Source organism: Gleimia hominis (assembly GCF_002871945.2).
GTDB lineage: Bacteria > Actinomycetota > Actinomycetes > Actinomycetales > Actinomycetaceae > Gleimia > Gleimia hominis_A.
The window spans coordinates 1-115,343 of sequence record NZ_CP126963.1 but is presented as its reverse complement, the minus strand read 5'-3'; the positions used below and the strand labels follow the sequence as shown (position 1 = coordinate 115,343).

Genomic DNA, 115,343 nt, shown 5'->3' with positions numbered 1-115,343 from the left:
GGTCGGCCTCCGCTCCACGGCGACCAATCACAATCCCTGGGCGAGCGGTGTACAGATCCACTCGAACCCGGTCGGTTGTGCGTTCAATGACGATGCGGGAAACACCCGCGCGTTCCAGGTTCGCGTTGAGGAAATCGCGGATCGCGAAGTCTTCAGCTACGTAATCGCTGTAACGCTGCCCTTTAGTAGTGGAGTCAGCGAACCAGCGAGAGCGGTGCTCGGTTGTTACACCCAGCCTAAACCCGGTGGGGTTAACTTTTTGACCCATTACCGGCCTTCCTTCCCAGTCTCGTCCTTCGTGCCCACTACTAGAGTGATGTGGCTGGTGCGTTTCAGAATCTGTCCCGCCCGGCCCTGTGCGCGGGGGCGGAACCGCTTCATCGTTGGACCTTCGTCAACAAAGGCTTCCACGACGTAAAGGTCTTCCTCACGGAAAGTTTCCCCAGCGTTTTGTGCCAACACGCGTGCGTTAGCGACGGCACTGTTCAATACTTTGTTCACATCAGTTGCTACAGCATGCGGAGCGAACCGCAAGATGTCAGCTGCCTCAAGGACCCGCTTGTTGCGAACCTCGTTCACAACCCGGCGAGCCTTCATGGGCGTGACGCGAACGTAGCGCGCCTGCGCCTTAGCTACCATTGTCCTTGCCTCACTTCTCCTCGGGCGCCTTAACGGCGTCCTTTGCGGTCGTCCTTGTCATGGCCGCGGAATGTCCGAGTGGGAGCGAACTCGCCGAGCTTGTGCCCCACCATCGATTCCGTGATGTACACCGGCACGTGCTTGCGCCCGTCGTGCACAGCGAACGTGTGCCCCAGGAAGTCCGGGGTGATGACGGAACGACGTGACCAGGTTTTGATAACGTTCTTCGTGCCCTTTTCGTTCTGAGCGTCCACCTTCTTTAGCAGGTGCTCGTCGACGAAAGGACCCTTCTTCAGACTACGTGGCATTTTTTGTCAGCTCCTATCAGCGCTTTTTGCCAGTCCGGCGACGGCGCACAATGAGCCTGTCGCTGGCCTTGTTCGGACGACGAGTACGACCCTCAGGCTGCCCCCAAGGTGACACTGGGTGACGACCACCAGAGGTGCGGCCTTCACCACCACCGTGTGGGTGATCCACCGGGTTCATAGCAACACCACGAACTTTCGGGCGGCGTCCCTTCCAACGCATCCGACCGGCTTTACCCCAGCTGATGTTGGACTGTTCTGCGTTCCCAACCTCACCAACGGTGGCGCGGCACATGATTTCGACGTTCCGGATCTCTCCGGACGGCATACGCAGCTGAGCGTAACGGCCTTCGCGGGCCACTAGGCGCACGGAAGTACCGGCGGAACGCGCAATCTTTGCGCCCCCACCCGGATACATCTCGACAGCGTGAACAACGGTGCCGACGGGGATGTTGCGCAAAGGCAGGTTGTTCCCCGGCTTGATGTCCGCGTTCGCACCCGATTCCACAACGTCACCCTGGTTCAGCTTTGCTGGCGCCAGAATGTAACGTTTTGTCCCATCTACATAGTGCAGCAGGGCAATGCGCGCGGTACGGTTCGGATCGTATTCGATGTGCGCGACCTTTGCGGGTACGCCATCTTTATCGTTACGGCGAAAGTCGATGAGGCGGTAGGCGCGTTTGTGCCCGCCACCGCGGCGACGTGCCGTGATGCGACCGTGGTTGTTACGACCACCGGTCTTGGTCAGTGGGCGAACCAGAGACTTTTCCGGAGTAGACCGGGTGATCTCCACGAAGTCCGCCACAGAGCTGCCGCGACGTCCCGGCGTCGTCGGCTTGTATCTACGGATTCCCATGTTTATCCTCTACTCTTCGTGTCTCAGGCGAGGTCACCGAAGATGTCGATCGTGCCTTCACGCAGTGTGACAATGGCGCGTTTCGTGTTCTTTCGGCGGCCGATCCCGTCGCGCGTGCGATAGGCTTTGCCCTGTCGGTTTTGCGTCGCGACGTGCGAGACCTTTACGTTGAAGATCTTTTCAATCGCGAGGCGGATTTCAGTCTTGTTCGACCGCGGGTCAACGAGGAAGGTGTACTTCCCCAGATCCATTAGGCCCGAAGACTTTTCGGTAATGACCGGCGCGATGATGATGTCGCGAGGGTTTTTCGCTAGTTCCAGGCTCACTTGTTGCCCTCCTTAGCTGCAAGGAACTGCTCGAGCGCGGTCTTGTGGAAGACAACGTACTCGGAGTTCATTACGTCCAGCGTGTTTAACTGGTCTACGTACAAAATGTGTACGTTAGGAAGGTTGCGTACCGACAAAATGTTGTTGTCGTCGCCACGGAACGTTACGTACAGCGTGCGTTCCCCCGCCGTGAGGCGATCTACCGCTACGCGCGCTTCCTTCGTTGAAATTTTGTCTTCCGCAATGAAACCGGTGACCACGAGGATACGGTCTGCGTCCGCCCGGTTAGAAAGCGCACTGTACAGAGCCCCGAGCTTCATTTTCTTAGGGGTACGTTGCGCGTAGGAGCGCGGCTGCGGTCCGTGAACCACACCGCCACCAGTCCACTGGGGTGCGCGGATTGAACCTTGGCGTGCCCGGCCGGTGCCTTTCTGACGCCACGGTTTCTTACCGCCACCAGAAACTTCACCGCGGGTCTTCGCTTTGGCGGTACCCGCGCGGGAAGCGGCTAGTTGCGCTTTCACTACCTGGTGAATGAGGGGCACGTTGACATCGCGGCCGAAGTACTGTTCGGGTAGTTCCGCGGTCTCAACCTTCTTGCCCTCAACGTCTAGAACGTCAACTTTGTTAGCCATCGTTACGCTCCTTTCACGGCCGTGCGCACGAGCACCACGGCGTTCTTGGGGCCAGGAATGGCGCCCTTAATGAGCAGCAAGCCTTTGTCGGTGTCGACACCGAAAACGCGCAGGTTCTGAACTGTGCGCCGCTTGTTCCCCATGCGGCCTGCCATCCGGAGGCCTTTGAAGATACGTCCGGGAGTTGCGCAAGCCCCGATTGAGCCGGGTTTGCGGTGGTTGCGGTGTGCACCGTGCGAAGCGGAAGCACCACCGAATCCGTGGCGCTTCATAACGCCTGCGAATCCTTTACCTTTGGTGTTTCCGGAAACGTCTACCTTTTGGCCAACCTCGAAGATATCGGCAGCCAGTTCTTGGCCCACTTCGTAGTTGTCCGCGTCGGAAGTACGTACTTCCACGAGGTGACGGCGCGGCGTTACACCCGCTTTCTTGAAGTGTCCCGCGAGGGGTTTTGTAATGCGGCGAGGGTCAATCTCGCCAAAGCCTATTTGTGCGGCTGTGTAGCCATCAGTCTCTTCGGTGCGCACCTGCGTGACGACGTTGGTGCCCACCTGCACGACCGTGAGTGGAACGACTTTACCGTCTGCGTCCCACGCCTGGGTCATGCCGAGCTTGCGGCCAAGTAGCGCCTTAACGGGCGCAACCGCGTGCTTGGTGTCAGTAGTCATTTTTACAGGTTTCCTCAGAGTTTAATATCGATTTTCACGTCAGCGGGCAGGTCGAGTCGCATGAGCGAATCCACTGCCTTGGGCGTCGGGTCGATGATGTCAATGAGACGCTTGTGTGTACGCATCTCGAAGTGTTCGCGGCTGTCCTTGTACTTGTGGGGCGACCGAACTACTACGAAGACGTTTCGTTCAGTCGGCAGCGGCACCGGGCCCACTACCGTCGCACCGGCGCGTTGCACAGTGTCGACGATCTTGCGCGCGGAGCTGTCAATGACCTCGTGGTCATAGGACTTGAGCCGGATGCGGATCTTTTGTCCCGCCATGCCGTCTTTCCTCTCTTAACAGCTATTCACCGGTCCCCGCACTCGGGCGTGTCGCCATTTGCGACGCATTAGCGCGGCGCTCTTTCCTCACGGAGGAGCTGGACCGTATTGTGATCAAAGAACTTTGGGTGATTACCCATCGTTTGCGACTAAGTCGCGTAACGATATCTATCTAGCGAGGCATTGCCTCGTTTGACGCAACCATGACAGTCTTTCAGATTCACAGCGAAATTCCAACCCGAACAACAGCAATTAGACTGTGAATCACGTCAAAGTACAAAAATGTGGCCCGGACGCATCCGGGCCACATGTGGTAAATCCTAAATCAGATTAGGAAAGCACCTCGGTCACACGACCGGAACCAACGGTACGGCCACCCTCACGGATAGCGAAGCCGAGGCCGACCTCCATAGCGATCGGCTGAATCAGCTCAACCGTGATCTCCGTGGTGTCGCCAGGCATAACCATGTCGGTGCCCTCAGGCAGTTCAATAACACCCGTCACGTCCGTGGTACGGAAGTAGAACTGAGGACGGTAGTTGGTGAAGAACGGCTTGTGACGACCGCCCTCTTCCTTCTTCAGGATGTAAACCTGACCCTTGAACTTCGTGTGCGGCGTAATGGAACCGGGGATCGCGACAACCTGGCCGCGCTCCACGTCCTCACGCTTGGTGCCACGCAGCAGCAGACCACAGTTCTCGCCTGCCCACGCTTCGTCCATAGCCTTGTGGAACATCTCGATACCGGTAACAGTGGTCTTCTGCGGATCACGGATACCGAGGATCTCGACCTCCGCGTTCAGCGGGAGCTTACCACGCTCAACACGGCCCGTTACCACGGTGCCACGGCCGGTGATGGTGAAGACGTCCTCAATCGGCATGAGGAACGGCTTGTCCATGTCACGCTCGGGGGTGGGGATGTATTCGTCAACGGTCTCCATGAGCTTCTCAACCGCAGCTACCCACTCCGCGTCGCCTTCCAGCGCCTTCAGAGCAGATACGTGGATGATCGGCGCGTTCTCACCGTCGTAACCCTGGGAGTCGAGGAGCTCGCGCACCTCTTCTTCAACCAGTTCCAGCATCTCTTCGTCGTCGACCATGTCGCACTTGTTCAGCGCCACGATGATCGTTGGCACGCCCACCTGACGGGCGAGCAGTACGTGCTCGCGCGTCTGAGCCATCGGGCCGTCAGTTGCAGCTACCACGAGGATTGCGCCGTCCATCTGTGCGGCACCCGTGATCATGTTCTTCACGTAGTCAGCGTGACCGGGTGCGTCCACGTGAGCGTAGTGACGCTTGTCAGTCTGGTACTCAACGTGAGACACGTTGATGGTAATACCACGGTCGCGCTCCTCGGGAGCGTTATCCACCTGATCGAACGGCGTGAAGTCGTTCAACTCAGGGTACTTGTCGTGCAGTACCTTGGTGATTGCCGCGGTCAGCGTAGTTTTACCGTGGTCAACGTGACCAATGGTACCGATGTTTACGTGCGGTTTTGTCCGCTCAAACTTGGCCTTCGCCACTTGTGTCCTCCTGGACTCGGGTAGATGATTACAGCCTTTGGCTAGGAATTAGCCTAGCACCAAAAACGTGATCGATACTACGGGGTTTACATATTGTGCGCGGGTTAACGCCGCTTTTGCCTTAACTATTGCTATTCGCCATGAGCCTTGCCGATGATTTCATCCGCAACGCTCTTGGGAACCTCTGCGTAACTGTCGAACTGCATCGAGTAAACAGCGCGGCCCTGCGTCTTAGAACGCAAGTCCCCAACGTACCCGAACATTTCCGACAGTGGCACATGGGCCCGTACAACCTTCACACCGTGAGCATCCTCCATTGCCTGGATGGACCCACGACGGGAGTTCAGGTCGCCAATAACGTCGCCCATGTACTCCTCAGGCGTACGAACCTCAACAGCCATAATCGGCTCAAGCAGAGCCGGTGAAGCCTTGCGGGCACCCTCGCGGAATACCTGCACACCAGCAATCTTGAACGCCATTTCCGATGAGTCAACGTCGTGGTACGCGCCGTCGAGGAGCGTAGCCTTGACACCCACCACCGGGTAGCCGGCGAGCACACCAGTTTGCATAGCATCCTGAATACCCGCATCGACCGACGGAATGTACTCGCGCGGAATGCGGCCACCAGTGACCTCATTCACAAACTCGTACGTATTCTCGTCATCAACCTCGAGAGGCTCGAACTTACAAATCACGCGCGCGAACTGGCCGGAACCACCGGTCTGTTTCTTGTGCGTGTACTCGAGCTTCTCGACAGTCTTTCGGATCGTCTCGCGGTAAGCAACCATGGGTTTACCCACGTTCGCTTCCACTTTGAACTCGCGACGCATGCGGTCAACGAGCACGTCTAGGTGAAGCTCACCCATACCGCCAATAACGGTTTGGCCGGTTTCGTCATCCAAACGCACCGTGAACGTCGGATCCTCTTCCGCAAGCTTCTGGATCGCAACCCCAAGCTTCTCTTGGTCCGCCTTCGACTTCGGTTCGATGGACACGTGAATAACCGGCTCGGGGAACGTCATGGATTCGAGGATAACCGGCTTATCTTGCGCCGACAGCGTATCGCCCGTGGTCGTATCCTTCAAACCAATGAATGCGTAGATGTGACCTGCGTGAGCCACTTCAACCGGGTTTTCCTTGTTCGAGTGCATCTGGAAAAGCTTGCCAACGCGCTCACGCTTACCCTTGGTTGCGTTAAGCACCTGGCTGCCGGACTCCACCTTGCCGGAGTAAACGCGCACGTAGGTGAGCTTGCCGTAGAACGGGTGTACCGCAACCTTGAATGCCAGCGCTGCGAACGGAGCGTTCTCATCCGCCTCACGGGTAATAACTTCTTCTTCATTGCCCGCAACGTGACCTTGCACGGCCTCTACATCCAGCGGCGACGGGAGGTACTCCAACACGCCATCGAGCATCGGTTGGACACCCTTGTTCTTGAACGCAGAACCGGCGTACACGGGGTATGCGGATGAGGAGATCGTGAGGTCGCGAATTCCCTTGCGTACCTCATCGAGGCTCAGTTCCCCTTCGTCGAGGTACTTCTCCATCAACTCGTCATTTGCCTCGGCAGCTGCCTCAATCGCAGCGTCGTGGTATTCCTGTGCCTCATCTTTCAACTCAGCTGGAATCTCACGTTCCTCCACTATCGCGCCGAACGTGGGGTTACCCTTGTCGTCCTTCTCCGGGAAGTACAGGGCCTTCATTTCGAGCACGTCAATGACGCCCTCAAAATCGTGCTCCGCACCGATCGGCATGGTGATCACGATCGGGGTTGCCTTAAGGCGCTCGCGAATCGTCTGCAGTGAGTACTTGAAGTCCGCACCCAGCTTGTCCATCTTGTTGATGAAGCAAATGCGCGGCACGTTGTACTTGTCAGCCTGACGCCACACGGTTTCCGACTGAGGTTCAACGCCCTCTTTACCGTCGAATACGGCTACTGCACCGTCGAGTACGCGCAGGGAGCGCTCCACCTCAACCGTGAAGTCCACGTGACCGGGAGTGTCAATGATGTTGATCTGGTGGTTCTTCCAGTAGCAAGTAGTCGCAGCTGACGTAATGGTGATGCCGCGCTCTTTCTCCTGCTCCATCCAGTCCATGGTGCCGGCACCATCATGGGTTTCACCCATCTTGTAGTTGATACCGGTGTAGAAAAGAATGCGTTCGGTACAGGTAGTTTTACCGGCATCGATGTGCGCCATAATGCCGATGTTACGGACCTTAGTGAGATCCGTAAGTACCTCTTGTTGTCCCACGAAGTATTTCCTAACCCTTGTTTCTTACCAGCGGTAATGAGCGAACGCCTTGTTGGCCTCCGCCATCTTGTGAACGTCCTCACGACGCTTCACTGCGGCTCCAAGGCCGTTGGAGGCGTCGAGAATCTCGTTCATCAAACGATCCGTCATGGTTTTCTCACGACGCTTGCGCGAGAAATCCACCAGCCAACGCAGCGCCAGCGTGGTTGCGCGCGAAGCACGCACCTCCACGGGCACCTGGTACGTTGCGCCACCAACGCGGCGCGAACGCACCTCAAGCTGCGGCCGAATGTTATCGAGCGCACGCTTGAGCACTACAACCGGATCCTGCTCTGTTTTCGAACCAATGCCCTCGAGCGCACCGTAAACAATCCGCTGCGCCAGCGACTTCTTACCGTCGAGGAGCACGCGGTTCACCAGTTGCGACACGACCTTCGAGCCGTATACCGGGTCTTCAACGAGCGGACGCTTAGGAGCTGGACCTTTACGACTCATTACTTCTTCTCCTTCTTCGCACCGTACTTGGAACGCGCCTGCTGCCGGTCACGCACACCCTGCGTGTCCAAGGAGCCGCGCACAATGCGGTAACGAACACCCGGGAGGTCCTTCACACGACCACCGCGCACGAGCACGATGGAGTGCTCCTGCAGGTTGTGTCCCTCACCGGGAATGTAAGCCGTGACCTCGATACCCGTGGACAGGCGCACACGCGCCACCTTCCGCAGGGCGGAGTTCGGCTTCTTCGGGGTTGTGGTGTACACGCGGGTGCACACACCACGACGCTGAGGGCTTCCCTTCAACGCGGGGGTGGCTACCTTCGCGTGCTTGGTGCTACGTCCTTTGCGCACCAGCTGCTGTATTGTAGGCACTACTTCTCCGTATTCTTCTTACACGTTGTTTTCAATAGTCTTCGCGGCGCCGGAATGGCTCTGCCAGCCCCTGCACTGATTTCGGACACACCGGTGTCCGTCAGGGCCGGCCCGCCACCGCTTGAAACGCATAACCCCGGGAAAGCCTGAAGTTGATCGCTCATTTAGGTAACGTCCGGAGCTCCGACGAACCGTCTAGGAGCCCGCTATCAGCACTAAAGCTGAAAAATGATACCCGGCGACGCGGGCACCGTGTATAAATCTACGGTTTTGCGCGCTAAAGGTCAATATTTACTTCCCCGCAAGCAGCCTTCGTTATCAAACTCACTTAGACGCACCCTCGCCTCTACGCGCAAAGCACCGCCCCTCACTTGCGTCTGCGCTTCACTGTAATAACTGTACCGGCCGCGAACAAAGCCACCACAACCACCAGGGCCACCGCCTCATAAGCCAAATTATGCGCATTTACCGGGTGAGTGGGCGCAGACGGACCCGGATCACCATCCGACGCGGAGGCCTCAGGCGTATTTAATGCCGCCTGGGGAGCATACTGACCGGGCGAAGGAGACCGATGAATCGGATACATCGGAACGTAAACTTCCGTGCGGTAGCCCAACCGGGCCCCAACCCCATCGTCGTCACACGGCTCATTTGTAAACCCAAGCATCTTGCGCGTAATCGTCCCAATCCGCGAGCCCACTACCAGCTGCAGTGTCTGTCCATCACGCAACGTCACCCGCTTCGGCGCCGGCTGCCCCTTGTAGTAGAACACGCCGCCTTCAACCTCGGGAATATCTACCCAATCCGCATCCTCGCACCCATCCATAAACGAACGCGAATCAAACAAAACCGTCTGCGTCACCTCATCGGGCGTATCCGGTGACGCGGCCCGCGCCTGGACGGTCCACACACAACAAAAAATCAGCACAAACGCGAACACGCCAACAAAAAAGCGCAAACCGCGCTGCGCAACACGCACGCTACTACACACTCCCTTCAAAAACTAAACCAACCAAACTCAACTCCAACTGCCGAGCTTAGTTTCAATTGCGAAGTCAATCCCAGCCCAACTAAATCACAGCCAAACTCAGTCCCAATTGTACGGGTAGCAAAATGGCGGGAACCCGGCTGCCCGAGCTCCCGCCATCTTCAACTAGTCGAACTGACTACTCACCTTCCGTGAACGGCGCGTCAAAATCGATCGCGTTCAAAGAAGCGAGGAAATCTTCGGGTACCTCTCCCATCTGGAAATCCGCCTCCACGTAATCGGAGTTCGCCATCGCCTCGGGCGTCGGCTCCACGTGGATATCGCGGTAACGAGCAAGGCCCGTCCCAGCGGGAATCAACTTACCGAGAATCACGTTCTCTTTCAGACCAACCAGCGGATCCGACTTCGCGTTCATCGCCGCTTCCGTGAGGATCTTAGTGGTCTCCTGGAACGACGCGGCCGCCAACCACGAATCCGTGGCCAACGACGCCTTCGTGATCCCCATCAGCTCCGGACGGCCAGCAGCCGGACGGCCACCTTCCGCCACGGTAGCGCGGTTCACGCGTTTGAACTCGACCTCGTCAACCAGCTGGCCGGGCAGCAGCTTCGTGTCACCCGGGTCATCCAGCACGGTGACGCGACGCAGCATCTGGCGAACAATCACCTCAATGTGCTTGGAGTGAATGTCCACACCCTGCGAGCGGTACACCTCTTGCACCTCGTTCACCAGCTGACGCTGCGTCTGCGACTTGTTCCGAATCCGCAGCATCTTCTTCGGGTCCAAACGGCCCTCGGTGAGCTTCGTGCCAACACCGATGTGTTCGCCGTCCGCAACCAGCGGTTCTTGCCGCCGCGACGTCTCCACCACCAGGTCCGCTTCCCCATCATCGCGTTTAATGATGATCTTGCGTACCGCCGGGTCTGAATCGTCAATAGAAACCACGCCAGCAGCCTCCGCCATCTGCGCCTCACCCTTCGGGGTGCGGGCCTCAAACAGCTCCTGAACACGCGGCAGACCCTGGGTAATGTCCGCTGCGGACGCCGCCCCACCCGTGTGGAACGTACGCATCGTCAGCTGAGTACCGGGCTCACCGATAGACTGCGCGGCAATAATCCCCACGGCCTCACCGATGTCCACGCGCTTACCAGTGGCAAGTGACCGGCCGTAGCAAGCCGCACAGGTCCCCACTGCGGACTCGCAGTTGAGCACAGAACGGACCTTAATCTGGGTAATGTTCGCCGCAACGAGCTTCTCAATCGCCACGTCCCCAACGTCCGCTCCCGCTTCGAGGATCACGTTACCGTCCGCGTCCTTCGCATCCGACGCGAGAGTACGCGCGTACACCGTGGTCTCCACGTTGTCCGCCACGTGCGCCACCCCGTCTTCATCCAGGGTCGCGATCGTCATCGTCTGCCCGCGGCGCGTACCACAGTCCTCTTCTTGAACGATCACGTCTTGCGACACGTCCACCAGACGCCGAGTCAAGTAACCCGAGTCTGCGGTACGCAACGCCGTATCCGCCAGGCCCTTACGAGCACCGTGAGTAGCAATGAAGTACTCCAGCACAGACAGGCCCTCGCGGTAATTCGACTTAATCGGCCGCTCAATCAGCTTCTGCTTCGGGTCCGACACCAGACCACGCATACCCGCTACCTGGCGGATCTGATCCCAGTTACCACGCGCACCTGACGACACCATCTGGTACAGCGTGTTCCGCGCCGGGAACGCGTCTTCCATGGCATCCGCCACTTCGCGCGTCGCTTCCGTCCACGTTTCCACCAGGCCGGCGTAACGCTCGTCGTCGGTGATCTTACCGATGTCGTAGTCACCTTGGATCTTCGCGGCTTTTTCTTCGTATTTCGCGAGGATCGCTTCTTTCGACGAGGGGCTAACCAGGTCGGAGAATGCAATCGTGATCTCAGACCAGGTGGACCAGTAGAAACCGGCTTCCTTCAGTGCGTCCAAGGATTCTGCTACGAGGACCTTCGGGTAGCGTTCCGCGAGGTCGTTCACGATCTTGCCGAGCGCTTTCTTGTCCACCAGCTTGTCCACGAACGGGTAGTCCACGGGTAGCAGCTGGTTGAACAGGGCGCGGCCCAGCGAGGTGACCACCTCAATTGGGTCCCCTTCGCGGTAGCCCGCCTGCGGTTCCCAACCGGCCGGCGGAATCGTCTCGTTGTCCAAACGCAGGCGAATCCGCTGGTTCAAATGCACCTTGCCCAGGTCGAACGCCATGAGTGCTTCCGACACGGACGTGTAGCGCGGCAGCACTTCGTGTCCTTCTTCGTCGCGCGGCACTTCCAGACGTGGATCCGGGTCGTTCGTCAGGTGGTACAGACCGATCACCATGTCCTGTGAAGGCATCGTAACCGGGCGGCCATCCGACGGCTTGAGGATGTTGTTTGAGCTGAGCATCAAAATCCGCGCTTCAGCCTGCGCTTCTGCGCCGAGCGGCAGGTGCACTGCCATCTGGTCGCCGTCGAAGTCCGCGTTGAACGCACCACAAACGAGGGGGTGAAGCTGAATTGCTTTCCCTTCAATAAGCTGCGGTTCGAACGCCTGGATCCCCAGACGGTGCAGCGTGGGCGCACGGTTCAGCAAAACGGGGTGTTCAGCAATAACCTCATCGAGAACGTCCCACACCTCGGGACGCTGCCGGTCCACCTTCCGCTGCGCCGCCTTAATGTTCTGCGCGTACTTCTTTTCGATAAGCCGCTTCATAACGAACGGTTTGAACAGCTCCAACGCCATCTGCTTGGGCAGACCGCACTGGTGCAGCTTCAGGCTTGGGCCCACCACGATCACAGAACGACCGGAGTAGTCCACGCGCTTACCGAGCAGGTTCTGCCGGAACCGCCCCTGCTTACCCTTCAGCATGTCGGACAGGGACTTCAGCGGACGGTTCCCCGGGCCCGACACGGGCCGACCACGGCGCCCATTGTCGAACAGGGCATCCACGGATTCTTGCAGCATCCGCTTTTCGTTATTCACGATGATTTCGGGCGCATTCAAATCCAGTAGCCGCTTCAACCGATTATTGCGGTTGATTACGCGCCGGTACAGGTCGTTCAAGTCAGACGTTGCGAAACGCCCCCCGTCGAGCTGCACCATGGGCCGCAAGTCCGGTGGAATAACCGGGATCACGTCCAGCACCATGGACTCCGGTTTGTTATCCGTGGTGAGGAACGCGTTCACTACCTTCAAACGCTTGAGCGCACGCGTTTTCCGCTGCCCCGTTCCCGTGTTAATAACTTCGCGTAGTTTCGCAGCTTCGGCTTCTAGATCGAAGTTCTTCAACCGCTCCTGCACCGCAGCCGCACCCATGGATCCTTTGAAGTAGATCCCGTAGCGGGCCTGCAGTTCGCGGTAGATCCCTTCGTCTCCCTCCAGATCCCCGACTTTGAGGGACTGGAACCGATCCCAAACCTGCTCCAACCGCTCTAAGCGCTGTTCGAAACCACGGCGGATCTGATTCATCTCCCGCTCGCCAGCTTTACGCGCTTTGTCGCGCGCATTCTGGGTAGCGCCATCAGCTTCCATCTGCGCGAGCTCTTCCTCCAAAGCCTGCGCCCGCTGGTTAATCGCGCCGTCACGCTTATCCTCAATGTGCTTGCGCTCTACCTCAAGCTCATTACTCAAGGTGGGAAGGTCCTCGTGGCGAGCGTCTTCATCCACCTCGGTAATCATGTACGCCGCAAAGTAAATGACTTTCTCCAAGTCTTTCGGCGCGAGGTCCAGCAGGTACCCAATGCGTGAAGGCACGCCCTTGAAGTACCAGATGTGGGTCACGGGGGCGGCCAGTTCAATGTGGCCCATGCGTTCACGACGCACGTCCGCACGCGCAACTTCAACCCCGCAGCGTTCGCACACGATTCCCTTGTAGCGCACCCGCTTGTACTTACCGCACGCACATTCCCAGTCACGAGTAGGCCCGAAAATCCGTTCGCAGAACAAACCTTCCTTTTCGGGCTTCAGGGTGCGGTAGTTAATGGTCTCCGGCTTCTTAACTTCACCGTGGCTCCGGGACAGGATGTCCTCGGTGCTTGCCAGACCAATATGTAATTTTTCAAATGTATTGGCATCGATCACGATGAGAACTCCTTATTAAATGTCGTCAATCAAGGCGCCGGCCTGCGGACGGGTGTCGAGGGTAATCCCTAACTCTTCCGTCGCTGAACGCGCCGTGTCGTGGGTCGTCAGGTCAATCACGTTACCTTCCGCGTCCAGTGCCTCAACGTTCAAGCACAGTGAACGCATCTCGTACATGAGCACGCGGAAGGACTCGGGAATCCCTGCCTCAGGAATGTCCTCACCCTTCACAATCGAGTTCACAACCGACACGCGGCCCTTCATATCGTCCGACTTAATGGTCAGCAGTTCCTGCAGCGCGTAGGCCGCGCCGTATGCCTCCAGCGCCCACACTTCCATCTCGCCGAAACGCTGGCCACCGAACTGGGCTTTACCACCCAGCGGCTGCTGCGTAATCATCGAGTACGGGCCCGTGGAACGGGCGTGAATCTTGTCGTCCACCAGGTGGTGCAGTTTCAGCATGTAGGTGTAGCCCACCGCCATGCGGTACGGGAACGGTTCCCCACTGCGCCCGTCGTAAAGCTGGGCTTTACCTTCGTCGTTTATTAGGCGCTGGCCGTCGCGGTTCGGCAGCGTGTTGCGCAGCAGCCCCATGAGGGTTTCTTGCTCCACACCGTCGAACACGGGGGTAGCAACGTTGGTGCGTGCAGGCGCTTTAATGCCTTCCGCCGGAATGTGTTTTGTCCATTCCTTCGCCGCTTCAACCGCTGCGGAGGCGTCCCAGCCCATCGCCGCGATCCACCCCAGGTGGTATTCCAGTACCTGTCCAACGTTCATACGCCCGGGCACACCCAGTGGGTTCAAGATGATGTCGACCGGGGTGCCGTCCTCAAGGAACGGCATGTCTTCTACCGGAAGTACCTTGGACACGACACCCTTGTTACCGTGGCGGCCCGCGAGCTTGTCACCAACGCGGATCTTACGGCGTTGCGCCACATAGACCCGGACTTTCTGCTGCACACCTGGCTGCAGTTCGTCCTCGTCCGCGTTTGCTTCGCGCACCCCGATCACGATTCCGGATTCGCCGTGGGGGACGCGCATCGACGTGTCCCGCACCTCCCGGGCTTTCTCACCGAAGATTGCGCGCAGCAGACGCTCTTCACTGGTCAGTTCCGTCTCCCCTTTAGGCGTGACCTTACCGACCAGAATGTCGCCCGCTTCCACTTCTGCGCCAATGCGGACGATACCGCGTTCGTCGAGGTCCGCGAGCGCCTCTTCAGACACGTTCGGCAGGTCGCGGGTGATCTCTTCGTAACCCAGTTTCGTTTCGCGCGCCGCGATTTCATATTCCTCAATGTGGATTGAGGTGAGCACGTCGTCTTGGACCACGCGGTCCGACAGGATGATCGCGTCCTCGTAGTTCAAACCTTCCCAGGACATGTATGCGACCAGGAGGTTCTTGCCGAGCGCTAGTTCCCCGCCCTGTGTGGCGGGGCCGTCTGCGAGTAAGTCCCCCACCTCAACGCGGTCGCCTTCGTCTACGACTACGCGCTGGTTGGTGCAGTTACCCGGGTTGGAGCGCCCGAACTTTTCGAGTCGGTAGGAATCCGTTCCCCCCTCATCAGTCATGATGGACACGAGGTCGGCCGATACTTCTGTGACGACGCCCGCGTTCTTCGCGATAATCATTTCGCCGGCGTCCACTGCGGCGCGTCGTTCCATCCCGGTTCCCACCAGCGGAGCTTCCGTGGTGAGTAGCGGCACGGCTTGACGCTGCATGTTCGCACCCATCAGAGCGCGGTTCGCGTCGTCGTGCTCGAGGAATGGAATCATCGCGGTTGCCACGGACACCATCTGGCGGGCAGACACGTCCATGAGGTCGACGTCTTGCGTGGGAACCAGGCCCGGGTCTTCCCCAGCGATCCGGCACAGCACCTGTTCGGCAACAAATCGGCCCTGGTCATCCAGTTCAGCCGATGCCTGAGCGATGAAGTGCCCGTTCTCTTCGTCAGCCGTCATGTAGTGGATTTCGTCCGTTACTTGACCGTCCTTAACGACGCGGAACGGGGTTTCCACAAACCCGAACGGGTTGATGCGCGCGAAGGTTGCGAGCGAACCGATCAGACCAATGTTTGGGCCTTCAGGAGTTTCAATTGGGCACATGCGGCCGTAGTGGGACGGGTGCACGTCGCGCACTTCCATGCCGGCGCGGTCGCGGGATAGACCACCGGGCCCGAGGGCGGACAGGCGGCGTTTGTGCGTCAGCCCGGCCAACGGGTTGTTCTGGTCCATGAACTGCGACAGCTGTGACGTGCCGAAGAACTCTTTGATCGCCGCGGTTACGGGGCGAATGTTAATCAGTGACGTCGGCGTGATCGCTTCGATATCCTGCGTCGTCATGCGTTCGCGGATGGTGCGTTCCATGCGCGCCATGCCGGTGCGCACTTGCGCTTGGATCAGTTCGCCTACCGCCCGGATCCGGCGGTTACCGAAGTGGTCAATGTCATCCACGTCAAGGGGAAGTTCAACAGGTTCCCCATTGCGCATCCCCGCGAATTTGATTTCTTCGCGTTCCCGACCGGTGGTGTTGCCGCGTTTGTGTAGCGCCAGCAGGTATTTCACGGTCTGCACGATGTCTTCAAGACGCAGCACAGATTCGTCGAGGTCCGTTTCAAGCCCCAGTTTTTTGTCGATCTTGTAGCGACCAACTTTTGCTAGGTCGTACCGCTTGGGGTTGAAGTAGAAGTTTTCAATGAGGTTCTGCGCGGCTTCCGCTGAGACCTGTTCCCCCGGGCGGATCTTGCGGTAGATGTCCGTCAGTGCTTCTTCTTGCGTGGATACCGTGTCTTTTTCGAGGGTTTCGATGAGCACTGGGTAGTCCGCGAACATGTCCCGCAGTTCCGATTCGGGAATGCCGAGGGCTTTCAGGAAGTGGGTTACCGGCTGTTTGCGTTTGCGGTCGATCCGCACCCCCACGGCGTCGCGTTTGTCGATTTCAAACTCGAGCCACGCACCGCGGGAGGGAATAATTTTGGCCGTGTAGATTGTCCGGTCGGAAGTCTTGTCGGCTCCGGCTTCGAAGTACACGCCGGGTGAACGGACGAGCTGCGACACGACGACACGTTCGGTGCCGTTGATAATGAAGGTACCGCGGGGTGTCATGAGGGGGAATTCCCCTAGGAACACGGTTTGAGATTTGATCTCACCCGTGGTGTGGTTCATAAAGTCGGCTTGTACGTACAGCGGTGCTTCGTACGTTTTGTCTTTCTCGCGGCACTGTTCCACGGAGTACTTCGGTGGTTCAAAGTGGAACTCGCGAAATGCGAGCGACATGGTGCCAGCCACGTCTTCGATTGGTGAGATTTCGTTGAAAATATCTTCTAAGCCAGACGTTTCCGGCAGTACTTTCCGCCCGGAACTGTTCGCAGCTTCCACCCGGGCACGCCACTGATCGGTGCCGAGGAGCCACTCGAAACTTTCTGTCTGTAGGCTTAGGAGGTTTGGGGCCTGCATCGGTTCGCGAAATTTGGCGAACGAGATGCGCGGCGACAAATGGTTAGCGGCAGAATGACTCTGTGCAGCCAAAGGGCAATCCTTCCCAGCTTTCATTTAATGCGCGCGGCGCTTATGCCCCTCGCTAAACCCCACTCACGGACACTAGCGCTCTTTTCATGTACGTGAAGCAGGTAGCATCGGACAATATGCGCAACTGTCTACACTACCAGCACTAATAGTGTTTGCCAATACCACTAACTGTATCGTGTGGCAAATCACGACACTTTGGCCGCGCCGATCCCCCACTTCTCGGGGTTATCCCTGGGCTCACGCCCGACCACCATGCCGCATTTTGCAGGCGCCAGTAGCCGCAACCTGAGTAGCAAAAAGGGAGGCCCCGGCGTGGAGCCTCCCTTTTTTTGAAGCTGGTTTCGTTACTTGAGGGTAACGGTACCGCCTGCGGCCTCAATGTCGGCCTTCATCTTCTCAGCGTCTTCCTTCGAGACACCCTCGGCAACCGTGGAAGGCGCACCTTCAACGCGTTCCTTGGCGTCCTTCAGGCCCTCACCCGTGATCGCCTTAACGGCCTTAATCACAGCGACCTTCTTGTCGCCGAAGGAGTCGAGGACAACCTCGAACTCGGTCTGCTCTTCAGCGGCGTCTGCTTCGCCACCAGCAGCGGGAGCTGCGGCAACAGCGGCTACTGGAGCAGCAGCCTCAACGTCGAATTCTTCCTCGAACTTCTTGATGAAGTCGGACAGTTCTACAAGGGTGAGTTCCTTGAAAGCATCAATCAGCTCTTCAGCGGTGAGCTTAGCCATAATGGCACTTCCTTCCGTTTACCCCAGGTGGGGTGGTTTAAATTATCTCGCTATTACGCGGCTTTAAGCCGCTTCTTCCTGCTTTTCACGCAGCGCGTCGACGGTGCGAACCATCTTCGTGGGTAGCGCAGCGAATGCAAATGCGGCCTTGGACATGCCAGCCTTGAGCACACCTGCAGTCTTGGAGAGCATAACTTCGCGAGACTCCAGGTCCGCGAGTTTCTTAACTTCTTCCTCAGACAGGTGAGCGCCTTCCATGACACCGGACTTCAGGACCAGTGCCTCGTTCTCCTTGGAGAAATCACGCAGTGCCTTCGCGGCGTCCACAACCTCACCGGTCACGAACGCGATCGCGGTGGGGCCAACCAGGTCTTCAGCTAGGAAGTCGTAGCCGGCTTCCTTCGCCGCGATCTTAGCGAGCGTGTTTTTCACCACGGAGTATTCGGCGTTCCCGGCCATCGAGCGACGCAGGTCTTTCATCTGCGCCACGCTCAAGCCACGGTACTCAGTCAGCACAAGCGCATTCGCTTCGCGGAAACGCTCCGCCAAACGAGCTACTGTCGCTTCCTTATCGGACCTTGCCATGGTCCTCCTTCCGTGATCAGCCGTGGCCCCAATGTGGTTAAACGTGCGGGGAATTAAAAAGTCCCTGTGCCACACGCGGGTGCACAAGGACGAAAACTCAGCTTGTAACTCACCTGCGTAGGCTCCATCACGGATTTAACCCCAAGGGGTACCAACGGTCTTTGGCTACCCATTAGCTTAGCCCGCGCATTCGCGCTTGCCAACCCACCGCCAGGTGCATTCAGTCACAAGCCCTACCCCGAGGCACTTTGCTCGCCACCGCACAAACGCGGCGCCAACCAGACCTACTCACAAGCGAGCACTGCGAGTAACCATCCCACCTACAAACCCGCATTTTGAGAAACCGCTGCCACCCCACCAAAGTAATGGAGGCAGGTCGGGTGGGTAACAAAAAGTGGTGGGAACTAGAAGCTCCCACCACTTAGTGTTAAAACGCGTTACGCGGCGTCTTCGCTGTCGAGGTTCCGTGTCTTCGTGGCATCCAGTGGGATACCCGGCCCCATTGTGGTGGAAACCGTTGCTTTACGAATGTAACGGCCCTTCGAAGCAGCTGGCTTCAGGCGCAGGATTTCGTCGAGCACAACTGCGTAGTTCTGCGTCAGAGCTTCCGCGGTGAACGAGGTTTTCCCAACAATGAACGCGAGGTTCGAGTGCTTGTCGATGCGGAACTCAATCCGCCCACCCTTAATCTCTTTAACGGCTTTCGCCACATCCATCGTCACCGTCCCGGTTTTCGGGTTAGGCATGAGGCCACGCGGACCCAGCACCCGGCCGAGACGACCAACTTTACCCATGAGGTCTGGGGTTGCGACGGCCACGTCAAAGTCCGTGTACCCACCCGCGACCTTCTCGATCAGGTCGTCAGATCCAACTTCGTCCGCACCCGCGTCGATAGCGGCTTGCGCGCGGTCACCCTGAGCAAAAACCAGGACCCTTTGGGTCTTGCCCGTGCCGTTCGGCAACGAAACGGTGCCGCGGATCATCTGATCGGCTTTACGCGGGTCAACGCCTAAGCGGAACGTGACCTCAACGGTGGCGTCGAACTTAACAGTTGACGTTTCTTTAGCGAGGCGGAATGCCTCAAGAGGAGCGTAGACCTCCCCCTCATGTAGTTTTTCAGCTGCCTTCCGGTAGCCTTTGGAACGCTTTTTCATCTGCTCTTCTCTTTCTGCAGTTGCGGTTTGGGCAGCGTGGCCCTCCCACGAACACTTGCTTATTCTACGGTGATCCCCATGGAGCGGGCGGTGCCGGCGATGATCTTGGACGCGGCTGCGATATCGTTCGCGTTCAGATCCTGCATTTTCGTCTCAGCAATCTCGCGAACCTGCGCCTTGGTGAGCTTACCCACTTTGTCCGTGTGGGGTGTGCCCGAACCTTTCGCCACGCCAGCGGCCTTCTTAATCATCTGAGCGGCCGGCGGGGTTTTCGTTACGAACGTGAAACTGCGGTCTTCGTAAACCGTGATTTCAACGGGAACGATGTCGCCACGCTGGGATTCAGTTGCTGCGTTGTAGGCCTTGCAGAACTCCATGATGTTCACGCCGTGCTGGCTCAGCGCCGGACCAACCGGAGGCGCTGGGTTAGCTGCACCAGCCTGAATCTGGAGTTTAATTAGGCCCACTGGTTTTTTCTTCGGTGCCATATATAAGGGTCCTTAATACTTACTCGTTTCCCGAGGCGTTGTGCCCACGGGCGTGCGTGCGCTCCACCCACCCAAGCGGAATGCTTCCCGGTTTTGGGCCGCGTTTTCGCACACTACACGATCGATTATCTTAACGCGTTGAGGGCGTTGAATGCCACTAAGCGTGCGGCAAATCACCTAGTCGATCTTCTCGATCTGGTCGAAGCTCAGTTCGATCGGGGTTTCCCGCTCGAAGATCATGATGGACAAAGTGACTTTCCGCTGCGCCGCATCCACACTCGAAACCGTGGCGGGCATGTTTTCAAATGGCCCTTCCTTAACGGTGACGGATTCACCCACCTCATAGGTGATTTCTGGTGCGGTAACAACCTGATCTTGCGCCTGCTGCGCTTCTTCTTTCGATTCCCACATGGGCGTCAGCATGCTCACAACTTCGTCGAGTGTGAGGGGGAATGGGTCGTACGCGTCCCCCACGAATCCGGTTACCGCCGGGGTGTCGCGCACTACGCGCCAGGAGGCTTCATTCATGTCCATGCGCACGAGCACGTAGCCGGGAATGCGCACGCGGTCCACCTTTTTCTTCTTCCCCGCTTTGGTTAGTTCCGTAACGGTTTCCATCGGCACTTCCACCTGGAAGATGTAGTCTTCCATGTTTTGCGACGTGATCCGCTGCTCCAAGTTCGCTTTTACGCGCCGTTCGTGCCCGGAGTAGGAATGGATTACATACCAGTCGCCCGGTAGGTACATAAGTTCTTCCCGTTTCGCCTGGACGGGATCCACTTCTTCCGCTTCACCGTCTGCGCCCGCTTCAGCTTGCACGTCTGCCTGCGCGTCGGCTTCACCGTCCGCTGCGGTTTTTGCAGTGTTTTCTTCCTGAGGCTCTGCCGCTAACTCGGTAGGGGCCGTGTTCTCCGCGTCGGCCGACTGTTCAGCCGCCCCGGTTTCACCTGAGGTGGTTTCTGCAGCGGTTTCACCTGAGGGGGTTGCTGCCGCAGCTTCGTTAGAAGTGGTCTCAGCTGTGGTTGCGCCTGAGGTTGCTGTTTCAGCCTGTTCCTCAGGGGTAGGTGATGTTTCTTCTGTAGTCATATGCCTGTACCTCGCAGGGTATTAGTGCTCGTATAAAAAGGAACACACCCTAGTTACTAGGGTGTGTGAATCGACGTGTCTAGTATAAACGATCGGGTTTCAAACTGCCATTACGCGAAAATGAGTTTGTTTAGCCAGCCGAACAAGAGGTCTAGAAGCCCGGTGTACGCCATGACGCAAAGGACGAATACGAGCACTACCAGGAAGAAGGTCCACCACTGTTCCCCAGTGGGCCACACGGTTTTTTTAAGCTCGGCAATCACCTGTTTAACGAACAGGATGATGCGGCCAAAAAAACCTGTTTTCGTGTCAGTACCGGAGGTTCCAGCGGACGGCTGATTGGACACGGGCGCGACCTCCTTAAATCTAAAACACTCGTTATTATACCGCAGGGCAGGAGGGACTCGAACCCACAACCGCCGGTTTTGGAGACCGGTGCGCTACCAATTGCGCCACTGCCCTTCCCTCACGCTTTTAACGCGACGGATTGGTGCACTAAGTGTGCGGATAAAAGTTTATAGGTCCGCGGCGAACAAGTCCAACTGGTGGTTCACATCTATGCCGCACCCCACAGGTTTGTGGTTCACCGTTTCTTCACCCGCTGTCTCGATGCGGTTTACGCGAAGAATATACAATGTGGTTTCGAACCACGTTTTACAGCGTTTTTGGAGCGCCGTTTATTGCGTTTTCAGATCGCGTTTTATAGTGTTTTCCGGATCGCCGTTTCCAAGTTTTAAGGAGTTCCCAATTTGAGTACTGCAGCAAAACCTCGCGTGTCATCTCGACTCGGGGCGATCACCCCGTCCGCTACGTTGGCGGTTACTAGCCGTGCCCGTGAGCTGCGCGAGCAGGGTCGGCCCGTGATTAGTTTCAGTGCGGGCGAACCCGATTTTTCCACGCCTGATTACATTGTACAGGCAGCGGTTGAGGCCGCCCAAGATCCAGCGATGCATAAGTACTCCCCGAGTAAGGGGTTAGCGCCGCTGCGCGAAGCTATTGCTGCGAAAACGCTGCGCGATTCGGGTTACGAAGTGGACCCGGCGCAGAACATTTTGGTAACAAATGGGGGTAAGCAGGCGGTGTTCCAGGCGTTTGCCGCGGTGATTGACCCCGGGGATGAGGTTCTGCTCCCCACACCGTACTGGACCACTTACCCCGAGGTAATTGCGCTGGCCGGCGGGAAAACGGTTGAGGTCTTCGCCGATGCAACGCAGGACTACAAGGTGAGTGTTGACCAGCTTGAAGCGGCTCGCACCTCAAAAACGAAGGCACTATTGTTCTGCTCACCGTCGAACCCCACGGGCGCGGTGTACACCCCTGAGGAAGTGAAAGCGATTGGTGAGTGGGCGCTTGAACATGGGATTTGGGTGCTGTCGGACGAGATTTACGAACACCTACTGTACGACGGGGCGCAGCCAACACACATTGTGAATCTGGTGCCGCAGCTGGCGGATACGGCGATCATCATGAATGGCGTGGCGAAAACCTACGCGATGACGGGGTGGCGCGTCGGCTGGATGCTTGGGCCGGCCGATGTGATCAAGGCCGCGACGAGTTTTCAATCGCACCTGACGTCAAACGTGTGCAACATGGCGCAGGCAGCGGCACTGGCAGCGGTGTCTTCCGATTTGTCGGCGGTAGCGAAGATGCGCGAAGCATTCGACCGGCGGCGCAAGGAAATGGTTCGCCGCTTGCGCCAGGTGCAGGGTTTTGACGTGCCCACCCCACACGGAGCGTTCTACGCGTTCCCCGCGGTGAGCGATCTGTTTGGGACCAAGATTGCGGGCCGCACGATTAACTCGTCCGCAGACCTCGCGGCAGTCCTGCTGGACGAAGCTGAAGTTGCGGTAGTTCCCTCCGAGGCGTTCGGCCCCTCGGGGTTCATCCGCATGTCCTACGCGGTTTCCGACGCTAACCTGGAAGAAGGTATTGAGAGGATTAAGCGCCTCATCAATCAGTAGCGAAGAACCTCAGGGGCAAAGGTAGCGGCCAGAACCTCAGAGGTGGTAGGAAACACTGGAGGCGGCACATGCTACCGGAACTGAAATCCGCGAAGGCAAAATCTCCCCGCGCAACCGTGCTCGTAGCACACGGGTACGCGGAGCATTACGGGCGGTACCACGCGCTCACGAAGGCGCTGCAGAACGCGGGATACGACGTGTATGGGTACGACCACCCGGGGCACGGGCGTACGGGTGGGCCGCGAGCGCGGGTGGACGTGGGGCATCTGATTCGGGTGCATCAGGATGTGCGCCGGCAAGTACTGCGCGAGATGCGCACGCGCAAACTGTTTTTGTTTGGACATTCGATGGGTGGTTTAGTTACCGCCGCTTCGGCTTTGCTCCGCCCGCGGGGTGTGGCGGGCGTGTGTTTGTCCGGGCCGGCTTTTGAAACGGCACCGGTTCCCACTTGGGCATTCGCTCCCCTGGGGATTCTGGCGCGGGTTTTGCCGGGTCTGCCGTTGATTTCGCTTGAGGCTAGCGCGGTGAGTCGCGACCGTGCGGTGGTGGCGGACTACGAGCGGGACCCCCTTAACTACCACGGGCGCGTACCCGCATTGACGGCTATTACGATGGTGCGGAACGGTTACCAGGCACTGCGAAGAGCGCAGCAGTGGTCGCTGCCGCTGCTGGTGTTTCAAGGTACCGCCGACAAGTTGGTGAACCCGCGGGCAACAGAACGGTTTGCGCGCAGCGCCACCCGCGGTAGCGCGGACGTCACGTACGTGCCGGTGCGCGATGCCTACCATGAGGTGTTCAATGAGCCACAAGCCCCTGAACTGCGCGCCCAGTTGATTGCATGGTTAAATGAGCGCATATAACCTGCACGTAGGCTGAATCGGCGTTCTAGTGCTGCAATAACTTTAGAGATGGGAAGGGGCGTGGGACCGCGAGCGATGCGCGACCTAAGGACATTACCGAAAGCACACCTGCACCTGCATTTCACAGGTAGTTTGCGGCCGCAAACCATGGTGGAGCTCGCCCGGGTGGAACGGGTGCGGTTACCTGCGCATTTGCTGGTGGACGATCCGCTTAGTGTGCCGAAGGATTCGCGCGGGTGGTTCCGGTTCCAACGCTCTTACGATGCGGCTCGCGCCCTGGTGCGCAGCGAAACTGTTATGCGCCGTCTGGTTGATGAAGCGGTTGCGGACGATGCGCAAGAAGGGTCGGTGCGGTTAGAGATCCAGGTGGATCCCACTTCTTACGCCCCGCACGTGGGTGGGTTAACTCCGGCGTTGGAGATAGTTCTGGACCAGGCGAAAAAGTCCTCACACAAGTGGGGTGTGTCCGTGGGGGTGATTGTGGCGGCCTCGCGGATGCGCCACCCATTGGATGCGCGCACCCTAGCGCGGTTGGCTGCCCAGTACGCTGGGGATGGTCCGGGCGAAGTGGTGGCGTTTGGACTGTCTAACGATGAGACTGCGGGGGAAACTTCGCTGTTCGGCGCGGCTTTCCGGATTGCGCGCCGGGCGGGGCTGCCGGGGGTACCACATGGAGGGGAGCTGCTGGGGCCTCGCCACGTGCGCGAGGTAGTGCAGTATTTGAAACCGTCTCGGCTCGGCCACGGGGTGCGGGCAACGGAGGATCCGGAGTTGATGCGCCAGCTCATTGACTCTGGGGTTGCATTCGAACTGTGCCCAACGTCGAACGTGTCGCTGGGCGTGTATGAGGATTTGGAGCGCGTCCCGTTGCGAGTGCTGTCTGACGCGGGTGCGCAGATCGCGTTGGGTGCGGACGACCCCCTACTGTTTCGTTCGCGCCTGCTGGATCAGTATGAGTATGCGCGCTGGATTGGGTTCAGTGACGAAGAGTTGGCGCACTTGGCGAGCAGTTCGATTGACGCGTCGTTTGCCCCGGCGGCGTGTAAGCGGCAGTGGCAGGAAGGAATCCGGCGGTGGCTGAGTACAGAGTTGTGAACTCGTTGATTAGTGTTGATGGGGTTGCGGTGCGTACGCACAAGTTTTTGCGTCCGCATCACCGCCCCAGTGATCCCACGTTTGTGATGGTGCATGGGATTGGGGTTTCTTCGAAGTATTTTCTTGCCTTAGCCCACCAGCTGGTGGACGTGGGGAACGTGTTGACGATGGACCTGCCGGGGTTTGGGGATGCACCAAAACCGAAGCGGTACCTTTCGGTTCCAGGGTTCGCAGCGGTGGTGCACGCAGTTTGTCGGCATGAGGGCGCGGCGCACCCCGTGTTGGTGGGCCACTCTATGGGCGCCCAAGTGGTGACGGAGGTGGCGGCGCGGGACCCGCGGGTGTTCCGGAAGCTAGCGTTGATTGGCCCGCCGGTGAACGCAACGGAACGCATGTTAGTGCAGGTTGCGTGGCGGTTCTTGCAGTCTTCGGTGTACGAGCCGTGGGACGTGACGTTGTTTGCGTTGCGGGCGTACGCGAAGTGTGGGCTGAGTTGGTTTGCGCAGACGTTACCGGCCATGATGACGTATCCGATTGGCCACCGGGTGGCGGACGCGGCGGCGCGCACCACGCTCATTCGGGGCGAGCACGATCAGATTGCGCCGCCGCGGTGGATCCGCGACCTGCAGTTAGCAGCTCGGGACCGCACGGGCGCGCCAGTACCGGCGTTTACGGTCCCCGGGGGTGCGCACGCGGTGGTGGTGCACAACGATAAGCGGGTGGCGGAGATTTTGAAACAGCTTGCGAACGCGGATCCTCTGCCCTACCAGCCGCCCCGCCCCGCGCGGACGATTACGGATGAGAATCGGACGAGTATCTACGAGGCGTTGACGGAGAATCGGCCGCAGTCACCACCGGTGTGTAAACGCGTAGCAATCATCGGGTTAGACTACGCGCGGTCACTGAAACTGAGTGCGGTACGAGGGGTAGAAACCGTGCTGGGAACCGGGGTGGATGCACAGTCGCTGCGTACGCCCGGTGGCCCGGTGGCTCTGGGTATCCCTGGGGTGTACGAGAACTGGCGGTACCTGTCTACCTGGGGGCAGGCTCTGCATGCCGATGGTTGGGATGTCCACTTGCCAGCGGATTTTGGGCGCATGCTTGGGCCGGTTACGCTGTTGGCGCGCCGGTTAGAGGACTACTTGGTGCACAATGATTTACGCGACGTCACTTTATTTGCCCACTCTAAGGGCGGTTTGGTGGCCAAAGAGGCAATGGGACGGGCCCAGGGGTGGCGCATCCGCGGACTCGTGTCACTTGGCACGCCGTATTCCGGTTCTTCCCTCGCTGATCACGTCCCCCGATTCTTAGGGATGGCCGGGCTCAGCCCCAGTAACCAGGACATTGTTTCTGAGTTCTTGTCCACTGAGGTCAATGACCGCATCATTTCTTTACAGGCCAAATGGGATGAGCACGTGCCGGCGGGCACTTGGTTGCCGGGAGCAACGGTGGACACGATTCCGGTTTACGGGCACAACCGGCTTCTGGACGAGCCGCAGGCCACGCAGGCGCTGCTCACCGCGATGCGTTCACTGCAGGTAAACGGGTTCGGGAACTAGTTCAATCCCCCACTGGGCACGCACACCCTGCTGCACTGCGCTGGCGAGGGCGCGAATGTCTTGCGCTCGCGCGTTACCGCGGTTGGTGATTGCGAGCACGTGGTCGGTGGATAAGCTTGCTGGCGCTTGCGGATTGAGCCGGTATCCTTTGTCGAAACCCGAATGGGCAATCAGCCACGCTGCGGATAGTTTCACTTGCCCGTCGCCCACCGGAAACCGGGGGGCTTGCGGGTCGATTTGGCTCGCGCGCTCGGCATCGACGATGGGGTTTGTGAAGAAGGAGCCGGCGGAGTACGTGTTCTGGTTCGCGTCGTCCAACACCATCGATTTGGATTCGCGCAGGGCCAGCACGGCAGCGCGTACCTGCCGGTTGTCCACTCGCTGCCCCAGTTCACAACCGAGCGCGTTCGCTAGTTGCGCGTACCCAATCGGGGCGCTGAGGGACGCGTGCGGAGTGTGGAAATCTACGGATAGCACGACCCACCGCCCCGTGTTACGCCACTTTTTCCCCTGCGAAATACGCGCGTCGTGCAGCGAGCGTTTCAGCACGGACGTGCGGTACCCCATTTGCAGGTCCGCGACGAACAGTTGCCGCCGGCTGCGAGTGAGCCGGTCGTACACCCACAGGGATGACACTAGGGACGCCACTTCTTGCCCGTACGCCCCAATGTTTTGCACGGGTGCGGCCCCCACGGTGCCCGGGATCCCAGACAGGGCTTCGAACCCCATCCAGTCTTCCTGCACTGCCCGCGCCACCAGCGTGTCCCACGCGTGGCCGGCACTGACGCGCACCTCTACCCCACCGCATCCGGAGTTATGCAAAACCTCGAGTTCCTCACGCATATCGCGCACCACGACGCCCTCAAACGGCTGGTCGGACGGCACAATATTGGACCCACCACCAAGCATGAGCAGCGGTTTGCCCTCCCGGTCCGCTTCGGTGACCGTTTCAATGATCTCTTCTTCACTGCGGGCGCACACTACCGTTTCGGCATCCGCCCCCACCCCGAGAGTGGTCCAGTCCGCCAACCGGTGCGAATCCGGGTGGTACTGCCGGTGTGACGGACGCGCGGACACGGGGTGGTTGCTGGCCGGAACGTGGTCAGTGCATGAATCAAAGGATGCTTCCATATGTCTCACTCTAGTTCACGGAGATTGCTCAGTACGTATGTCATTCGCCCGGCGCACTTTCGTTATTGGGGCGATTGCGGCGCGCACCTTAGTGGGGTTTGTTACCGACCGTACCTTCGTTCGGGTCTTCTTCTTGAGGGTCTTTCAGCTGTGCGGACAGCATCACGGATACGGCAACTGGGATCGCGATGAACCCTAGAGCCCCGCGGTACCCCAAGTGTTCGGCTAAGAAACCGATTAGCGGAGGTCCGGCGAGGAATGCGCCGTAACCGATGGTGGACAGTACGGATAGGCGCGCGGCCGCCATGGCTGGTTCTTTTGATAGCGCTGAGGCTGCCGATGGGAACCCCAGGGCCGCTCCGATTGCCCATGCAACCACGCCCACCAGTGCGAGCGCCGGCCAGGGGGCTACCGCCTGCACGATTAGCCCTCCGATTGCGATCAGCAGCAGTGTGGGCACCAGGCGTTCCACAGGCCAGCGGTGCAGCAACGTGGAGGACGCGAACCGCGTGAAAGTAAGCACCGTCAAGAACAGTGCGAGCGTCGCCGTTCCCAACGTGTCACTAACGTGGAATCCGTCCACCATCGCCAGTGGTAACCAGTCGTTCGCTGCCCCTTCCATCAGCCCGGTGCCGAGGACGAACACGCCGATCAGTAGCGTACGTTTTTCGCGCCACGCTCGGGAAGTGCGTTTGTTTCCACGCGTTGAGGTTCCAGCCAAGTCCTCAATAATAGGTTGCGGAACATAGTTCAAACCGGCCCAAACGATCCCCAGAAGGACGCACACCACAACGGCAGCTAAGTGTTGCGCCACCCCGATGTGGAAATACGAACAAGCTGCGCCAATCAGTGCTGCCACTACGGTCCCCACGGAATAGGCTGCGTGGTACCAGGGCATGCGGACGCGGTGGGCGACGACTTCCACGTAGCCGCCCTCCACGTTCATCGTCGCATTGGCCATCGCGATCCCGATTTGCGCGAACGCCAGTGCGGGGGCAAGCAGGCCGGCTGCTCGGGCCTCATACGCAAGAATCACTCCTGTGATCCCAGTGGCCCATACTGCGTAAGCACCCCAAATCGTGACTCGTGGCCCCCAGCGGCCCACGACGGGGCCGGATGAAGGTAGGGCGATGAGGGAACCGAGTGAACCAATCAGGAGCAGCAACCCCATGCGGGAGGGTTCTAACGCGAGTTCACTGCGGATGGTGGGGATTCGGGCGAGGAAACTCGCGACCGACAACCCGGAGAGGAAGAAGGTGAGCATCGTGGCGATGGACGCGCGGGTGATCTGCTTTTCAGTCAATGCGATCCTCAAACGTTAAAACAACCCCCCACGATTGTGAGGGGTTGAAAGTTTTCCGTGACGCCTAGCGGGTCTCGCGGTGAGCCGTGTGCTTGCGGCAACGCGGGCAGTACTTCTTTAGCTCTAGGCGGTCCGGCGTATTACGACGGTTTTTCTTCGTAATGTAGTTCCGCTCCTTGCACTCCGAACAGGCCAGAGTGATCTTAGGGCGAACATCAGACGACTTGCTAGCCACTTTAACTTCCTTATATCTGTCGGAGAATGGTTATCGGTTTCCCGCCTAGGAGTCGCCTGAGTGCTCTCGGATGACGCCCGGGTAGAAAATCCGGTAGCGGGGGCGGGACTCGAACCCGCGACCTCACGATTATGAGTCGTGCGCTCTCACCAACTGAGCTACCCCGCCGCAAGGGTGGTTGCGGCCCTAAACCACAAACCGAGCCCCGAAAGGGAATCGAACCCTTGACCTTCTCCTTACCATGGAGACGCTCTGCCGACTGAGCTATCGGGGCAACGCGAACAACTTTACCGGCACACGCGCCCTGCGGGCAAACGTTTGCGGTGCGTTTGTCGTCACATCTTTCGCTACTGCGAAATGGTGGCGGAGGAGGGATTTGAACCCCCGAAGCGAATCGCGGCTGATTTACAGTCAGCTCCCTTTGGCCACTCGGGCACTCCGCCTTTAACGATTGAACACTAGCTCGCGTTCAACGACGCTTGGAAAGATTATCAGACCGCCCGCCTTAAATGCCAATTACACTAGGGTGGCGTGACGAAGCTCCCACATTGCATTATTTAGATACCCTTGAGGGGGTGCGCGCAGCGGCTACTCGGGGAGCGAACCCACGGCTGGGGGCGGCGGTGTTAGGAGCAGGCAGACGCCAACCGCAGCTACGCAACAAGCCGACCACCGGGACTCGCTGACAGCAGGAATAAACGGGTGGCTGGTGCGCGCCGATATTAGGAACGAACGGAAGTAGTCGGAGGGGAAAATGGCAGACTCATCATTTGACGTTGTGAGTGAAATTGACCGGCAGGAGGTGGATAACGCGGTGAATCAGTCGGCGAAGGAAGTTGGGAACCGCTACGACTTTCGCGGCGTGGACGCGCGGGTTGAACTTAGTGGAGATCAGATTCTGATGGAGGCGAACACGGCTGAAAGAACATTGGCTATTTTGGACGTGTTGCAATCGAAGCTGATTCGCCGCGGCGTTTCACTAAAATCTTTAGACCTCGGGGGCGGGGAGCCGAAACCGTCGGGGAAGATCTTCCGGCTCACTGGGGACCTCAAGCAAGGGATCTCACAAGACCAAGCAAAGAAGATTACGAAACTTATCCGCGACGAAGCGCCCAAAGGTGTGAAAGCGCAGATTCAGGGGGACACGGTGCGGGTTGCCCACAAGTCACGCGACACGCTGCAGGACGTGATTGCGCTGCTGAAGAAAGCGGACCTGGACGTCGCACTGCAGTTCAAGAACTACCGGTAGGCGCGTCAGTAGCCAGCGATTTTTTCGAGGCGAGCGATCCGTTCCGCGATTGGCGGGTGAGTGGAGAACAGTTGCGCCGCCCCACCGCGCAGCGGATTCGTGATCATCATCGCAGCCACGTTCTGCTGGTTCGGCGTGGCTTGCAGAGGTGTCTGCGTGTTCCCTCGCTCCAACTTACGCAGCGCACTCGCAAGCGCCAACGGGTCTTCACTGAGCACCGCGCCCGCGCGGTCTGCCTCATATTCACGGGTCCTACTGATCCCCAGCTGCAGCATCGTCGCTGCGAGGGGCGCCAAGAAAGTCATTAGCATTGAGATCAACGGGTTCGCGCCCCGCCAGCGCCAGCTGCCGAACATGAAGATCTGCGCGATCGAAGTAATTAGAGAGGCAATCCCACCGGCAATTGTTGACGTGAGGATGTCCCGGTTGTACACGTGTGACAGCTCGTGGCCGAGCACTGCGCGGAGTTCACGCGGCTCCAAAAGCTCCATAATACCTTCTGTCACACAAACGGCTGCATGCTGCGGGTTCCGACCCGTTGCGAACGCGTTCGGTGTGCGCGTGGGCGCCATGTAGATCGCTGGCATAGGTTGACCTGCTTTGCCAGACAGTTCCGCAACTGCGTCGTACAACTGCGGTTCATGCTCCGCAGACACTGCCACTGCCCGCATTGACCGCAACGCGATTTTGTCTGAGTTCCAATACGTGTATAGGGACATGAACAGGCCCGCAAACATGAAGATCCAGAAAAATGTTGGCGTTGATTGCCACGCGGATAACCAAGCGCCGATTGCGCCCAGCAGGCCCCACATAACGCCGAACAGCAGAGCGGTCTTAAGCGTATTTGAACCCATACATCCTCTTCCCCATTTTGATTAGCCGAATCTACGCTACGACAGTTGGCTGAAAGAAACCTCAACGCCAACAGGCGGAGCTTGACACATTCATTCCCTCAAACCTAACCTTGTAATGATAATTGTTCTCATTACTGATTGATTTCTAGATTGAGGTGTGATGAAACCCCAAACCCGTGCCCTCCTGGCCACCGGCTGCGCACTGTGCTTAACCACCGGCCCCGCGTTTGCCGCATCGACCCCGGCCACACTCGCAACTACTCCGCTTGCAACCACTCCGCTTGCAGGCGCTCCAGCGCATGCCCAAACCGCCGCGCACACCTCCTCAGCGGCGCACGCCTCCTCAGCCGCCGCGCTTTCCACCATCACTTTCTGGTCTCTATTCAACGCCTCCGCTGAAGCTGCTTCCGTTAACGCTTTTGCTAACGCCACTCCCACGCAGGATGCTCCCACTTCCGGTGATCTGGACATGTTCTTCGTCCACCCCCACCGAGGTACCCTCAAGCTGGAAATGCCCGCGACGCCCGGCACCAACGCGAACAAGACAGCGGCGAATCCCACGTCTGACAGCCCGGTTCTGCGTCCCGCCCCGACCGCGTTATCGAACCAGACCAAGCGGATCTTGGGGATCGGCAAACCCACGTTCTTCTACCCTGCTGACGCTCCCGCGGGTTTGCGCACGAGCTGGAACGCGCAAGCGCTTGGAGAAGAGTTCGAGGACCTGACATTCACCTTTAAAACTGTTGAGGGACCCGGCGACGCCTACCTCCTCGGTGGTAACCAGAAAGACGGGTGGGCGCCGATCCTCACGGGAGCAAAAGGAGCGAAGACAGCGTCTTACGCCGTTACTCCCGGCGCTAAGTTCGCGGGGGTACCTGCGGGTAAAAACGCGTTAAGCTGGGCATTCACCGCGCCGGGTACGTACAAAATGACCGTGGTTGCACGCGCAGCTGGCGCTCAGAAAAGCGTGGAATCCGCCCCGGTTACCTACACGTGGGAGGTAGCAGACAAAGACGGCACAACCACCACCGCTACCCCAACCGCAAAAGCTCGCGAAGATGCAGCCACCAATGACAGGTCTGCACCGCGGGCCGCGCAGCCCATGGATGGGCAAACCCCTCAGGAAAATGCGGCGAACACGCAAGACCCCCACAAAGACCGGGCCGCGGACAAAACCCAGGCAGCGGACGCAACGGCAAGCGCAACTGCACAACAGGCAGGCAACGCGGGTAAAAACGCGGGTGGCAGTGATCAATGTCAGCAAGTTCAGTTGGAAGGCAACGAACTGATTGCGCAAATTAAAGACGACCGTTCCAGCCCCGCGAAGAACGTGCCCGCCGACAGCATCGTGTTTCAGCTGGGTGAGAGTGCGAAGCAGAAACTACCGCAAGCACTCGGGCCGGTTGCCGCCGGGGACGTGTGGGCCATCGGATCCACGCAGCAGCAGGGGGTACCTTGGCTCGGGGCAAACACGATGGACCCCAAACTGTTGCAAGAATCCACCGGTGACGTCACCTGGACACTCACGTCATTCAGCGGCCCGGGCGCCATGTTCGTCTACGAATCTGGGAACTTCGGGCAAGTAGTGGGCAAAGAATGGTTCCAAGGTAGTGGCAACAAACCCTCCGGCTCCGTCACGATCGCACGCAACACGCACGTGCACCCCAACTGGGTGTTCTCAAAACCAGGTACGTACCGCGTGGGCATCACCCAAACCGCAACAATTAATGGGCAGAAGAAAACTGCGGTGGCGAACCTGTCGTTCCAAGTGGGGTCCGGTTCCATGTCCGGCCACTTTGACCTAGGGAGCACGGTTGGCAGCAAAACCGTTTGGCAAACCCCCGACGGTAAAGAATGCACCCCCACTGCCGACCAGCAGCAAACCGGCGCGCTGGCGCAAACCGGTAGTTCCCCACTTGCTCTCGCCCTGGGGGTACTTGCAGCAGGCATGGGGATCTTGGGGCTCGGTTTTATTGCGACGCGGCGCAATGGACTCGCTGCGAAACAGGGTAGCTCCAACCGATGAGACCTGCCCGTTTCCGCTTCCGCACCCGGTTCAGGGCCCGCCACTTCGGCCTCCGCGCACTCCTTATTAGCCTGTGCGCGGTACTGCCCCTAACCGCGGTGGGATGCGACAGGCACGCCCTTAAAACAGACGGACGCATCAGTGCGGTTACGTCCACCCCGATAATCACGGACCTCGCCCGGCAGGTGGCGGGCAACCGCGCGCGCGTAACCGGGTTGATGAAACCCGGCTCTGATCCTCACACCTATGAGCCGTCTTTGCGTGACATTCGCAATGTGGCGAATGCCGACGTGGTGTTCACCAACGGCCTCATGCTAGAAGAACAGGCGTTGACCCGGGCGATTGATGCGAACCTGCAACCGGGTGTGCAGGCAATCGCGCTTGCGCAAGCCGCGCAAGATCAGGGCGCGCGCCTGATTCCCCTGGTGGAGGACGCGGCACTAGACACCGTTTGGCTGGGGTTACGCACCATCGGGAAACCCGCTGGAGCCTCTGGGAGCTCTGGAGACTCTGGGGACGCTGGGACTTCAGAGAACGCGGCTGCGGCGCGCACGGTGACGATGCATTTGGACCGCGTGGAGGGGCCCGGGCAACTATTCGCCTACCTGACCGGTACGTTCGGTACCCCCCAGGTACTGCTTTCGGCGGACCACCCGGAAGTGGAACTACCCGCCGGGGCGCACACGCACGTGTCGTGGGCATTCACCCGCCCCGGCGTGTACCGCGCGCAAATCCGCGCTCACGTGACCGGCACAAAAACGACACTTCCGCCGCGTACCATCACGTTCGCGGTGGGGGTACCTGCGGATCCGAATAAACGCGTGCTCACCAGCGGCCACCAGGACATTACCGCGGACCTAACCCAAGGGGCCATCACCATCCAAGGGGACCGCCCCACCCGCAAGAACGCGGGCACGGCAAAAACCGCACACAAAAACGAGGCCGGCGCAAAGGGGAAATCGGGGGAGCAAAACCGATCCAACGGCACCCAGGTGTCAAACACGCAGTATTCACAAGCCCCAGAGGACGTGGTGATTTCAGTTCCATCCAAAACCTTGCAGCAAGTACCCGCGGACCCGCAGTTTCGATTCATTGGGGCACAAAACTCTGAGGTTTACCTACTGCCTCAAGGGGTAATTGGTAAGCACGTGCACGGCGAGTTGGATCCGCACCTGTGGCACGACGCGCAGAACGCTATTTTGTACGCGCAAACAATCGCGGACCAGCTCTCAAACCTAGATCCGGACGGGGCCGCGCAATACGCGCGCAACTTGCATGCGCTGCAAACCCGCCTTGAGCAGGTGGATCAGAAAATGCGGGCCAGTATCGCGCGGATTCCCCCGGCTAAACGCAACCTGGTGACAACCCACGACGGCTACGGGTACTTAAGCGCGGCCTATGGGATTAACATCGCGGGTTTTATCACCTCTTCCCCAACGACCCAGCCGTCACCTCGGGACCTAATCGCATTAACCCGCACACTGACGAATCTGAAGGTGAACGCAGTTTTCTTAGAACCGAACGCCAGCGGGTCAAGCAATGACCTGCAGCGCGCTGCCGAACAGCAAGGCATTCGCGTGTGCCCGATCTATGGGGATTCCTTTACTGAATCTGTTAACAGCTACGAAAAAATGATGACCGCAAACGCGCAGAATTTGCTGCGCTGCCTAGGAGGACACCACTGATGACACCGCCCATCCCACCGACACGCACGCGCCCCACCACCACGCGGCAGCGCCTAGCAGTGCGGGCGCAAAAATCCCGGTTGCGTACCGCCCTGGTTTGCGCTGCAGCAATGCTGGCCTGCGGGTGTTTCGCCGTCGCACCGGTTGCGGGGGCGCAAGCAGCGGCGCCGTCCCTCAAGCAAATCCAAACTACGCCGCAGCCAATGGACAATAACGATCTGGACCAAACGGTTTCCGGCGACGAAGAACAGGCAAAACCAGGGACGCGCAAGGTCGTTAAGGCCGGTCACATGGATATTTCACCCGCGATTGAACAGGGGAAATTGTCTTTGCGGTTGCGGGACGATTCGGAGGAAAAACCGGTGTGGCGCAGTTTGGATGACGTCGTGTTCGAACTGGGGGAACCAGCGAAACAGGTGTTGCCCGACAGTGGGGATTTCACGTTCACGGGGGCGAAAGCGGGGGACGCCGTGTGGGCTAGTCCGCAGGCACAGATCGCGAACGTGCCGTGGATTGGGTGGAATACGCAGTCCCCAACCCTGGGTGATACGCGTGGGGTCACGTTTGAATACGTGGGGCATTCCGGTGAGGGTACCTTCACGGTGTTTGAGCAAGCCGGTGGGTTCTCGCATCCGCAGGTGCTGTGGTCGTCGCAAGAAGGTCAGTCGCGCAAACTCTGGGTTGAACGCAACACGCACACGCACGCGAACTGGGTGTTCACGAGCCCCGGCGTGCACTTAGTGCGCATGCGCATCACCACGGATGGCGATGGGAAGAACCGGGGTCTAACCGCGGAAGCGACGTTGCGGTTCGCAGTGGGAGGCGCGGATTCCGCGCAAGCTTTTGACGCCACTTGGCAGGCACAGGATGGCGCTGGGGCCGCGCAGTCGGACGGCGCGGATGCATCTGAACCAGCTGCCACCCAGACCAAGAGCGAGGGATCGCAGCCGAATGCGGAGCAAGACTCGGTGCCCACGATGCTGATCGTGGTGCTCGTGGTGGGCGCACTGATTCTCGCCGGTGGCGTCGGCCTCTACCTGGGGCACAATGCGAAACTGCGTCGGCAAATGCGCGCCCATACCCAAGGTACCCCCACAGGTGAAACCCAGCGTACCCCCACGGGGCAAACTCAACGTGCCGCTCAATCCGAAGGTCCGAGCGAAAACGAAAGTACCCGCAAGAGCGAGGGGACCCACCAGGCACAGGGGCCGCGAGAGGGCGATGACACGGCTGGGGGTGCAAACGCGTGACGAGCTTAAATGATCAGCGCGCGGCCATAAACGTGGAAGCGCTCCAGGTGCGCCTAGGTGGGAGAGCCGTGTTGCAGAACGTGAACACAACCGTGCACACCGGTGAGTTCGCGGCCCTCATTGGTCCAAACGGAGCGGGGAAAACCACGCTCATCCGGGCTCTGCTGGGGCTCGTGAAAACCACTGGTAGCGCGCAAGTACACGGCCGCGTCGGATACGTCCCCCAAACCCGAGCATTCGCCTGGGACTTCCCCGTGAGCGTCGCCCAAGTAGTGCAACTTGGTCTGCTTCCCACCCAAAAGCTACTGCACCTAACCTCCGCGGGCGACATAGAACGGGTAGAGCGAGCCCTGGACCTCGTGGGCATGACCAGCATGAGTCAACGCCAAGTTGGGGAACTGTCCGGCGGGCAGCGTCAACGCGTACTCCTGGCGCGCGCACTGGTCACAGACCCGGACGTGCTCATCCTCGACGAACCGTTCACCGGACTGGACCAACCCACAATCGACACGCTCACAGACCTGCTGCAACGCCTCACAGAAAGCGGGAAAACCACGCTCATGTCCACCCATGACATCGGGCAGGCCCTAGACACCGCGGACCGCGTGATCCTCCTCAACCGCACGGTGCACGCACAGGGGCATCCGCGGGGCCTCGCCGACCCGCAGGTGTGGGTCGACGCGTTCGGGGTGCGCGCGTCCTCCCCATTAATCGCAACCGTGCACGCCGTAATCTCTCGGCGCGAACAGCTTGCACATGCCGTGGAGGTGGCGTCGTGATTTCCTTCTTCGATTTTCTACTCGACATGACGAACCCCGTTTTGTCATTCCTCCCAAAAGCCCTGATAATCGCGGTTTTGGCGGCCACGCTGTGCGGCATCGTCGGAACCCACGTGGTGCTGCGCGGCATGGCATTTATCGGGGACGCAGTTGCGCACGCCGTTTTTCCCGGAATCGCCATCGCTTTCGTACTGGGCGGGTCCCTAGTAGCCGGAGGGGCGATCGCCGGGGTGAGCGTCGCCGTCCTCGTCGCCGTCCTGTCTCAGCATCGGCGGATCAAAGAAGACGCGCTGATCGGTATCCTTTTCGCTGGTGCGTTCGCAGTGGGGGTGATTGTCATCTCCACTTCACAGGCGTACTCCGCTTCCCTATCCTCGTTCCTGTTTGGATCAATCACGGGCGTAACCAACTGGGATATCGCCGTGACCGCGGGGATAGGCATGCTCGTGCTCACCCCCCTAATGGTGTGGCACAAGCACCTGACGATGGTTGCGTTGGATCGCGAAATGGCCCGCGCAATGGGACTGCCCGTCATGCTCCTCGACATCCTCCTGTACACCTGCGTGGCCGGCGCGGTAGTCATATCCGTGCGCACCATCGGTAACGTCCTGGTCTTAGCTCTACTGGTTGCCCCTCCGGCAGCAGCGCGGATGCTGACGGACCGCATGGTGCCCATGATGGCGCTCGCCGCCACACTCGGTGGGGCCGGCTCGTTCTTCGGCCTGTACTTCTCTTGGGCCCTCGACATCCCCACCGGCGCCTCAATCGTTTGTGTCCTCACCCTCATCTTCATAGTCCTGTTCCTACTCGCCCCGCGCCGAGGTCTTCTAACTGCGCGGTTCCAACCCAACCGCGCTATCCCCTCGAGCGAAGAAACGAACCTGCCCGCACGCACAACCGCACGTGAACAAGCGAAGGTGCCCGCACGTGAAGAAACGAACGTACCCGCACGCGAAACTGCACGCTGCTAGGAAGAAAACATGCTGAACAACAACTTTGAAAACCACTTTTCACCGCGAGCACTACCCCGCTCGTTGGCGCTGAGCATCGCAACCTTGCTGTGCGCCGCACTTGCCGCCGCCGTCCCGTCGGGCGTCACCGCCTGGGCTGGCCCCGCAGACGACCGCCAAGTTGCCACGTCCGCACACGTGGACTCCCCGAAGGTTTTCTGGGAAGGAAAGAACTTCGCGTTGCACTCCGAGTTCAAAGGGGCCCTCCCCCGCCTCGAAGAAACCGTGAACTACGTCGGACACGGCTGGGACGCCTTCGGAGAAACGCCTCTGCACATGTTCCAAATCCCCTCCGACCCCCAGTTCGCGTCAATCGGCTCCCCCGGCCAAATCCTGTACGCTGCTCCGAAAGTGGCCGGCCCGCAAAACTCGCCTATCTTCTCCGGTTTCGGGGCGGACGCCAATATTCCCGTTGAGGGGATGCGTGACTCCTCATTTAACCTCGAACTCGTTGGATTTACTGGGCCGGGAGACGTGGACCTATTCACCTGGGCGCAAGGCTGGCCACTGACCCACATGCTGTCCTCACACGTAAAAGGCCTCAACCAAGCGTGGATTACGCCCGGGCAGCACACGCACAACATCACGACCTTCACTAAACCCGGCTCGTACGAACTAACCTACCGGGTCACGGCGCGCGACAAAAAAGGCCGGTTCATCGCCTCCAAACCCCAGATGCTGCGGTGGCAAGCCGGGGGTACCCAGCCATCCAAAGACGGGTTAGGCGATGTCGCCACCGCATTCAACGCGTCTCAACAAACTGGGCAGGCGCGTGCCTACCGATTCTCGCTGTCCCCACGCCCCGACCCAGAAAAATCCGGTGAGGACCAAGAGACCCTCATGAAATTTGAAACTGGAAACGACAGCGACCAAGGGACCGTGGTGTTCTACCTAGACGGGTATTTTCTTGCAGAAGTACCCGTGAAAGCCGGGACCGGGCAGTTCAGTGAAGTGCTGGGCTCAACCGAATCTGATCTGCAGGCCGTGTACATTCCAAATAGTAGCGGCAACAACGGCGACCGGTTCGTCACCGCGCCCGTCAAATACGCGGGGAAACCAGGTACGGGCGAAACCACTGATGCGGGCACGTTTCCAAAGCCGAAACGCGGCGCGCAAACCTACGACACCGCGGATATCGCCGCAACTTCGGGGAAAATGACGATCGAACTGAAACCCAGTGGAGCGGGCGACGGTTCCGGGGTGATTCACACGAACCTCGCAGATCCACGCGTGTCCGCCCGCGTGGTCGGGGGACTATACGAGTCGGCAGATGAGAAGTACGAATCCTGCCCCATCGACTTCATGTCCACCCCTGGGCACCGCGACCAAGTAGTCACGTGGGACGGTTGTGACAACGGTAAGTACTTTTTGAAACTGCAGATAATCCCCACCACGCGCACCAACCTGGGGGTTACGAACACAGAGCCGGAGCAGCCCGACTTGAAGCGCGGCATGCGCACCGAAGTTCAGATGCCGCAGGCTGCGTTCCAGGCACGTACCACGGACTCACTGGAACCCATGGACGCAGCCGCCGACTTCGCGCCCACCCCACCTTCTCCTTCTGGGGATCCCGAGGTACCGCCTTCCTCAGGCGATCCCGACACACCGCCTTCCTCAGGCGATCCCAACACGCCCCCGTCGTCGAATCCGCCCACCAAACCCGGCGGCTCCGGGGGGTCAGAAAAACCCCCGGCAACAAGCAGCAAACTCGAAAGTACCCCCGTTGAAATCGCGACCGGTCACGTCGACATCGCAGTGTACAACCCGTCCGCGCAGCACTTAGGTATCGCAGTCGGAGACGATTCGCGCACCCACGCTAATCAGGCGGTGCTGCGCAAACCAAGTGCCGTCGCCTTGCGGGTTAAAGACAATACGCGAGTCAAACGTTCCGGCCGGATATTCGCAGGCAGTGCTTTCGACTTCCTGGGCCCAACTGGCACGCAGCTGTATGCCCTGGGGCAAACCCAGGAGCGATCCAAAGTGTGGCCCGGTTTTTCTACCGAACGCGTGAATTACCAAGATTTCCCCAAGGGCGTTCAGTTAACGCTTAAATCCCGTTCTATTCCTGAGGGCGGCAAGTGGTGGGCATTCGAGATTCCCGCGGGGTTCAACAGCGGTGTGGAACACATCGCGTCAGCGGATAAGCCCGGGGTGGTCGATGGCTCATCCCCTACTCACAAGCACGTGAACTGGGTGTTCACAAAACCCGGTGAGTACATCCTCGAGCTACAGGCAAAAGGCACGACCACTCGCGGCAATACCGTTGAGGCGCCGGGCGAATCCGTGTGCTTCCTGGTGGGCACGCAAACGCGTCCGTCCGCAAATTGCCTCGCAACCGGCAGTGTCCAAGGAGGTGGGAACGGCTCCGGTGGATCCCAACCGAGCCGCCCCGGCAAAGGCACGCCCTCAGGTAATAACGCAGGTGGTAACACGGGAGGCCACGCTGGCTCCAAACCGGGTGAGGACACCGGAAGCCACGCTGGATCTGGGCCAGGTGCGGGCGCCGCAGCTAGCGGATCGCCCTCTGCTGCCGGTGGACCTTCGGGCTCCTCAGGCCCCGCGGCTGGCCAGGAGACTGGAAACGCAGCTTCCGCGCCAGAAGCACCGGGCGCGCCGAAAGCTGCGGATGCTACGGAAGGTGAACCGGCCGCAGACGACGCGCCATTAGAACTGGGTACCCCCGGGGAATCCGCGGCCGGGCAGAACCCAGCGGCCCGACCCGCTTCGGCAAATACCGCTGCCTCGCCGGGCCACACGTGGCTCATTCGCAGCCTCTACGGCCTCGGTGCAGCGATGGCACTGGCAGGCACTTTCCTCATCGGCCGGGCCTTCGGCACCAAGATCTAGTAGCTTGATCTAGCAGCGCTAGAATCTAGCGGCGTAAATCTAACGGTCTGGAATCTAGCTGCTTCAAACGCATAGCTGGCCGCGTCAAACCGACTGCCGCGGCGGAGCCAAGCGGTTCAGACAAAAACGCTCGCTGCCTCGAACGCCCCTTGCTGCGCCCGCTACATACACTAAGTGTCGGCTACGCACTATAAACCGTGTAGCCGACACTTTGCTATAACAAGACGTGTGCCTTCTAAATGGTAAGGCACGGCAGAAAATGATCAGGCACGGCAGACCGCCAGGCTTGGTGATTGAGTTAAGAGATCAAGCTCTTGGCTGGGTTAAGAGACCAAACCTCTGTGTCAGGCGGTCAACCTGGTGCCTCTACTCCCCCGGCACGCCAATCAGGTCGATACCGTCGGTGTCCTTACCGTGCGAAATCGAAGTCATCGCGTTGCGCGACACTACTTTCACGCGTTCCCGTGGGCCACGGTCACCAATCACCTCACCGTAGTCCTCACCTAGTTGCTGTTCGTACGCGTTCAACAGTTCCCAACCATGCCACGTGGTGTACGCAATTGAACGCGAATCCAACAGTTCAAGCATCGCTTCGTGCCCAACGTTGTCGCTCGTGGCTTTCAGCTTGCCCGCCTGCGCATCCTCTACCAAGTGGCCGATGGTTTCTTGCGCATCAGATTTCGTGGAACCAATCAGCCCCACCGGCCCGCGCTTCACCCATCCGGTTGCGTAAATCCCAGACACTGGCTCACCGTCATCTCCCAGCACGCGTCCCCCCATGTTGGGGATTATGCCGCGCACGTGGTCAAATGGGATTCCTTCGATCGGGCTGGAGAAATATCCGATCGCCCGGTACACCGCTTGCACCGGAGTTTCCACAAACTCACCTGTGCCTTCTACGGAACCATCCCCCGTCAGCCGGGTCCGTTCCGTGCGGATTGCCGCCACGTTCCCATCGTCGTCCGCCAGCACCGCGTTCGGTGAGTGGAACATGTGGATGTGGATCCGCCGGCTCGCCTCATGCTCTTCTTCCATCGCATAATTCGTGAGGGCCTTCACAACCTGCTTAGTTTGATTAGACCCGGCGATCGCACCCTCAGAAGCCTCATCGAAATCAAAATCTTCTTCGTAAACGATAACGTCCACGTCCGGCTGCTTCCCTAACTCCCGCAGCTCCAGTGGCGTGAACTTCACCTGCGCGGGCCCGCGCCGACCGAAAATGTGCACGTCCGTGATGGGGCTCTTAGCCAACCCCTCTGCCACGTTCTGCGGAATCTCCGTCACCAACAGGTCCTCAACGTGTTTCGCAAGCATCCGGGACACGTCCAAAGCCACGTTCCCCACGCCGATCACTGCTACCTCTTTTGCCTCCAGCGGCCACTCCCGCGGGTAGTCCGGGTGCCCGTCGTACCAAGACACGAAGTCGGCAGCCCCATACACCTGCGGCAACTCCACACCCGGAATGTCCAGCGGGTGATCCCGGTCCGCGCCGGTCGCGAAAATCACGGCATCGTAGTGCTCGTGCAGCTCCTCAACAGTCACATCCTCACCGATGTTCACGTTGCCGAGCAGGCGAATGTCCCCGCGCTGCAAAATCTTGTACAGCGCCACGATGATCTGTTTGATTCGTGGGTGATCTGGAGCCACCCCGTAGCGCACCAGGCCGTATGGAGCTGGGAGACGCTCAAACAGGTCAATGGACACGTCCAAACCTGATTTCGACAAGATGTCAGACGCGTAGATACCGGCTGGCCCCGCGCCTACAACAGCTACGTTCAGTGGTTTCTTCTCAGTCACTTTAAATCAAAACACCTTCACGCCAGAAGAATAAAACAACATCTAGTTTACGAAAAACCCGCGTCGGGCGCTATCGCGCACCCCACGCGGGCATTCCAAAAATGGTTTCACGAAATCCGGTCCACCATCTGATGAGCAAAATCAACTAGGAGGTTCTTCGCCTCACATTCCTCCACCGCACTTAACGCATCAATTGCCTTGTCTACATAAGTGCGGGCCATTGAACGCGTGCGTTCCACCGCCGCATGATTCGCAAGCTTCTCCACGACACCACTCAAAACCGCGGGGTCACGAAGGTCCTCATGCTCTAATGCCTGAAGGATCTGCTTGCCGCACTCATCCAGTTCACCGCGCTCGCGGTCCTGATGCAGCAGTAGCACCGGAAGGGTAGAGACGCCCTCAACCAGATCCGTTCCCGGGGTCTTGCCCGTCAACTCCGAATCGGAAGTTAAGTCAATCACGTCGTCCGCTAGTTGGAACGCAATCCCAACTTGCTCCCCGTACTCCCCCACAGCTTCCACAGTTTGCGGCCGGGCCCCACCGAACATGGCGCCGAACACGGCGGCCGCGTTTATTAGCGAGCCCGTTTTGTCTGCCAGCACCTGCACGTAAAAATCCACTCGGTCTTCCCCATCTGTGGGGCCGAACGTTTCGTTCAGCTGTCCTAAGCACAACCGTTCAAACGTGCGGGCGTGGTAGTCCACGGCCTCGGTTCCCAAACCGGCAGTCAGCTTGGACGCCCGAGAAAACAAGACGTCACCGGCTAAGATTGCGCGGTTGTTACCCCATTGCATTTGCGCCGCAGGGACACCCCGTCGTTGAGGGGCCGCGTCCATGACATCGTCGTGGTACAGCGAAGCCAGGTGTGTCATCTCCACGGACGTGGCCGCCGCAATCACCTGTTCGCTAGCTGCCTCCCCCGCTCCCGCTAGGTGTGCGCACAGTAGGGTCAGGAGGGGGCGGATGCGTTTACCTCCAGCGGTCGATAAGTGCGACAGTAACTCGTTAACAAACGCTCGGGATTCGCGCACGCTCGTGGACAACAGTTCTTCCACGCGCGCCAGGTCCGCGTTGATCCGCTCTTCTAATGGGCTCGCTACAGGGATATCACTCACGGTAGCAATACAACCACATTCGACAGGACTTCGAGAACTGGGCCGGGGAAGATCCCCAGCGCAATCGTGAGCGCTGCAGCGATGAGCACCGCAATGTAGGTGTATCCCTCAGACTTAACCACTACCGTGCCCTCATTGGGTTTCTCAAAGAACATGAGGACTACGAGCCGGAAGTAGTAGAACGCGGTGATCGCGGAACACACGAGCGCGATGATTACGAGCGCCAGTTGTCCACCTCCGATACCGGCGGAGAACAGGAACAGTTTCCCAACGAAGCCGGAGGTCAAAGGGATGCCCGCGAACGACAGCAAGAACAAGAGCATGGAACCGGCTACCAGCGGGGATTTGCGCCCCACGCCCGCCCAGTGTTTCAACTCTGTGGCCTCGCCAGTGATGTTCGCGTTCGCGTCCGCGTGCCGCACCAAAGCGATCACCCCAAACGCCCCCACCGTGGCAATGCCGTAAGCCAGTGCGTAGAACAGTACGGACGCGGTAGTGGCTTTGTCCGCGGCAATGACGCCGATCAAAATGAACCCGGCGTGCGCGATTGAGGAGTATGCCAGCAGGCGTTTTACGTCGGTCTGAACCAGGCCCGCGAAAGTACCCACCAGCATTGTCAGCACCGCCACGACCATGAAGATCACCAGCAGGTCCCAGCGGAACTGGTTGGTTACCGTCAGGTAAATGCGGATCATCGCTGCGAACGCCGCGATCTTGACTGCAGCCGCCATGAACCCGGTGACGGGCGTTGGGGAACCTTGGTACACGTCTGGTGTCCACGCGTGGAACGGGGCGGCACCAACTTTGAACAGTAGGCCCACCATCACCATGAACACGCCGGCAACCAAAAGCCAGTCCATACCCGGAACGAGCGGGGCGAGTCTTGACACGCGCGAGAAGTACAGGCTACCGGAATAACCGTACAGGAACGCGAGCCCCATCAGGAAGAAACCAGATGAAAAGGCACCCAAAATGAAGTACTTAAGCGCCGCCTCATGCGAAAGTTGCCGGCGACGACGCGCACTCGCAGCCAAAATGTACAGCGGTAGGGACATAACTTCAAGGGCTACGAACAGGGTAATGAAACTGTCCGCAGCGGGGAACACCATCATGCCACCCAGGGAGAACAGCATGAGGGGGAACATTTCCGTCCGCTGATAGTTCGCGGCAATGCTCTGGTTTTCGTTTGAGGATCCGGGGGCGTCCGCGGGTTGGTTTGCGAAGTACCCGTCGCCCAGTTCCGACCGGTCGGCGAACACCAAAATAGAGAGGAAACCGATGACCAGCAGGATCGCTTGTGACGCGAGGGTCAGCGGGTCTTCCACGTACTCCCCGAGTGAAGCGGGGGCTTTCAGCACGGTTGTCCAGCGGGACACGATCAGCACGAGGGCGGATAGTATCGCGATTATTGACAGGAGGATCTGCGCGGTCCGACGCATTTTGCGCGAAGCAAACGCTTCGACGAGCACGCCCAGCACACCGGCGCCGAGCACGACAATTACGGGCGATAGTGCCCACCAATCAATCGGGGGTGCCTGCAGTGTTTCGACATTCATTAACGGACTCACTTATCGCTCCCTTCATGAGCAGGTGCGCTGGTTGATGCCCCCGCGTTTAGGTGCGAGAGCGCGGTGTCCGCAACCGGGTTGAGGGACTGCACGAGCGGCGCAGCCCAAACACCGAAGATGACCATGGCGACGATCAGCGGTGCGATCACTACTTTTTCGCGTGCGGACGCGTCAGTGGGCGCGGTACCTTCGGAAGGTACAGTACCTTCAGTGGGTACCGGGCCGGTGAACATCCTCTGGTATGGAATCAGCACGTACAGTGCAGCGAGAATCACGCCGAGCACTGCGAAGAATGCGACCCAACGGTTAACTTGCCACGTGCCGACTAGCACCAGGTATTCGGGGACGAAGCCCGACAGTGTGGGCAGCGCGATCGAAGCCAGCCCGGTCACGAGCCAGGTGCCCGCGAGGACGGGCGTTACGCGTTGCCATCCGCCGAAGTCCGCGATTGTGCGGCTTCCGCGACGTTGCGTGAGGAAGCCGGAGATGAGGAACATCGCTGCGATCGAGATGCCGTGCGCCACCATGTAGTACATGGCGCCCACCAGGGCTACGTGCGTGCCGATGTAGATCCCCAGCACCATGAATCCGAAGTGGGATACAGAAGTGTAGGAAATCAGCCGCATGAGGTTCTTCTGTCCGATTGCAGCCAGCCCGCCGTACAGAATGGAGATCACTGCGAGCACCAGGATTACGGGGGCGGCTTTCGCGGACGCGTGTGGGAACAGCGGTAAACACAGCGTGATCATCCCGTAGGTGCCGAGTTTATCGAGCACGCCCACGAGCAGTACGGAAGTGCCGGGGCGGGCTTGCTCAGCCGCGTCTGGGAGCCAGGTGTGCACGGGCACCATGGGGGCTTTCACCGCGAATGCGACGAAGAAGGTGGCGAAGATAGCCATTTCTGCGGCGTGCGGCAACTGTAGGTTCGCGAGGTTTTCGAAGAGGAACGCTCCTTCGGCGTTACCGCCGTAAACCACGAGTGCGATTACGCCACCTAGCATTACAAGTCCGCTGGCTAGTGAGTACAGCAGGAACTTGAGGGCGGCTGCGCCCGCGCGGGGGCCACCGTAGCGGCCGATCATGAAGTACACGGGGATCAGCATCGCTTCGAACACCAGGTAGAACAGCACGACGTCGCGGGCAGCGAAGATCAGCATGATGAACGCTTCAAGGATCAGCACGAGCGCCGCGTAGTTACCGGCAGACGATGCGCTGTCGTGGTTGGCTCCGTCTTCTTTCCACGCGGCCACTAGTACCAGGGGCACAAGAGCTGCTGCTAACAGGATCATCGCGAGGCTCAACTGGTTTACCCCAAGTGCCCAAGAGATACCTAGCTGGGGAATCCAGTTGTGGGTTTCAGCCAGCTGGTAGGTGCCTGCGGCGCTCCAGTTGAACATGAGGCCAGCGGCGATTGCGAGCACGAGTTCGATTAGGGATACGACCAGTGCGATTTGCCGTCCGATTGCTCGCAGGGGCGCAGCCAAAAGGGTTGCGATGCCCGCGATGGCTGGTAGTGCCACTAGGGTTGCGAGCCATGGGAATGATGCATGGGTTATTTCAAGCATGTGCATGGGTATTCCTCCGCTCCTACAGTCTGGTCACTGCGACGACGATAAGAGCAATGACGACGCCACCCAGTATGAAGGCGGCGTGAGCGCGCACGAAACCGGTCTGTAGTGCGGCCACGACGCGGCCAAACCAGGCTGCGAGGCGTGCCCCACCGTAGATCGCTCCGTCCACGACGTATTTGTCACTTCCGACCGTGCCTTTAACGAGGGCTTGGCCGGGAGCCATGAAGATCGTTTCGTTCAGGGTGTCTTGGTACAGGTCGTTGCGTGCGGCGTGAACCAGAGAGTTCCCAGCTGGGATGGCCACGGACACTTCGCTCCGACCGTATTTTACCCACGCCCACACAGCACCGATGAGCACGACCACGAGGGTCGATACTTCAATCACCACTGCCGGGAGCACGGGTTGCGCTTCTTCAGCGGTGCCGACCACGGGGGCGAGCCAGTCTACGAACACACCGTTTATGGTGAGTAGGCCACCGATGGCCACCGCTCCGATTGCCAAGATGATCATCGGTACTGTCATCAGTGCGGGTGATTCATGAGGTTCTACTTTCTGTCCGCCGAGCGTGTCTCCCCACCGAGCTTCCCCGTGGAAGGTCATGAAGAACAGGCGGGACATGTAGAACGCGGTGATGCCAGCACCGATTAGGGCGATGAGCCCGTACACCCAGCCGGTCCACGCGGTGCCTTCGATCGCTCCGAAGTGGTTGGCGGTGAACGCGGTTTCAATCAGCTTATCTTTCGAGAAGAAACCGGAGAATGGTGGCACCCCGAGGATCGCGAGCCAACCCATCATGAACGTAATCCAAGTGACTTTCATAACTTTGCTTAGGGCCCCGAAGCGACGCATGTTCACAGAGTCGTTCATGCCGTGCATTACGGAACCTGCACCGAGGAACATGAGCGCTTTGAAGAACCCGTGGGTGAACAGGTGGAAGATCGCGAATACCCAGCCGATAGGCCCAAGGCCTGCGCCGAGCATCATGTAGCCGATCTGCGACATGGTTGAGGCGGCAAGCACCTTCTTCATATCGTCCTTTGCACACCCGACGATCGCGCCGAACAGTAAGGTGATTAGCCCGATGATTGCCACTGCGGTGGCGGCTGCGGGCGCGGCCAGGTAGATCGCGCCGGAACGCACGATCAGGTAAACCCCGGCGGTAACCATTGTCGCCGCGTGGATCAGTGCGGACACGGGGGTTGGGCCCGCCATGGCGTCGCCGAGCCAGGCTTGCAGTGGGAACTGCGCGGATTTACCGCAGGCGGCGAGCAGAAGGAAGAGTCCCGCGAGAGTCATCGCGGTGCGGGGCGCAGTTTCCGCCCCGGCCAGCACATCCGTGAAGTTAACGGAACCGAACTGGGCCACCATCACCATCATGGCGAGGAGTAGGCCGACGTCGCCGACACGGTTCATCACAAACGCTTTCTTCGCGGCCGTAGCGTTGTCTGGCACCTGGTTCCAAAATCCGATGAGGAGGTAGGACGCCAAACCGACGCCTTCCCAGCCAACGAATAGGACGACGTAGGACGAGCCGAGCACGAGCGTGAGCATCGCGGCGATGAACAGGTTCAAGTAGGCGAAGAACCGGCGCCGGTCCGTGTCATGTTCCATGTAAGCGATTGCGTAGACGTGAATGAGGGACCCAACGAAGGTCACGAGCATCACGAACGTCATCGACAGAGGATCCACGAGGAGCCCCGCGTTGACCGCGAAGTCACCCGCTGGGATCCATGAGAACAGTTCGGAAATCATGGTCCGGTCGCCTGCTCCGACCCCAATCATTTGGACGAGGATTACTAGTCCGATCACGAACGAAGCCCAGGACGCGACTGTGGCTAAAACGTGTCCCCACTTATCGCTGGCACGCCCCATTACAAGTAGGAGCGCAGAAACTGCCATGGGGATCGCGATCATCAGCCACGCGTATTGCGCCGCGCCAGTAGCTGGCGCTACGGACGCTAGGGAAGGCACAAGCGTTGGTACTAAAGACATCTGAACCTCCCTAGTTCTTCAGTAGGTTGACTTCGTCGACCGAAGTGGTGCGACGGGAACGGAATATGGAGACGATGATCGCTAAGCCGACCACAACCTCGGCGGCGGCGACGATCATCACGAAGAATGCCATCACTTGCCCCGTGTAGTCCCCGTGGATGCGGGCGAAAGTTATGAGGGTAAGGTTAGCTGAGTTCAGCATCAGTTCCACGCCCATGAGCGATATCACCGCACTCTTACGCACCACCACGACGGCGGTGCCGATGGAGAAAATGATTATCGCGAGCGCTAGGTAGTAACCGAGGCTCATTGGTCGTCCTCCTCAAGTTCTTTCTTGGAATCTCCCGCTTCGATCGCGGTCGGTGCGACCTGTTGTTCCAGGCCGGTGGGCGCTGCTTTACCTGCCATGCCCCACGCTTGCGAAGCACCGACCCGGTCGTTAGCTGCCTTTCCGTGCAGAGACTGCGTGGAGTCACCGCGCGCCACTTCCGCCAGCTGCCTGGCAAGCTTGGGGTCCACAGCGGATAGTTCGCGGTCTAGGCCACGGACGCGAAGTACGCGCGGCACGGAGTCTTCAACCGGCTGTTCGGTTTCGCCCGACAGGGCAGCGATGTCCGCCGCGTTCGTCCGGGCGTATACACCGGGTGCGGTGTGCTGGCCAATGTGCCGACCTTCAGCTGCGTAGGCAGCCATTTTTGCTTCGACAACGTGGCGTTGGGTCCGTTTAGGCGTGAGCCGGTCTGCGTGCGTTAGGAACACGGCGCCGAGCGCCGCGGTAATCAGCAGGGCGGCCGCGAGTTCCATTGAGAACCAGTGCCCACCGAACAGGGTTTGTGCCAGCCCTTCAATCGGTTGGTCTGACGCTGCTTCTTCTGCGAATCCGCGGGCGACCGGTAGGTTCGAGAACACTACGGCGGTCACTAGCGCTACAGCGAGTAGAATCGCGGCGATCACCGCGGTGGTTATGTATCCGCGGCGTTGACGCGCGTATTCGTCGGAGGCTTGAATCCCGATCATCATGAGCACGAACAGGAACAGCATCATGATTGCGCCCGTGTACACCACGATTTGTGCGATCCCGAGGAAGGGGGCGGACTGCATGATGTAGATGACTGCCAGGCCCACCATGACGGTCACCATGGAGATCGCTGCGTACGCTGCTTTTTTGAAGAATAGGACCCCTAGCCCACCGGCGATCATTATTACCGCGACGCCGCAAAAGAGGATGGCTTCACCGGTTGAGCCCATGGTTGCGCCCGCCGGGGTGGCCATTTCGGATGTAAGCATCATTTCTTCGCCTCCTGCGCGGAGCTTGTTGCCGGCTGGCGGTCGGTCACTGCGTTTTGTGCCGATTCGATTGTCGCGTCTTGCGGCCGGTGTTTCTTCACCCAGTCCACTTGTGATTGCTGAGGTCCGGTTACTTCACCGCGATAGTAGTTGTCGTCTGTGGTACCTTCCGCCATCGGGTGGGGGGCACTCAGCATTCCTTCTTCGAGGGGGGCGAGCAACTGCTGTTTTTCAAAAATGAGGTCGCGGCGCGTGTAGTCGGCCAGTTCGAAGTCGTTGGTCATGGTGAGGGCTCGCGTGGGGCACGCTTCTATGCACAGGCCACAGAAGATGCAGCGTGAGTAGTTCACCTGGTAGACCCTGCCGTAGCGTTCACCCGGGGAGTACTGCGCACCGGGTTTATTGTCGCCGGCCTCCACGAGGATCGCGTCCGCTGGGCACGCCCATGCGCAGAGTTCGCATCCAATGCATTTTTCGAGGCCGTCGGCGTAGCGGTTCAGCTGGTGGCGGCCGTGGAACCGGGGCATTGTGAAGGGGCCCTCAAACGGATACTGCTCGGTAACTGTGGGTCGGAAGAACGACGTGAAGGTCACGCCGTATCCCGCTACGGGTGCGAATAACGAACCGAAGAACCCTTTCGGATCTTGTTCGTAACGCATTTCGTCGTCACCGTGTTTTTGATTCTTCTCACTCATTGTCTGTCTCTTTCCCACTAGCCGTGGCCGACACGCGACCGGCGCGTGGCGACGGTGGTAAATGCTGTCCCGGAAGTGGAGGTACCGGGTAACCATCTGCGAAGGCATCCAATGGTTCGTCCGATGGTGGGGTTTCCACCTCGGGTTTATCTGTGATCCACAAGATGATCAGGGCGATTACGAATACTCCCGCAACTCCGCCGAGGAGGACCGTGTAGGAGGAGGTCACCCAGGTCTGTACGCCGCGTACCACCGCGACGATTACGAGCCAGGCCATGGACACGGGGATAAGGATCTTCCATCCCAGCTGCATGAACTGGTCGTACCGGAACCGCAGGAGGGTACCTCGGGTCCAGACCATAAAGAAGAACATGGTCCACATCTTCAGGTTGAACCATAGGAAACCCCACCAGCCGCTATTGAAGTCGATGAATGGGACGTAGCTTAAGCCGAACGGGGCGTGCCACCCGCCGAGGAAAATTGTGGTTGCCACGGCGGAGACGTTGAACATGTTGATGTATTCGGACAGGTAGTACCAGCCGAACTTCATGGATGAGTATTCCGTCATGTGCCCGGCAACCAGTTCACCTTCTGCTTCTGGCAGGTCGAACGGGAGGCGGTTAACCTCACCGACCATCGAAATGACGTAGACCACGAACGCGGGAAGCAGGGCGAAGGCCCACCACACTGGGTATTGGGACGCCACGATCTGCGACGTGGACATGGATCCCGCCACAATGAACACCGACACGAGTGACATCCCCATTGAAAGTTCGTACGAAATCACTTGCGCCGCGGAACGCACGGAACCGAGCAGCGGTAATGTCGAGCGGGTTGACCAGCCACCCAGCACGGTGCCGTACAGACCGATTGAGGCGATCGCAAGAATGTAAAGTACGGAAATCGGGGTGTCCGCTAGCTGTAGCGGGGTTGAGCGCCCAAAGATGTGCACGTTAGGCCCCATTGGGATCACGGCCATCACCATGAATGCTGAGAACGCGGAGATTGCCGGGGCGATGAAGTAGATGAACTTCTCTGCCCTGTCGGTCCAGATGTCCTCTTTGAATAGGAGCTTCCCGGCGTCTGCGAACGCTTGGAATAGTCCGAGGGGGCCGGCAACGTTTGGGCCGGGGCGGGTTTGCATGCGCCCGAGGCCGCGGCGTTCTACCCACAGTGCCATGATCACGGACACGATCAAGAACAACACTATGCAGATTGCCTTGATGAGGGTGATCCACCACGTTTCTTGACTAAAGTCCGCTGCCGCCGTGGTGGGCGGTGCGAACGGTACCAGCAGGGCCACTTATTTCACCTCCGCTTTTACCAGCGAGACCACGCTGCCCGCGCGGGCCCCCAGGTTTTCGTGTACAACGCTACCTTCTGAGCATTCGGGTACCCACACGACGTTTTGCGGCAGGTCCGCGATAGCAACCGGTAGTGTGATGGTTCCTCGTTCGGAACCGACCGTGACGGGTTCGTCTACGGTAACGCCCACGCTTTGCGCGCTTTGTGCCGACAGGTAGGCTACCGGTTTGCGTCCGGTTCCCGCGAGGGTCGGGGCGTTGTCTTGCATGCGTCCGCTGTCGAGCATGGGTTTGTGCGTGGCGAGCACCGCTTCGTTTGCTGCAGGTGCGGCCACGGGGTCGGCCTGGACGTCCGGGTCGGACATGCGGTTCCTGTCCCAGTTCATGAGTTCGTTCATTTCCGCATGCGTTGCCTTCAGCGTCGCGATGCCCAGGTCGATACCCATGTCTTCTGCGATTCGGCTGAGGACTTCGCGGTCGGTTAGTGCCCGGGAAGATAGGACTTGCCCGAAGGGACGCAGGCGCCCCTCCCAGTTAATGTAGGTCCCGTTCTTTTCCGGTGCGGGTGCAACCGGGAGGACTACGTCCGCCATCTCAGTTAGTTCAGACTGGCGCACTTCCAGGCTGACCACAAACTTCGCTTTCTGCACTGCGGTGCGCAGGGCTTGTGGGTCCGCTGCGTCGCGGGGGTCAACCCCGCCGAGCACGATTACGTCACGCGCGTCTTGCGCGGCGTCAGCCACGATTCCTTCAGCACACTTGGCGGTGTCGTCGGGCACCGAGGTACCCCACACAGCCGACAGGTCGGCGCGTGCTTCCGGGTCTTCTACGCTGCGGCCGAATGGGAGGAGTCCACCCACGAGCCCTACGTCTAGGCCGCCGCGTTCACCGGCGCGACGTGGAATCCACGCCAGCCGCGCGCCCGTGCGTTGGGCGAGTTTTGCAACCTGCGTGTAAAGCCCCGGAACAGTTGCGGCGCGTTCCCCAACCAGGATGATGCCCGAGGCCAGCTGGTCCGCCAGCTCTCCGTCGATCGCGGCAATAACTTCCGGTTCTGTTCCGGGAGCAGCACGCAGCACGTTTGCTGCGAGTTTGCGGCTTCCCGGAGTGGTCATCGGAGCAACCGTCGTCACCTGCGTCTTCCCGGCGAGGACGCCCTTGCGCAGTCGTAAGAACACGGAGCCAATCTCGTCCTCAGGTTCAAGTGCAACCAAGAGGACGCGCCCGGCCTTCTCCAGATCTTTGTAGGTCACATCCAGGCCTCGGCCGGCCACGCGGGCTCCGAGGAACTGGGTTTCTTCCAAGCTGGTGTTGCGCATGCGCTGGTCAATCTGGTTGGTTCCCACCGCGACGCGCGCGAACTTGCTCCACGCGTATGCGTCTTCAACGGTAAGGCGCCCACCTGGGAGCAGCACGTTGTTCCCGGCTTTGGCATCTTTCAGAGCGGATGCAACGCGGTGCAGTGCGTCGCCCCACGACGTGGGAACCAGTTTTCCATCTTCACGCACCAGCGGGCTTTGCAGCCGGTCGCTGCCCGTAGACCATTCGAATGCGAACCGGTCTTTGTCGGTGATCCACTCTTCGTTCACCTCCGGGTCGTTACCGGCTAGGCGACGAACAATTTCACCGCGGCGAATATCCACGCGGATCGCGGAACCCGAGGCGTCGTGTTCCGTGATCGAAGGGGTGGACACCAGGTCGAAGGGGCGTCCGCGGAACCGGTAGGATGCCGCCGTTAGCGCACCGACCGGGCAGATTTGGATGATGTTACCCGAGAAGTAGGAGCCGAACGGGCGGTCCGACTGGTCCCGCTGCGCTTGCGTGAGCGGGCCCGCACCTGAGCCTGCTTCCACACCGGCGTCCCCTTCCGGGCCGGATACGGACAGGTCGGGAGGCAAGACCCCATCGGTGATGGCTTCGTTGTGGTAGCCGAGGATTTGCGTGTCGAAACCACCAACTTGTTCACCCATGAAGTAGTGGTCGTCCGTGGGGGAACTGCCCCCGCCGCGGCCTTGCAGGTCAATGAATGCGTCCCCTGCGATTTCTTTGCCGAACCGCACGCAGCGTTGGCACAGGATGCAGCGGTCGCGGTCCAGCAGAATGTTCGAGGTGACCCGCACGGGTTTGGGGAATGTGCGTTTCGCGTCGATGAAGCGGGTGGCTTCGCGCCCTTCCGTCATCGCTTGGTTCTGCAGGGGGCATTCGCCACCCTTGTCGCACACAGGGCAGTCCAGCGGGTGGTTGATCAGCAGGAACTCCATGATTCCGTGCTGAGCTTTTTTCGCCACTTCGGACGTGCGTTGGGTTTTTACTTGCATGCCGGGCATAACCGTCATGGTGCATGAGGTTTGTGGTTTCGGCATGGTGGAGATTTTGCCGTCCCGCCCGGGGGCTGCGACCTCCACTAGGCATTGGCGACATGCGCCCGCTGGTTTTAGTAACGGGTGGTCGCAGAATCGGGGAATTCGGATCCCAGCTTGTTCTGCGGCGCGGATAATCAGGGTGCCTTTGGGCACGCTAACTTCGGCGCCGTCAATCGTGAGCGTCACCATTTCTTGTGCTTCACTCATCGCTCTCCCCCCTGTTTGAAGACGGCGGATGCTTCGTACGGGAACATTTCGCGCGCCGGCGTGTGCATGCCCGCTTCGAATTCTTCGCGGAAATGGTCAATGCCGCTGCGTACCGGGGTTGCGGCTGCGTCCCCTAGTGCGCAGAAAGACCGGCCGGCGATGTTTCCGGCGATTTCGTACAATAGGTCAATGTCACCAGGTTCGCCCTGGCCTTGTTCTAGTCGCAGCATGATCTGCTTCATCCAGTACGTACCTTCGCGGCACGGAGTGCATTTACCGCACGATTCGTGCTGGTAGAACTCCGTCCACCGGGTGATGACGCGAACCACGGAGGTGGTTTCGTCAAATACTTGCAGCGCGCGGGTGGCGAGCATGGAGCCGGCTTCAACCACTGATTCGTAGTCCAAAGGCACGTCTAGGTGTTCTTCGGTGAACAGTGGGGTCGATGACCCACCGGGGGTCCAGAACTTGAGTTTGTGCCCGTCGCGAACTCCGCCTGCCATTTCTAGTAGTTGCCGCATAGTGATCCCGAATGGGGCTTCGAACTGGCCGGGGTTGTTCACGTGTCCGGAGATGGAGAACAGGCCGTGTCCAGAAGATTTTTCTGTGCCCATTGACTTGAACCAGCCGGTTTCGTGGCGGAATATGCCCGCTACTTGCGAGATTGATTCCACGTTGTTCACCACGGTGGGGCGGGCGTAGAGGCCCGCGACAGCGGGGAATGGTGGTTTCAACCGCGGGTGTCCGCGCCGGCCTTCGAGCGAGTCGAGCAACGCGGTTTCTTCACCGCAGATGTAGGCGCCCGCACCGGCGTGCGCGGTGATGCGCAGGGTTTGGTCTTTGTTTGGCCCCAGGTTCTCCCCCAGGTAACCAGCTTCTTCTGCTTCCCGCACCGCGGCGAGCAGGCGGCGGTAGACGTGCGCCACTTCGCCACGCAGGTAGATAAATGCGTGTTCGCAGCGAATTGCGCGTGCTGTAATTGCCATTCCTTCGATGAGGACGTGGGGGTTCGCCATGAGCAGCGGCATGTCTTTGCAGGTGCCGGGCTCGGATTCGTCGGCGTTGACCACGAGGTAGCGTGGTTTCCCATCGTCGGGCGGGAGGAATGACCACTTGAGGCCCGTGGGGAACCCGGCGCCACCACGGCCGCGTAAACCGGAGTTTTTCACGAGTTCTGTGATGTCACTCGGTTCCATGCGCATAGCTTTTTCCAGACCCGAGTACCCTCCGCGGGAACGGTAAGATTCGAGCGTCCAGGAACGGTCTTCGCCCCATCCTTCCGTAACTACCGGCGTTAGGGTACCGGGTTTACTGAAACTAACGGCGCTCACTGTCCGTTACCTCCCTTATCTTCGGGTGTTACCGCTGGGCGGTCTGCTGACGAACCGTGTTCCCCCGCGTGCGGGGGTGCGTCGTCACCAATTGCGTCCGGAGCTGCTTGCACCGGGGCCGCCCATTCGTGCTGCTGGGCAATGTTCAAGCCGCGCAAGGAAGCTTCCCCAGCGGATGGTCCCTCGTCAACTAGACCGTCTTCAAAACCGGCTAGTAGATGCGAGATTTCTTTGAACGTGCGCACTTTGTGGGGCCCGCGCGTGGGTTGCACGTCTTTCCCGGCGGTGATGTCGTCCACCAGCGCGATCGCGGATTCAGGGGTTTGGTTGTCAAAAAACTCCCAGTTGACCATCACCACGGGCGCGTAGTCGCATGCCGCGTTGCATTCCAAACGTTCGAGGGTGATTTTGCCGTCGGCCGTGGTTTCGTCATGCCCCACTCCGAGGTGACCTTCTAGTGCCTCGTAAATCTGGTCGCCGCCCATCACTGCGCACAGCGCATTGGTGCACACGCCCACGTTGAAGTCACCGTTGGGGTGGCGTTTGTACTGCGTGTAGAACGTGGCGACTGCGGAGACCTCCGCTCTGGTGATGTCGAGCTGCTCGGCGCAGAACGTGATTCCGTCTGCCGAAACGTAGCCGTCTACAGATTGTACGAGGTGCAGCAGGGGCAACAGGGCAGAGCGTTCGTGGCCCGTGGGATAACGAGACAGGATCTGCGCTGCTTCTTCTTCTAACCGCGCCTGTGTTTGAGCGTCGAACATTAGCGGTCTACACCTCCTAGAACCGGGTCGATGGATGCCATTGCGACAACCACGTCCGCTAACTGGCCTCCTTCAGTCATCATGGCAAAGGCTTGCAGGTTCGAGTAGGAAGGGTCGCGGAAGTGTGCGCGCCACGGCCGGGTGCCTCCCATGGATACCAGGTGGCAGCCAATAATCCCTTTGGCGTGCTCAATCGTGGAATATACCTGCCCGGCCGGCACCTTGAAGCCTTCAGTTACGAGTTTGAAGTGGTGGATCAGCGATTCCATGGAGGTACCCATGATTTCGCGGATGTGTTCGTATGACGTGCCTTGACCGTCGGCTCCGACAGATAGTTGTGCGGGCCATTTAATTGCCGGGTCCTGAACCATCACCGGTTCACCCTCAGTTGCGTCGAGCTTCTTGAGGACCTGGTTGATGATCCGCAGCGACTGGTAGCACTCATCAAAACGCACGAGCACGCGGTTGTACGCGTCAGACTTGTTCTGTACCGGCACGTCAAACTCGAGTTGGTCGTATCCCCAGTACGGCTGCATTTTCCGCAGGTCCAGGGGCAGGCCGGCAGCGCGCACACCCGGGCCCGTGGTGCCGAGCGCCATGAGCGCCGCTAAAGACATGTAGCCCACGTTTTGGTGACGCAGTTTGAAGATCGGGTTCTGTAGCGTCAGGTCTTGCAGCTCCCCAATATCGTTGCGCACGCTCGGCAGCAGTTCGCGGATGTAATCCGTGGTGCCCTCCGGCAAATCCTGCGCTACCCCACCGGGCCGGAAGTACGCGTGGTTCATCCGCAGGCCGGTGACGCGTTCGAACACACGCAGAATATTTTCGCGCGCACGGAACGCAATGGTCATCATCGTGGTGGCACCCAGTTCGTTCCCACCGGTACCGATCGCGACGACGTGGGAGGCGATGCGGTTCAGTTCCATCATGAGGATGCGGATCAACTTGGCGCGCTCGGGAATTTCGTCTTCAATGTCGAGCAGTTCCTCCACTGCTTTGACGTACACGGCTTCGTTCATGAACGGCGCAACGTAGTCCATACGCGTGCAGAACGTCACGCCTTGGGTCCACGTGCGGTATTCCATGTTCTTTTCGATACCCGTGTGCAGATACCCGGTGTTCAGGCGCGCTTCTCGCACCACTTCGCCGTCTAGCTCGATGATTACACGCAGCACACCGTGCGTTGAGGGGTGGACGGGCCCCATGTTCAGCACGATGCGTTCGTTGTTTAGCTCATCAATTTCTGCGAGTACGTCTTCCCAGTCCCCACCGTTGGCAACGACTTCGGGGAGTTCCTCCACGTCCAACGCGGAGGCCGTAGCATGAAAAACAGGTTTTTCCTTCATTAGTTGTAAGACCTCCTAACGTCCGCTGGGGGAACCGTAGCGCCCTTGTATTCAACGGGTACACCACCGAGCGGGTAGTCCTTCCGCTGCGGGTGTCCGACCCAGTCATCAGGCATCGCGGTTCGGGTTAAGCCGGGGTGTCCTGTGAAAATAATTCCCATGAGGTCCCAGGTTTCTCGTTCGTGCCAGTCGTTGCCCGGATAGACAGAAACGACCGAGGGGATGCGTGGGTCCTCTTCCGGACACGTGACTTCTAAACACAGCATGCGGTTGTGCGTAACTGACATGAGGGCGTACACCGCGTGCAGTTCCCGTCCCTTATCGTTCGGGTAGTTAACGCCAGATACGCCGAGGCACAGTTCGAACCGCAGGTCCTGATCGTCACGCAAGAACTGACAGACCTGCTTGATGTGCTCGCGGGTAATGAAAATGGTCATCTGGTCGCGGTAGATGGAGACGCGTTCAATCACATCCGCAACCTGCTCGCCCGAATCCGTAATCAGTTCTTCCAGCACGTCGACAACGGTGTCGAACCAACCGCCGTAGGGGCGTTCGGACTCACCGGGAAGACGCACTTCGCGGGTTAAGCCACCGAACCCGGTGGTGTCACCACTGCCGTGCACCCCCCACTGGCCGGTGCGGATATCCACCAGCTCCGGTTGAGCTTGGGCCCGTCCGGATGGTTTCTGTGGTTCGGGTGCTGCGCCCTCACCTGTGGTTGATGGAATGTTTTCACTCATGCCAGCAGCCCCTTCATGTCGTGCGTGGGGGTGGCGGCGAGCGCTGCGGCCTCCGCCTTACGCGCAATTTCTTCGCGGTGCGCCCCCAGAGGTTCCTTACCGATCTGCTCGCGCAGCACCAAGATCGCGTTAATAAGTGCCTCAGGCCGCGGTGGACACCCAGGCAAGTACACGTCTACTGGAACGATGTGGTCGCAGCCTTGCAAAATCGCGTAATTATCGAACATGCCCCCACTGGATGCGCACGCCCCCATTGAAATCACCCACTTGGGTTCGGGCATCGAATCGTAAAGACGACGAACAATCGGCGCCATCTTGTGGGATACGCGCCCCGACACGATCAGCAAATCGGAGTGACGCGGCGAGGCGCGGAACACCTCAAGCCCAAAACGAGACATATCAAACCGGGGGGTACCAGCCGCCATCATTTCAATAGCGCAGCACGCAAGCCCCATCGTTACTGGCCACTGGGAATGCTTACGGGCAAGCCCCAGTACTTTCTCAATGGACGTCAGCCCGACACCAGCGGGCAAGCTTTCTTCAAGACCCATTAGTCATACCTCCCATCAGGTCCAGTCCAGGCCGCCGCGGCGCCATTCATAGACGTAGGGCACGAGGATTAATAGTAGGAACGTCATCATTACAACCAGGCCAAACAAACCCAGTTTTCCAAACGAAACCGCCCACGGGTACAGGAACACGACCTCAATGTCGAACACGATGAACGTCATCGCCACCAGGTAGTACTTCACGGGGAAACGCCCGTGGTCTGCTTCCGCTTCGGTGGGTTCCACACCGCATTCGTAGTTAGCGGTTTTGATTTTGTTTTTGACCGTGGGTCCCAAAATCGCGGAGGCTCCCAAACCTCCCAGCGCCACAGCCACCGCTGCCGCCGCCATTATGAGCAACGGGATGTACGGATTGGTCATTGCGCGTCCCCTCTCCAATACGTGCTTGAAATTTTCGGTGAGCCCTGCGGCTCGTTCGTGAACTCTGCTGCCAGTGTAGGCATGCCCGCTATTAAACGCAGATTGTAGGCTGCGTGCGGCTGCTGTGTGATCATACTTTCGGCACCACCTTTGAGAGCGTTGCGATCAGGTGGTCGTCGAAGTCGCCGCCTTTGCGTTCGAAACTGTCGGACAGTAACTTGTGCACGAGTTTCATGAGGCGGCGGCGGGGCAGACCATATTTGGTGCACAACCGCATAATTTTAGGATTCTCAATAAGGCGCACGAACACGCGGCCAAGCGAATAGTAGCCACCCCAGTCTTCCGCAAGCGCTTGCGTATACGTTTCCATCGCGAGGTCGAATCCGGCGTCGGATCGGCGCGACAGAGCGGACACAATTGATTCGGCGGCGTATCGCCCAGCACGCATTCCTGGGGCGATTCCTTCGCCGTTAAATGGTGAGACCATTCCACCGGCGTCACCGACGATTACGAGGCCATTTTCGTAATGCGGCTTTCGGTTAAATGACATGGGCAGAGCTGCGCTGCGCAGTGGTCCTTGCTGGTTTTGGTCCGTGAGTTCCCATTCTTCGGGGAGGTTCGCGGTCCAGGTGCGGAAGATGTCGCGGTACGGCAAAGTGGTGGCTTTTGCGTTTGAGGACACGGAGCCGAGCCCAACGTTTGCTACTCCATTGCCCATGGGGAAGATCCAGCCGTACCCGGGGAGGAGCTCGGATTCACCGCGTTTGCCGCTCCAGAGTTCTAGGTGCGACTCCATCCAGTCGCCGTCCCCAAGCGGGGTTTTGAAGTAGGCGCGGGCCGCTACCCCCAGTGGGCGGTGCGCTAATTTCTCGATGCCGCGTGATGTTGCTAGGCGCGCGGCTACCCCACCGGCGTCCACCACGGCTTTGGCGCGGAACGTGACTTCGCGCGCCTGCTTGCCCCGCCCTACGCGGGCGATGATTCCGCACACGCGCCCGGTTTTGGTTTCGAGGGCGCGCACGAACGTGTGCTCTTCATACAGGTGTACGCCCGCGGATTGTGCGCGCCGCGCGAGTTCTTCGTCTAGCTGCATGCGCGTGCGGGTCATGCCGAAGTCGGGGGTGGATTTCTGCTCTGGCCACGGGAGGTAAATGGAGTGCCCGCCGCCAATTACGTGCAGGCCCGTGTTGCGTGTCCACCCCGCGGTGTCCACCCCCATTAGGTGCACTTCTGCAACGGCCGCGGGGGTTAGCCCGTCGCCGCAGATTTTGTCGCGCGGGAACTTTGATTTCTCTATTAGCGCGACGTCTACACCGGCGCGCGCTAAGTAGTACGCGGTTGCGCTCCCCGAGGGGCCGGCACCTACGACGAGGACGTCGGTGTCAATCACGTCCGCCACATTCGCCTCCAACAGGTGTTCCTCCAATCATGGTTGCTCCTCAGGCGCATTACCTAAAGCGCGGGCGTACCGTTGGTACGGCCCACAGCCACTACTCCACACTACCTACTTGCCTTTTATTCGGTTCTAGGTAGTCATGATCCGCTTGTTCTACCGGATAGTGGGCTGCCTGGTTCGCAAGGGACTAACGTCTTTAAGCCACATTCGTGTTGCTTATTTATTCTTCACCATAACTTGGCATGTTTTTCGCAAAATTCTTTGTGTGTTTTACCGTGCAAGCGCCGTGTGGAAGGCCACTATCCCGAAGGTTAGGTTGCGGTATTTCACGTTGCGCCACCCGCATTCACCGATGGTGCGTTTCAACGATTCCTGGTCGGGCCAATCGGTGATCGATTCGGTCAGGTAGTCGTACGCCACGTCGTCGGACGAGACGAGGCGGGCGATTCGTGGGAGTACGTATCGGTTGTAGGTGCTGTATGCGGCGCTGAAAACTTTATTTTGGGGGTGTGAGAACTCGCATACCAGAAGGCGGCCACCGGGGCGAACTACGCGAGCCATTTCTTTGAGGGCAGCGCGCGTGTCGACGATGTTACGCAGTCCAAATGAGATCGTGGCGGCGTCGAACGCGTTGTCTTCAAACGGGAGGTTGGTGGCGTTGGCCTGTACGAATTTGAGGTTGGGGTAGGTTTTGCGAGCAACGTCTAGCATTCCTTCCGACAGGTCTGCGCCGACGACGTCCGCACCCGTTTTCGCTAGTGACGCGGTGGAGCGCCCCGTTCCCGCCGCGAGGTCGAGCACTTTTTGCCCGGCTTTGGGGGCGAGAGTTTTCACTAGTTCATGGCGCCAGTACCACACCGTTCCAAAGCTTAGGGCGGCGTTGGTGGCGTCGTATCGTTTTGCGACTTTGTTGAACATTCCCGCTACTTCACTGGGATTTTTGTCGAGGTTTGCGCGGTCTACGTCTGCGGCACTGATCTTTTCATTCATGGGCACAATTCTTACACTTTTCAGCGCGATGACGTCGAAACATACGCACGCCCGTCAGCTTCGGGTGCACATTCACCCACTTGGGCTGGGGCCGCGTCCGGGGTTATTCGCGTCTTGTGCCCGCGCGGGGCATTCGTCACTCCCCCTGGATTCCAGTTATCGCGTCTACCGCGGCGTCCATTAGCCGTCTTCACCTTTGCGTCCATTAGAGTAGGGTCTCGTGGCTAGTATTTCGTTTTCCGTTCAGTGCCAGACCGTTGCCCCTCGTTCTTTTCATGAGGTTCTAGGTGAGGCCGATGCGTCCACCCTTTCGGTTTGGCGGGGGCCCGCTTACGCAGGTGCGGCGCAACCCACGGTTGTGGGCAGTGGGTATGCACTCGTACTCATCAGCGACGGTGCTGCGGTGCGGACTCTGGTGCAGCCAACTGCATCTGACCTTGCGCGTGCAAGCGAGCCCGAGCAGCCGGTTCGTCCAGGCACACCGGTTGCCTCGGTGGGGCATCAACCTCACCTACCTATAATTGGGAAGGCGTGGCGCAAACTAACGCAAAACGCGGCTGCCCATTCGGATGCGGACACGTTGGCGGCATTCACAGCTGCGACCGGGCTGGAGCTACCTCTAGCGCTAATTTCCGGTGGGTTCGGACCGCACACGCCTGCCATCGCGGTGGTGCCAGAACGCATGTACGTAGAGTATGCGGGCCAAGCATGGTCGATAACGCACCACGTGGACGCCTCCAGGGCTGCTCAAAACCACGCTACGCTGAATGGTTCCACCTCGCGGTCCGCGGATCCGACCCCATGTAGCACTGATGCAGCCACACGAGTGTCAGAAGCAGCCATGCCACAAGCGGGAGCAACCGCACGACAAACGGATCCGACCCCTATGTGTGCGCCCAGTGGGATTAGCCGAGAGTCGGGGAAGATGACGCCCACGCAGTGGCAGGCCGCGGTGCAGAGCCTGGTGGTCGACTTGAAGAGTGGTCTGGCTGAGAAAGCTGTGCTTGCGCGTGATATTAACCTAGTTGGCAGCCATATTGATTCGCGTTTCCTCGCTCACCGGCTCGCGGAGCAGTACCCCACGTGCTGGGTGTTTGCAGTTGCTGGCCTGCAGGGTGCCTCCCCGGAAATGCTCGCGAGTGTGCGGGATAGGCAAGTGCGCTCCCGCGTTTTGGCAGGCACGTGCCCGCCGGGTGAAGGCGCGGCTTTGATGCGTTCTGAGAAGAACCGACAGGAGCACCGATTAGCGGTCCAGTCCGTTGTTGCCTCATTGCAGGAAGTAGCCGGTGAGGTGCACGCACCCCAGGCGCCGTTTCTCTTAGAGTTACCGAATGTTACGCACCTGGCCTCTGACGTGGTGGCGTCCCTCCCAGGTACTACCCTGGCGGGCGCTGGACCACGCGCCGGGTCTGAGTCCGCACCGGAACTGGCAGGCGCTGGGCCACGCGCCGGAACTGCGCGGGTGTCTCAGCCGGTTGGGTTGTGGAATGTGGTCAGTGCACTCCACCCTTCGGCCGCAGTATGTGGCACACCGACGCAAGCTGCTTACGAGTTGATCGTAAAGCACGAGTCAACTGAGCGCGGCCGCTACTCCGGGCCTGTTGGCTGGATGGACGCGCGAGGGGCAGGTGCGTGCGCGATCGCGTTGCGATGCGGGCAGTTGACCCCAGATGGGCTGGCGATGCAGGTCGTGGCAGGCGGTGGCATTATGCCGGATTCGCAACCAGACCTAGAGCTAGCGGAGACGGAAGCGAAACTCGCGCCCGTCCTCACTGCTCTAGGTCTAGCGAAACCACTCTAGGTCTAGCAAAATGCTAGCTTCGGGTTTCGCTACGGGCCTGCAGGGTGGCTTGCACTTTTTGGATTTTGCCGCTGCGCGCGAACTCAATCGTCACCTGCTCTCCAGCGTTGTATCGGCGAACAAAACCGGTGAGTGACTGCGCGTTCGTCACTGCTTTGCCGTCGATACTCAAGATCACGTCCCCTTGTTTTAAGCCGGCTTCTTCTCCGGGGCCGCCACGAACAACGGACTGCACTTGCGCTCCAACGCGGTTCACCCCGTCAACTTGCACGGGTGCAGAACTGATCGACACCCCGAGGAACGCGTGCTGTGCCTTCCCGTTTTCAATCAGCTGCTTAACCACGTTCGAAACGAGGTTGGAGGGGATGGCGAACCCAACGCCGATTGACCCAGCGCTTTCACTGGACCCGGTGGAAGCGATCGAGGAGTTAATGCCAATCACCCGCCCGGTCTCGTCGAACAGTGGGCCACCTGAGTTCCCAGGGTTAATCGACGCATCAATTTGGATCGCGTTGGTAACCACGGTGTCTGCTTGGCGGGATTCGCGTTGCATTCCAAATGGGTTGGGTAGCGATCCCATTTCGTCGTCCGGGACCGCTGTTTTAACCGCTACGGGCCGGTCTAGTGCCGACACGATCCCCGTGGTGACGGTGTCGTTGTAACCCAGGGGTGATCCGATTGCCATAACTGCTTGGCCTACCGAGAGTTTCTCGGAGTCCCCCATGTTGGCGGCAGTCAGGTCTTTGGGTGGGTTGGCAAGCTTGATTACCGCGAGGTCTGTTTCTGGGTCAGTGCCCACAATTTCTGCTTTATACAGCCGCCCATCGGTTAGAGATACGATTATCTGCCCGCCGTTCGTGGCATTTGAAACAACGTGGTAGTTGGTGACCACGTGCCCTTCCCCGTCCCAGATAACACCCGACCCGGTGTCAGCCGAATTGCCATTGGAAACTTGGATGGAAACGGTGGCTGGACGCACAGCTTTCGCTACTGCCTGCCAGTCTTGCGACTCCCCTTTAGCCTGGACGATGTCTGCGGACTTACCTTGTGGTTCGTGGGTTTGGGTTTGCGAAGAAACTGGTTGTGACGCGTTTTTCGCCATGTAGTATCCTGCGCCAGCACCGGACACGCCGCCGACCAGTAGCGCCAAAACAGCTGTGCCCACCACGATTTTAGATTTTCCACCGCGTTTATTTGCGTTTCGTGGTTTTTCTTGAGGTACCACAGGCGGCCAGGTTTGCGCTTCCGCTTCGGAGTAGCTGTCACGGGGCATCTCGCGGGTATCGGTTTGCTCATGGGGTGCCTGCGAAGGTGCTTGAAAGCCTTGTTCAGCATTGGCCTGCGGGTCGTTTTCCTCGCGGTTCACGTGTGGGATCCCTGTTTGACTGTCACCGGTAAACGTCGGTGAGTTCGGATCCCATGTTTCATCGTTATTCATTAAGCGTCCTACTCTTTAGTTAGAGCTTCCATTAAAACTGTCAACGTACCTATGTTTACGCACCAAACTTAATACCCATAAAGTATCATCTGAACGTTTCCTGGAAGCCTCATGGGTGCGCTTTTGTCGCGTGGAAGGCCTCTTGCACCCCATTGCCACGTTTATCTCTTTACCCCCGTTGGCCACGTTTACCTCATTGCGTACGTTTGCCACGTTTACCTGTCTATTTCGTTGCCTCGCTTTATTCCAGTTCTATAACCCGATCGTGTCGCTGTGCCACGCACGGATCTCGGGCGCGCATACACTAACGGGAGCGTTATGTTATCCCCGATGCTCACCGTGTTTATTAGCGCAGACTTTTGAGGTACGAACCCGGGTAACTGGTTGCGTCACCAGTCCTCAAACGCAGCCCTCACTATTCCTTGGTAGTGGCAGACCGCCACCACCGTCGACACCAGGAGGGTGAACAGAATCTGGTGTTCCACAAGAAAGCTCAGGTACTGCATCAACACGTCAGCGGTAGCACAAATGTCTTGCGCGTATTCGAATAGGCCAGCATGGAGCCTGCTATCCGAAAACTATTCTAGGACCCCGCCGGTAGCGAGTGCGCATGCTTTAGCCATTCCCAATGCCGTAACAGCATGGCCAACACCTTTAATTGCATTCCTATTCTCGTGGTCGAATTCCCAGTACCCATAATAATTCCATAATCACTCGGGCCAATAGAAGCTAGTCAGCAAACATATTCTTGAGGGCCTGCGCGGCCCCGTGGGGGCTGCAGACCACGTGAATTATGCGCGCGCCCTCAAACGGAGCGTTCAGAATCTTTAAAAGTTTTTCGTCACCGCGTGCCGTCGACAGTTTCGCATCCCATTGCGCCGTTAGTTCCTCTTCGCGTGAACCATCTAGTGCCCCGCCCCGCGTATCAGGCATTCTTGACATCTCAACGCGCCGGTACGAATACCCGTAAGCGTGAGCAAGTGCCTCATAGTCCACATTCTGTTTCTGCGCAAAATAGCGTTCGTACATTTCTTTTGAGGCTGCCTTTCCGTGCTCTAAGGACTCAAAAATTCGCCCACCAGCATCGTCTAACACGACGATGTCCAACTGCGCACAGCCCTGCGATTGCCGCAGCGAAGAGGCGTCGTGCAGAAAAGTAACGTCCCCCAGTAGCACGCGCACCGGCAAACCCAGCGCCGCATGTACCCCCTTCGCTAACGCCACGGTTCCGTCAATTCCCGCCTGACCCCGATTCGTGTAAACCCGCCGTTTACCGGTCTCAGCCCAGGACTGCTCGACCCCAGCGGGTTCTTTCGCCAGCAAATCCACGTACCGAATAGCGTTAGACGCACCAAGTACCAAAGCATGCTCACGTGGGGTTTGTGCACGCTCCATTTCTTGTGCACGACCACTTTGCTTACCACCGTTTTCGACGTGGAACTGACCGGTGAAAACCTGCCACACCAGCTGCGCTGCTCGAGCAGCGTCCGGCACCCCCGTGGTTCGCAGTGCAGCCGCTCTTTGTTTCCACTGCCGCGCCCAAGCCGTTACCTTCTCGGGGACACCACCATCTTCTTTGCGTTCACCCTCGTTTATTCCCCATGGTTCGCCAGGTACCCCCGCCACATCACCTGGTTTACACGGCGCCGCCAAACGAGGAACCACCACGTCCGCGTATCCGCGCACATCGGGCCACTCGCTCCCCTCAGAAACTACGATTATCCGCACGTCTGGCCGTGCAAGGAGAGCAGAAACAGGTCTCGAAATAGTGGGGGTACCCACCAGCACCACCTGCTGAACTTCACTGCTGTAACGCCGGAGCATTTCTTGCTGGTGCGGGGTCCACCACGGGCTTCCAAAAGCGGGTGAGGACGGTTCCGCCAGCAGGGGGTATCCCGTAGCTGACGCATACGCTACCGACGTACCATCGTCCCCATTGCCCGCAACGATTACGGTTCTAAGAGACGCATCCACCACGGCTTCCCAAGCGGCCGGCTTCGACTGCGTGGCGTGCACCTCAGGAATAGGAACAGAATCTACCGAAACACGCGGGGAAGCCAAAGGGGGTATTTGCGTAGGGACACTTTTAGAACTAGACGTGTCGCGCATTTTGGGGCGCACAACAAAAGAATTTTGAGGGCGCACAGCAGAAGGGGGTACCAGGGGTTCGCGAAACGCCACGTTAATGTGGACCGGACCACCCGGCATATCCACAGCTCGGACGGCTTTATGAACAATTTGGTTCACCAGCCCTCGGCGCCACTGGGGCCCTTCCACCATTTGGTCAGGAATATTCAACACCGGTGCAAATGGTGTGAATAAGGCGGTCTGATCTGTTGTTTGCGACGCCCCTACGCCATGCCAATCCCATGGCCGGTCCGCCGAAATAACAACCAGGGGTACGTGGGAGTGCGCGGCCTCAATCACTGCTGGCAGCAGGTGCGCAGGCGCTGTACCCGACGTGGTCACCACGGCCGCAGCCTTACCGGAGGCCCGCCCCAAACCGAGCGCAAAGAAACCTGCGCTGCGCTCATCAATCTCTGGATACACCCGAATCGGGTCTACACCAGTGGCTGCCGATGCTTCCACACGGGTCGTCGCTTCTGCTTTCGCGTCTGACTCTGCTTCCGCGAGCGCATATAGCAGCGGGGCGTTCCGTGAACCCGGGCATACTACCCAGTCACGCACCCCCAGTTCCAGCAGGGTTTTCACGATCTGACGCGCAACTTCTACCGCCGCCACCATTTTATTTTCCCCCGTGCGCGTCTGACTTGAGATTCGCAATCGCTTCAAGGCGGTGCATCCACCTGTTTATGATTTCCTCATGAGGGCCGCGTTCCCCCGTATCAATCAACGTTTCGTCGGGCGCGTGGTCTTGCGCCAATATACTCCCATCTTGAGGGAGCACGGGAGCGCACACGTCCTCAGTAAACATCTGTGCGGTAGCTAACCCACACGCATACTGCAACTGGGGCAATGCTGCTGCGCAAGCCACTGCCCTAGCAATCCCAACTGAGGATTCCAGGGCAGAAGAAACGACTGCTGGCAACCCGGCTTGTTCGCAAATCTCTAGCAGCTTTCTGGCACCCCCTAGTGGCTGCATTTTTACTACCACCAGATCGGCTGCATCAGCCCGCGCTACTGCAAGCGGATCCTCCGCACGGCGCACTGATTCATCAGCAGCCACCGGAACATCCACGCACTTTCGTACCTGCGCTAATTCCGTAACCGTCGCACACGGTTGCTCCACGTATTCCAAGCCCCCTGCCGCTGTGTCTAGGGCCTTCACTGCCGTCACCGCTCGCTCCACCGTCCATGCTGCGTTCGCATCCACACGGACTTTCCCATGGTGCCCCAGAGCTTGCTTAACTGCCGCGACACGTTCCACATCTTCTGATAAGGGTACGCCCGGATCTGCCACTTTCACTTTCGCAGTAGTACAACCACCCGATTGCGCAACTATTCTTTGCGCGCGATCAGGATTCACAACGGGTATTGTCACATTCACAGGAACCCGATCGCGCTGCAATGGCATGGGTGGTTCGTTGATTTCTGCTAGCGCTGCGGCGAGCCACCGGGCGGATTCATGCGGGGAGTAGTTCCAAAAAGGTGAGAACTCCGCCCACCCCATTTCACCGTGCAGCAACAGACCATTGCGAACGTTAATGCGACGGAACCGGTTCCGCAGAGGCAGAGAGTAGTACACAACCCTGTCCACACCTTTAAGCACCCGCCGAGCCGCTGGATGCCACTGAGACGCCGGTACCTCATGCATAACCCGTTTGGTGGCACGTCCGGCACCAACTCTATCTTGATTCTCTGCGCGGTCACAGCTGCAGGCTTCACCCATTGTAGTCACGTCCCCCATTGTCCCTTTTTGGAGTCCAACCGCAAATAGAGTCCAACTGCAAATAATGAGGCCTACGCAAAACACTTCACTAGCACCGCATTGAGGTTATACACTGAGCAGTGTTTCATATGCTATTTAACCAACGAGGGTGGGCACGATGGCTTCATTGAAGAGCCGTAGAAGATGGAGCAATGGGCCTACCAACACGAGTACGTGCGGCACACGCCCAATAACGAAAAAGAGAATATAATGCGCACTTTTTCACGCCAATTTCTTTTAATAATAGTTCTTGTTGTGATCCTATCAGTGTCAGCTATTGTTGCCTGGAGCACGTTAACTAACTCCGCTCACGCGGACAAGCCTAAACTCACCAACCCCACCCTTAATAGTTACGAGCAAGAACACCCTGTGCCAGATCCAGTATTAACCAAGTTAGCACCAGAAATAAGCATGGTTAACGAGGCATATCCGCCAGGTGAGCGCGCCCCATTACTAGCTGAGCTCTTACCTTGGGCGGTTGGTAGCGAGATCGAAGAAATGGACAATTCTACTGTGGTGCTTTCTGCCCCAAAGGATAATCCAGCTGCAAGACAAGTAATAAATAACGATAAGGATCATTCGGATCGCGATTCTCTCTCGAACAAAGTGCGGGTCGTTACTAATAAAGGTGACGTGGCTGTTCTTGCAGCGCATGACTGGGAATGCAAGTGGATAAGTGAATATGTCAGCGCCCGTGAAGCACAAGACAACCCGCGGGCCAAAAAAGCAGAGAAAATGGTGCGTAAATTCCCCCACCTGGAAGCGATTAAGAAATTTAATCCACAATTAGGTAAGGATCACGAAGCTTTTATCTATCCAGACATCTTTACGGAAGACTTGCAGTCAGCGCGCAGTTGGATCGCAAACTCGTGTAAAGAATAGTACTGAGCAACACGAAGCTTCGAAAGCGTGTCTACCAAGAGCTTTTCCCACCCGTGTAATGAAAGCTGGACCTAGAGCTTGAACAACGCACTTAGCATAAAACCCTGCACTTCTTGTGCTTACCTCTAACGAGTTTTCTGACTCCAAAGAGAAGAAGCCGTAGAACTTGTCGGCTACCATGTTGTCGATCTTATTCGATAGCCCGTCCTTGAGGTTGGCTCGCATTCTTGGCTCTACCACAGCTGCGGCCGCTTCCAGTACCTCGCCAGCCGAAGACTCCAGCAAATTAGAGGCGGCGTTCAGGGAGTCAATAAAACTATTGGGAAGCCGGATTTCTACCTACCCACTCTGACCTCATTGTTTTGTCCTTCTACCCTCAGGGGCAGTGTGGTGGGCGAGCACTAACGGTCTACTAACCATCGTTGACATTATCTTCAGAAAAAAGCATGTCCTGGGAACGCCGGCGTAACTTGACGCTGAAGCATTGACAGCTACTCAGAAAACAAGTATTTCACAAGAATAATTATTGCCAGCTACAATCATTCTCGTTTGCGTTAAACCATTAAAAAAGTTTGACGACATACTTCGTAGCATTTGGAAGTCTCTTATTGGAATAGCCGCAGCGTGTGCGGTATTTGTAAATGGAACAGGAATCGCGCTAGCTGATGATCAATCGCAAAGCATCATCACGAACATTTGACGACAACCACACTGTCAACAACTAGCGGCCAAGCCCTACGAGAAAATGCCGGTCTTAGTTTCAACGAGTCTAGCTATGCAGATCCTCTCGCGAGAGCTCTCGTTGAAGATGAAATAGGGCTTTCGGAACAGCAAGCAGACGCGTTGCGGTCTGACAAAGTACCCCTAGTCTAAATCTTGAAAGCTCCGCTGAAGCACTATCTTATGAGGTAGTTTCTGGTGTCTTTTCGTAAGATGCACAGATTTTCAACAGTTTACCTAGCGTTAACGAAGAGGCGGGCACAGTCTCTATACCCAGCCCTGGGACTAGAGAAATGTTTTCCCTAGGGGGGAAAGGCTCACGCAGTTACCGAAGTAGTAAACGGTGTTGCTCGCACTCAAGATAAGAGTGTAAAGGAACACATTAGCGCGGTGTTTCACGTAACGGCAGATGAGTCAGGGCAAATAGTGGGCGTTATTAAAGAAGATGATGTTTCCTTCATGGATTTCAGTTACTCGTTACCAGAAGGATATGGGATCGAAAGCAATCAGATGGTGGTTTTAAGTCATTTACCAAGGAAGGCGCGATAGAAGGTGAAATTGGTACCCCCGAACTTTAGATGCAAACGGAGAAGGGCTGGTGCTTCTCACGCCTTCAACAAGGAGCAAGAAGTATCAGCTCAACATATTAAGTTGTTAAAAGCAGCTTCTCTTCATCATACGAATAGCAATTTATGTATGATGAATGACAGGCTAAGACCGCACGTTTGGATCAGATGTTGTATTCCTAGTTAGGATCGACCACGTAGCCATATGTCCAAGAGTGCACCTACACATAAGATCCCTCAGCTTTTCCGGTATTAATCCAGAAGCTAAAAAGTAACAGCGCTAAGCCAATGATTCCAATTAGGAAAAAGAATACTCTTCCCCCTTCTCAGTACTCGCATTTTATTGTCACTCGAAACATGCCCTGTATACATTTCGTGAGTTAAAGAGTTCGATCGAGAACTGCTGAACCTCTGGGCCCGCAGCTTTTGCTGCGTCAGTAACAGCAGCGTTCAAAGCACTCTTTTTAATCAATCCACGTAAACGTGTCTTCTTGTATATAGAAGACACCTTCTTTGCGAAAGTGACAGCACCACCAACGGTCTTAATGGCCGACTTAATTTTGATAAGTTTCGCAGGACTGAAATTGGTGACGACCGCTAGACCAATTGCAGCCCCACAGGCAATCCAGTTAACGCGCTCTCGCGGTAGTGCGTAATACCAATCTTGCAAAGCTTGCGGATCATCCTTTGCAAGAATCTCATCCGGTATTGACTCAATATGCTGAAACGCATCAAATAACTGCTCTTCGATGAGGTTATCTAACTTTGCATCCCAGTCTGTAGAAATACTATAAAAACCGTCGTTATATATTTTCGTCGAGTTAGATAAGTTTGCCGAATTATTTGTCAGAGAAGCATTAGACTGCTGATACTTCATCTCCTCAATACTCGGTGCAGCAGAAGCAACGCCAGCGGTCGAAGAGGCGAGCGCCAAGCTCACACTTGCTCCGACAATCATGCTTCTTATTTTCTCCTTTCTGCTTGCGTGTCTCACCACCCGCGCCTGCTGGTGGCCTCTGTTCCGTCATAGCCGCTTGACTGTTACGGGGAAAACGTCCTCGTCTTGAAAGATTAAACTAAGCGTGCCATAAGTCCCATTTTCTCGTCAATAGTTTTTCTTCACTTAAATTAACAACAGCCCACGCTCGTCATATGCACCGCCGCCATTATCGCCTTGGCCGCAGGGAACCACCGTGAACCCGGCATCTTCAAGGTTCTGGCTCATTTGGACCGCCCGTCACCGGATGACCACTTGAGGTCGCCCCAAAGAAAAACTATAGTCCGAGCTGATCGCGCGATCATCAGTGCTGCGAGCAGTGTCACCGCGCAGCCAATTCAGGAACCCCATACAGGAATTCTCTTCCAACAAGTGCAGAAAATAGCAGTGGCACCCACCTACAAAGTGGGTGCCCACCACACGATATCGTGTAATAACTACAGGTTAGCGATTGAATATATATTCATGTTCCTAGGGTTCCTATGATTGTTTAAATCACTTTTGCGGTCCACGAGGATTCTCCCTATCGCGGAAGAACATTTTAGAAGCGATTGCCGTTAGCAACATTGACCCCATAATTACAACAATCCAAGAAGTAGGTTCCGATAATGCACCCGCACCTTTAGCTAAACAAACAATTAGCCAAAGCAAGACGAGAATCGTAACGAAAAATCCTAATGAAAACACTAGCTTCGTATTCATATGTGTCATTATCCTGATTAAAATGCACACGAAACGGCGGCAACTGCTAGCGCAGATGCCACAAGAGCGGGTCCACCAAGAGCTTTTCCTGCTCCTGTAATGAAAGCTGGGCCCAGAGCTCGAACAACTGTGGATGCGGCTAGGCCCCAATTCCAAGCAGAAATTGCAGTAGTGATTGCAGTCCAAGTGCCATAAGTAAAGGCCGTTGCAGGAATTCCTAGCCCACCGAGAACAACACACTTAGCGTAAGACCCAGCACTTCTCGTACTTACATCTATTGCGTTTCCGGATTTCAAAGATTGATTAGCTTCATTAAAAGCGTTGGCTACAACATAAAAATCCTCCATCTGTTCCGCGTAACCGTCAGTTACCACAGCACCTTCATTGACCTGATACTTGCCGTTAACTTGGGGTATGTATCTAGTAAATAGGATCTCTAAATCTTGAGCAAATTTTTCTACATACTCATCTGACGTTGTTGATGCAGAGTTGACGTTCATAGAGTAAGTGGAAATGTTTTTAGTATTCACCTCTCCCAGAGGTAATGAGGTTGCCGACGCAATACCTACCCCTGTCAGCGACAAGGCTCCAGCTGCAACAGCAGCGACGAGTGAGTAAAAGATGTTCTTTCTGACTTTCATGTCTTCCTCCTTGTGTGCCTCACCACGAGCACCGTGCTGGTGGCCCCTGTTCCGCCATGATGCTTCTTGGCTATGGCGGGGAAACCTCCTCTCCTTCAAGGAATAAAAATAGTGTGCCATAAGTCCCATTCTCTGGTCAATAGTTTTCTTTCACTTAAATCACCATCAGGCTGCGCTCGTCATATACACCGTCGCCATTATCGCCTTGCCCGCAGGGAACCACCGTGAACCCGGCATCTTCAAGGTTCTGGCTCATTTGGACCGCGCCCCACCGGTCGAACGCGATCTTTCTGATGTTGAACCGTGTGCCGAGCCCCTCGATGAATGCTTCAATCGCATCGTAGTGGACGACGCTTCCCTCAGTGGTCTGCAGGAACCGCTTGTTGCTGCCACAGGTCGTAGGGCACGTGGTTACGAGCGACGCGGAGGTGCAGGTTGTCCTCGGTTATACAAAAGCAGGGCGCGATCACGTATTTCTCGTCATCCTCACCAGGGCTTGGTGGGAAGACGGGGACGAACGCCATGATATCCTTCGTCGAAGCGAAAACCAACCCGCCATAACACGCCCTGTCTTCTAGTTCGGAGAGGTTTACAGGAGCGGCGTTGCTGTTCCAGGTGTGCATGGGCATCCACCGCACCGACTGCTTCCCCCACTGATTCAAACGCAGCTGGCGGAAGGTGTTTTTACCAGCCGGATTCTGGCGCGCCGAGTTACACGCCCCCGCACCTTCTCAATGGGCACGGTTACGTCTAGGGACGGGTTGGCTTTGCACCAGACGTTCCCGTCGGTCCAGTCATCCTCCCGGTCTGCCCCGTAGATTACGGGGTAGAACGTGGGGTCATGCTTCTTACCGGCGATCATGTCCTTGGCTTTTCGTGCTGCTCGAAACAAATCGAATGAGTGTCAGTGCCAGCAGTGGTGATCAAAAAGTAGAGCGGCTGGGTTCATGCGTCCCCGGATCCTTTTCTCATCACATTAAACAAGGCCCTATTCGGTTGAGTGTGCAGCTCATCGAATACGACGCCAGAGGTGTTGAACCCGTGCCTCGAATACGCCTCCGTCGAGAGGAGTTGGTGGGCTTATAAATAATGCGCTTTTGACTTCTTAAAATCTTCCCCCTTTTGGAGAGGGCTGGTGACATGGCAACCATGTCTGCGGCCACCTCTAACACGATCGAAGCTTGCCCACGGTCAGCAGCGCCCCCCATAAACTTCAGCACGCTTGCTGTAGCAGTAGCTAAAACAATGAGCATTACGGTTACCTATTTACCAGGATTAGCAATGCGACGAATTTCTAACTCGTACCAACGCAACGCAAAAACCGACCAGCACGATGCGCTCATAATCGCTCAGGCTGCCCGCACGATGCCACACATTACGATCTTTTCGCGCCTTGGATGAGCAAAAAGCTGAGCTGGGAATGCTCGCTAGATTTGACGATGACCTAGCTCGGCAACTCCCCAAAGCCGGAAAACGTCACAACCAAGCCACCATTGCTCTAGCGCGCAGACGGTTAAAAGTCTCTTCGCCATGATCCGAGACAACTAGCCCTACAAAACCACCCCATCAAACCAGCCACCTAGGACTTGCCGAAAGAGATAGGGGCATCTTACTTTCAACAAGCCTGCTCCCCACCTGGCAAGAAGTACTTAGATCACTCCGCCGCAGGCAAATTTTTTCCCTAGTCACAAGCGCAATTTAGTCGATGCCTAAGCTACGCCAGCAGATTCTTTGTATCTAATCCGCTCCCGTTCCCGACCCTGCGATAGACTTCAGGCATGTTCTTTTTCGCGTTCATCCTGGGCGTACTCAGCCTGGCTGCCACCGTTTACCTCCGCGTCGGGTCACCGCGATCACGGTGGTGGGAACGCACTGACGGGATTATCGACGAAACCTTCGCGTTCCTCTTCCTCCCCGCTCTAAGTGCCCTACTGCTCGGGCTAGTTCTTGTGGGCGCCGGCATGCTCTCCGGTTCACTACCTGCACTGCGCATCATTTTCTTCATACTTGGAGGCGCCAGCGCCCTCATCGGCTTAATCGGCTCTCTAATGGGACTGTTCAACGCCCAAACACCCCGCTGGCTCCTACCGAAATGGCGGATCAACAGCCCGTACAGGAAAAAGAATAAGTGATAACCGATCACGATTAGCAGACGGAAATCCGTCGATCGCACAGTTATTTTTCGGCAAGCACCACCCAGCTAATGCTCCCACGGGTCTTCAAAACCATTTGACCAACTAGTAGACGGCCACGGGGCCGCGCGGACCCTCAATAACCTCAATCTCGCAAGAAAAAATGTCAGACAAGATCTGCGGCGTCATAATCTGCTTTGGCGTACCCAGGCAATACACTTCCCCATCTTTCATCGCGCAAATCTGATCTGCGTACCGCGCAGCAAAATTAATATCGTGCAACACCATTAAAATCGTGCGATCAAACTTGTCCGCAGCACTCCGCAAATGCCGCATCATCTGCACCGAATGCGCAATATCTAAGTTATTCAACGGCTCATCCAGCAGCACATACTCTGTCTCCTGCGCCAGCACCATCGCCACGTACGCGCGCTGCCGCTGCCCACCAGAGAGCTGATCAAGGTACCGAGACTCCAGGTCCTCAAGCCCTAAAAAATCAATATAACGCGAAACAATCTGCTCATCTTCGGCGGTCAACCGGCCATGCGAATAAGGGAACCGCCCAAAACCAACCAGCTGGCGCACAGTCAAGCGGGTAACAAAATGATTCTCCTGCTTCAAAATCGCCAAAATCTTCGCTAAATCCTTCGACTTAGTAGTAGACACGTCGTAGCCCGCCACTTCAATCGCACCCGCATCCATATCAAGCAGCCGGCCAATCATATTCAACAACGTAGACTTACCCGCCCCATTCGCCCCAATCAGCACCGTCAAACCACGCTGCGGAATCTGAATATCAAGCGGACCAATCTGAACAGTGGTGGAATAATCCTTACGTGCCCCGCGAATATCAATCACAAGTACCCCTTCTTCACGATCACCACGAGGAACGTTAATCCCCCCACCATCTCAATAATTATCGAAACCACGCCCTGCGCGTAAAACACATGGTTCATCAGAAAATACGCGCCCGTAAGAATCGCGAACCCAATCGCAATCGCCATCGGGAACAAGTAGCGATGATCGTACGTGTCTGCCGCCTGATACGCCAAGGTGGCGGTCAAGAACCCGAAAAACGTTAGCGGCCCCACCAGCGCCGTAGACACCGCCATCAGCACCGCCACCAGCGTGAGCACGTACACACTCCCCCGCCGGTGGTTAACCCCCAGGCTCGTGCATGCCTCGCGCCCCAGGGCAATCACGTTCAACTGGCGCGAATACGCGTACAACGCAACTCCAGCCGCCAACACCAACACAAGTGCATACGGGTAATAAGACCGGTCCGCGTTATTAATAGAACCAAATAGGCGCGCTTGCAGCACGTCGAACTCCGACGGCAGCAACATGCGCCGCATAAACGAAGCCATCGCCGCCAAACCCGAACCAAGCACGATCCCCACCAGCAGCATCACCTGCATATTCCCGCGCCTGCCAGACAGCAACCACGAGTACAGAACCACTGCCAGCACCACCATGGCCGCGACCTGCAGCAAAAAAGGCCCCACACCGGTGAACGCCACGAGCGCCCCAAGCCCCAAGAAGTAAACCGTGGCCGTGTGAATAAGCGTGTACAAGGCTTCGAACCCAATGATCGACGGCGTTATGATCCGGTTCGCCGTAACCGTTTGAAACGCTACCGTCGCCAACGCGTGACACACTGCTGCGAACGCGATCGCAACTAGCCCGTCGGCCCTAAGGCGTGCCACAATCCAAAACCCAGGTTTCGTAACCGGCACCGGGTTGTTGTACAGCAGCAAACCCGCTGCGAACAGTACTCCCAACCCACCAATCAGCGCCAGCAAGGCGAAGTACCGCCTGCGTTGAAACGGACGTGCAAACGCGCCCACCTGGCGCTGCTCGCTGCGCGCCGCTACAGGCTCGCCCCCCACGCTGCCCACCTGGAGGTCCACGCGCGCGCTATTCGCTGGGCTTTTAACGCGCCATCTTTCGCGGCTACCAGTGTTTCCACGCACCCGTTCGCGGGTTTGTAAACTACTGCGTACACTCACATCGATCGCCTCCGGTACAAAATCAGGCCGACGAACACAACTGCGCCCAGCACTCCAAGAATGAGGGACACGGGTACCTCAAACGGACGGATAACCGTACGGGCCAGTAGGTCGCACACCGTCACCAGACAAATCCCAACCAAACACACCCAAGGCAAGTTTGAACGCAAGTCATCGCCTCGAACAAGCGAAACCATATTCGGCACTATCAACCCCAGGAACGGTAAGTTCCCGACCACCACCGTTACCACGCCCGTCGCGACCGCGATCACGCCCGTGCCAAACGTGACGATCCGGTTGTAGTTCACACCCACGTTCGTCGCAATGTCCTCCCCCAGGCCCGCAATAGTCAACCGGTCCGCAGAGATAAAAAAAATTAAAGTGACCACCACGATTACCCACAAGAACTCGTACCGCCCCTTGAGGATCGTGGCGAAACTACCGGCAAACCACACCCCAATGGACTGCAGCAGATTCGTTTTCAACGCAATGAATGTGGAGATTGAACTCACTACCGCGCCAAGCATGATCCCAATAATCGGCACTATCAACGACGAACGGAGCGTGACGCGCCTCAAGAAACTAAAAAACACCATGGTGCCGACGAATGCGAAAATAATCGCCCCCGCCATGCGCGTGACAATCGACGCATTCGGCACGGTTGCGAGCACTAGCAGCAACCCTAAACCGGCCCACTCCGTGGTGCCAGTGGTGGTGGGCTCTACGAACTTGTTCTGCGTCAGCAGTTGCATTACTAAACCGCACATCGACATCGCGGCCCCCGACAGCACCAGGGCAATGGTGCGAGGAATGCGGGTGATTTGGAAGATAGCAGCACCGTCGGCTTGCCCGTCCACATCGTACACGCCGGTGCGCAGCGACAAGTAGATGAGCCCTACCGTAACCACTACGCCGAAAAGTAGTGGCCACGTGAACAGGCGTCCGCGCGAACGCACCCCCTTGCGTGTAGGGCCACCCTTGGGAGTGGGTGCACCCTTGCGTGTGGGGGCGTTCTGCGCGGACACCGCGGTGCTAGCTGTGTGCATTAGGAGTTGAGTGCCTCAGCGAGTTCTTCGAACACCTTAGTTATGGTTTGCTGGGACTCGTTGGTGTACGTGTCGTTCGGCGCGTAGTAAATGTGTTTTTCTTTCACGGCAGTCACGTTCTGCAAAGCCGGCGAGTTGTCGATTACGTCGCGAGCCGGCTTCGAATCTGAATCTGAGATCGCTGCGTCACGGTCTAGAACCAGCAGCCAGTCGGGGTTCGCCTGCGCAATCGCTTCAACAGAAACCTCGTCTCCCTTGTGGTCGGAGGATTCCCCTTCAACGTGTTCCAACGCGGGTTTCCAATCGAAAATCTCAAAGAATGGGCCAAAGAAACGCCCCACGTGCGGCGCGATGTAACCGATGTTTCCGCCCGACACGTTCAGGGACATCACGGTTTTGTCCCCAAGTTTCTTACTTGCTTCCTTGAGGTCTGCGATTGAGGTGTCGAACTTGTCGTTCAGTTCTTTCGCTTCATCTTTCTTTTGGAAAATGTCGCCCAGGATCGTGTTTGCCTGCTTGAGACCGTCCACGAGCGCTTTGCCGGATCCTTCTTCGTCGAGTTTCAAGTTCAGGTCGATGACCGCTGCGGACGGCGCGATTTCTTTAACTTTGTCGTAGTATTTTCCGAATCGCTGCCCAACGATCACCAGGTCGGGATCTTCCGCCGTGATAGCTTCCAGCTTTGGTTCTTTATGATCGCCAATATCCGTGATGGAGTCGTCTTTAACAAACGGGTTGTCGGCGGGCATCACGGATTTCGGTACTGCAGCTGGTTTGATTCCCCAGTCCGCAAGCGTGTCGTACGTGCGGTTGTCGAGTGCCACAACTTTTTTGGGGTTTACCGGTACCTCCACTTTTTCGCCCCGCATGTCCGTAATTTCTACGGTTGAGGCGCTAGAAGCGTTCGCGTCTTTTGTTCCGTCGGCGTCGTTGCTGTTGGAGGTGGAGGAGCTGCAGGCTCCGAGCATGAGCGCACCCGTAGCGACGATTGCTGCCAGGTTCATCATTTTCTTATTACGCATGTTTTCCTTTTCTAGACTCTGCAGTCTGGGTCGATGCGGCGTCTGTGCGCCGCCGGCCTAAATGTGCACTTGAAAACATGTTTCTTCCTTTGGTCGCGGGAGAAACACTAGCTAAGTAGCGCGACATTCACCGCGAGGTTACCATAGCCTAACCTTAAGTTGCGACCGGGGCGTGGTGTTTCACATTTACGTTTGAGGCTGTGTGCCGCCTAAAGATTAGACTAGAGGCCATGACGGCTTTACCTTTTGTTTCGGACACTTTTACGCCGCAGCGGTGGCGCACGGTGGAAGGGTTTGATTTTACAGACATTACGTATCACCGAGGGATTAGTCGCGGTGAGGGCGATGGCCGCCCGGCGGGGGCGGACCTGCCTGTGGTGCGGATAGCGTTTGACCGCCCATTGCTGCGCAACGCGTTCCGCCCGCACACGGTGGACGAACTCTACCGAGCGTTGGACCACGCGCGGCAAACCCCGACTGTGGCGGCAGTTGTCTTGACCGGTAACGGCCCCTCCCCTAAAGATGGGGGCTACGCGTTTTGCTCCGGTGGAGACCAGCGGATCCGCGGTAGGGCCGGTTACCAGTATGAACAATCTGAGGTGGGGGAAGACGCGCCCACGGCGAAGCGGCGGGAAGCGATTGACCCGGCGCGGGCTGGGCGGTTGCACATCCTGGAGGTTCAACGACTGATCCGGACGATGCCCAAGGTTGTTATCGCCGCGGTTCCCGGGTGGGCGGCCGGGGGTGGGCATTCACTGAACGTGATTTGTGACTTGTCGGTGGCTTCGCTTGAGCACGCCCGGTTTATGCAAACGGATGCGAACGTGGGGTCTTTTGACGGTGGGTACGGGTCCGCGCTGCTGGCCCGCCAGGTGGGTGACAAACGGGCCCGCGAAATATTTTTCCTCGCCCGCGAATACGACGCACAAACCGCGCAGCAGTGGGGTGTGATAAACGAAGCCGTACCCCACGCACAATTAGAGGACAAGGCTTTAGAGTACGCGGCAATCATTGCGACGAAATCGCCTCAGGCTATTCGAATGCTGAAGTTCGCGTTCAACCTGGCGGACGACGGGTTGGCGGGCCAGCAGGTGTTTGCGGGGGAAGCAACGAGACTGGCGTATATGACAGAGGAAGCGCAGGAGGGCCGGGATGCGTTTGTTGAACGGCGCAACCCGAACTGGGCAGATTACCCGTATTACTATTAGGAGCCGTGCGCGCTCTACTTGCTGGCGAGAGAGATTTATTAAGGTGATGTGTTTTGAGTGATCCACAGTTGATGCTGGTGCCTGGAAGTACGGCCCCGTTCGCGTTGACCCGCACGTATTCGGCTATTCATAAATTGTGGGAGTTTTTTGAGCGGGAGGAAAAAACGGGGCAGGTCAGAGCGCAGTGGATTATTGTTGCGCCCCGCCCAGACAAGCAGTGCTATCCGGACGTGCTAGCGGATAATGCAGCAGCGTTGCAGGCGCGATTCCGTGCGGTTCCTGAAGACGTGGACGTAATTGTGGAGACGTCTGGATCAGCCACGGGTTCGCCGCATTTGGTGGGCTTGTCGTACTCGGCTTTGGTGGCAAGTGCGCGGGCGACCCACGAGGTGTTGGGGGGCCCGGGCCGGTGGATTACCGCGTTGCCTGCGTATCACATTGCGGGGTTGCAGACGCTGGTGCGCTCATGTGTGGCGGGTACGTCCCCGGCGATTGCGGATATGTCGAATGGTTTTAGCGCGGACAATTTGGTGCGCGCATGCCGCTCAGCTTTGCCGAGTTCGGGTAACAACCCGACTGGGCGCACGTATCTTTCGCTGGTGCCAAAGCAGTTGCGTGACGCGCTCGATACCGGTGGGGAGCTGGTTGACCTGCTGGGGCAGTTGGATGCGATTCTTGTTGGCGGGTCTGCGTTTGACCCGCAGTTGCGTGAGCGTGCCACCGAGGCAGGGCTGACGGTTGTGGCCACCTATGGGATGACGGAAACCGGGGGTGGGTGCGTGTACGATGGCCGCCCGCTGCCTGGTACGCGCGTGCGTATTGAGGACGGGTGCGTTGAGTTGGCGGGTAACACACTGTTTTCCGATTATATTGACGCGCCCGGTAGTGCCCAGATTTCGCTTGAGGGCACCACTCGGTGGTTGCGTACCGGTGACCGGGGGCGGTTGCACGATGGTGAGTTAACTGTGTTGGGCCGGGCTGACGATGTGATTATTTCCGGTGGAGTGAACGTGGATCCGACCCAGGTGGAGCACGCGATCGCGGCCACGTGCCCTGAGGTGGACCAGGTGTGCGTGGTGGGTCTGCCCGACCCGATTTGGGGACACGTTGTAGCGGCTGCAATCACGTTGAAAACCACGCCTGAGGCGGCAGAGAGCTCGGAGGGGGTTGGGTTTGACGCCGCGGCGGCCAAAGAGTGGGGGCCGCGGTTGCGTGACCGCGTGGGGGACGCATTGGGAAGAGACCAAAGTCCACGTGTCGTCGCAGTAGCCGCGCAGCTCCCCACCACGGGTATCGGAAAGATTCCCCGCAAGCAGGTGCGTACCCTGATTGAGCAAGCCCGCAAAGATGGAAAGGTGTGGGAACGCTAATGGCTTCCTTGAACGATTGGGTGGAGGGCGCGCGCCTGCGTACCCTCCCGGCTGCTGCAGCGCCAGTGTTTATTGGTATGGGCGGGGCCGCGTACCTGGGTGGTTTCTCTTTCTGGCGGTCTGCACTGGCCTTGCTGGTGGGCCTTTTACTGCAGGTGGGGGTGAACTTTGCGAATGATTACTCCGATGGCGTGCGGGGCACGGATGAGCACCGGTCGGGACCGCCACGCTTAACTGCCGGGGGTGGAGCGAGCCCACGTACCGTGCTGACTATAGCCCTGTCGTGTTTTGGTTTGGCGGGGCTGCTGGGCCTCGTACTGCTGTGGATTTCCGGCCAGTGGGTACTGCTGATTCCCGGTGTGGCAGCGGTGGTGGCCGCGTGGTTCTACACGGGTGGACGCCATCCGTACGGCTACATGGGGGTGGGCCTGTCGGAGCTGTTCGTGTTCCTTTTCTTTGGTTTATTCGCCACAGTTGGGACCACGTGGGTTCAAGTTCCCTCCGCACCTGCCCGCCTGTGGGTTGGCGCTACCGGCGTAGGGCTATTGTCGATCGCCCTGCTGTTCATTAATAACATTCGCGATATCCCAACCGACAAGCTTTCGGGCAAGCGTACTTTGCCGGTGCGCCTGGGGGATTCCCGGTCGCGGCTAGCGTATTACGGCCTGGTTATTATCGGAGTGTGCGCGGGCACGGTTGCGGCCCCTGGGTTTTTAGGCAGCTTGTGCACGCTGGTGGTACTTGCCGCACTTGCGGTAATAGCTGCTCGTCCGGTTTGGCAGGGAGCGAGTGGACGCGATTTGCTGCATCCATTGAAGATGACCGGGATCCTCACCCTCGCCTACGGCCTGCTAGTTGGCGGGTTCTTAGCGCTGGCCGGTTTCTAGCGGCGGCTTTTCCCTAGCGCTGGCCGGTTTCTAGCGTTGACGCACCGGCCTTTCCCAGCAGTCCGGCGCTTTGCCGCTGGCATCATCCACGGGTTTTGCGGCGCTGTTCAGCATTCAATCAGCGCATGTGGGTACACTGGGGCAGTAGTCGTTTTGAGAGGACATAATGGGGCGGATACTTCTGATTGCAGCCGCGATTGCGTTGGCGATCTATGCGATTGCAGATTGCGCCCGCACCCCTAACGACCAAATGCCCGCTCACCTTCCGAAACCTATTTGGCTCCTAATAATTTTGTTAACCACCCCACTGGGGCCAATTGGGTGGATTATTATTTCACGGGTCATGAGGGCAGAGAACAATGGTGGCCGGCTCGATGCCAGTATCTGGTCTTCGGACGAGTCCTCTATTCAAGGCATCCAGTTTGGACATCAGCACAACCGGCCCCCGCGTGATCTGGGGCCAGATGATGACCCGGAGTTCTTGTGGCGGTTAGAAAAGGAACTGCGGGCAGAGCGTCAAGCCCGTAAGAATGCTAACCAGGAACCGGATCTACCGCGGGAGCAACAGCCTCAGGAAAATAATGGTGCTACGCCGGAGAGCAAAAAATCTGACACCAAACCGAACGCGACCGATGACGTCGAAACCGACCCCGCTGACGAGACTGACCCCAACGCGGCCAATGACGTCGAAACCGGCCAGACCGAAAATATCGGCGTGCCAGAGGACCAGCCGGATGTGAACAAGCCAGATGCCGACCTACCGGATGCGGACCAGCCTACTTGTCGCAACGAGATTTTGGATGGCGAGGCAAACGCGCGCGAGACAAACGAAGGTGACGTCGACGAGGATGACGATGCGCGTGCGAACAGGTGCGATAATGACCCGGACGAGTCGCGGTAGTAGGCTTATCTTCCGCTGTGGTTTTTAATCGAAGAGCCGCGGTGGTTTCTGTTAACCTAAAGAAGCAATCACGGGAGCCGGATGGCTGAGAGGAAGGCCACGACCTTCGACCGTCAAACCTGATCTGGGTAATGCCAGCGCAGGGAGACCTCTTCACACGCCCACTCGGGTGGGCTTGTACCCGTGCCCACCGATCAACTGAAAGGGCACAAAATGAGTAACCAAGAAGACCTCACGAAACCTGTTTCTTCCCAGGGGTGGCGCGTAGTAGACATTGTGGTCGCCGCTATTCTAGGTATTGCCACGGGACTGATTTTTTTCGCGTGGAACTCAGTTGGGTACGCGTGGTACAAATCCATGGACGCGGTAACACCCGGGTTCGGTGGGATAGCCACGGGGATCTGGTTCTTGGGCGCACCTTTGGGTGCGTTGATTATTCGCAAACCTGGTGCCGGGATTTTTGTTGAGGTCCTAGCTGCTTGTGTGTCAGCGCTGCTGGGTAACGTGTGGGGAATCACCACGCTGTACTCGGGGTTGGCGCAAGGTATCGCCGGTGAGATTCCGTTCCTAGCGACGCGGTACCGCAAGTTCTCGCTCCCAATCGCTCTGGCGTCCGGCGCTCTGTCGGGTGCGGGCGGTTGGTTCCTGGAACTGTTCATGTCCCCCAACCTGCCTAAGGGCCTAGCGTACAACTCGATTTACCTGGTGACGCTGTGCATTTCTGGACTGTTCTTGGCGGGCCTGCTGGGGTACCTGCTGGTCGCGGCGCTGCGCAAGACGGGGGCGTTAGCGGCATTTAACTCTGGACGCCAGTCGTAGAACAAGGGGCGTTGACGTTGATCCGAGCCACCGACTGGGGGTACACGTTTGAAGGTCAGACATGGCCTGCGGTTCAGCATATTGATTTTGAGGTAGAGCAGGGTGAGCGCGTACTTCTACTGGGCCCGTCTGGGAGTGGTAAATCCACTTTGCTGACAGCGTTGGCTGGGTTGTTGGGGTCGCAGCACGACGGAGTTGAATCGGGTTCTTTATTGATTGACGGCGTGCATCCCTCGCGCATGAAGGGCCAGGTGGGCCTGGTGATGCAGGACCCGCAGTCCCAAGTCATTTTGCAACGCGTGGGTGATGATGTTGCGTTCGGACTTGAGAACATGGGAGTTAGCCCAGACCGGATTTGGCCCCGGGTTGAAGCTGCGCTACAAGAAGTTGGGCTTGAGGTACCCCTGAATCGGCCCACTGCAGCGCTGTCCGGCGGGCAGCAGCAACGCTTGATCTTAGCCGCTACCCTAGCGATGCAGGACGAGCACCATCGGATCCTGTGCTTAGACGAACCGACCGCTAACTTAGACACGGAAGGTATCGCGGAGATTCGTGATGCCACTAAGCGGGCGCTGACTGCGGACGCGACCCTCATTATTGTGGAACACCGGGTGGAACCGTGGCTGGACGTGGTGGACCGGCTGATTGTGATTGGTCACGACGGAGTCATTGCGGACGGACCGGTGCAGGAAGTGCTGGAGGCTGAGGCACAGCGTCTGTTAGATGCGGGCGTGTGGGTGCCGGGCAACCCGACTGGCTTGTCGAAACGAGATTCGTTTTCTTTAGGCACAACCGCGGGTTCTTCTTCTGCGGGTTCCAGTTCGGTTTCTTCGAGCTCAGAATCAACTTCGTTCCCCACGTGTTTACGCACAGTTGATCTAACGACGGGCCATGGCAAGCACGTGGTTTCGACAGGTTTGGACCTAAAGGTGGAGTCCGGAGTTTCCACGGTGATCACGGGGCCGAACGGAGTGGGGAAATCTACCCTCGCAATGACGTTAGCGGGTTTGTTACCCCCCGTGTCCGGTCGGGTGGAAGCCACTGAGGTTCTGGACCCACCTAAAGGCCGCTTAGAGATCGCCAAGTGGGCGTCTAAGGATTTGTTGACGCGTGTGGGCACTGTGTTTCAGCAGCCGGAGCACCAGTTTGTGGAATCCACGGTGGCGCGTGAACTTGAGGTGGGGATGCGGGCCCTCGGGTGGGACGATAAGCGCATCGGGAAGCGGCGTGACTACCTGCTGGACATGCTGCGGATGACGGATCTGGCGGACCGTAACCCGTTCCAACTCTCGGGTGGGCAGGCGCGGCGCTTGTCGGTAGCGACCGTGTTGGCAACGTCGCCGAAAGTGATGATTTTGGACGAACCAACGTTCGGGCAGGATCGCAACACGTGGTTGGGGTTGTGCAAATTAATTCAGGAGTTGATTGATGAGGGCCACGCGGTGGTGTCCGTAACACACGATGAGGAGTTCATTGACGTGCTGGGAGAACGCCACATTCACCTCGACTCCGGTGGCGACCACCCGGAACCTGGACACCGGGGGACCGTCACCGCAAGCGGCTCCCAACCAAACTCCACTGAAACTGGGGTCCGCATTGACTCCGTAGAACCTGATAGGGGCGGGGCGCGCACCGCTTTTGAGGCGGGAGGGCGAGCATGAAAACTCGGTTTGATATTTTGAACCCGGTGTCCCGCCTGGGGCTTACCCTACTGTTGTCCGTACCGATTTTGATCACGTTGGATTGGGTGAGTGCGAGCGTCATGTTCGCACTTTTAGTGTGCGCGTTCGCGTGGGCACGCGTGCCGTTTCTGTGGCTTTTAAAACGCGCACTGGGCCTGTCAATTGTCGCTTTGCTTGCCGCGGTTTCGATGGCCTTGTACGGGAAGGTGGAGGGCACCGTCTGGTTCTCTTGGGGGTTAATCACCGTGTCTGAACGGTCGGTAATCCTTGCAATAGCGGTGTTTCTACGCGTTCTGGTGCTGGGGTTAACTGCAATCGTGCTGCTGGGGAGTGTGGATGCCACCCGGATGGCGGATGGTCTGGCCCAACGCGTGCACTTGCCGGCCCGGTTTGTACTTGGCGTGCTGGCTGCGGTGCGGATGGCAGGTTTGTTGTCTGAGGATTGGCGGACTATGGCGATGGCCCGCCGCGCGCGCGGCTTAGGCGACACGGGGCGGTTACGGCGCTGGCTAACCATGGTGTTCGCGCTGCTAGTACTGGCGATTCGGCGAGGCACGAAGCTCGCTGCTGCAATGGAGGTGCGCGGTTTTGACCAGGGTACCCCCCGCACTTGGGCGCGCCCATCGACGTTCCACCGGGCCGATACGATCGCGTTCGTTCTGGCGATTGCGGGGTCAGGGATCGCACTTGGATCTGCCGTGTGGGCGGGCACATTCTGGACCGTGCTGTCGTGACCACTTTTGACCCCGCTGCCAACCGCACCAGGAGCAGCACGCCTAGCCACCACCACACGCGCGACACTGGCGGGCAAAGCTCCGGCTCCACTCAGCAAAGTGCCAGCCAAGCTACCTCGCAGCACACCCCACCCCAAGCTGCCTGTCGGCAAAAGGCACCTCGGTCTCTGTGCCAGCTAAACGCACCCCAAGATGCCTCGCGAAAAACACAGCTTGAGTTACCCCGCGATTTTGAACAGTTAGTGGACCGTATTGTGCGTGCAGCGCGAAGCGATTTTGCATCGCAACCCACCCCGTCCGCAACACAACCCCGCGCGTTAGACCCGCAACACGGCATTTCAACTGCACCTCACCCTGCGTTACCGCCGCTCCCGAACGCCTTCCCGCTTGTGCTTATCGATGGTGGTTCCGGGAGTGGGAAAACCACACTCGCGCAACAGCTATTTGAGGCGCTTCGCCCCTACGCTCCGAGGTTGCAGCTGGTTCACTTAGATGAGTTCTACCCCGGTTGGCATGGTCTGGCTGCCGGTTCGCAGATTCTTGAATCGAATATTCTCAGGTACCGCTTTGAAACCCCAACAACTCAGAACGCGCCACAACCGCCTCATGCGACCCCGGCACATCCTCCAACTGACTGCACTTCCCCCCGCGCCAAAGCGCACGGCAACCATGACGAGCCGGGTTATTTTCGTTGGGACTGGGAGCATAACGAACCCGGCTCTTGGGTTCGGGTTCCCGCGGACGTGCCTTTAATTGTGGAGGGGTGTGGGTCCCTCACCCGCGTTAGCCGCCGGTATGCATCTACCGGAGTGTGGATGGCGGCGGACCCTCAGGCGCGTAAAAAACGGGCATTAACCCGCGACCGGGGTGCGTTCGATGCTTGGTGGGATATTTGGGCAGCGCAGGAATCCGCGCACTGGGCGGCGAACGCCCCCTGGGAGCTGGCGGACGTCACGGTCAACATGCTGCGGTGAATACTTGCCGCTAGGGTTGTGGTGTGTACGTAAGTGTTATTGTAATTGGCGCTGGAGGGGCCGGTTTGTCCGCGGGCTACCACCTCAAACGCCGGGGATTCACCCGCGCTACTCTACCCCCTAATATCACGACACCGCGGCCCGCCACTTGCACAACCCATGCCCCCACCCCCACTTATTTGATCCTAGACGCGGAAGAGGCCGCAGGTGGTGCCTGGCTTCACCGCCCCGATTCGCTAACTATGGCTACGTTAAACGGTATTTTCGACCTGCCGCATTTCAGTGTGAAGCAAGCGGGACTGCCGGACGTGAACACACCCGCGAACCAGGCGGTACCCAAGTATTTCGCTGCGTTTGAACAAGCGAAAAACCTGGGGGTCGTGCGCCCCGTCACGGTTACTAGTGTTGAGGCGATCGCGCTTTCGGATACTCCCGCTTCCGCAGCTACCCCCGGCGGCACCATTACCACTGGCGGTCCACACTCGAAGAGCGAACCGAGCATTCCCATCTCGACGGACCTACCTGGCAGCCCCAACTCGAAGGACCGACCGGGTTTTCGTGTCCGCACTAGTGCGGGTACTTTCACGTGCGCAGCGATTATTAATGCGACGGGCACGTGGAATAACCCGGTTCGCCCGCATTACCCGGGGATGGATACTTTTGCGGGAGTGCAGCTGCATTCGCGTGATGTGCGTGACGCAGAGAACCTACCTGGCCCCGTGGGAGTTGTAGGTGGGGGTATTTCTGCAGTGCAGCTGCTGGAGCAGGTTTCGCGGACGCAGCGCACCGCTTGGTATACGCGCCGGCCACCCGAGTTTTTAGATACCCCGTTTCGAGGTGAATTCGAGGGACGCGAAACCATCCGCCGGGTTACCCAGCACACTGAGGCAGGCGGGGCTCCCCGGTCAATCGTGTCGTTCACGGCGTTGCCATGGACAGATTACGCACGGGCCGCGTGGCAGCGGGGAGCACTTAAACGCCGCCCCATGTTCACCGAAATTAAACCCAAAGGGGTGGTGGAGGCAGACGGTTCGTTCACAACCCTGAACGCGATCGTGTGGGCCACAGGGTACCGACCCGCTCTCAAGCATTTAGCGCCCCTCAAGTTAGAAAACGAGCAGGGCGGAATACCGATGGATGACACACGGGTGCGTAAGTACCCTAACCTGCACCTAGTGGGATACGGCCCCAGCCAATCCACAGTGGGTGCCAACCGGTTCGGCTGGCGCGCCGCCTTAGCCGTATCCCAATACCTCAAGGTCTAAGAAAAACCTCAAGATCTAAGAGCGTAAACGCTACTGCCCATACACGTTCTGATAGCGGTCGTACAGGGCGTCGATATGGGGTTGTTCCACATCAATTACGTCTCCAAGCTGCTTAGCAATGTGGACGGTGCGGGCAACTTCTTCGACCATCACCGCGGCTTTCACAGCTGCCCGCGCATCCTTCCCGATTGTAAACGGCCCGTGGTTTTGCATCAGCACCGCTGGGGACCGGTGGCCGCGCAACGTCTCCACAATGCCCCGCCCGATCGAATCATCACCAATAATCGCGAACGGCCCCACGGGCACTGGACCACCGAACTCATCAGCCATCATCGTGAGCGCGCAAGGGATCTCCTCCCCCAGCGCCGCCCAGGCGGTCGCATAAGTCGAATGGGTATGCACCACACCCCCGACCTCAGGCATATGGCGGTAAACATATGCGTGCGCGGCAGTGTCCGACGACGGCTGCAAATTCTGCGCCGTCCCATCGTCGATCTTATTACCCTCCAGGTCACACACCACCATGTTCTCCGGTGCTAACTCATCGTACGAAACCCCGGAAGGTTTAATCACAAACAAGTCCGCGCCAGGCACCCGCTCAGACACGTTCCCCGCAGTCCAAACCACCAACTGCCACCGAGGCAACTCAGCATGCAGATCCGCAACCACCTCACGGGTGTGCGCCACCGCCTCCTGAACCTCAAGCGGCTGATCAGACAACACCAGCATCTACGCCCTCTCTCCTTTACGTTTCAACGCCTGCGCCCGGATCCGTTTCAAATCATGCATCACATCATTTTCACGACCAAACAAATCATGCAAATACTTGTAATGCTTAAACAGCTCATCGTACTGCTTCGCACGCTCCTCATCGGGCACGTACGCCGCCTTAATCCGCTTGCCCATATGCGCCGCCGCATCCGCAACCGACTCGTACACACCCGCCGCGCACGCCGCGAAAATAGCTGACCCCAACGCCGGTGCCTGCGCCGACTCCGCCGTCGACACCGGTAGACGCGTCACATCTGCAAACATCTGCATCAAAAACGGGTTCTTAATCAACCCACCCGCAGCCACAAACTCCGTGATCTCAACCCCGTGGTCCACAAAGTTCTCGATAATCACCCGCGCCCCAAAAGCCGTGGACTCCATAATCGCCCGATACTGATCCTCCGGCCGGGTCGCAAGCGTCTGCCCAACCATCAAACCTGACAACTGCGAATCCACCAAAATAGACCGGTTCCCGTTATGCCAATCGAGCGCCACCAGGCCGTGCTCCCCCACTTCCTGCTGCTGCGCCTTCTGCGTCAACAAATCGTGAATCGACAGACCCTGATCCTCAGCCTCTTCGTAATACTCCGCAGGCACGCAGTTCTCCACAAACCACGCGTAAATATCACCCACGGCAGTCTGACCGGCCTCAAAACCCCACAAGCCATCAATCAAACCACCATCAACCGTGCCGAACGTACCCGGCACCGGCTGAAACTCGGGGCCCGAAACCACGTAGCACGAAGACGTCCCCATAATGGCCGTCAACTGTCCAGCCTCCGTTGCCTGCACCGCCGGCGCCGTCACATGCGCATCAATATTGCCCGACGCCACCGCCACATACGCCGGCAGCCCCGTCAACTTTTGCCCCCGCTCCGACAAAGTCCCCACCTTAGCGCCCAGCGGAAGAACCTCAGCGGACATCTTCTGCGAAAACACTTTCTGGAACTTCGGATTCAAACGCGCCAAAAACTTCTCAGTCGGATACCGCCCATCCTGATACATGCGCTTATAACCCGAATCGCCCGCAGCGTACGTCAAGTTACCCGTCAGCATCCACGTGAACCAATCCAAAGCGTTCACAATCTGATCCGCAGCCTCATAGACTTCCGGGGCCTTCTCTAACGTCTCCAACGCCTTCGGCATCAGCATCTCTGAAGACAGCGTCCCCCCGTAGCGCTCCAACCAGCCCACGTTCATTTCCTTCGCCAAATCAACAATCCGGCGAGTCTGCTCCTCTGCCCCATGATGCTTCCAAAGCTTCACATACGCATGAGGATTATTCTTAAACTCCGGTTTCTCGCACAGCGGCGTGCCCTCCGCGTCCGTCACCAACACGGTTGCGCTCGTCACGTCAACGCCCAAACCCACGATCTCCTCCGGCTCCACCCGCGCATCCTTCAGCGCCGCCGGAATGATCTGCGCCAGAACCTCCAAGTAATCCGCTGGCACCTGCAAAGCAAACTCGGGTGGAAGCGTGCGATTATCACCCGCAGTCAACGTCGAATCCATAACGCCATGCGGATAATCCATCACAGCGGTCCCCAGCTCCGCGCCGTCAGACGTGCGGATCACAACAGCACGGCCCGACAAAGTGCCGAAATCTAAACCAATAACGTATTTCTCTTTTTCACTCACCGGTATCATCCTCATTGAGATCGTGCCCGACCGCGTGGATCGCGCTTACAAAACAATCAAAATCTTGCCCACCCAGGCAGATAACACTAGCCGCCAAAGGGGCGGAAAACGAGCGGCCCCAGCCCCCAGGCCAGGGCCGCTCAAAACAGGTACCTGCTACGGCAACCTACTTATCTTCCGGGTGACGGTGACGCCCCCAGAAACCATCCTCAGCAAACAGGTTCTCCACAACCTCATCCAGCAGACCCAAATCCACCAAAATATCCAAAACCGTGTACCTTGACCGAATCTGCTGCGCCTGGAAATGCGTCTTATGGAACCGCTCCCAATCAATCTTCAACATCTCCGGGTGATACGGCGCACCCGCCGTACGCAGCTTATCCATCGCTTCCTGAGGAGACATCAACTGCTTGGACACGCGTTCCTTAATCGCAGGCCACTGCTTCTTAATCAGCTCAACGCGCTCACGCAAAGCCTCACCCTCAAGGTGCTTATTCAACGAATGCTTAACCGCCTGGTCCGCGATCTTCTCAATCTGCATAGACCGCACGTAGCGCTCCACCTCATCCGCCGACTTCGCGTTAGCCACAATCTTGTCGGTATCCAACGCGGCAACGTCGACCTTCAAGAGCTCCTCCCACAGAGCACACGACGCAACCGTGCCCACACCAACCTTGTTGCCATGCGACAGTGGTGGCTCCCAATCCAAGCCGTGACCCTCCATCTCCCACACGTGAGAGAACTGGTGGCCCGCACCCGAAGCCGGACGGGACGACTGCGCTGCCTGCATCGCCAAACCCGACATGATATTACCCTCGGTTAACAAACCGATCGCATCCACATCGCCATCAGCAATCGCCTGCGGATCACCCAGAACCTCACGCAAATTACCCTGCACAAGGCCCCACACGTAATCGTCAATCGCTTCGATCCCCAACTCGTCAGCCGCAATCCAGTCGGCACCAGCTGGGATCTTCTCAATCAAATCCCCATATCCGGTTTCCACCAACCGTTTCGGAGCATGAGCAATCACATCCAAATCCGCCACCAAAGCAGCCGGAGCCGGGCACGAACGCGTAATCTTAAACCCATCAATCGCAATGGACGCGCCGAACGCTGCGTAACCATCCACAGACGGGGCCGTACACACGTTCATGTACTCGCGGCCCAACTCGCCCGACGCGAGCTTCGCAATATCATTCAACGTACCCGAAGCGATCGAACACACAACCACGCCATCACCCAGCGGCTCTAAGTGTTCACGCAGTTTCGTCACATTCTCATAACCGGCGTACAACGTGGGGGTACCTGGGAACACGTAGGGTTCCTCAACCGCCTCCACCCCGGCATCCACCAGGGATTTCACAACCGCGTCACCACACGCCTCAAACGTATTCCCGTCGGCAACAACCAGAACTTTCTTCCCCGGGAATGTCTTCTTAAAAATCTCCCCAGTGCGGGTGACAACGCCGCGACCAAACGCAATCTCACGCGTCTCCGTGGCCGTCCCAAGCGCCTTCTTGATCAGTTCAGTGGTCATATTTTCACTACTCCCTTTGAAATGTGAATCTTCTAAGAAATGTGATCCACAGTCTTGTGGGTCAACTCTTGCATTACTGGGTACGCATCCATGTACTGCTGCAAGTAGAACTGGTATTCCTCGTGCGCATCCATGTTCGGTTCAATAGTTTTCGTCTCGTGCACCATGTTGCGTGCCGCCGCAGGCAAGTCCTTATACAGACCCGCCCCAACCGCCGCTAGCATGCACGATCCAAGCACCACCGCGTCCCCAACTTCAGTTAACGTAATCGGCTTACCAGTCACGTCCGCGTACATCTGCATCCACAGTGGCGACTTCGTAGCACCACCACAGAACACAAGTTTGTTCGGTTCAAAACCCGACTCTTTCATCATCAAGAGGTTGTGTTGCGTCCCGTACGCAACGGCCTCCAAAATCGCCCGGTACATGTGCTCGGGCGTGTGTGACAGCGACAGGCCGAACATCAACCCGCGGGCTTTCGAATCCGTGTAGGGCGTGCGGTTACCTTGGAAGTACTCATTCATAATGAGGCCGTCGCAACCAATCGGAATTTCCGCGGCCTGCCGGTCCAAGATCTCATATGGGTTCAACCCGATCCGCTCCGTGGCTTGCACGATGTCGCGGGCGAAACCGTCTTTGAACCACTTCAGCACCGACCCGGAAGACACCAGGGATCCCTCCACGGTGTACTGGCCGCGAATTACCGCGTCCGTATACGAACCCATGAAGCCCTTACCGTAAATCGGTTCCGCGCTCTGCCCAGTCATCACCTGGGACGAACCAGTAATCACCGCGAGGGCCCCGGGTTCAACAACCCCCAGTCCGATCTGTCCGTGCCACGCGTCACCCCCACCTTGGGCCACGGGAATACCGGGGATGAGGTTCAGTTCGTGCGCGGTACTGGCCGAGAGGGTGCCTACCACTTCCCCGAGTGCGAGCACGCGTTCAGGGAGTTTCTCGAACACATCTCCGCACCCGATGTGTTCAAAGAAGTCCGTGGGCCAGCCGCCGTGGTCACCGTTGTAGTAGGAGCGGATCGCAGCGGTGTTAAGGTTCACCGTCCACTCGCCCGTCAGCTTGTAGGTGAGCCAGTCTGGCGCGTCCACAATTCGGTAGGCCTCTTTGTAGACCTCTGGCTCGTTTTCTTTAATCCATGTGGCTTTGAAGGGGTACCATTCGGCCGTGACCGGCATGGTGTTATCCCCGTTGTATTTCTTCGCCCAGTGTTCGATTTCGTCCCCGCGGGTTGCCTGTTCGGTGGCGCGCACGTCCATCCACATGATGGCTGGGCGCAGCGCGTTACCGCGTTTGTCGAGGGCCACTACCGTCATCGTGGTGGCGTCGTAGGATATCCCGGCGATGTGCCGCGCGGCCACACCCGTTTGGTCAAGCACACGCGTAACCGAGGCTTTCAGCGCCTCCCACCAGTCCACTGGGTCTTGTTCGGCACGACCGGGCCGGGGAAAGTGTGTCTTGTACGGGGTGGCCGCAAACCCAATGGAGTTGCCCCTCAGGTCGAAAATCGCGGCTCTGCACGATTCCGTCCCGAAGTCAATCCCCAGCAGGTAGGGCCCCTCGTATCCAGGTGTAACCATTGTTTTGTCCTTTCAGCAACGCTGCTTTATTTTAGTGTTCGAGCGAAACGGTTCGGTGCGGGGCCGGCCGTTCGGTTGTTCGGCTCTGGCGCGTCTACTCGCCGGGTGTTTATTCGTCCGTTTCAGACCACCCCAGTGACTCCCACTCGTGAGCGGGGATTAGGCGGTCCACCCGGTCGAGAATAAAGGTGGGGCGCTGTTGTGCCGGCAGTGCGAGCGCGTCTTCAACGGTGTTTTCTCCGGTCAGGGGCATGGCGGAAACCATTCCGGTGTTCACCGCCATCCCGATGTCCGTCAAGAGGCGATCACCCACCATCATGCAGTGCGTTGGGTCTACGTCCAGGCCCGAGATTGCTTCTTCAAGCATCACGGGGTTGGGTTTACCCACGTTCATTTGGCATTTGGTGCGGGTGCACGCTTCGATAGCTGCGATGATGGCGGCGGCGTCAGGCTCGCCGCGTCCACCTGGGAAGGGGCAGAACGGATCCGGGTTGGTTGCTACTAGGATCGCGCGTTTGTAGAACCAGATGGCGTCGAATGCGATCTGTAGTTTCTTGTATTCGAACGTACGGTCGTAGGAGGCGACGACGATGTCGATTTCTTTCGGGTCGTCACTCATTTTGATTCCCGCGTCTTTGAACGCATTGATCAGGGGTTGTTCCGCAATGGGGTACACAACTTTGCCGGGGTGATTGTGTTTAAGCCACTTGGTCATGGTCACCACGGTGTTCGCGATTTCAGATATGTCCGTGGGCATCCCGAGTTTGTGTAGTTTTTCTACGTACTGCTGCGGGTCTTTGGTGGGGTTGTTGGATAGGTAGCGCACAGGGATTTCTCGGCGGCGAAGTTCTTCGATCAGCCGTTTCGCTCCTGGCAGTAAGTGGTCTCCCAAATAGATGGTGCCGTCCATGTCAAAGACGTAGGCGTCGTAGAACTCCTCTGGGAACGAAATGTGAGCATTCGCGTCTGTCATCGATAGTTCCTTACTGTCGTTTTTTACTGTGTTTTGTGCGCTAACTTCTGTGCGCCGCTGACTTCTGTGCTGCGTCTTGTGCGCCGCTGGCGTTTACGCTTCAGGTTTCCTCGTTGTTTACTCCCGATTTAACCCGTCGGGTTTGGGGGTGTGGTTCGCTGTCGAATGGGGCGCTAAACCCATGCGTTGCACCAAGCCGATTTGCCTTTTTATTACCTTAGTAGCGTATGTCTTTACCGGCTTCACAACATCTTGTTTAGCGCCACCATTTTCAGCTTGAGGTCCTATCCCAGCATTGCCCCCAATCCCATAACGAGCGTGGTGCATGGCCAGATGGCCCACGCGGGCGGGTCAATGTGAGTGTCGCCGTGATCGTAGAAGATCCGGGCGAAGAGCTCACCGGCACACGCAGCGATCGCACCGAAAAGCCCACCGAGCAGGAGGGCGACGAGGCCGTTGCCAACGATGGGTAGGAAGGTGACACCTGCGAGTCCACCGATGATTGTCATGTGGTGGGTTACGCCAATGGTGGAGCCCAAGGCCAGCAGGAAGATCGCGATTGCAGAGATTGCGAAGGGGAGCGTCTTTGCGTTCGCGAGGATTACTTCTTCGGCTCCTTCAGGTAGGCCCGCGCCCTGCGCGTAGGAAACGAGCATGAGGGAAGCGCCGGCACCGAAAATACCGGAGAGGAAACCTAGGGTGAGGTACTGGGAAGGCTTTTCTTGCCACTCGAGCCAGCGGTTGGAACCTTCGAGTTTACTGGTCCATCCAAATACTTTTGTCCGTCCGAACATGGCGCGTGCGGTCAGACCTGAAATAACCACTGTTGCGGCAACAGTATCCGTGTGCGATCCGAACCAGGGAATGTGTTGGATTAGGCGTTCCACAATGTACCCACCCATACCGAATAGCGCACCGACCCACAGGATCGCGGGATGGCCAAGACCTGCTAGGGACGTGTTTATGTCCCGGCCAAGACCGGTCTTATCCAGCTCGTGCGTGGTCTTTGCGGCGTATGCGGATGCTGCGGCACCACCTGCGAACGCAACGTGCGGGCCGAAGACCGGTCCGAACGCCAGGTAGGTGAATCCCACGTCGGACCCGGTTGCAAACGCAATTCCGAACCCGAGCAAAATAAGTACGCCGGTGAATCCGAAGGCGAAGTTACCGCCGATCACCGCACCGAAAAAGCCACCACCAGCGGCAGCAATTAGCCAGAACAGGTCCATGTTCCCCAGGAACTGGATACTCGCATCAGGCAAAATGTCTAACATAATTTTTCCTTCGATATTGTTGCGATCCCCTTTGGTCGCAACCCGTTGGCAAACTACTGTGGCGTCTTCGCCACACCCGCTGTGCGTAGCGGCATAGAGTGTGTGGCCGCTGCAGCGGCCACACTCCCTACGATATTAGCGTGTTAGCAACCGCCAACACCCTCAGCTTCACTATCGGTCTTGCCCGTGTCGTACTCTTCCAGAGCCGCCACTTTAACCGCTGAGCCCGAGTTCGGGTCGAACTTGTAACCCAACCATTCTTTCGCCAAACGCCGAGCTAGTTGCAGCCCAATCACGCGCTCACCGAACGTGAGCACCTGCGCATTGTTGGACATAATCAGGCGTTCCACAGAGAACGAGTCGTGAGCCACGGAAGCGCGGATGCCCGGCACCTTGTTAGCTGCCATGGCGACGCCCATTCCGGTGCCACACACGAAGAGTCCGCGGTCGGCTTTACCATCCGCAATCAGACGCGCACCTTTAACCGCTACGTGCGGGTAGTCCACGTCCTCATCCTTATGGACACCAACGTCAATCACTTCATCAACGCGATCGTCTTGTTCGAGGTCCTGCTTTAGAACCTCCTTATATTCGTACCCCGCGATGTCAGCCGCGACGACAATCCTCAGACCCATCTTTTCCCCTTCCTTGGGTAGACCGTCAATGTGACCGAACACGTCAAACATATCAGATAGTTAGATAAAAACAACAACTTTCCTGTTAGTTCTTTCTAGTCTCCGTGTTTTTCGTGACGCACATAACGATTGTTTCAGATTCTTGAGGTAATCTCACCTCAATGGCCGAAACATACGTCGCAAACCGCGTTAGCACGGCGCGACGAGAACGTGCACACCCGCCTCTTTCAGCCGATCCAGGGTTTCTTGAGGAGTGAGGGAATCAACGACCACGGTGTCAACATCGGTGAGCGACCCAAAGGCGTGCAGTGCCCGCCGCGCGAATTTCGTGTGGTCCAACATGACTATGGTGCGCGACGCCGCCTTCATCATCTGCCTCTTCACCGCCGCCACATCCGCATACGGATGGTAGAGCGTGAGGTTTTTAACACCGGACGCCGATAAAATACACACGTCCGCGTGGATACCAAGCAGGGTATCGCACGTAACCGGCCCCATCGTCGCTTCCGCCCACGCTTGATACTCCCCGCCGAGAAGCATCAGTGAATGCTTTGTTTTACCCGCCATTTCGCCCGCAACCAGCATGGAATTAGTGACGACCGACAGGGCCGGCCCATCCAACAGTTCCCGCAGCGCCCACACCGCCGACGTAGAATCGTCAATCAGCAGCGACGATCCGGGCACAATCAGCTGCGCCGCACACTGCGCCATCGCTTTTTTCTGAGGTTCTTCTTGCATCAAACGGTAACGCGCACTCGCCTCGTGCAACCCCGACGCGGTCGCGAACACTTTCCCGCGGTCGCGCGCTAGTACCCCCGCGTTTTCTAACACCGCCACATCGCGATAGACCGTCATCACGGACACGCCGGACTTCTCGCTCAGTTCCTCAACTGAAGTCTCTCCCTCTGACAGCACAATGGACGCAATCTGGTTGCGCCGCGCCCGCTGTTCCACGTGCTTATGGTCCCCCGTTTTCAATTACTCCCCTAGTTCTGTTTCGCCAGCGCCGCATCCGACACGCCCGGCACCATATCCGCCGCATCAACGAGGTATTTACTCGCCGGCTCCCAGTACGTAACGGAACGCAACGTCGCGCCGTCGAACTCGAAACTCGTGATTGAAGCCAGCGAACACTCGCGTTTACGCGGATCGTGTGCCAGCGGCCGACCCTCAACCCACGAACGCAGCGTCCAAATCGGGAGCTGATGCGACACCGCCAGCACCTCACCCCCCGCATACTTCTTCCGCGCCGCCGCCACCGCAGCGCGCATCCGCCGCACCAAGTCCACGTACGGTTCAGACCAAGAGGGACGCAGCGGATTGCGGTAGCGCCACCAATACTTAGGGTTCGCCAACACCGCACGGTTACGATTCACGGGCACGCCCTCAAACGAATTCCACGCTTCAATCAAACGCGCATCAGACTCCACTTCCAGCCCATACGCATCCGCCGTAGGCCTGGCCGTCTGCTGCGCCCGCAACAGCGGGGACGCCACCACCCCCGTGATCTGCACGCCCGCATCCTGCAGCCCCTGCGCGGCAGCCCGCGCCATCTGCTGGCCAAGCGCCGACAGTCGGAACCCCGGCATGCGCCCATACAAAACGGCTTGCGGATTATGCACCTCACCGTGACGCATCACATGAACAACCGTTCGCACGTCCCCTCCTGAAACGATTTTGGGAAACAAAAGCCAACTACCCGAGAAAAGTACACACAATAAAGGTATATACAAGAAAAGCCCCGGTTTATCGGGGCTGCCTTGCGAAGCTACTTCTTGTTGCGACGCTGGTGGCGCGTCTTCCGCAGCAGTTTGCGGTGCTTCTTCTTGGACATACGCTTGCGGCGTTTCTTAATTACGGAGCCCATGACCCCTCCTCACATAAATTAGCAATCACGTCTACTAACTGTTGATACTCTAGCGCGGCACGCACTTTGACGCGAAATCGTGGGCACTGCCAGGTAAGAACCTACTGGTTCTCGGTACCCGTCCCATTTTCTTCCCAACCCGATAAACCCGCATCAATCAGTTGAGACACAGCAGCCTGCGGCACCCGGAAAGACTTCCCAACGCGCATCGCCGGAAGATCACCAGAATGAATCATCCGGTACACCGTCATCCGAGATACCCGCATAAGATCAGCTACCTCTGCGACAGTGACGAAACGCGGTCTTTCCTGCTGCGACATCACTTTCCATTTCATTAAGTCGGGTTTAACGTGCCCAAACGGGGCGCATAGGTCTATCCTAATACAAGAAGCGAACGACGGATAGTTTTATGGCGTGTCTTTCCGCTTGGCGTAAATTTGTGCATGAGGAGGAAATGTGGCGCCAAAGTCTAAACCACCCCGCGGGTCGTGGTGGCACCGACTACGCCTTTCCCCTCCCTTCGCGGGTTCCCGCAACGCGCATTTTCGCCCCGCCACTGCTCCACCGGCACGCTTCAGCGGCCCCTCCATTCCCAAAGACCGGCGGGTCGCCATTACCGCGAGCGCACCCGGGCGGCTCGCACAGTTTCGCGCGTGGATAGACCACATTGCCCGGCAATACCCCACGCGGCTTGCGGTAATCGTGTTCGCACTCATCATCGCCCTGGTCACCGCGCTGCTGTGCCTTCCGATCTCTACTCGCGCACGCGTGGTACCGCCGTTCGTGGACGCTCTGTTCACCGCCACCACCTCCGTATGCGTCACCGGTCTCACCACCGTGGACATGAGTACCTACTGGTCCACGTTCGGCCAGTTCGTGGTGATGATCGGCATTTCCATCGGCGGTCTTGGCGTAATGACCCTGGCGTCCATCCTGGGGTTCGCCGTATCCCGCCACATTGGTTTGACCCAGCGGATGCTTGCTGCCTCCGAAACAAAAACCTCCAGCCTCGGGCAAGTCGGTTCCCTCCTTAAAGCCGTTGTATTCACCGCCGTCGGGGTCGACGTACTGCTCTTCATCTGCTTCCTCCCGCGCTTCCTCTCACTCAACCTCCCCGTTGGGAAAGCCGCCTGGCACGCACTATTTATGGCCGTGTCCACGTTCAACAACGCGGGCCTCATTATCCTGCCCGACGGGCTCGCCCCACATGCCACCGACCTGTCAATAATCGTGCCGGTAATAATCGGTACCGCAATGGGCGCCATCGGATTCCCCGCATTCATGGACCTGCGTCGCCACTGGTTCGAACCTCGGCGCCTGTCCCTGCACACAAAAATCACCCTCACCACCTACCTGTCGCTGGCGGTAATTGGCGCACTCCTGGTGGGCGCATCCGAATGGAACAACCCCGAAACCTACGGTCAGCTAAGCGCCATGCAGCGCATCCCCCACGCGCTTTTGTCGGGCGTGAATACGCGCTCATCCGGCATCTCCTTCATAGACGTAGGGCAGATGCACAAGGGCACGTGGTTCATCCAAGACATCCTCATGTTCATCGGTGGTGGGTCCGCATCCACAGCCGGGGGCATTAAAGTCACCACCATCGCCGTGCTCTCCCTCGCGGTGCTCGCGGAAGCGCGCGGTGACCGCGATATTGAAGCGTTCGGTCGGCGCATCCCCTACACCACCGTGCGCCTAGCAATCGCAGTAGCCCTCATCGGCACGTTCCTGGTGGCCGTTGCCGTCCTAATCCTACTGACCGTCACTCCCTATTCACTCGACGTGGTGCTTTTCGAATCCATCTCCGCATTCGGCACCGTGGGGCTATCCACCGGGATCACCCCGGAACTACCAGCCGCGGGCAAGTACGTGCTGATTGGCCTCATGTACCTGGGCCGCACCGGCACCATGACTGTCGCCGCTGCCCTCGCACTGCGACAACGCCGACGCGTAATCCGCATGTCCGTTGAACAACCCATTATCGGCTAGCGCGGCTGCAAGTGGGCAACTCACCCGCGCTAGCTAGCCAGCTTCGGCTTGCACGCCAACCTGGCTAGCCACCGGGACGCTGCTGCACCTCAAGTACGGAAGGCCGCCGCACCTCAGGTAAGAACTACCGGTAAAATATAAGCAACGCAACTGTGATTAGGAGAAGGTCTTGGCGGAAACAGATTGGCAGCAATCCAGCGGTACTTTAGTGATCGGCTTGGGACGTTTTGGCTCCGCCGTAGCCGCAACGCTAGATCGTCTGCGCCGCGAAATCTTAGCTGTCGAGAAGAATCCGACTCGTGCACAACAGTTCTCCGGCCGCGTTCCCCTGGTGGAAGCCGACGCCAGCAACGTTGAGGCACTGGAGCAACTCGGGGCACGCGACTTCTCTTCCGCCGTGGTGGGGGTCGGCACTTCCCTGGAGGCATCCGTGCTCATCACCGCGAACCTGGTGGACCTCGAAATCCCATCAATATGGGCGAAAGCAACGTCGCGTGAACACGGGCGAATTCTGCGGCGCATCGGCGCACACCACGTGGTCTACCCCGAGTTCGACGCGGGGCAGCGTACCGCCCACCTAGTTTCGGGGCGCATGCTCGATTACATTGAGATGGATAAGCAGGGGTTCGCGATCATGAAGATGCGGCCTCCCAAAGAAGTGCAGGGATTCACGTTGGCAGAATCGGATGTGCGCGCTAAATACGGGGTGAACGTCCTGGGGGTACTTGAACCTGGACGCGGGTTTGAATACGCGGACGGTTCCACCCGCATTGACCGCGAAGACATCATTATTGTCTCTGGCGAAGGTGCCCTGCTGGAATATTTCGCGAACCGACCATAGTTGGTGAGTTGCGCTGTGGAAAGTTGGGGGTACTTTGATGGCTAAGAAGAAAGACCAGTACCGCTGCAGTGAATGCGGGTGGACCACCACAAAGTGGGTTGGGCAATGCCGCGAGTGCGGTTCGTGGGGCACCTTAGAGGAAGACCATCCCACCGAAGTAGCTAGCGGGGTTGTACAAGCCATTGCGCCGCGCACTCCAGCCGCCCCTATTTCTGAGGTCAGTGCCAGCAACGCGCGCGCCTACCCTTCCGGAATGGCGGAACTCGACCGCGTACTCGGCGGCGGAATAGTGCCCGGGGCGGTAACGCTCCTGGCTGGAGAACCGGGAGTTGGTAAGTCCACGCTCCTGCTAGATGTAGCGGCGAAAACAGCGCGCGCCGCCGCACAGCGAGGTGGCGGCCCCGTACTGTACATTTCTGGCGAAGAATCAGCCTCACAAATCCGCTTGCGGGCCGAACGCATCGGGGCAATTACCGACCACCTCCTGTTGGCGGCAGAAACCAACTTAGAGACCGCGTTGGGACACGCGGATTCGCACACCCCCTCATTGTTAATAGTCGATTCTATTCAAACCATGTACTCGTCCCAGATTGAGGGCGCGGCCGGAGGCTTGTCGCAAGTCAGGGGCGTGGCGGCGCGTCTAATTGCCGCGGCGAAAACTCGGAACCTCCCGGTCATCCTGGTGGGGCACGTAACGAAAGACGGGGGGATTGCGGGCCCGCGCATACTGGAGCACCTGGTGGATGTCGTGTGCCAGTTTGAGGGCGAACGGCACGCGGGTTTGCGGCTGCTGCGTGCGGTGAAGAACCGGTACGGCCCCACGGACGAAGTGGGATGTTTTCAGATGGATGATTCGGGCATTGTGGAACTACCGGACCCGTCGGGCCTATTCCTGTCGGCCGCTAGCGCGGACACGCCGGGCACGTGCGTTACGGTGACGCTGGAGGGGCGCCGTCCCATGCCGACGGAAGTGCAGGCCCTGGTTGCGCACACGAACGCTGGGAGTCCGCGCCGCACCACTTCCGGGATCGACCACAACCGGGTTACAATGATGTTAGCTGTGATGCAGTCGCGTCTTGGCGTGGACACTTCCGCGGCGGATGTGTACGTTTCTACCGTGGGCGGGGCACGTACTTCAGAACCGGCGGCGGACTTAGCGACTGCACTGGCGATCCTATCTGCAACCACGAACCGGCCCGTTAAGAAAGATTTGATTGCGGTTGGGGAAGTATCTCTCACCGGCGAGTTACGAGCCACGATTGGTTTATCCAGACGTTTAAGTGAGGCCGCGCGGTTAGGATTTAAGAAGGCGATCGTTCCGGATCATGGGGCAGATGCGTTAGCTCGCATCCCGGGGATTACGATCTACCCCATTGCCGACTTGGCATCGGCCGGACGCGTAGCCCTGCAGACAAAACCGCCTAATGAGGCACTTGAGAAACGGAGTTAATAAAACAGGTCATGAGTCTTGACGCGCAGAATATGCGGAAGGTGCTGCAGGCATTAGCGCCGGGCACTCGTTTGCGCGAAGGGTTAGAGCGCATTCAACGCGGGCACACGGGAGCCCTGATTGTCTTGGGGTATGACGACGAGATCGAACAGTTGTGTTCGGGTGGGTTTGAGATTGATGTGGAGCTTTCGCCGGCTCGGTTGCGCGAGCTTGCGAAGATGGATGGGGCCGTCATTATTTCGTCTGACCACCGGCGGATTCGGCGTGCGAACGTGCAGTTGATTCCCGATTCGTCTATTCCCACTACGGAGTCGGGGATGCGCCACCGCACGGCGGAACGCACGTCGCGTGGCACTGGGATTCCGGTGATTTCTCTGTCGGCTTCCATGCGGGTTATCACCGTTTACGTTGGTGGTTTGCGCAAGACTTTGGTGGAGCCGGAAGTGTTACTTTCGCGCGCGAACCTGGCTTTGGACACGTTGGAGCGGTATTCGCAGCGTCTTGATGAGGACCTGGGTACCCTCACGGTTTTGGAACATCGGGATGCGGCCACGTTGCGGGAAGTAACGACGGTACTGCAGCGGATGGAGATGATTCGGCGGATTCATTCTGAGATTAGTAGTTATCTTGAGGAACTGGGTACTGAGGGGCGTTTGCTGGCTCTGCAGTTAGATGACCTGGTGAGTGGTGCGGCGCAGGAACGTAACTTGGTGCTGTGCGACTACGTGCACCCCCGGTCGGCGCTGCATCGCGCGCAAGATGAGCTAGCGAACCTGGATGGGGAGGCGCTGGTGCGGTTGGATGCGATCGCTCAGGCGATTGGACACCCCACGGTGGACGCGTCGGACCTCGACCAAGTGTTGAAAACACGGGGGTTGCGAGCCCTCACGATGGTGCCACGGTTGCAGTGGGCAATTATTGAAAAACTTGGGGAGCGTTGGCAGACCCTCACGCAGCTGCGGGAAGCTTCAAGCGATGAACTGCAAGAAATCGAAGGGGTAGGTCCGTATCGCGCGCAACTGATCCACGACTCACTCGTACGCCAGGCGGAAGCGTCTTCCCCTGAATCCGTCGGCTGGTAAACGCTGCCGGTGCGTGACGCTGCGCTCTGCCGGTAGGCGCTAGGCGGCGGCGCACCGTGCTTTACTGGTGGATGCGCAGACGCTACTAGCGGACTGTACTACGCACATGCGCGCCGATGCTCGCGGACTGTTTTGCGCGCACGAGCGGGGTTAGCGGACGATAACGACGCGTTGGTCTACTGGTTTACTTTCGCCCGCGTGTTGGATCGCGACCACGTAGGTGCCGGCACCAGAGTTCGATTGTTCCTCGCAGTTCGAGTAGCTGAGCCCATTCCACTCCAGGTCCGCTTCCCATTTGCGTCCCGGCCCAATGAGCAGTGGTTTCTTTGCGTCTTTAGCGGCGCATTTGGGTTGGTCTACTACCGTTTGGTCACCAGATTTAACAATGAGCCCCACGGAGGCCGGCCCACCATCGGTTAAACACGCTTCTTTCGAACGGTTCACCATGGCTATGCGCCCCACCCAGCCTTCCCCCACGCGGGTTTGCGCCGGCGCGTCTAGGAACGAGATCGACAAGTCTTGCGGTTTACAATCCGCGATTGGGGGTGCGCTCGAAACTGCTTTCTTCTGCGTTTGCGCGGTCGCGTTAATCCCCGCTTTGATCTGGTGCCCCACCCAAATGAGACCGCCAATCAAAGCAGCTACCAACACCAGCAGCAGCACAATCGAGAGGACGCGCCGCACATGAATATCCGCCGGCAGCTGGCTCTCCCCCACCCTTCGCGCGCGAGTTTGCACGGGGGTACCCTGCCCGGGCCGAGTTCGGTTTCTTGTGAACGCACCATCCTCGGGGCGGGCACCGATTCTTGTGGAGGTACCTCGCTTAGGTCTGTCGCCAGTCCGCGTGGGGGTACCCCGCTTAGGTCTGGCCCCAGTTCGCGCGGAGGTACCTCGTTTGGGGCGCAGCCGGTTTTCACTCGCTTCGTTCTGCCCAGCTCTGCTGGGGGCAGACTTGCGGGTCGGTTTGCGGTGGGACTCGTGACCACTTAGACGCATACTCAGGGCCTCGTTCTAACTCAAATTCTTAGTGGGTTTACCACTCACATCCGTGTCATCATCGTCAATCTGACACCAGCGTTCCACTACCACAGCCACAATCATCATCACCACAGCCGCGGCCGCATTCGCCAGGTCACACCAGAACGTGAGGGATGCGTAGGAAACACTCAGCTCCGTCACCAGTGGAATCGCCATGCCGACCAGGAACCCGGCAGCACCAGCACCAGTCCAAGCGATCGAGTTCGCAAACACGGCGGTGTTAAACGCCACCAGAGGGTCTACGCGCGTCCGCTTCGAGCGTTCACTTTGCCTCACTTGCCACCCGAACCCGCCGAGCACCGCTGCGACCAGCAGGAACATTGCGGCCAGAAGTGGGGAAATGTACCAGTACGAGTACGCTCCCATTTTCTGGGTCTGCGTAACCGCCACCCCTGCGGCGAGTCCAACGGTAGCTAAAATAGCTAAGGTGGTTAGGGAAAGTGGCTTCACCGCTTCCTCCGCTGTCTTTGAACCGGAATCGCCCCAGTAACCGTGGGCCGCACCGTTGTGGTTCGCCGCGCCCGCACATCACCGTCCACCGGAAGCAGACCCCGGGCGTAATCTTCGGGGAGCCCAGTTTCTAACCGCGGAGTTCGCCGCTGCCTAACCACCGGGTCTGAATCCAAGCGATGCAACTCATCCGCGTCGTCAACAATCCGCAGTGCAGGTCGGTGGCTCCCACGCGCACTCCCGCGCCCGTTCCCCCCGGCCGGCCCCACCCCCTCAAACGAATCGGCTACATCGGAAGGTAGCGCTTCTTTGGCCTCAGGGGCCGCGGAATGCTCACTGGGAGTGTCGAAGTCATGTCCGGCCACGGCTTGTTCTACCCACACGTCTGCGCACAGTTCAATCTCTTGATCACGAATCGCAGCCAGAAGGTCGCGCGCCGCCCCGTACCCCGGTAGGTGCGCATCGGCATCCACTTGCAACAGTGGAGCTAACACGAACGCGCGGTCCCACGCCCGCGGGTGCGGCACCTGCAGTTCCGGTGTGTCGATCTGCTGCCGACCGTAAGTAATGATGTCCAAATCCAACGGGCGCGGCTGCCAACCACCTTTTTCTGCCCGCCCGTGCTGCCCCTCAAGATACTGCAAAGCCGCCAGGAGGTCGTGCGGATCCAGTTGCGTTCGCACCCGCACCACTGCATTGTAATAATCCGGTTGAGGCGCTTGGTCGGCCCGCAACACAGGCTCGGTTCGGAACAATCCAGACACCCCGGTGCACTCAACTCCCTCAAGCTGATCAAGAGCAAGCACAGCCTGCGCCAAGTGCCGCCACGGCTGGTCCAAGTTCGCTCCCAAAGCGATGAAAGCGTCCTCACTTGTCTGCACTCGCGAATGCTGTTTATGGCGCTGGGACCGCGAAACGGGCGCACCCCTCGCCGGTATGCGGTTCGCGCGCATATCGCCATCAGACGCGCGCGCGCCTTGTTTTTCCCGGTGAATCCGAACAGTCACGTCCGCGAACGGCACGTCAATCGGGGCTTGCGGCTTGTGCACCACCACGTCAACGGCCTGCACGGCTTCGAATTCGAGGGCGCACTGCGCAATCCGTTCCGCGAGCGTTTCAATCAAGTTCACCGCCGGGCCGGTGAGAATGTGCTCCACCGCTACCGCCACCTGTGAATAGTCCACGGAACGCTCCAACGCGTCCCCACCGGCAGCACTAGCCGCATCCAAATAGAGAGACACGTCCGCAACGAAAGTTTGTCCACGCTCGTTTTCAAAGTCGTAGACACCGTGCCTGCCGTGCCCACGCAAACCAGAGATGGTGATAACGTCTAAGCCGTTTCGTTGCACTGCATCCCCCTCATATCGAAATTATTCTATTTCCATTCTCGCATGGCAATAAGTACTCGCAGCTTGCACCGCCGCAACATTCCCCACCGCTTCGTGCACCCGCACTCCCCAGGTGCCGTGCGCACTACAGATCGCCGTGGTGGCCCGCGTCAAATCGTCCACGTTCGCATTCGGCCCACTGATTGTCTGCAAGAACCGCTTGCGCGACGTCCCAATCAGCTGCGGCAGGTCCAGTGCCTGCTCAATCTGCTGGTGGCCAGCGAACACTTCCCAAGAAATCGACGCTGTTTTGGCAAACCCCAAACCCGGGTCAATCACAATCCGTTCACGTTTAACCCCGGCCTCAAGGGCAGCGTCCACCTGCCGTTGCAGTTCGTCAATCACCGTTGGTACCGCGTTCGATTTCAGCACCCGCTCATCTGGATTACCTGGGAAACCGCGCCAATGCTGCAGTATTACCACCGCGTCACTATCCGCCATAACCCGCAACATGTCCGGGTCGTAGCATCCCCCTGACACGTCGTTCAGTATCGCTGCTCCCGCTGCCGCCACCTGCTGCGCAGTACCCGCATGTACCGTGTCCACGCTCACCGCGATCCCCTCTTGCGTCAGCGTCTTCACGGCCTCAAGTATCCGCGCTAGTTCTTCTTCAGTGCTGAGGCGACGCGAACCCGGGCGAGTTGACTCCCCACCCACATCGATAATGTCCGCCCCCTGCTCCACCAGCGTGTGAGCGCGCTCCACTGCGGCGTCCACCGTGTTCCACTTTCCCCCGTCGGAAAAAGAATCCGGCGTCATATTCACAATGCCCATTACGAGCGTGCGATCTGGGAACGCGTGCCCGTCCTTAAAAACCGGTTTGCGTTTAATCACCTGGGTCATTATCGGCGTCCTCCCATCACTAGGGTCATCATCTCTTGCCGGGTCGCAGCGTTGTTCATAACCCCACGCAACGCAGAGGTAACAGTCGAGGCACCGGGTTTACGCACCCCCCGCATGGTCATGCACAAGTGCTCTGCTTCAATAATCACCGTTGCTCCCTGAGGCTCGAGCTTTTCCACGAGTGCATCCGCAATCTGCGTGGTGAGCCGCTCCTGCACCTGTGGGCGGCGCGCAAACCCTTCCACCACGCGCGCCAGTTTAGACAGCCCCGTCACCCGGTTGTTAGCCGGAATGTACGCGACGTGCGCGCGGCCAAAAAACGGGAGCAAATGGTGTTCGCACACCGAGTAGAACTTGATGTCGCGCACCAACACCATCTCTTCCGTCTGCACATCGAACAGCTTATCCAGATGCTTAGACGGGTCTTGCCCCAGGCCAGAAACCATTTCTTTCCAAGCGCGCGCCATTCGGGCCGGTGTTTCACGCAGTCCCTCACGCGTCGGATCTTCACCCAGTGCACGCAGCAGATCCGTCACGGCAGTGCGCACCCCAGCTTCGTCATACATGCCTTATTCGCCAGCCTCGCCGCGCATGGGTGCTGAGTCGAAACGTTCCGCATTCGGATCAGCCACGCGCGTGGTCTGCGGTGCCGGATGCTCCGGGGTTGGTGGGGTTTGCGACTGCGACTCCATCCCCACGGGGTCACCCCACTTAACTCCCTCAACCGCGGCATCAGACTGGTAATTCCACACGGGCCGCTCCTCCTGCTTAATCACATCCTTAAACAGTTCCGACAACTCGTTCTCGTTCAACGTCTCTTCCTCAAGCAAACGGCCCGCCAACCGGTCCAAAAGCTCCCGGTTCTTCGACAGGATCTGCCACGCCTCCCGCATCGCAGTGTCCATCAGCTGGCGGATCTCCACATCCACCTTCGCAGTCACTTCGTCTGACAGTTCAGTTACCGGTTTTCCAGCCCGCATCGCATACGGGTCATTCTCCGCACTCCCCACCTTCACGGGGCCAATCACGTCCGACATCCCGTACTCCACCACCATGGCGCGGGCAGTAGAGGTCGCTTTCTCAATATCATTCGACGCGCCCGTAGACGGATCGCGGAACACTAGTTCCTCCGCAACCCGGCCCCCCAGCGCGTACACGAGGTCGTCCAACAACTGGTTGCGCGTCTTCGAATAACGATCCTCCGTAGGCATCACCATCGTGTAGCCAAGCGCCCGCCCACGCGGCAAAATCGTCACCTTAGTTACCGGAGCCGTGTACCGAAGCGCAGCCGCACACAGTGCGTGCCCACCCTCGTGGTACGCAGTCACCGCCTTATCGTGCGCATTCATCACCCGCGTGCGTTTCTGCGGGCCCGCGATAACCCGGTCAATCGCCTCATCAATCGCCCGATTGTCAATCAGATCCGCATTCGAACGCGCCGTCAGCAAAGCCGCCTCATTCAACACATTCTCCAAATCCGCACCCGTGAACCCGGGGGTACGTTTAGCAACCATCTTCAAATCCACGTCCCCGGTAAGCGGTTTGCCTTGCGCGTGGACATGCAAAATGGCCTCACGCCCCTTCATATCCGGCGCTTCCACCCCGATCTGGCGGTCAAACCGGCCCGGGCGCAACAGCGCGGAATCAAGAATATCCGGCCGGTTCGTCGCCGCAATCAACAACACGTTGGTGCGCTCGTCGAACCCATCCATTTCCACCAGGATCTGGTTCAGAGTCTGCTCCTGCTCAGACGTGGCCCCACTGCCGTCACCGCGCCCACGGTGGCCACCAATCGCATCGATCTCATCGATAAAAATAATTGCCGGCGCTGCTTTCTTCGCCTTCTGGAACAAATCCCGCACGCGCGAGGCACCCATCCCGACGTACAGCTCAATGAACTCAGAACCAGACGCGGAGTAGAACGGAACATTCGCCTCCCCCGCTACCGCCCGGGCCAGCAAAGTTTTACCCGTTCCCGGAGGGCCGTACAGCAACACGCCGCGCGGAACCTTCGCGCCCACCGCCAAGAACTTCTCTGGTTTCGCTAAGAACTCGCGGATCTCCTGCAGTTCCTCCACGGCTTCATCCGCACCCGCAACGTCTTTGAACCGGGTTTTCGGCTTCTCTTTCGTAACATCTTTCGCTTTCGACTGCCCCATACCGCCCATGAGGCCGCGCCCACCAGCGCGCATCGAAAGCCAGTAGAAACCACCGAGGATAATCAGCATCGGTACCGCGAGCGTCAAAATCGACCCGAACGTCGATGGCTGGGGATTCTCCACATTGTAGCCAAGACGGGCATCGTTGCTCTCAATGCGTTTATACACCGTCTCCGCCTGCGCCTGAGAATACGTGAACGTCACCTTCCGACCCTGATTCTTACGAGGATCGCGCGGCCCCGTGCCCTCATGCACAAAATCCTGCGTCAACTCCAACGACACCACCTGGGTGCGGTCGTTCGCAACAATACTCTCCACCGTCTTACCTTTGAGCAGCTCCATCCCCTCATCCGTGCGAATAGACGCGGGTTGGAACAGTTGCCACATCGTGAAGGCAACCCCCAAAATAACGAGGATAGGAATCCAAACGGCAAGCCAGTTACGTTTCTTTTTTCCTTTAGCCACTGCGTACCTCTACTAATTGGAATATACGTGCGGAGCCAACGTCCCTACGAAAGGTAGGTTCCGATACTTTTCTGCGTAGTCTAAGCCATATCCGATAACGAACTCGTTCGGAATGTCGAACCCCACGTAGTCAACGGTAACGTCCACCTTCAAGGCATCCGGTTTACGCAAGGCGGTGGCGATCCTAACGGAAGCCGCGCCTCGTTCTAACAAGTTTGATTGTAACCATGCAAGGGTTAAACCCGAGTCAATAATATCCTCCACGATCAGCACATCCCGACCCGCCACGTCCGTGTCCAAGTCCTTCAAAATGCGGACAACACCGGAAGATTTAGTGCTTTTACCGTAAGAGGACACCGCCATCCAATCCATCTGCAGCGGCGTGTGCACCAGGCGAGCCAGGTCTGCCATCACCATTACCGCTCCTTTAAGTACCCCCACCATGAGGATGTCACGGCCCGCGTAGTCCCGGTCGATTTCGCCTGCCATCTGCGTGAGGCGTTGGTTCAGTTGCTGTTGTGTTATCAGGACCTTCTCCAGGTCCGCTCCCATGTCGTGAGCGTCCATATCCTTTTCCTTCTCGCCTTCGCGTGCACGCGCGGTTTGCTGCCCAACCGGTAGTGTCCGCGCCCCACCCGGTGGGTTGCACGTACCCTCGCGGTTACTCGATGCTTCCCAGTTTTCCACACTTACTCGACGAAACGTATTCTGATCCACCGTTTACCACTTTCGTCCCGCTGGGTTCGCCAGGCGCGTAAATTGCGTGGCAGCACGATGGGGCCTTGCCCGCGGTAATCGGTCACGAGTTTGTCTAGCGCTCGCGTGTGTTCCAAAGTGAGGGGTACTTGGGGGGACTGCACGGCCTGCACCGCCATTCGCAGCACCCGCGTGCGGACCGCCTGGCTTTGCGCTGCGAGCACGTCTACATCTAACCCGTGGTCGCTAAGTACCCTCGCTGCAATCGCATCTAACGCCTGGGTGTCGGCCTGCAGTAGTTGGGCGGTACGCGCCAGGGCGGGGACGATATCTTGCCCGAGGGCGTGGCACAGCGTTGGGATTGCGCGGTGTCGTAATGCGATTCTGGGCCGGGGGGTACCTTGGGCGGTTTCCCATGGGCCGTCGAGCTCATTCGTGGGGTCATGCACCACAGGTACCCCCAGTTCTACGCATGCCTGCAGTGTTTGCTCGCGACGTACCCCCAGTAGGGGCCGGCCCCATCCCACCGAGGTACCCCCGTGGTCGGTGCGGGCGTACGCGCGCATTCCTGCGATTGATCGCGCTCCGGAACCACGGCTCAGGCCCAGCAGCACACTCTCGGCCTGGTCGTCCATTGTGTGTCCGAGCAGCACGGTAGTTCCCGGGGTTTGCGCGGCGTCGCTTTGCAGGGCGCTGTAGCGGGCGTCGCGCGCCGCTGCTTCAACCCCACCATCCGTGCCCACGGTGGGAGCCAAGACCCGTGTAGGTACCCCCAGTTTTTCTAGCAGCTGCTTAACACCTGCGGATTCATCCGCGGATTCTGGGCGCAAACCGTGGTCCACAATCCGCGCTTCCACAGGTACCCCCATGCGAAACGCCTGATCAGCCGCCGTTATCGTCAAAGATAGCGAATCAGCCCCACCTGAACACGCACACACCACGCGGGATGGCTGGTGGTGCAACATCCACTGGCGCAACGCCAACGACACGGCCCGCACACTCCCGAGCGGAGTTGCCCCCACCAAATCACACACCGCGGGCCGGGCGGCACCGCGGGTTTCTTCGCGCTTCAAGCGGGCAGTTTGAGGGACGTTTTGCGCCTCAGCGTGCTCTGCCCCAGTGGTTCGTTTCCCCTTCGAGCGTTGGGGGTACCTAGGTTCCAGCGGGGGGTACTTAGGTTCTGCCGGGTGCCTCATAGGGAAATAAGCTCTCTAATAAAAACGTCAATGTCTTCGCGCGCAACATAGGCACCCTCTTTGGCGTCTGCGGCTTGAACAGCGAAGACCAGTACACGACCGGACTTAGTGGTCGCATACCCGGCGACGGCAGACACAGTGTCTAGACTCCCCGTTTTCGCAACCACGCGGGCTGCGGGTGCCTTATCCACGCGGTCTTCAAGCGTGCCCACAAAATGTCCGACCGACAAACTCCGAGACAGGGTACGCTGCTGCGGGTCTTCACTGTTCCACAGGGACCGCAGCACTTCCACGGTGGTGCGCGGCGCGATCTTGTTCGCGTCATTCAACCCGGAGCAATCATGCAGCACCAGCCCGTCACTGTAAACCCCGTGTTTCGAAATAGTGTCATGCACGAGCTGTGCCGCACTGCTCACATCCGACTTCTTCCCCGCTTTCTGCGCGCTGAGCCGGCACAACTGTTCCGCCCACGTATTATCCGAGTACTCGAGCATGCGGCGGGTTAGAGCGGCAATTGGCGCGGACTCCACCTGTCCCACCCGTTGCGGTTTCACTTTCTCGCCTGGGGTACCTACCGTAAATGGTGTGGCGGACCGGCTTATATCCACTTTGATTCCCCGCTGTTCCAACTGTTTCGCCAGCGTCTTAGCCGCATCCGCACCAGGATCGTCCGATGTCGTGTACTTACCTTCACTATCCCCAGTGTCAGTGCCGAATGCCGCTGCCGGGCCCACCCACCTAGTCAGCCCATCGGCAAGTTTTTCTCGGGCGGCCCCATCAAAAATTGCGTCGTGGTAAATCAGTTTCGTTGCCTGCTGCGCCGGCCCCGACGTATTTCCCTTGGGCGATTCCGCTGGGCTCTGGGTTCCCCGCGATTCCTCCGAGTTCTGGGTTCCCCGCGATTGCTGCGGTGTCCGCTGTTTTTGCGTGTTTTTCACCACTTGTTCCGCGAGGTCCCCCAGCCCTGCACGTCCCACGACCGACTCCGCGTTCCCCTTGTCTTTTGCGAGCATGAGGTCCCCCTCACCCACCAGGTGAAGGTCACCGTTCGCTGCTTGCCACACCGTGGTTTTAAGCGTTTCCGTTGCCTTGAGTTGCTTGGCGATCTGCACGGATGTCAGTAGTTTCGTAGTGGACGCGGGCGTGAGGGGTTTGCGCCCATTCCCGTCTAGCAGCACGTTACCGGTGAGTGCGTCCACCACGTAGGCGGCGGGCGTGTATTTGCCATCTTTCGCCGCTTTTTGCAGGTTTTGCCACGGTTTGTTGAGGTCTTTGGTGCGGATCGGAGGCAGGTTTAACTCCATGTGGGTAGGTAGGTTCGGGTCTGCAGTCAGCGCGGAAGGACTGGGCGGGAGGGCACCTACTGGGGGGCGCTCAGTGGTTATGAACCCGGGGACTATGTCGAGCGCGTCCGCAACCGCGTATCCGCCTACCAGTACGCTTGCGGTGGCGGCGCCGACCAGCATGATTCGCAGTCGTTTCCCCAT

100 protein-coding genes, 4 tRNA genes, 1 pseudogene and 1 riboswitch (1 of these 106 running past the window's edge) are annotated in these 115,343 nt (G+C 58.4%); of the genes and pseudogenes, 28 read left to right on the top strand and 77 right to left on the bottom strand.

Features of this window, described 5'->3' with window-relative positions:
* The 22 genes from rpsC to CJ187_RS00420 all read right to left on the bottom strand — a co-directional run.
* Window positions 1-268, bottom strand: the 5' portion of a protein-coding gene (gene rpsC, locus CJ187_RS00525; RefSeq protein WP_102216237.1) for a 30S ribosomal protein S3. It extends 551 nt beyond the left edge of the window; 268 of the gene's 819 nt are visible here — the first part of the coding sequence; its start codon is at window positions 266-268; its stop codon lies off the left edge, out of view.
* Window positions 268-639, bottom strand: a complete 372-nt coding sequence (rplV, locus tag CJ187_RS00520) for a 50S ribosomal protein L22 (RefSeq protein ID WP_102216238.1) — start codon at window positions 637-639, stop codon at window positions 268-270. Before rplV ends, rpsC begins: the two co-directional genes overlap by 1 nt.
* A 29-nt stretch (window positions 640-668) precedes the next feature.
* Window positions 669-947 carry a 30S ribosomal protein S19 gene (rpsS, locus tag CJ187_RS00515; RefSeq protein ID WP_102216239.1) on the bottom strand — a complete coding sequence of 93 codons (279 nt, stop codon included), beginning with the start codon at window positions 945-947 and terminating at the stop codon, window positions 669-671.
* Between the two features lie 16 nt (window positions 948-963).
* A complete protein-coding gene (gene rplB / locus CJ187_RS00510; RefSeq protein ID WP_102216240.1) occupies window positions 964-1,800 on the bottom strand; it encodes a 50S ribosomal protein L2 in 837 nt (278 codons plus the stop codon).
* Window positions 1,801-1,823: 23 nt separating this feature from the next.
* Window positions 1,824-2,126, bottom strand: a complete 303-nt coding sequence (gene rplW / locus CJ187_RS00505) for a 50S ribosomal protein L23 (protein ID WP_102216241.1) — start codon at window positions 2,124-2,126, stop codon at window positions 1,824-1,826.
* Window positions 2,123-2,761: a 50S ribosomal protein L4 gene (gene rplD, locus CJ187_RS00500; protein WP_102216242.1), complete on the bottom strand. Its 639-nt coding sequence runs from the start codon at window positions 2,759-2,761 to the stop codon at window positions 2,123-2,125. The genes rplW and rplD overlap by 4 nt, the downstream gene beginning before the upstream one ends.
* Window positions 2,762-2,763: 2 nt before the next feature.
* Window positions 2,764-3,429, bottom strand: coding sequence for a 50S ribosomal protein L3 (gene rplC / locus CJ187_RS00495; protein WP_102216243.1), 666 nt, complete (start codon window positions 3,427-3,429; stop codon window positions 2,764-2,766).
* A gap of 14 nt (window positions 3,430-3,443) precedes the next feature.
* Window positions 3,444-3,752, bottom strand: a complete 309-nt coding sequence (gene rpsJ / locus CJ187_RS00490; RefSeq protein WP_102216244.1) for a 30S ribosomal protein S10 — start codon at window positions 3,750-3,752, stop codon at window positions 3,444-3,446.
* Between the two features lie 330 nt (window positions 3,753-4,082).
* Window positions 4,083-5,273, bottom strand: coding sequence for an elongation factor Tu (tuf, locus tag CJ187_RS00485; RefSeq protein WP_102216245.1), 1,191 nt, complete (start codon window positions 5,271-5,273; stop codon window positions 4,083-4,085).
* Window positions 5,274-5,404: 131 nt separating this feature from the next.
* Entirely contained in the window at window positions 5,405-7,525 is a 2,121-nt protein-coding gene (gene fusA, locus CJ187_RS00480) for an elongation factor G (protein WP_269843573.1), read from the bottom strand.
* Window positions 7,526-7,549: 24 nt separating this feature from the next.
* Window positions 7,550-8,020, bottom strand: a complete 471-nt coding sequence (gene rpsG / locus CJ187_RS00475; protein ID WP_102216246.1) for a 30S ribosomal protein S7 — start codon at window positions 8,018-8,020, stop codon at window positions 7,550-7,552.
* Complete coding sequence (rpsL, locus tag CJ187_RS00470; RefSeq protein WP_102216247.1) at window positions 8,020-8,394, bottom strand: 30S ribosomal protein S12; 375 nt, start codon at window positions 8,392-8,394, stop codon at window positions 8,020-8,022. The genes rpsG and rpsL overlap by 1 nt, the downstream gene beginning before the upstream one ends.
* Window positions 8,395-8,761: 367 nt before the next feature.
* Window positions 8,762-9,373 carry a hypothetical protein gene (locus tag CJ187_RS00465; RefSeq protein WP_102216248.1) on the bottom strand — a complete coding sequence of 204 codons (612 nt, stop codon included), beginning with the start codon at window positions 9,371-9,373 and terminating at the stop codon, window positions 8,762-8,764.
* 187 nt (window positions 9,374-9,560) lie between these two features.
* Window positions 9,561-13,472: a DNA-directed RNA polymerase subunit beta' gene (locus CJ187_RS00460; protein WP_102216249.1), complete on the bottom strand. Its 3,912-nt coding sequence runs from the start codon at window positions 13,470-13,472 to the stop codon at window positions 9,561-9,563.
* Between the two features lie 15 nt (window positions 13,473-13,487).
* Window positions 13,488-17,021, bottom strand: a complete 3,534-nt coding sequence (gene rpoB / locus CJ187_RS00455; protein WP_102216250.1) for a DNA-directed RNA polymerase subunit beta — start codon at window positions 17,019-17,021, stop codon at window positions 13,488-13,490.
* A 320-nt stretch (window positions 17,022-17,341) separates the two neighbouring features.
* Window positions 17,342-17,728 carry a 50S ribosomal protein L7/L12 gene (gene rplL, locus CJ187_RS00450; RefSeq protein ID WP_102216251.1) on the bottom strand — a complete coding sequence of 129 codons (387 nt, stop codon included), beginning with the start codon at window positions 17,726-17,728 and terminating at the stop codon, window positions 17,342-17,344.
* 63 nt (window positions 17,729-17,791) lie between these two features.
* Window positions 17,792-18,313: a 50S ribosomal protein L10 gene (gene rplJ / locus CJ187_RS00445; RefSeq protein WP_102216252.1), complete on the bottom strand. Its 522-nt coding sequence runs from the start codon at window positions 18,311-18,313 to the stop codon at window positions 17,792-17,794.
* Window positions 18,314-18,750: 437 nt separating this feature from the next.
* Window positions 18,751-19,467, bottom strand: coding sequence for a 50S ribosomal protein L1 (gene rplA / locus CJ187_RS00440; protein WP_102216253.1), 717 nt, complete (start codon window positions 19,465-19,467; stop codon window positions 18,751-18,753).
* A 59-nt stretch (window positions 19,468-19,526) separates the two neighbouring features.
* On the bottom strand, window positions 19,527-19,955 hold the full coding sequence (gene rplK / locus CJ187_RS00435) for a 50S ribosomal protein L11 (RefSeq protein WP_102216254.1): 429 nt from the start codon (window positions 19,953-19,955) through the stop codon (window positions 19,527-19,529).
* Between the two features lie 177 nt (window positions 19,956-20,132).
* On the bottom strand, window positions 20,133-21,041 hold the full coding sequence (gene nusG / locus CJ187_RS00430; RefSeq protein WP_233187319.1) for a transcription termination/antitermination protein NusG: 909 nt from the start codon (window positions 21,039-21,041) through the stop codon (window positions 20,133-20,135).
* A 110-nt stretch (window positions 21,042-21,151) separates the two neighbouring features.
* Window positions 21,152-21,388 carry a preprotein translocase subunit SecE gene (gene secE / locus CJ187_RS00425; RefSeq protein ID WP_102216255.1) on the bottom strand — a complete coding sequence of 79 codons (237 nt, stop codon included), beginning with the start codon at window positions 21,386-21,388 and terminating at the stop codon, window positions 21,152-21,154.
* Between the two features lie 42 nt (window positions 21,389-21,430).
* Window positions 21,431-21,503 (bottom strand) — tRNA-Trp (locus tag CJ187_RS00420).
* Window positions 21,504-21,790: 287 nt separating this feature from the next.
* On the opposite strand from CJ187_RS00420, the gene CJ187_RS00415 reads away from it, so the two are divergent.
* The 4 genes from CJ187_RS00415 to CJ187_RS00400 all read left to right on the top strand — a co-directional run bounded on the left by CJ187_RS00415 (window position 21,791) and on the right by CJ187_RS00400 (window position 26,516).
* Complete coding sequence (locus CJ187_RS00415) at window positions 21,791-23,002, top strand: pyridoxal phosphate-dependent aminotransferase (protein WP_102216256.1); 1,212 nt, start codon at window positions 21,791-21,793, stop codon at window positions 23,000-23,002.
* A gap of 68 nt (window positions 23,003-23,070) precedes the next feature.
* The gene (locus CJ187_RS00410) at window positions 23,071-23,862 is read left to right on the top strand and encodes an alpha/beta hydrolase (RefSeq protein WP_102216257.1); all 792 of its coding nucleotides are present in this window, start codon (window positions 23,071-23,073) and stop codon (window positions 23,860-23,862) included.
* 75 nt (window positions 23,863-23,937) lie between these two features.
* Window positions 23,938-24,957: an adenosine deaminase gene (locus tag CJ187_RS00405; protein ID WP_102216258.1), complete on the top strand. Its 1,020-nt coding sequence runs from the start codon at window positions 23,938-23,940 to the stop codon at window positions 24,955-24,957.
* A complete protein-coding gene (locus CJ187_RS00400) occupies window positions 24,936-26,516 on the top strand; it encodes an alpha/beta fold hydrolase (protein ID WP_146003068.1) in 1,581 nt (526 codons plus the stop codon). Before CJ187_RS00405 ends, CJ187_RS00400 begins: the two co-directional genes overlap by 22 nt.
* Here the strand turns inward: CJ187_RS00400 and CJ187_RS00395 are convergent.
* The 6 genes from CJ187_RS00395 to CJ187_RS00370 form a co-directional block, all read right to left on the bottom strand.
* Window positions 26,487-27,647 carry a UDP-N-acetylmuramate dehydrogenase gene (locus tag CJ187_RS00395; RefSeq protein WP_102216260.1) on the bottom strand — a complete coding sequence of 387 codons (1,161 nt, stop codon included), beginning with the start codon at window positions 27,645-27,647 and terminating at the stop codon, window positions 26,487-26,489. The two genes, CJ187_RS00400 and CJ187_RS00395, sit on opposite strands and share 30 nt — an antisense overlap.
* Before the next feature lie 88 nt (window positions 27,648-27,735).
* The gene (locus tag CJ187_RS00390) at window positions 27,736-28,950 is read right to left on the bottom strand and encodes an MFS transporter (RefSeq protein WP_102216261.1); all 1,215 of its coding nucleotides are present in this window, start codon (window positions 28,948-28,950) and stop codon (window positions 27,736-27,738) included.
* Between the two features lie 64 nt (window positions 28,951-29,014).
* Window positions 29,015-29,185, bottom strand: coding sequence for a 50S ribosomal protein L33 (rpmG, locus tag CJ187_RS00385; RefSeq protein WP_102216262.1), 171 nt, complete (start codon window positions 29,183-29,185; stop codon window positions 29,015-29,017).
* Window positions 29,186-29,279: 94 nt separating this feature from the next.
* Window positions 29,280-29,353 (bottom strand) — tRNA-Met (locus CJ187_RS00380).
* 33 nt (window positions 29,354-29,386) lie between these two features.
* Window positions 29,387-29,459 (bottom strand) — tRNA-Thr (locus tag CJ187_RS00375).
* 84 nt (window positions 29,460-29,543) lie between these two features.
* Window positions 29,544-29,628, bottom strand: a tRNA-Tyr gene (locus tag CJ187_RS00370).
* 311 nt (window positions 29,629-29,939) lie between these two features.
* On the opposite strand from CJ187_RS00370, the gene CJ187_RS00365 reads away from it, so the two are divergent.
* Window positions 29,940-30,434, top strand: a complete 495-nt coding sequence (locus CJ187_RS00365; protein ID WP_102216263.1) for a YajQ family cyclic di-GMP-binding protein — start codon at window positions 29,940-29,942, stop codon at window positions 30,432-30,434.
* A gap of 5 nt (window positions 30,435-30,439) precedes the next feature.
* On the opposite strand, the gene CJ187_RS00360 is transcribed toward CJ187_RS00365, so the two are convergent.
* Window positions 30,440-31,288 (bottom strand): M48 family metalloprotease, encoded by an 849-nt coding sequence (locus CJ187_RS00360; RefSeq protein WP_102216264.1) that lies wholly within the window; start codon window positions 31,286-31,288, stop codon window positions 30,440-30,442.
* Between the two features lie 160 nt (window positions 31,289-31,448).
* On the opposite strand from CJ187_RS00360, the gene CJ187_RS00355 reads away from it, so the two are divergent.
* From CJ187_RS00355 to CJ187_RS00330, 6 genes are read left to right on the top strand one after another with little or no spacing between them, the layout of a single operon-like run.
* A complete protein-coding gene (locus CJ187_RS00355; protein ID WP_102216265.1) occupies window positions 31,449-33,314 on the top strand; it encodes a TIGR03773 family transporter-associated surface protein in 1,866 nt (621 codons plus the stop codon).
* Window positions 33,311-34,999 (top strand): metal ABC transporter solute-binding protein, Zn/Mn family, encoded by a 1,689-nt coding sequence (locus CJ187_RS00350; protein ID WP_102216266.1) that lies wholly within the window; start codon window positions 33,311-33,313, stop codon window positions 34,997-34,999. The genes CJ187_RS00355 and CJ187_RS00350 overlap by 4 nt, the downstream gene beginning before the upstream one ends.
* Window positions 34,999-36,249: a choice-of-anchor M domain-containing protein gene (locus CJ187_RS00345; RefSeq protein ID WP_102216267.1), complete on the top strand. Its 1,251-nt coding sequence runs from the start codon at window positions 34,999-35,001 to the stop codon at window positions 36,247-36,249. Before CJ187_RS00350 ends, CJ187_RS00345 begins: the two co-directional genes overlap by 1 nt.
* On the top strand, window positions 36,246-37,028 hold the full coding sequence (locus CJ187_RS00340; RefSeq protein ID WP_102216268.1) for a metal ABC transporter ATP-binding protein: 783 nt from the start codon (window positions 36,246-36,248) through the stop codon (window positions 37,026-37,028). The genes CJ187_RS00345 and CJ187_RS00340 overlap by 4 nt, the downstream gene beginning before the upstream one ends.
* Window positions 37,025-37,999 (top strand): anchored repeat-type ABC transporter permease subunit, encoded by a 975-nt coding sequence (locus CJ187_RS00335; protein WP_102216269.1) that lies wholly within the window; start codon window positions 37,025-37,027, stop codon window positions 37,997-37,999. The genes CJ187_RS00340 and CJ187_RS00335 overlap by 4 nt, the downstream gene beginning before the upstream one ends.
* A gap of 9 nt (window positions 38,000-38,008) precedes the next feature.
* Window positions 38,009-40,885 (top strand): choice-of-anchor M domain-containing protein, encoded by a 2,877-nt coding sequence (locus tag CJ187_RS00330; protein WP_102216270.1) that lies wholly within the window; start codon window positions 38,009-38,011, stop codon window positions 40,883-40,885.
* A 366-nt stretch (window positions 40,886-41,251) separates the two neighbouring features.
* Here CJ187_RS00330 and CJ187_RS00325 read toward each other — a convergent pair whose 3' ends face one another.
* From CJ187_RS00325 to ubiE, 18 genes are all read right to left on the bottom strand, one after another.
* Window positions 41,252-42,682, bottom strand: a complete 1,431-nt coding sequence (locus CJ187_RS00325) for an FAD-dependent oxidoreductase (RefSeq protein ID WP_102216271.1) — start codon at window positions 42,680-42,682, stop codon at window positions 41,252-41,254.
* Between the two features lie 107 nt (window positions 42,683-42,789).
* A complete protein-coding gene (locus tag CJ187_RS00320; RefSeq protein ID WP_102216272.1) occupies window positions 42,790-43,806 on the bottom strand; it encodes a polyprenyl synthetase family protein in 1,017 nt (338 codons plus the stop codon).
* The gene (gene nuoN / locus CJ187_RS00315; RefSeq protein ID WP_102216584.1) at window positions 43,794-45,353 is read right to left on the bottom strand and encodes an NADH-quinone oxidoreductase subunit NuoN; all 1,560 of its coding nucleotides are present in this window, start codon (window positions 45,351-45,353) and stop codon (window positions 43,794-43,796) included. Before nuoN ends, CJ187_RS00320 begins: the two co-directional genes overlap by 13 nt.
* 8 nt (window positions 45,354-45,361) lie before the next feature.
* The gene (locus CJ187_RS00310; RefSeq protein ID WP_434737327.1) at window positions 45,362-46,936 is read right to left on the bottom strand and encodes an NADH-quinone oxidoreductase subunit M; all 1,575 of its coding nucleotides are present in this window, start codon (window positions 46,934-46,936) and stop codon (window positions 45,362-45,364) included.
* Between the two features lie 16 nt (window positions 46,937-46,952).
* On the bottom strand, window positions 46,953-48,929 hold the full coding sequence (nuoL, locus tag CJ187_RS00305) for an NADH-quinone oxidoreductase subunit L (protein WP_102216273.1): 1,977 nt from the start codon (window positions 48,927-48,929) through the stop codon (window positions 46,953-46,955).
* A gap of 10 nt (window positions 48,930-48,939) precedes the next feature.
* Window positions 48,940-49,239 (bottom strand): NADH-quinone oxidoreductase subunit NuoK, encoded by a 300-nt coding sequence (gene nuoK / locus CJ187_RS00300; RefSeq protein ID WP_102216274.1) that lies wholly within the window; start codon window positions 49,237-49,239, stop codon window positions 48,940-48,942.
* Entirely contained in the window at window positions 49,236-50,219 is a 984-nt protein-coding gene (locus CJ187_RS00295) for an NADH-quinone oxidoreductase subunit J (RefSeq protein WP_233187320.1), read from the bottom strand. Before CJ187_RS00295 ends, nuoK begins: the two co-directional genes overlap by 4 nt.
* Window positions 50,216-50,911, bottom strand: a complete 696-nt coding sequence (gene nuoI, locus CJ187_RS00290) for an NADH-quinone oxidoreductase subunit NuoI (protein ID WP_102216275.1) — start codon at window positions 50,909-50,911, stop codon at window positions 50,216-50,218. Before nuoI ends, CJ187_RS00295 begins: the two co-directional genes overlap by 4 nt.
* Entirely contained in the window at window positions 50,904-52,214 is a 1,311-nt protein-coding gene (nuoH, locus tag CJ187_RS00285) for an NADH-quinone oxidoreductase subunit NuoH (RefSeq protein WP_199171058.1), read from the bottom strand. Before nuoH ends, nuoI begins: the two co-directional genes overlap by 8 nt.
* Window positions 52,215-54,785 (bottom strand): NADH-quinone oxidoreductase subunit G, encoded by a 2,571-nt coding sequence (locus tag CJ187_RS00280; protein ID WP_102216276.1) that lies wholly within the window; start codon window positions 54,783-54,785, stop codon window positions 52,215-52,217. It lies immediately after the preceding gene.
* The gene (gene nuoF, locus CJ187_RS00275; protein WP_102216277.1) at window positions 54,782-56,116 is read right to left on the bottom strand and encodes an NADH-quinone oxidoreductase subunit NuoF; all 1,335 of its coding nucleotides are present in this window, start codon (window positions 56,114-56,116) and stop codon (window positions 54,782-54,784) included. Before nuoF ends, CJ187_RS00280 begins: the two co-directional genes overlap by 4 nt.
* Entirely contained in the window at window positions 56,113-56,880 is a 768-nt protein-coding gene (gene nuoE, locus CJ187_RS00270) for an NADH-quinone oxidoreductase subunit NuoE (RefSeq protein ID WP_102216278.1), read from the bottom strand. Before nuoE ends, nuoF begins: the two co-directional genes overlap by 4 nt.
* Entirely contained in the window at window positions 56,880-58,226 is a 1,347-nt protein-coding gene (locus CJ187_RS00265; RefSeq protein ID WP_102216279.1) for an NADH-quinone oxidoreductase subunit D, read from the bottom strand. Before CJ187_RS00265 ends, nuoE begins: the two co-directional genes overlap by 1 nt.
* Window positions 58,226-58,966, bottom strand: a complete 741-nt coding sequence (locus tag CJ187_RS00260; protein ID WP_102216280.1) for an NADH-quinone oxidoreductase subunit C — start codon at window positions 58,964-58,966, stop codon at window positions 58,226-58,228. Before CJ187_RS00260 ends, CJ187_RS00265 begins: the two co-directional genes overlap by 1 nt.
* The gene (locus CJ187_RS00255; protein WP_284667625.1) at window positions 58,963-59,517 is read right to left on the bottom strand and encodes an NADH-quinone oxidoreductase subunit B; all 555 of its coding nucleotides are present in this window, start codon (window positions 59,515-59,517) and stop codon (window positions 58,963-58,965) included. Before CJ187_RS00255 ends, CJ187_RS00260 begins: the two co-directional genes overlap by 4 nt.
* A gap of 15 nt (window positions 59,518-59,532) precedes the next feature.
* Window positions 59,533-59,895 (bottom strand): NADH-quinone oxidoreductase subunit A, encoded by a 363-nt coding sequence (locus tag CJ187_RS00250; RefSeq protein WP_102216282.1) that lies wholly within the window; start codon window positions 59,893-59,895, stop codon window positions 59,533-59,535.
* A gap of 130 nt (window positions 59,896-60,025) precedes the next feature.
* Window positions 60,026-61,321 carry a geranylgeranyl reductase family protein gene (locus CJ187_RS00245; RefSeq protein WP_233187321.1) on the bottom strand — a complete coding sequence of 432 codons (1,296 nt, stop codon included), beginning with the start codon at window positions 61,319-61,321 and terminating at the stop codon, window positions 60,026-60,028.
* A 240-nt stretch (window positions 61,322-61,561) separates the two neighbouring features.
* Window positions 61,562-62,281 carry a bifunctional demethylmenaquinone methyltransferase/2-methoxy-6-polyprenyl-1,4-benzoquinol methylase UbiE gene (gene ubiE, locus CJ187_RS00240; protein WP_102216283.1) on the bottom strand — a complete coding sequence of 240 codons (720 nt, stop codon included), beginning with the start codon at window positions 62,279-62,281 and terminating at the stop codon, window positions 61,562-61,564.
* Between the two features lie 220 nt (window positions 62,282-62,501).
* Between ubiE and CJ187_RS00235 the strand changes: the two genes are divergently transcribed.
* Window positions 62,502-64,082, top strand: a complete 1,581-nt coding sequence (locus CJ187_RS00235) for an isochorismate synthase (protein WP_102216284.1) — start codon at window positions 62,502-62,504, stop codon at window positions 64,080-64,082.
* 13 nt (window positions 64,083-64,095) lie between these two features.
* Here CJ187_RS00235 and CJ187_RS00230 read toward each other — a convergent pair whose 3' ends face one another.
* From CJ187_RS00230 to CJ187_RS00220, 3 genes are all read right to left on the bottom strand, one after another.
* The gene (locus tag CJ187_RS00230) at window positions 64,096-65,520 is read right to left on the bottom strand and encodes a S1C family serine protease (protein WP_233187322.1); all 1,425 of its coding nucleotides are present in this window, start codon (window positions 65,518-65,520) and stop codon (window positions 64,096-64,098) included.
* A 729-nt stretch (window positions 65,521-66,249) separates the two neighbouring features.
* Window positions 66,250-68,265, bottom strand: coding sequence for a 2-succinyl-5-enolpyruvyl-6-hydroxy-3-cyclohexene-1-carboxylic-acid synthase (menD, locus tag CJ187_RS00225; RefSeq protein WP_102216285.1), 2,016 nt, complete (start codon window positions 68,263-68,265; stop codon window positions 66,250-66,252).
* A 1-nt stretch (window position 68,266) separates the two neighbouring features.
* On the bottom strand, window positions 68,267-69,388 hold the full coding sequence (locus tag CJ187_RS00220) for an o-succinylbenzoate synthase (RefSeq protein ID WP_233187323.1): 1,122 nt from the start codon (window positions 69,386-69,388) through the stop codon (window positions 68,267-68,269).
* A 231-nt stretch (window positions 69,389-69,619) separates the two neighbouring features.
* Here CJ187_RS00220 and CJ187_RS00215 point away from each other — a divergent pair, with 231 nt between their 5' ends.
* Window positions 69,620-70,291, top strand: coding sequence for a hypothetical protein (locus CJ187_RS00215; RefSeq protein WP_146003070.1), 672 nt, complete (start codon window positions 69,620-69,622; stop codon window positions 70,289-70,291).
* A 1,632-nt stretch (window positions 70,292-71,923) separates the two neighbouring features.
* Here CJ187_RS00215 and CJ187_RS00210 read toward each other — a convergent pair.
* From CJ187_RS00210 to CJ187_RS00200, 3 genes and pseudogenes are all read right to left on the bottom strand, one after another.
* The gene (locus CJ187_RS00210) at window positions 71,924-72,535 is read right to left on the bottom strand and encodes a hypothetical protein (protein WP_102216288.1); all 612 of its coding nucleotides are present in this window, start codon (window positions 72,533-72,535) and stop codon (window positions 71,924-71,926) included.
* Between the two features lie 758 nt (window positions 72,536-73,293).
* On the bottom strand, window positions 73,294-73,917 hold the full coding sequence (locus CJ187_RS00205) for a hypothetical protein (protein WP_146003071.1): 624 nt from the start codon (window positions 73,915-73,917) through the stop codon (window positions 73,294-73,296).
* 202 nt (window positions 73,918-74,119) lie between these two features.
* Window positions 74,120-75,141 (bottom strand): annotated as a pseudogene (locus CJ187_RS00200) (terminase TerL endonuclease subunit); the annotation flags it as partial.
* 21 nt (window positions 75,142-75,162) lie between these two features.
* On the opposite strand from CJ187_RS00200, the gene CJ187_RS00195 reads away from it, so the two are divergent.
* Both CJ187_RS00195 and CJ187_RS00190 read left to right on the top strand, forming a co-directional pair.
* A complete protein-coding gene (locus CJ187_RS00195) occupies window positions 75,163-75,318 on the top strand; it encodes an IS110 family transposase (protein ID WP_158237718.1) in 156 nt (51 codons plus the stop codon).
* Between the two features lie 377 nt (window positions 75,319-75,695).
* Window positions 75,696-76,049, top strand: coding sequence for a hypothetical protein (locus CJ187_RS00190; RefSeq protein ID WP_102216291.1), 354 nt, complete (start codon window positions 75,696-75,698; stop codon window positions 76,047-76,049).
* Window positions 76,050-76,154: 105 nt separating this feature from the next.
* Here CJ187_RS00190 and CJ187_RS00185 read toward each other — a convergent pair whose 3' ends face one another.
* The 4 genes from CJ187_RS00185 to CJ187_RS00170 are packed head-to-tail and all read right to left on the bottom strand — an operon-like array spanning window position 76,155 to window position 80,126.
* On the bottom strand, window positions 76,155-76,907 hold the full coding sequence (locus CJ187_RS00185) for an iron ABC transporter ATP-binding protein (RefSeq protein ID WP_102216292.1): 753 nt from the start codon (window positions 76,905-76,907) through the stop codon (window positions 76,155-76,157).
* Window positions 76,904-78,058, bottom strand: coding sequence for an iron chelate uptake ABC transporter family permease subunit (locus tag CJ187_RS00180; RefSeq protein WP_233187324.1), 1,155 nt, complete (start codon window positions 78,056-78,058; stop codon window positions 76,904-76,906). Before CJ187_RS00180 ends, CJ187_RS00185 begins: the two co-directional genes overlap by 4 nt.
* On the bottom strand, window positions 78,055-79,104 hold the full coding sequence (locus CJ187_RS00175; protein WP_102216293.1) for an ABC transporter permease: 1,050 nt from the start codon (window positions 79,102-79,104) through the stop codon (window positions 78,055-78,057). Before CJ187_RS00175 ends, CJ187_RS00180 begins: the two co-directional genes overlap by 4 nt.
* Window positions 79,104-80,126: a siderophore ABC transporter substrate-binding protein gene (locus CJ187_RS00170; protein ID WP_102216294.1), complete on the bottom strand. Its 1,023-nt coding sequence runs from the start codon at window positions 80,124-80,126 to the stop codon at window positions 79,104-79,106. The genes CJ187_RS00175 and CJ187_RS00170 overlap by 1 nt, the downstream gene beginning before the upstream one ends.
* 230 nt (window positions 80,127-80,356) lie before the next feature.
* Here CJ187_RS00170 and CJ187_RS00165 point away from each other — a divergent pair, with 230 nt between their 5' ends.
* The 9 genes from CJ187_RS00165 (at window position 80,357) to CJ187_RS00125 (ending at window position 89,966) form a co-directional block, all read left to right on the top strand.
* Complete coding sequence (locus CJ187_RS00165) at window positions 80,357-81,334, top strand: 1,4-dihydroxy-2-naphthoyl-CoA synthase (protein ID WP_102216295.1); 978 nt, start codon at window positions 80,357-80,359, stop codon at window positions 81,332-81,334.
* Between the two features lie 53 nt (window positions 81,335-81,387).
* Window positions 81,388-82,704 (top strand): AMP-binding protein, encoded by a 1,317-nt coding sequence (locus tag CJ187_RS00160; protein ID WP_102216296.1) that lies wholly within the window; start codon window positions 81,388-81,390, stop codon window positions 82,702-82,704.
* Entirely contained in the window at window positions 82,704-83,591 is an 888-nt protein-coding gene (locus CJ187_RS00155; protein WP_102216297.1) for a 1,4-dihydroxy-2-naphthoate polyprenyltransferase, read from the top strand. The genes CJ187_RS00160 and CJ187_RS00155 overlap by 1 nt, the downstream gene beginning before the upstream one ends.
* A 166-nt stretch (window positions 83,592-83,757) precedes the next feature.
* Window positions 83,758-84,492: a PLDc N-terminal domain-containing protein gene (locus CJ187_RS00150; RefSeq protein WP_102216298.1), complete on the top strand. Its 735-nt coding sequence runs from the start codon at window positions 83,758-83,760 to the stop codon at window positions 84,490-84,492.
* 60 nt (window positions 84,493-84,552) lie between these two features.
* Window positions 84,553-84,655, top strand: a riboswitch (TPP riboswitch).
* Between the two features lie 50 nt (window positions 84,656-84,705).
* Window positions 84,706-85,311 (top strand): ECF transporter S component, encoded by a 606-nt coding sequence (locus CJ187_RS00145; RefSeq protein ID WP_102216592.1) that lies wholly within the window; start codon window positions 84,706-84,708, stop codon window positions 85,309-85,311.
* An 11-nt stretch (window positions 85,312-85,322) separates the two neighbouring features.
* Window positions 85,323-86,972, top strand: a complete 1,650-nt coding sequence (locus tag CJ187_RS00140) for an ABC transporter ATP-binding protein (RefSeq protein ID WP_102216299.1) — start codon at window positions 85,323-85,325, stop codon at window positions 86,970-86,972.
* The gene (locus CJ187_RS00135) at window positions 86,969-87,727 is read left to right on the top strand and encodes an energy-coupling factor transporter transmembrane component T family protein (RefSeq protein ID WP_102216300.1); all 759 of its coding nucleotides are present in this window, start codon (window positions 86,969-86,971) and stop codon (window positions 87,725-87,727) included. The genes CJ187_RS00140 and CJ187_RS00135 overlap by 4 nt, the downstream gene beginning before the upstream one ends.
* A 254-nt stretch (window positions 87,728-87,981) precedes the next feature.
* Complete coding sequence (locus CJ187_RS00130; protein WP_146003072.1) at window positions 87,982-88,701, top strand: hypothetical protein; 720 nt, start codon at window positions 87,982-87,984, stop codon at window positions 88,699-88,701.
* Between the two features lie 23 nt (window positions 88,702-88,724).
* Window positions 88,725-89,966, top strand: a complete 1,242-nt coding sequence (locus CJ187_RS00125; protein ID WP_102216302.1) for an NAD(P)-binding domain-containing protein — start codon at window positions 88,725-88,727, stop codon at window positions 89,964-89,966.
* 30 nt (window positions 89,967-89,996) lie between these two features.
* On the opposite strand, the gene CJ187_RS00120 is transcribed toward CJ187_RS00125, so the two are convergent.
* The 11 genes from CJ187_RS00120 to CJ187_RS00070 form a co-directional block, all read right to left on the bottom strand.
* Window positions 89,997-90,695: an L-ribulose-5-phosphate 4-epimerase gene (locus tag CJ187_RS00120; protein ID WP_102216303.1), complete on the bottom strand. Its 699-nt coding sequence runs from the start codon at window positions 90,693-90,695 to the stop codon at window positions 89,997-89,999.
* Window positions 90,696-92,375 carry a ribulokinase gene (locus tag CJ187_RS00115; RefSeq protein ID WP_233187325.1) on the bottom strand — a complete coding sequence of 560 codons (1,680 nt, stop codon included), beginning with the start codon at window positions 92,373-92,375 and terminating at the stop codon, window positions 90,696-90,698. It abuts the gene before it with no gap.
* 166 nt (window positions 92,376-92,541) lie between these two features.
* Window positions 92,542-93,915, bottom strand: a complete 1,374-nt coding sequence (locus CJ187_RS00110; protein ID WP_102216304.1) for a sn-glycerol-1-phosphate dehydrogenase — start codon at window positions 93,913-93,915, stop codon at window positions 92,542-92,544.
* 32 nt (window positions 93,916-93,947) lie between these two features.
* Window positions 93,948-95,510 carry an FGGY-family carbohydrate kinase gene (locus CJ187_RS00105; protein ID WP_102216305.1) on the bottom strand — a complete coding sequence of 521 codons (1,563 nt, stop codon included), beginning with the start codon at window positions 95,508-95,510 and terminating at the stop codon, window positions 93,948-93,950.
* A gap of 109 nt (window positions 95,511-95,619) precedes the next feature.
* Entirely contained in the window at window positions 95,620-96,483 is an 864-nt protein-coding gene (locus CJ187_RS00100) for an HAD-IIA family hydrolase (protein WP_102216306.1), read from the bottom strand.
* Window positions 96,484-96,767: 284 nt separating this feature from the next.
* Window positions 96,768-97,757 (bottom strand): hypothetical protein, encoded by a 990-nt coding sequence (locus tag CJ187_RS00095; protein ID WP_350223582.1) that lies wholly within the window; start codon window positions 97,755-97,757, stop codon window positions 96,768-96,770.
* Between the two features lie 143 nt (window positions 97,758-97,900).
* The gene (locus CJ187_RS00090) at window positions 97,901-98,392 is read right to left on the bottom strand and encodes a ribose-5-phosphate isomerase (RefSeq protein WP_102216595.1); all 492 of its coding nucleotides are present in this window, start codon (window positions 98,390-98,392) and stop codon (window positions 97,901-97,903) included.
* 189 nt (window positions 98,393-98,581) lie between these two features.
* Window positions 98,582-99,370 carry a DeoR/GlpR family DNA-binding transcription regulator gene (locus tag CJ187_RS00085; RefSeq protein ID WP_102216307.1) on the bottom strand — a complete coding sequence of 263 codons (789 nt, stop codon included), beginning with the start codon at window positions 99,368-99,370 and terminating at the stop codon, window positions 98,582-98,584.
* 8 nt (window positions 99,371-99,378) lie between these two features.
* The gene (locus CJ187_RS00080) at window positions 99,379-100,050 is read right to left on the bottom strand and encodes a histidine phosphatase family protein (RefSeq protein WP_233187326.1); all 672 of its coding nucleotides are present in this window, start codon (window positions 100,048-100,050) and stop codon (window positions 99,379-99,381) included.
* A gap of 110 nt (window positions 100,051-100,160) precedes the next feature.
* Entirely contained in the window at window positions 100,161-100,259 is a 99-nt protein-coding gene (locus tag CJ187_RS00075) for a 30S ribosomal protein bS22 (RefSeq protein WP_005504750.1), read from the bottom strand.
* A gap of 101 nt (window positions 100,260-100,360) precedes the next feature.
* On the bottom strand, window positions 100,361-100,579 hold the full coding sequence (locus tag CJ187_RS00070) for a helix-turn-helix domain-containing protein (protein ID WP_102216596.1): 219 nt from the start codon (window positions 100,577-100,579) through the stop codon (window positions 100,361-100,363).
* Window positions 100,580-100,847: 268 nt separating this feature from the next.
* Here CJ187_RS00070 and CJ187_RS00065 point away from each other — a divergent pair, with 268 nt between their 5' ends.
* The 4 genes from CJ187_RS00065 (at window position 100,848) to disA (ending at window position 105,621) form a co-directional block, all read left to right on the top strand.
* On the top strand, window positions 100,848-102,248 hold the full coding sequence (locus tag CJ187_RS00065) for a TrkH family potassium uptake protein (RefSeq protein WP_233187359.1): 1,401 nt from the start codon (window positions 100,848-100,850) through the stop codon (window positions 102,246-102,248).
* A gap of 169 nt (window positions 102,249-102,417) precedes the next feature.
* Window positions 102,418-103,089 carry a potassium channel family protein gene (locus tag CJ187_RS00060; protein WP_102216310.1) on the top strand — a complete coding sequence of 224 codons (672 nt, stop codon included), beginning with the start codon at window positions 102,418-102,420 and terminating at the stop codon, window positions 103,087-103,089.
* Window positions 103,090-103,126: 37 nt separating this feature from the next.
* Complete coding sequence (radA, locus tag CJ187_RS00055; protein ID WP_102216311.1) at window positions 103,127-104,539, top strand: DNA repair protein RadA; 1,413 nt, start codon at window positions 103,127-103,129, stop codon at window positions 104,537-104,539.
* 11 nt (window positions 104,540-104,550) lie between these two features.
* Complete coding sequence (disA, locus tag CJ187_RS00050) at window positions 104,551-105,621, top strand: DNA integrity scanning diadenylate cyclase DisA (protein WP_102216312.1); 1,071 nt, start codon at window positions 104,551-104,553, stop codon at window positions 105,619-105,621.
* 150 nt (window positions 105,622-105,771) lie between these two features.
* Here the strand turns inward: disA and CJ187_RS00045 are convergent, their stop codons facing one another.
* The 9 genes from CJ187_RS00045 to CJ187_RS00005 form a co-directional block, all read right to left on the bottom strand.
* On the bottom strand, window positions 105,772-106,617 hold the full coding sequence (locus CJ187_RS00045) for a hypothetical protein (protein WP_146003073.1): 846 nt from the start codon (window positions 106,615-106,617) through the stop codon (window positions 105,772-105,774).
* Window positions 106,618-106,632: 15 nt separating this feature from the next.
* Entirely contained in the window at window positions 106,633-107,109 is a 477-nt protein-coding gene (locus CJ187_RS00040; protein WP_102216314.1) for a DUF3180 domain-containing protein, read from the bottom strand.
* Window positions 107,106-108,458, bottom strand: a complete 1,353-nt coding sequence (folK, locus tag CJ187_RS00035) for a 2-amino-4-hydroxy-6-hydroxymethyldihydropteridine diphosphokinase (protein WP_102216315.1) — start codon at window positions 108,456-108,458, stop codon at window positions 107,106-107,108. The genes CJ187_RS00040 and folK overlap by 4 nt, the downstream gene beginning before the upstream one ends.
* 21 nt (window positions 108,459-108,479) lie before the next feature.
* Window positions 108,480-109,340, bottom strand: coding sequence for a dihydropteroate synthase (gene folP / locus CJ187_RS00030; protein WP_102216316.1), 861 nt, complete (start codon window positions 109,338-109,340; stop codon window positions 108,480-108,482).
* The gene (gene folE / locus CJ187_RS00025; protein WP_102216317.1) at window positions 109,340-109,906 is read right to left on the bottom strand and encodes a GTP cyclohydrolase I FolE; all 567 of its coding nucleotides are present in this window, start codon (window positions 109,904-109,906) and stop codon (window positions 109,340-109,342) included. The genes folP and folE overlap by 1 nt, the downstream gene beginning before the upstream one ends.
* A 3-nt stretch (window positions 109,907-109,909) precedes the next feature.
* Entirely contained in the window at window positions 109,910-111,964 is a 2,055-nt protein-coding gene (ftsH, locus tag CJ187_RS00020; protein ID WP_233187327.1) for an ATP-dependent zinc metalloprotease FtsH, read from the bottom strand.
* A 12-nt stretch (window positions 111,965-111,976) separates the two neighbouring features.
* The gene (gene hpt / locus CJ187_RS00015) at window positions 111,977-112,531 is read right to left on the bottom strand and encodes a hypoxanthine phosphoribosyltransferase (RefSeq protein WP_102216598.1); all 555 of its coding nucleotides are present in this window, start codon (window positions 112,529-112,531) and stop codon (window positions 111,977-111,979) included.
* 122 nt (window positions 112,532-112,653) lie between these two features.
* Complete coding sequence (gene tilS / locus CJ187_RS00010) at window positions 112,654-113,856, bottom strand: tRNA lysidine(34) synthetase TilS (protein ID WP_102216318.1); 1,203 nt, start codon at window positions 113,854-113,856, stop codon at window positions 112,654-112,656.
* Entirely contained in the window at window positions 113,853-115,343 is a 1,491-nt protein-coding gene (locus CJ187_RS00005) for a D-alanyl-D-alanine carboxypeptidase/D-alanyl-D-alanine-endopeptidase (protein ID WP_102216319.1), read from the bottom strand. The genes tilS and CJ187_RS00005 overlap by 4 nt, the downstream gene beginning before the upstream one ends.

What these genes read in the sequence shown, in the direction of transcription:
- nuoK (WP_102216274.1), bottom strand. Translation starts at nt 49,239, where the DNA reads ATGAGCCTCGGTTACTACCTAGCGCTCGCGATAATCATTTTCTCCATC.
- rplJ (WP_102216252.1), bottom strand. Translation starts at nt 18,313, where the DNA reads ATGGCAAGGTCCGATAAGGAAGCGACAGTAGCTCGTTTGGCGGAGCGT.
- rpsJ (WP_102216244.1), bottom strand. Translation starts at nt 3,752, where the DNA reads ATGGCGGGACAAAAGATCCGCATCCGGCTCAAGTCCTATGACCACGAG.
- CJ187_RS00210 (WP_102216288.1), bottom strand. Translation starts at nt 72,535, where the DNA reads ATGATTGTCGGAGCAAGTGTGAGCTTGGCGCTCGCCTCTTCGACCGCT.
- CJ187_RS00135 (WP_102216300.1), top strand. Translation starts at nt 86,969, where the DNA reads ATGAAAACTCGGTTTGATATTTTGAACCCGGTGTCCCGCCTGGGGCTT.
- CJ187_RS00280 (WP_102216276.1), bottom strand. Translation starts at nt 54,785, where the DNA reads ATGAGTGAAGCACAAGAAATGGTGACGCTCACGATTGACGGCGCCGAA.
- CJ187_RS00075 (WP_005504750.1), bottom strand. Translation starts at nt 100,259, where the DNA reads ATGGGCTCCGTAATTAAGAAACGCCGCAAGCGTATGTCCAAGAAGAAG.
- CJ187_RS00190 (WP_102216291.1), top strand. Translation starts at nt 75,696, where the DNA reads ATGTTCTTTTTCGCGTTCATCCTGGGCGTACTCAGCCTGGCTGCCACC.
- rplA (WP_102216253.1), bottom strand. Translation starts at nt 19,467, where the DNA reads ATGAAAAAGCGTTCCAAAGGCTACCGGAAGGCAGCTGAAAAACTACAT.
- CJ187_RS00170 (WP_102216294.1), bottom strand. Translation starts at nt 80,126, where the DNA reads ATGCGTAATAAGAAAATGATGAACCTGGCAGCAATCGTCGCTACGGGT.
- CJ187_RS00045 (WP_146003073.1), bottom strand. Translation starts at nt 106,617, where the DNA reads ATGCGTCTAAGTGGTCACGAGTCCCACCGCAAACCGACCCGCAAGTCT.
- rplB (WP_102216240.1), bottom strand. Translation starts at nt 1,800, where the DNA reads ATGGGAATCCGTAGATACAAGCCGACGACGCCGGGACGTCGCGGCAGC.
- ubiE (WP_102216283.1), bottom strand. Translation starts at nt 62,281, where the DNA reads ATGAATGAAAAGATCAGTGCCGCAGACGTAGACCGCGCAAACCTCGAC.
- rplD (WP_102216242.1), bottom strand. Translation starts at nt 2,761, where the DNA reads ATGGCTAACAAAGTTGACGTTCTAGACGTTGAGGGCAAGAAGGTTGAG.
- CJ187_RS00165 (WP_102216295.1), top strand. Translation starts at nt 80,357, where the DNA reads ATGACGGCTTTACCTTTTGTTTCGGACACTTTTACGCCGCAGCGGTGG.
- rplK (WP_102216254.1), bottom strand. Translation starts at nt 19,955, where the DNA reads ATGGCACCGAAGAAAAAACCAGTGGGCCTAATTAAACTCCAGATTCAG.
- CJ187_RS00350 (WP_102216266.1), top strand. Translation starts at nt 33,311, where the DNA reads ATGAGACCTGCCCGTTTCCGCTTCCGCACCCGGTTCAGGGCCCGCCAC.
- rplC (WP_102216243.1), bottom strand. Translation starts at nt 3,429, where the DNA reads ATGACTACTGACACCAAGCACGCGGTTGCGCCCGTTAAGGCGCTACTT.
- radA (WP_102216311.1), top strand. Translation starts at nt 103,127, where the DNA reads ATGGCTAAGAAGAAAGACCAGTACCGCTGCAGTGAATGCGGGTGGACC.
- CJ187_RS00145 (WP_102216592.1), top strand. Translation starts at nt 84,706, where the DNA reads ATGAGTAACCAAGAAGACCTCACGAAACCTGTTTCTTCCCAGGGGTGG.
- CJ187_RS00070 (WP_102216596.1), bottom strand. Translation starts at nt 100,579, where the DNA reads ATGTCGCAGCAGGAAAGACCGCGTTTCGTCACTGTCGCAGAGGTAGCT.
- CJ187_RS00220 (WP_233187323.1), bottom strand. Translation starts at nt 69,388, where the DNA reads ATGGGGGACGTGACTACAATGGGTGAAGCCTGCAGCTGTGACCGCGCA.
- CJ187_RS00095 (WP_350223582.1), bottom strand. Translation starts at nt 97,757, where the DNA reads ATGTTAGACATTTTGCCTGATGCGAGTATCCAGTTCCTGGGGAACATG.
- nusG (WP_233187319.1), bottom strand. Translation starts at nt 21,041, where the DNA reads ATGACTACAGAAGAAACATCACCTACCCCTGAGGAACAGGCTGAAACA.
- CJ187_RS00090 (WP_102216595.1), bottom strand. Translation starts at nt 98,392, where the DNA reads ATGGGTCTGAGGATTGTCGTCGCGGCTGACATCGCGGGGTACGAATAT.
- CJ187_RS00105 (WP_102216305.1), bottom strand. Translation starts at nt 95,510, where the DNA reads ATGGTTACACCTGGATACGAGGGGCCCTACCTGCTGGGGATTGACTTC.
- CJ187_RS00110 (WP_102216304.1), bottom strand. Translation starts at nt 93,915, where the DNA reads ATGACCACTGAACTGATCAAGAAGGCGCTTGGGACGGCCACGGAGACG.
- CJ187_RS00345 (WP_102216267.1), top strand. Translation starts at nt 34,999, where the DNA reads ATGACACCGCCCATCCCACCGACACGCACGCGCCCCACCACCACGCGG.
- nuoE (WP_102216278.1), bottom strand. Translation starts at nt 56,880, where the DNA reads ATGTTCGACGCTCAAACACAGGCGCGGTTAGAAGAAGAAGCAGCGCAG.
- CJ187_RS00360 (WP_102216264.1), bottom strand. Translation starts at nt 31,288, where the DNA reads ATGGGTTCAAATACGCTTAAGACCGCTCTGCTGTTCGGCGTTATGTGG.
- CJ187_RS00205 (WP_146003071.1), bottom strand. Translation starts at nt 73,917, where the DNA reads ATGAAAGTCAGAAAGAACATCTTTTACTCACTCGTCGCTGCTGTTGCA.
- tilS (WP_102216318.1), bottom strand. Translation starts at nt 113,856, where the DNA reads ATGAGGCACCCGGCAGAACCTAAGTACCCCCCGCTGGAACCTAGGTAC.
- CJ187_RS00230 (WP_233187322.1), bottom strand. Translation starts at nt 65,520, where the DNA reads ATGAATAACGATGAAACATGGGATCCGAACTCACCGACGTTTACCGGT.
- CJ187_RS00005 (WP_102216319.1), bottom strand. Translation starts at nt 115,343, where the DNA reads ATGGGGAAACGACTGCGAATCATGCTGGTCGGCGCCGCCACCGCAAGC.
- CJ187_RS00255 (WP_284667625.1), bottom strand. Translation starts at nt 59,517, where the DNA reads ATGGGTCTTGAAGAAAGCTTGCCCGCTGGTGTCGGGCTGACGTCCATT.
- CJ187_RS00195 (WP_158237718.1), top strand. Translation starts at nt 75,163, where the DNA reads ATGAGCATTACGGTTACCTATTTACCAGGATTAGCAATGCGACGAATT.
- CJ187_RS00295 (WP_233187320.1), bottom strand. Translation starts at nt 50,219, where the DNA reads ATGATGCTTACATCCGAAATGGCCACCCCGGCGGGCGCAACCATGGGC.
- hpt (WP_102216598.1), bottom strand. Translation starts at nt 112,531, where the DNA reads ATGGACGCTCACGACATGGGAGCGGACCTGGAGAAGGTCCTGATAACA.
- CJ187_RS00120 (WP_102216303.1), bottom strand. Translation starts at nt 90,695, where the DNA reads ATGCTGGTGTTGTCTGATCAGCCGCTTGAGGTTCAGGAGGCGGTGGCG.
- CJ187_RS00265 (WP_102216279.1), bottom strand. Translation starts at nt 58,226, where the DNA reads ATGAAGGAAAAACCTGTTTTTCATGCTACGGCCTCCGCGTTGGACGTG.
- CJ187_RS00365 (WP_102216263.1), top strand. Translation starts at nt 29,940, where the DNA reads ATGGCAGACTCATCATTTGACGTTGTGAGTGAAATTGACCGGCAGGAG.
- rpsS (WP_102216239.1), bottom strand. Translation starts at nt 947, where the DNA reads ATGCCACGTAGTCTGAAGAAGGGTCCTTTCGTCGACGAGCACCTGCTA.
- folP (WP_102216316.1), bottom strand. Translation starts at nt 109,340, where the DNA reads ATGACCCAGGTGATTAAACGCAAACCGGTTTTTAAGGACGGGCACGCG.
- CJ187_RS00310 (WP_434737327.1), bottom strand. Translation starts at nt 46,936, where the DNA reads ATGCACATGCTTGAAATAACCCATGCATCATTCCCATGGCTCGCAACC.
- nuoI (WP_102216275.1), bottom strand. Translation starts at nt 50,911, where the DNA reads ATGAGTGAGAAGAATCAAAAACACGGTGACGACGAAATGCGTTACGAA.
- CJ187_RS00250 (WP_102216282.1), bottom strand. Translation starts at nt 59,895, where the DNA reads ATGACCAATCCGTACATCCCGTTGCTCATAATGGCGGCGGCAGCGGTG.
- CJ187_RS00155 (WP_102216297.1), top strand. Translation starts at nt 82,704, where the DNA reads ATGGCTTCCTTGAACGATTGGGTGGAGGGCGCGCGCCTGCGTACCCTC.
- CJ187_RS00330 (WP_102216270.1), top strand. Translation starts at nt 38,009, where the DNA reads ATGCTGAACAACAACTTTGAAAACCACTTTTCACCGCGAGCACTACCC.
- rpoB (WP_102216250.1), bottom strand. Translation starts at nt 17,021, where the DNA reads ATGAAAGCTGGGAAGGATTGCCCTTTGGCTGCACAGAGTCATTCTGCC.
- CJ187_RS00100 (WP_102216306.1), bottom strand. Translation starts at nt 96,483, where the DNA reads ATGACAGACGCGAATGCTCACATTTCGTTCCCAGAGGAGTTCTACGAC.
- folE (WP_102216317.1), bottom strand. Translation starts at nt 109,906, where the DNA reads ATGTATGACGAAGCTGGGGTGCGCACTGCCGTGACGGATCTGCTGCGT.
- CJ187_RS00215 (WP_146003070.1), top strand. Translation starts at nt 69,620, where the DNA reads ATGCGCACTTTTTCACGCCAATTTCTTTTAATAATAGTTCTTGTTGTG.
- rplV (WP_102216238.1), bottom strand. Translation starts at nt 639, where the DNA reads ATGGTAGCTAAGGCGCAGGCGCGCTACGTTCGCGTCACGCCCATGAAG.
- disA (WP_102216312.1), top strand. Translation starts at nt 104,551, where the DNA reads ATGAGTCTTGACGCGCAGAATATGCGGAAGGTGCTGCAGGCATTAGCG.
- CJ187_RS00355 (WP_102216265.1), top strand. Translation starts at nt 31,449, where the DNA reads ATGAAACCCCAAACCCGTGCCCTCCTGGCCACCGGCTGCGCACTGTGC.
- CJ187_RS00150 (WP_102216298.1), top strand. Translation starts at nt 83,758, where the DNA reads ATGGGGCGGATACTTCTGATTGCAGCCGCGATTGCGTTGGCGATCTAT.
- rpsG (WP_102216246.1), bottom strand. Translation starts at nt 8,020, where the DNA reads ATGAGTCGTAAAGGTCCAGCTCCTAAGCGTCCGCTCGTTGAAGACCCG.
- CJ187_RS00395 (WP_102216260.1), bottom strand. Translation starts at nt 27,647, where the DNA reads ATGGAAGCATCCTTTGATTCATGCACTGACCACGTTCCGGCCAGCAAC.
- rplL (WP_102216251.1), bottom strand. Translation starts at nt 17,728, where the DNA reads ATGGCTAAGCTCACCGCTGAAGAGCTGATTGATGCTTTCAAGGAACTC.
- CJ187_RS00260 (WP_102216280.1), bottom strand. Translation starts at nt 58,966, where the DNA reads ATGAGTGAAAACATTCCATCAACCACAGGTGAGGGCGCAGCACCCGAA.
- nuoN (WP_102216584.1), bottom strand. Translation starts at nt 45,353, where the DNA reads ATGAATGTCGAAACACTGCAGGCACCCCCGATTGATTGGTGGGCACTA.
- menD (WP_102216285.1), bottom strand. Translation starts at nt 68,265, where the DNA reads ATGGTGGCGGCGGTAGAAGTTGCGCGTCAGATCGTGAAAACCCTGCTG.
- CJ187_RS00175 (WP_102216293.1), bottom strand. Translation starts at nt 79,104, where the DNA reads ATGCACACAGCTAGCACCGCGGTGTCCGCGCAGAACGCCCCCACACGC.
- CJ187_RS00405 (WP_102216258.1), top strand. Translation starts at nt 23,938, where the DNA reads ATGCGCGACCTAAGGACATTACCGAAAGCACACCTGCACCTGCATTTC.
- CJ187_RS00410 (WP_102216257.1), top strand. Translation starts at nt 23,071, where the DNA reads ATGCTACCGGAACTGAAATCCGCGAAGGCAAAATCTCCCCGCGCAACC.
- nuoL (WP_102216273.1), bottom strand. Translation starts at nt 48,929, where the DNA reads ATGTCTTTAGTACCAACGCTTGTGCCTTCCCTAGCGTCCGTAGCGCCA.